A 105734-nucleotide genomic window follows, 5' to 3' on the forward strand; every position below is an offset into this window, starting at 1 on the left:
CGCTTCAAGCAAAGCGGCCCCGGGGTTTGATTTCGGCGGCCGGTACCGGATTCTTGACCGCGGGTGTAGGCAGGAACGTCTCTTCAACCGGAAAACGGCCCGGTTGAAGCTTGGGATCCGGTCGGCCGAGCGCATAGCCCTGTCCGAATTGAATGCCTTCCTGTCTGAGAAACTCGGCTTCCGCACGGGTCTCAATGCCTTCGGCAATAATCGAAGTACCCGAGCCCTGCGCGAACTCCTGCAGCAGCTTCACCATCCGCTGACGGTCCGGGTGCCGATGCAGATCGCGGATAAGCGACTTGTCGAGTTTGATAAATTCGGGCTTCAGACTGACAATCGTCTGCAGACTGCTGTAGCCGGAACCCGCGTCGTCCACAGCGATCCGAAAGCCCTGCGAGCGATAATGCGACAGCACCCGTTCGAATTCGGCGTGGTCGCCGACGGACTGCTTCTCCGTCAGTTCGAACACGATCCGCTCCGGCGGAAGTCCGAGCCGTTCGAGCAGACGGGCCGTTTCTCCGCTGCGATAAGCCGCGTCCGTCAAAATCATGGGATGCACATTGATAAATACGACTTCTCCCGGCTGTTCATCCGGTGTCGACAAGCTTCGGTGCGCCGCCTCGAACCGTTCAAGCGACGTTTCCCGGCAGTAGCGTTCGAATTCGAACACGCGGCTGCTTCGGCCGATATAATCGTAGAACGTTTCGGTGTCGGGAAACGATTTCGAGAGCGGCGGACGGTTGAGCACCTCGTAGCCGAGACAGCTGCCATCCTGCAGATTCAGGATCGGTTGAAAAAAGGTAGACAGCTTGCGCCCCTGAACGATCCGATGCAGTTCTCTGGATTGACCGTAGATCCGCGCCGAAAACCGGGCCGTGTCCAACAAATCGTGCCAGGCCGAGACCGGACCGGATGCAAAAAGCGGGAATTTCATGTTCACTCACCTTAATATGCGTAGAATCGAGATTAAAACGGGCTTCGGACATCTCTATGCGTCTATCGTAACACCCGGATACCAAGCAAGCGTCAACGGAATGTAAAACCTGTGTCAACGAAACGGTTTTCCGGGTCCAGCGACCCTGCAGGCATAATCGATTCCCGGGACCTCTTCGCATATTCGCCCACATCGGCCTTCTCCCGACCCATACAAAAGACCCGTACCTTTTCTCCGGCCGAAACGAAGAACGGGTACGGGCCCTGCGGACTGCGCGGTATTAAGCCGAAGCGCGGACAGACGAAGCTCAGCTGCCTACCGGATTCGTATTCAGTTCGTTCAGGCGAATCGCGATTTGCTTGAGCAGATCGCCGCGGCTGATTACGCCGACGACCTGCTTCTTGTCATTGACGACGGGCAGCTTCTTGAAATGATGTCTGGCGAGAACGCCCAAAGCTTCTTCCAGGTCCTGATCCGGCAAAACGAACTGCGCGTTTTTTTTCATGATTTTGCGTGCCGGCGTACCTGCCTTGTAGGACAGCGCTTCGGCCAGCTCTTCCGGCTGATTCACGAAAACATAGCTGAACATGTCGTAGACGGTCTGCCGGCTAGGGTTGATGTAGCGCAAAATGTCGCCGTCGCTGACCATTCCGGTCAACCGGCCTTCCGCATCGACAACCGGAGCTCCATTGATCCGTTTCGAGACGAACAGCTGCAAAATGTCGGAGACCGGCAAATCCTGATCGACGGTGTGCACATCCTTGATCATAAAATCCCGTACTTTCATTGGATTCTCCCTCTTTCCGTATGGGGATGAACAGACAGCCCTTGGCGGGGTATACCTTGATTTTACTCCTCCGCGCCGATATAGTAAACGCTTTCTTTTTCTGAAAAAGAAGAAGCCGCGCGGGTTCGCGGCTTCTTCCGGACAATTTTGGGTGATGCGCAGCTCCTGCCGGGATAGGGTCAGATTTGCGGATTATCCGTCAGCGACAGCGTCACCTGCTCCTCCCGTCCTCCGCGGTAGAAGGCCACTTCCATCCGGTCCCCGACTTTCTTCTGCGTAAAGAGATGCTGCCGGAGATCGCCGGAACTCCGGATCTCCTGTCCGTCGACCTTCGTGATGACATCCAACTCGCGAAGCCCCGCCTGCGCGGCCGCCGAGTTGGGCAGCACGCGCTGCACCACGGCCCCGGCCGTCACGTCCGCCGGCAGGCCCAGGTCCGATTGATAATAGGCAGACGGGATCGAAGCCAGATCGACCGTGGTCACGCCCATAGTCGGCCGCTGCACTTCGCCGTTTGCTTCAAGCTGCTCGATGATCGGGACGGCAATATCGATCGGAATGGCCAGGCCAATCCCTTCGACTGTCTCCGTGCTGATCTTGGCCGAGTTGATTCCGATCAGTTTGCCGGAAGCATCAAGCAGTGCGCCTCCGCTGTTGCCCGGATTGATCGCGGCATCCGTCTGGATCGCTTCGGATTGGAAATCCGGCTGTCCGTCTTCGTTCACATCGACAGGCACTACGCGCTCAAGCCCGGATACGACTCCCGTCGTCACCGAACCGGCAAATTCCAGCCCCAACGGGTTGCCGATCGCGATGACCGGCTGCCCCGCTCTCAGCGCCGAGGAATCCCCGAATTCGACAAGGGTATCCGCCGCCGAGGCATCCATGGTCACCACGGCCAGATCGGTCCAGACGTCGGTGCCGACAAGCTTCCCTTCGACATCCGTTCCGTCCGCCAGCGTGACTTCAAGCTGGTTGGAACCGGCAACCACGTGATTATTCGTGACGATATACGCCAGATCGCCTTCTTTCTTGTAAATGACGCCCGAGCCGGTGCCGACCGGTACCCCGGCTGCGTCTTCCTGCATCCCGAACATCCCGCCGCCGCCGCGGCTCTGGATATTGGTGATCCCTACAATAGCGCCTCCGATTCGCTCCACGACGCCCGGCACATCCGTGCCTTCGGCCAGAGTCAGAGAAGCCGGCTGCGCTTCCTGCTCTTCCGGCGTATCCACCGGGCTGGACATCGGCTGCGCCGACGTTTGCTGCTCTGCGCCCGGCTGTGCTTCCGTGTTCGCGGACGATTCGCCGTCTATCAGCCCGGTACGGGGCAGAATCAGCGCCACGAGCAGCGCTCCGACAATCAATCCGATCAGGCTTGACAGGAAATAACCCCATCGGCTTCCTTTTGAGCGGCGCGGAGGGCTTCCTTCGGGCCCACTGCTGCGATATTCCATTAGCCTCCGTCCTTTCGAATAAGATTTGGGGTATTGACGACTGGGATAATCTTTCCTAATGTCTCATACCCGGAGAAGCCTGAGCGTAAACGTCCATGAACCGGGCTTTTCTGGAATCGCAGCCAGTTTTCGCTTATACTGGCAGGGTATAATAAATCCAATCGGAGTTATGCAAGGAGGCCGAACATGAGCTTTGCGGAAACAGGAACGATCCGGATCGTCGAATACGGACCCAAGCACGCGGCGTCGCTGGCGGAGATGTGGAATCGCAGCAGCGAGAGCTGGGGCGGAGACGGCTACGTCCATACGGAAGAAGAAACGCGGGAGAAGCAGGAACGCAGCACCGACCTGCACACCTTCCTCGCGCTCGACGGCGAGACCGTCGTCGGCTTCTGCAGTTTCTCCTATTACCAGGAAGACGAAGGAGCCTTGTATATTCCGCTCCTGAACGTGCGTCCCGATTACCACGGACAAAAAGTCGGCAAGGCGCTGGTGCTCAATGCCGTCCGCCGCACGATCGAAATGGGCTGGCCCCGGCTCGATCTCTATACGTGGGCAGGCAATACCAAAGCCGTTCCCGCGTACAAGAAATGCGGATTTTTCTGGGAAAAACGCGACGATACCACGCATTTGATGAACTTTATCCCGAGCGTGCTGAATACGGAAGCGGTCGCGCCGTTCTTCGAGACGGCGGACTGGTACGCCGACGGCAGACGCGACCTGTCGGTCTATCCCGACGGCGAACGCGAGAACGGATTCGACTTTTTCACGTATACCTGGGAAAAAGACGGGCGTAATCTGACCATGCAGTTCGAACGCACGGGGCGCGGGCTGCGCAGAATCGAAACGGACGACTACGCCGTCGAATCCGTCATCGGGCGGCACCGTCTGCCGTTCGGACGCAGCTACCCGGTCACGTACCGGATTGTCAACAAAAGCGGCGCTCCGCTGGAAGTGAAGATCGCGGGCAGGAACGGCAAAGGCGTAGCGTTCGATCTGAACGCATCGGCTACTCTGCAGGAAGCGGGCAGTGTACGCGAAATCGAAGGATTGTTCGAACTCAAGGAAATGCCGGAAGAGCCGAGCGCGCAGCGAACACATCCCGGCGTGGAAGCGGAACTGACCATCAACGGACGCACCGCTTCGTTCAAGACGGGGATCGCGCCGGTATTCCCGATCAAGCTGACGGCGGTCACGGCTTCCGCGCTTGCTTATCCGGGCGGCGAGAGCGAAGTCCAGCTCGGATTCGAGAGCCGCTTCGCGGAAGACGCCGAGATCGAAGTCACGCTGCCGGAATCGGAAGCCGTTTCGTTCCGTCCTTCGACGCTTGCGATGTACCTGCCTGCGGGCGGGCGGACTTCCGCCTCGCTTGCCGCGCTTGTGCGCCGGCCCGGAATCGCCGCTTCGGATGTAAGGATCGCCGTGACATCGGGCGGCGAGACCTTCGAGGTCCGCGGCGAATTGGAAGCGGTCTTCCCTGCCCGAACCGGATTTTTCCAAGGAGAAACGCCGCGCGAATGGATGCTCGGAAACGGTCCGGTAACGGTTCGTTTGCACAAATCCAGCCATCGGCTCAGTCTGCGAACCGCCGGGCAGCAGGGGGCGCCCTTCGAGTTCGGCCTGCCGAAGCTCGGACCTCCGTTCAGCGACCGCTTTATCGAACGGAAGCCGTCGGACGTCCGTTTCAAACAGCATGACGAATTCCTCGTGCTCGAAGCGGATTACGAGTGGGAAGAGCCGGCCGGCGTCCGGGTAACCCTCGTTGCGGAATTGGCTTCCGGCGGGATACTGAAGCTGTCGCACCGGATTCTTCGCCTCGACGGAGATCCTCTTCCCGAAGACCTGAAGCTCAAGTTAGCGTTGCCGGTCTCGTTCCGGGAAGCCGTCCTGCCTTATGACGGCGCTTTCCACGATCTGGGTACCGGAGCCGACTCGATCAACCGAGATTATTGGAAACCGGAGCGGCTGACCGAGAACTGGATATTTTTCCGTTGGCCGTCTGCGGCCTGCGGCATCGTCTGGCCCCAGCCGCTCCGCCCTGTCCGCAGCGGCTGGGGATACGCGTTGGAACAGCCGATCGGACCGCTGAATCCGGGCGATTCGGCAGAAACCGCTCCGCTGAGCTTGTCCGTCGGTACATTCGGCGATTGGCGGGAGCTGCGCGCCCACGCCCTGCAGAGCGGAGGGTTGGCTCCGCACCTGAGCTGGCCGTCATCCCAGGAAGAACGTTCGTCCCATGCCCCGTCGTTAAGAAACGAGCATATGGAAGCTTCGCTGAACGCCGGCAATCCCTTTCTTCCGGATACGTTCGAAGCGGCGCTGCTGGAACGCAAAGACGTCAATTTGAAGGGTACGCTGCGCCTTGCGTCGAAACTTGGAGCCATCGCGGATACGGAGCTGTACGCCGATCCGTCGCTTGAACTGCGTCAGGCCTCCCGCAAGATAGAATTGGCCGGGCGGCCGGAAGCCGATATCGTGACGTTCGATTTCGATATGGACGCCTTCTCGCTGAGCCGCCGCCAGTTGGTATTCCCCGCTGCCGCAGGCGGCGAGCAGCCAATCCGTACACGGAAACTGACGGATCGGGGATTGGACGCGTTCGAAGCCGACAACGGCCTTTTGACCCTTCGGGTCTCTCCCGCCTTTGGACCGGCTCTCTATTCTCTTCGCTATCAGGGCCGCGAATGGCTGGATACTTCGTTCCCGCAGGCCGGACCGAAATCGTTCTGGAATCCGTGGTTCGGCGGCGTTTCCGGCGTGCCCGTCGGCATGACGGACCGTTCGGTCATGGAAGAGCAGATCGAAGCGGACTTTGCCGCATTGACCGACAATCTCGGCAATGTATGGTCGGGGCTTAAGCTTACGGTACGCATCGGGCAAAACGAATCGTTCAAAGGCCTTACGTACCATCAGTACTTCCTGCTGCGCTCCGGTTCTCCGGTCATGGCTTACACGACGGAAGTCGAGCAGAATACCGGCCTCCCAATCGCCAATGCTTTGCTCAACAAAAGCTCGTTCTTTTCCAGCTCGGCCGACCTCAAGGACGGACGGTTCGAAGTGCGGGACTTCCGCGGCGAAAAGGTCGTCTACAAAACCGGCAAATACGATATCGACGTGGAGTTCGAAGGCGTGCTGCGCCTGTTCTCCGCCGAGCGCGAAGAACGGCTGCTCGTCGTTCCCGGACTTGAAGGTCCCCTGCGCCAGTACGGCGTGCTGCTGAACGAACTGGCCGGCATCGCTTGCGACGACCGCTTCGACGGCCGAGACGGCGCGTACAGCTTCGCCGGACCGTACTTTTACCTACTGACCGATCTCGATCCGCAGGATGACGAACTGCTTGCCCTGCGCCGCATTTCTTTTAAACGGGAGGAGACTTCATCATGAAAATCATCGACGCCCATATCCATTACTCCGAAATCGAAAGTTTCCATCAGACGGCCGCCGACGTGTCGCGCCTGAGTTATACGCCGGAAGGACTGGCGGACGAATTCCGCCGGGCCGGCGTCGTAGCCGCGGTCGGCATGGGCGTGACCGAGACGACTCCGGGCGGCTTCCCCGACCATGCGTCGGCCAATCCGATGGGACTGGACCTTGGAGGCGGTACGCTCGATACGCTGCCGGCCAACGTATTCGAATGCGCCGGCATCAATCCGCATACCCTGCACGAACCCGGGCAGCTCGAAGCGCTGGAGCGTTCGCTGCAGCATCCGAAAACGGTCGGCATCAAGCTGTATGCGGGCTATTACCATTTTGCCGTCAACGACCCGATCTACGATCCGGTCTATGCGCTGGCTTCCCGCTACAAGCTTCCGATCGTCATTCACGGAGGCCTCACCTACTCCGACCGCGGACTGCTGAAATATTCGCATCCGCTGTCGATGGAAGAAGCGCTGCTGGCGCACCGGGACATCACCTTCATGATCTGCCATCTCGGCGATCCGTGGGTGATGGACACGGCCGCCATGCTGGAGAAAAACCCGAATCTGTACGCGGACCTGTCCGGCTGGTTTGTCGGCGACGACGACAAGATCACCCGCATGCTGACCGAGCAGACCTACGTCGACCACTTCAAGCGGGCGATCGTGTTCGCGGAGCGGTACGACCGGCTCGTCTTCGGTACGGATTGGCCGCTGATTCCGATCGATTCGTATATCCGGTTCGTGAAGCATCTGATTCCGGAGAAATATTGGCATCACGTATTCTACCAAAACGCGCTGGACGTGTTCCCGAAGCTCAAAGAGCAGCTTCCGCGGGATTGACTTCAGTCTATAACAAAAACCTCGATCTCCGCTTGATGGCGGGAATCGAGGTTTTTCTATGATATCCGGGTCAGAGGCCGCGCCATGCGAGGCTGGGACCGCGTACCCGACTGTATCTGCTTATTCGAGCCGCTTACTGCGTTTCCGACCACAAGCCGGTAAACACATCCACTTTCACGAGAATCTGCCGGCCGTTCCATTCGACGCGGCACAGCACGTTTCCGTCGCCGTCGAATCCATCTATCCAATCATCCCCGATGGGCGTCCACCCCGCGTTCTCTGCCAAGAAGCGGAGTCGTTTGTCCAGCGCCGCAAGGTAAACGGTGCCGTCGGAAGACATCAGTCCTTCCGTATCGATCCCGCTTTCTTCCCCGGATATTCGGGCAAGCGTCAGGATCGGCGAGCCCGACGTTCCGTCGAATACGGTACCTGTCGAAGCATTCACTCCATAGGAGCTTCCCTGACCGGAGGATTCGCTGCTGGCGGGAACACCGATACGGTATACGCCATTGTCCCCACTTACATTCCAACCTTCCGCTGCTTGGGGATCTTCGATGCCTATTCGCTGCGCAATCGCCGCGGGAAGTTCGGTATCCGTATAACCCAGCCCCCCGTTTGCAATGACTTTCGTTTCGGCAATCGACAGGTCTTTGTCATAGGTCACGATGACCGTTAGCGGAAATTCGACGACCCCTGCCCGTCCTTCGAGCCTTGCCGTCAGCGCATCTCCGGCGAGTGCATAATAGTCGATCGCACCGAAGCCGACTTGATCGAAAATATGTTTGCCGCTGCCGATATCTTTGTAGCGCTTGGTTACATGAGTCCCGTTCAACTCCGCATTCAGAATCGCAGCTCCGTTCTGCTGCACGATAGAAGATTTCATCGCTTGCTGCAAATGCGCGACCGGATCTTCGACCGGAATCTCGTCCAGCGTCTCGCCATCGAGCACATGCGCTTCCTGCAGACTTAACTCCGTTCCGCTTCCGGTTGGCACGATCAGCAGAATCTCTTCTTTTCCATCCCCGTTCAGATCTGTCCGTGAAATCAGCACCGACTTGGTGCCTCCTTCCGGCTCGTAGTTCCAGACATAGGATACGGCAGTACCCTTTTCCTTCCGGATCGTAAACCGGCTCCGTATAGGATGATCCGGATCGGTTCCTTTAGACACATGGACAGAAAGGTCGTCATAAGCCGATAGTTTATAGCCTTCTTCACCGACAGCGGGCACCTCCACCCGTTGGCTTAGCCGTTTGTTGGAAGGAGGTTCCGCCGACGCTCCGTTGGAAGCTTCGTTTATTGATTGGCTGGCAGGCATTTCAGTCGAAGCGGCAGTCGAAGCCGGCTCGGGATCGGACGCTTTGTTTTGCGTGGCGGGGCCGGTCATCGCACAGCCGCCGAGCAGCAGCACAGCCAGGGTTCCACCTACTAGACTTTGCCGCGTAGGTTTACGATATTTGGCAATCATAGTCATTCTCCTGTGCATTTCTTTGCGGCTGCTCCACAGGCTCGAAGCCCCTGACAGCTTGACCGGGGCAGCGCCACGTTCAAGCAGTGCGATCAGCGTCAAACCGTATTCCCGACGTTCTTCCACCGGGAGCCGGCCAAGCGCCATTTCGTCGCAGGCTGTCTCCTGGTCTTCCCTCAATTTGCGAAAAGCGAATGCCAGCAGCGGATTAAACCAATGCAGGGCACTCAGCAGCGCCGCCAGTATATTCACAGCGATATCGCGCCGCTTAATATGCGACAGTTCATGCAGCAGCACATGACGCAGATGTTGTGGGTCCAGGGAAGAAATCAGTCCCGGTGGAAGCAGCAAAAGCGGACGGAAGACGCCGAATACGGTTGGAACCGATACGGCCTCCGTGAAGATAAGCCGCGGCGATCGGCGAAGAGCAAGCCGTTCGCGGCAGAATTCAATCAGTTCCAGGACATGATTCCTATCCGGGAGCATGAGGTTGGAATCCCGACGAAGACGACGCTTGAACCCCGTTCCGGCTGTACATCCCGTAATGATCCAGGCGAGCGCACCCGTCAGCCAGATTAGCGCGGCCGCCGACCACCCATCAAGATGAACAGAGCCGGAGATATGCTGTGCTTCAGAGTAAACGTTACCCGGGTTCGCAAAAGTTTTCGGCTGCTCCGATCCGTCTAAGTTTTGTACGATTGCGGGAAAAGGAACCGTTTGGACTGCGTTCGAAGCTTTCGGTTCGGTTTCTTTCGGCGCATTCGCCAAAGGCTGCCCGGGATCAGCCTGTGTCGTCTGCCCGGTGTTGAGAACGTTCGACCAGGATTGAGGCAGCCACCCGTACAGGCTCATTGGACTTTCCGGAGACCACGGAATAAGCAGCCTGAGAAACAGCGGCAGCCACAGCAGGTACATCCAGCCCGGTCTTATGAGAGGCTGCAGCAGCCGGCGAAGAATGAGAACCACCAAGGCAAGCAGGCTCGCCATCGCGGAGAGCAGCAGAACTTCTTGGAATCCCGCTTTCAATCCTTCCAGCAAAACATTTATCGTATGGTTCATGTTTCTTCATCCTTTCGCCTATTCACCTACAGCGGCAACTTGTTCCCACATTCCCGCGAATAGATCCGCTTTGATCGTCGGCTTGCCTTCGCCGCGCCCTACGCTCGCGGCCGCCGACAGCATCAGCATCCGCCCAAACCATCCTTCCAATGCGCTCAGCACCGCATTCAGTCCTTTCGCTCGTCCAGAATTTTGCGCAGCTCGTCGATGTCTTCCTTCGTCAGCTTCTCGTCGCGCAGGAAATGCGCCAGCATGGGACGCATTGTTCCTCCGTAAACGCGCTGAAGAAACGAACTCGTCTCGGACCGTACGCACTCTTCTTCCTGCACCTTCGGATAGTAGGCATAGATACGCCCTTCCTGCTTGTAGCCGACCGCTTTTTTCTCGGTCAGACGCTTGATCAAAGTACGGACCGTCTTGGGATTCCACTTCCGGCTTCCTTCCAGCTCCCGAATAATATCGTTTGCCGTTCGGGGCGAGCCGGCCCACAGCACTTTCATCACTTCCCATTCCGCATCCGAAATACGGGGAATCGATCGATCCATCATGCGCCTCCGTTCTTTTTCAAACATTTGACTACGATCGTAATCCTTGAAATTAATACTACACTTGTAATCCAATGAGGTCAAGAGGTCGATTGCGGACGCCCGCCTTTGGATATACTGACGAAGCGATCCACTTCGGATTCCGCACAAAAATCCGGTCCGCTTTCGAAGGACCGGATTTTTATATTCGATGAACATCCACTCATTTCACCGGCTTCACGTACAGTACATCGCCGATCTGCTTCAATACCCGGTCCGCCTCGGGGATCGGCAGAAGAGGAAAGTCATGCATCATCCCGTCATATTCAAACAGCTGTACCTGTCCCCCCTCGACTTCTATCCGTTTTTGTAACCGCCGTATATCGGGCAGCAGAATCTCCGAAGTTCCGGCTACCAGAACCATATCGGCCAATCCCTGCACCGGTCCATATAAGGGACTGACTCCCGGATGGGTCAAATCCTGTCCGCCTGCCCAGGCTTTGCCGAATTCCCGGATAGCAGATACCACTTGGAGAGGATCTTTCGGTTCCAACGGAGGAATATCCGGATTTATCATGCTCGAATCCAATACGGGAGAAATCAACAGCAGGCGTCCCGGCTGCGGCATTCCCTTACCAAGCAGGCTTTGGGCCAATGCCAAAGCAGATGCACCACCCGAAGAATCCCCGGCAATGACGATATTGGCCGGCTCCGTTTCGGCAAGGAGTTCGGCATACAGCCGAATAAGTTTCTCCGATGTTTCCGCAAAATGGGCATTCGGCGCTTTCGGATAAAGAGGCATCCGAACTTCGGCTTCATATCTGCGGCCCAGTTCCAGAAAAAATTTACGATGAAAAAAAGTCGGCTGCATGACATAGCCGCTGCCGTGCAGATACAGGATATGCCGATCATTTCTGCGATCGGGACGGCGCAGACGAAGCACTTCCATCCCGCCCTGCCTAATGACATGCACATGTCCCGATCTTCGCAGTATTCCTCGAATTTTATAAGGCTTTTCGTTTCTCCTGCGTCTATACTTCAGGTATAGACGCACTATCTGCCGGCCGTCATAGATTTTTCGGTAGACGGACAGCCTGGCAAGCATGGCAAATATCCATGCCGTGTTTTGAAGTTTCATCTTTTCTCTCCCCACTGTTTCGTCTGACCAACTTTTATTCCATGAAAAAGCCTGCGCGGATCGATACCGCGCAGGCTTTTCGGTCTCTTCCCTCTATAATAAGCGATCCGACATTGGCGTGCATCCCGATCGGCCGGAAGCTAACCGCGCCGATCCATTCATTCGTCCGGCAGCACCCTGCGCGCAAAGTCCACAAACTGGAACTTGTCCAGCCGGTGCCGGGATTCGGTGTATTGGAATAACGTCGTGTCTTCCAAATGCACATAGTTGCGCACGACCACGATATGCGTATCGCGCGCCAGGTCCAGCAGCCGTTTATCCTCTTCCGAGACCTGTTCGACCGAAATCTCTTTTTTGGCATACGCGATCTTCAGCGATAACTCGCCTTCCAGATACGCATAAATCGATTGGCTCGCGATTTCTTCGGTCAACTCGGGGATAAGCGAAGCCAGGAAATAATCCTTGTCCAGAATCACTTTCTCCCCTTCGATCTCGCGGGCGCGGACGACTTTCCAGATCGGTTCGGTTTCCCTCACCTGCAGTTGGCGTGCCGCGCTCCGCGGACAAGGGATCCGGACGGTCTCATGTACCAGCGTGCGCACCGTGCGGCCCAGGCGTTCCGATACCTCTTTGAAGCTGACCAGGCCGGAGATCGGAAATTCCATTCGATTCATATCGAGTACAAAAGACCCTTTGCCTCTGATCTTGTGAATGTAGCCGTTTTGCGACAGCAGATGCAGCGCTTTGCGGACCGTTTCTCTCGAGGTACCGTATTCCGCCGCAATTTCGTTCTCGGAAGGCAGCTTGATTCCCGACTTGAGCAGACCGGTCTCGATCCGCTGCGTATAATCGCTATAAATTTGCGAGAAAATGTTTTTATTCATCGTTGATCACCGTGACCCATTTTACGGGGGATTTTGTGAAAAAGCAAAGATGTTCGTCACGTCCGCAGCCGCCGCCTCTTTCCCCAAAAACGGTCCGCCTCCCGGTTCGAAACCGGGCGGCGGACCGTCGATCTTGCTCTTATCCAATCTTTCGCCGCGAAAAGGAAATTAATCTTCGGCACCTGTCAGGTGTACGCGCAGAACCGGCGTTTTGCCCGCTTCCGCTTCACCCGTCAGTTCTTCGATGCTTGCGACGATATCCTGCCCGACCGGAACGATAACCGGCGAGATGGTCGAATATCCGCCTGCGGTAATCACTTCCCGATCGAATTCGAGCAGCAGCTGACCGGCTTTGACCACATCTCCTGTGGCGACATGGGCTTTGAAGCCGCTGCCTTTGAGACCGACCGTGTCGATCCCGACATGGATCAGAACCTGAACGCCGGTGGCGTGTTCCAGAATGACCGCATGCTTGCTCTTGTCGATGACATGCGCAACCGTTCCGTCGAACGGAGCCACTACCCGGCCTTCCGACGGTTCGATCGCAATACCGTCACCCATTTGTTTCTCGGCAAAAGCCGGATCCGGCACTTTGTCGAGCGAAACGGCTCTGCCCTGGATCGGAGCGAGCAGATCGAGCACGTTGACCGCGTCTTTGTCTGCCAAAGCCGCACCGGCCGTACCTGCAGCCGTTGTAGAAGCGTGCGAGACTACCGTATTTCCGCTGTTTGGAATCGGGCTGGTCGCATTCTCTACTTTTTTCACATCGCGCTCCGCCAGATCTTCTTCAAGCTCTTCGCCGGAAGCGGACTGCTTGCGGGTCACAATCTTGCCGTAGACGATAGTCCCGACAAAGGGAAGCACCAAACAGATCGCCATACCGATAAAGAAGATGCTCCAGTCGCCGACGTTAACCGCCAGGAAGCCCGGCAGACCGCCGACGCCGACGGCAAAGGCACGTACATTGTTCATGGTCAGCAGGATCCCGCCGAGTGCCGAACCGAGCATACCCATGAACAGCGGATATTTGAAGCGTACGTTAACCCCGAATACCGCAGGTTCCGTAACGCCCAGGAACGCCGTAATGGAAGTTGTCGCAGACAAGCTTTTCATTTTCTGCGAACGGATCACGAACATCATGGCAAGTGCCGCAGAACCCTGCGCGATATTGGACAGCGCCAGCATCGGCCAGAGGAACGTACCGCCGGTCGAGTTAATCAGCTGCAGATCGACCGCGAGGAACGTATGGTGCATCCCCGTGATAACGAGCGGCGCGTACAGACCGCCGTACAGCAGACCGCCAAGCCAAGGTACCGTGTCAAACAGCCATACGACACCGTCTGTCAGCCAGTTGCCCAGTGTGAACGTAACCGGTCCGATGATGACAAAAGCCAGGAAACCGGTTACGAGCAGCGCCACCGGAGCCACAACGAGCAGCTTGAGCGAATCGGGTACTTTACGGTTCAGCCATTTTTCGATCACGACCAGCACATAGGCCGCGACGAGCATCGGCAGTACCTGCCCCTGATAACCGACCGCATTGATATGCAGCCCGAACAAGTTCCAGGTTGGTACGGTGCCTGCATTCACGGCTTCCGCATAACTATAAGCGCTCAGCAGACCCGGATTGACGAGAATCAAGCCGAGGACCACGCCGAGCAGCGGACTGCCGCCGAACCTTGTCGCCGCCGACCAGCCGACGAGCGCAGGAAGGAATGTGAACGCGGTGCTGGCGATCGTATTGACGATAGCCGCAAAGTCGGCCCACTGCGGGTAGACTTCGATCAGTGCTTTGCTGGCGAAGAAAATGTCTTTACCCGTGAGCAGGTTGTTGATCCCGAGCAGCAGACCGGCTGTTACGAGTGCCGGCAGCAGCGGGATGAAGATATCGGACAGCGTCTTGATAAACTGCTGGACAGGACTCTTATGCTTGATCGCCGCCGATTTGACATCGTCTTTGGTGGCGCGTTGGCCTCCGGTAATCGCTATCAATTCTTCATAGGCTTTGTCGACGATACCGGGACCGATAATGACCTGGAACTGGCCCTGCGTAGAAAAGTAACCTTTTGCCAGCTCATTATCGTCCAACGCTTGTTTGTCGACCTTGCTTTCGTCCACGAGCGAGAAACGAAGCCGCGTGACGCAGTGCGTCGCGACTTCGATATTGTCTTTGCCGCCTATGGCCTGGACAATCTTCTCGACATCCTCTCTTTTTACCGACATTCTCTCATCCCCATTCTCTCTTATAAAATACCGGGGGGATTACCCCCGGACGATCCACATAAACGAAGCGTACGCCGCAAGCTTCATGGCTCCGCTCCAGTCCGGTACTTCCTCCATGTTGCCGGACAGAAGTTCGGCAGGCGAGTCCGCAAGCGCACGGTGAGATTCCGGCAGTACAAATTCCGTTTCTTCGCCGGTGAAGTTCGACACCACGACCAGGGTATCCCGATCATTGCTGCGGGCGTATGCGAATACCTGCGGATGATTGTCGTCCAGCCGAATGTAACGTCCGTCGGTCAGGACATCCTCCGTCTTGCGCAGATGAATCAGCGTCTTGTAATGGCTGAATACCGAATTCGGATCTTCGCGCTGCATTTTGACATTGATCTGCGGATAACGCTCGTCCACTTTGATCCACGGCGTGCCGTCGGTAAAACCGGCCTGCGGGCCGTAGTTCCACTGCATCGGCGTACGGGCATTGTCCCGGGAACGTTTGGCGATGATCTCGAACGCTTCCTCCGGCGATTTGCCCATCTCGATCATCAGGCGGTACATGTTCTTCGATTCAATATCCCGGAACTCCGAGATATCGTGCCAGTTCGGATTCGGCATGCCGATCTCTTCGCCCTGGAATACATAAGGCGTTCCCTGCAGGCCGTGCAGCGTTGTCGCCAGCATCTTCGCGCTTGCGACGCGGCAGCGGCCGTCGTCCGCGAAACGGGACAGGGCGCGCGGCTGATCGTGATTGTTCCAGAACAGCGCGTTCCAGCCTCCGCCTTCCTGCATGCCGACCTGCCACGAAGACAGAAGAGTCTTGAGCGCCTCGAAATCGTAAGGCATCAATTCCCACTTTTTACCCTGCGGATAATCGACCTTCAGATGGTGGAAGTTGAACGTCATCGAGAACTCCCGTTCCGCCGGATTCGAATACCGGATGCAGTGCTGGAGCGTCGTGGACGACATTTCGCCGACGGTAATCAGATCGTAAGGACCGTAGACCCGTTCATACAGCTCTTTGATGTATTCGTGCACTCTCGGTCCGTCGGTATAATACCTTCTGCCGTCGCCCGTCATGATCGATCCGTCGTCGTCGGGGAAATCCTGGTCTTTAGAGATCAGATTGATGACGTCCATGCGGAATCCGTCGACGCCTTTGTCCGCCCAGAATCTCATCAGATCCGCCGCTTCCTGCCGGACTTTCGGATTTTCCCAGTTCAGATCGGCCTGCGTCTTGTCGAAAAGAGCCAGAAAATACTGCCCGGTCGCTTGGTCGTACTGCCATGCCGATCCGCCGAACTTGGACTGCCAGTTGTTCGGCACGCCTCCGCCCGGAGCGGGGTCCCGCCAGATGTAATAGTCGCGATACGGATTGTCGATCGACTTTCTCGACTCCCGGAACCACTGATGCTCCGTCGAAGAATGATTGACCACGATATCGAGCATCAGGTGCATATCGCGGGCTTTCAAGCCGGCGGCAAGTTCGTCGAAGTCTTCCATGGTTCCGTACATCGGATCGATGGACCGATAATCCGCGACATCGTAACCGTTATCGTTCTGGGGCGAGACGTAAACCGGCTGCAGCCAGACAATGTCCACGCCAAGGTCCTTGAGATAGTCCAGCTTCTCCGTCAATCCGCGGATATCGCCGACTCCGCTGCCCGTCGTATCGTTGAAACTGCGCGGATACACCTGATAAACGACCGATCTGCGCCACCATTCCGATTTGCTGTTTGTTTGCTCTGCTGTCATGCCGCGTGCCTCCTTCGGGTATATCCAGAAGCCGTAGACTCTTCGGAATCGCATTCGCAGTTATCAAATAGCCGCAGCCTATACCCATCATGTATATACAAGTATGTTTCCGAAACGATTGTAACCTTGTATATACATGAAGTCAACCTGTCTATATATAACCATCCGAACACAGCGAGCAAACAGGTTTTTCGGATTTTTCCGAATTGTTTACGGCTGCCAAGGTCCTGTGCCCGCTTTATATCTTCATTACCCAAAATCAGGAATCTGTCCACGCTAAAAAAAAGACGAAAAGCGGAAAGCCGGTGGGCTTTGCTTTTCGTCTTGTTCGGTTAAGCGTTCCGGGCGTGGAACTGTCGTCCGTCATGTACCGCTTCCACGTAGCCGGCGCGAACGGTGAAGTCGCCGAAATGCTCGCCGTCCAGCCGTTCTTTCGCGTAGCGCCCGATGATCGGTTTCAATGAAGCGAGAATCTCTTCTTCGCCGATGTTTTCCTTGTACATCTTGTTGAGTCTTGCCCCGTCGTGCGCACCGCCGAGATACATATTGTATTTCCCCGGTCCCTTGCCGATAAAAGCCAGCTCCGCCAGCATCGGGCGGGCGCAGCCGTTCGGGCATCCGGTCATCCGGATCACGATTTCTTTGTCGCGCAGCCCTTCTTGTTCCAGCATCGCTTCCAGCTTGTCGATCAGGCCCGGCAGATAACGTTCGGATTCCGCCATCGCCAGTCCGCAGGTCGGCAGCGACACGCAGGCCATCGAGCTGCGGCGCAGCGCGGAATAATGCGCGCCGTCCGTCAGGTTGTATTGGGCAATCAGCCGTTCGATCTTGCGCTTTTTCTGCGAGCTGACGCTGCCGATAATCAGGTTCTGATTCGCCGTCAACCGGAAATCGCCGTCGTGTTCTTTGGCGATCTCCCGCAGGCCGGTCATCAGCGGGTACCCTTCGAAATCGGCGATCCGTCCGTTTTGCACGAACAGCGTGAAATGCCATTTGCCGTTGCTGCCTTTGATCCAGCCGTAACGGTCTCCGTTATGGTCGAAGCCGAATTCGCGCGCCGGCTCCAGTTCCCAGCCGAGGCGGCTGTGCAGTTCGTTCACGAACCAGTCCAGTCCGCGGTCGTCGATCGTGTACTTGAAGCGGGCGTGCTTGCGTACCGCACGGTCGCCGTAATCGCGCTGAATCGTCACGACTTTTTCCGCCAGGTCGATCGACTGCTCCGGCGTAATGAAGCCGATCAGCTTGCCGAGCTGCGGATACGTCTTCACGTCGCCGTGCGACATCCCCATGCCGCCGCCGACCGTCACGTTGAATCCGGCAAGCTTGCCGTGTTCGATAATGGCGATCAGGCCCAAATCCTGCGAGAACACGTCGACATCGTTGGATGGCGGCACCGCAATGCCGATCTTGAATTTGCGCGGCAGATAGACCGGACCATAGATCGGTTCCTGTTCGGTCCCGGTATCGCGGCTGTCCACGACCTTCTCTTCGTCAAGCCAAATCTCGTGATAAGCGCGGGTATGCGGATCGAGATGCCGGCTGACTTTGTCGGCCCACTCGTACACTTCCGAATGGATTTCGGACTGGTACGGATTCGGATTGCACATCACGTTCCGGTTGACGTCGCCGCAGGCGGCAAGCGTGCTGAGCAGCGCCTCGTTGACTTCGCGGATCGTATTCTTGAGATTCCACTTGAGTACGCCGTGCAGCTGGAACGACTGGCGCGTCGTCAGGCGGATCGTTTCGTTGCCGTATTTGTGCGAGATGCGGTCCATCATCAGCCATTGTTCGGGCGTGACCACACCGCCGGAAGCGCGCACCCGAAGCATGAACTGGTAAGCCGGCTCAAGCTTCGACTTGCTGCGTTCGCCCCGCAGATCGCGGTCGTCCTGCATATAGCTGCCGTGATGCTTCATCAGCCGGTTGTCGTCTTCCGGGATGGAGCCGGTCAGCGGGTCTTTGAGCGTCTCCACGAGGCTGCCCCGCAGATAAGCGCTATTTCGTTTGATATCCTCCACGTCGCTGTGCGGTCTGTCGTGCGGCGGGAACTTTTTCCATTCTGGTGCCTGTGTTGGTTGCTGCGTCATGATCAAGCCTCTCCTTCCCCGTTCAAACGGACCGTTTCCTTGTCGCGAAACCGCGATTTACCGGATCAATACACATCGCGCTGGTAGCGTTTCTCCTGCTGCATCCGCAGCAGATATTCGGACGCCTGCTCGGGACTGAGTCCTCCGCCCTGCGCGATAATCGTCTCCAGCGCCGAATGCACATCGTGTGCCATGTGCTTCTCGTCGCCGCATACGTAGACTGCCGCGCCGCCGTCGATCCATTCGTAAAGCTCTTTGCTTTTCTCGAGCATCCGGTGCTGCACATAGACCTTCTGATCCGTATCGCGGGAAAAAGCCACATCCATCCGGGTCAGTACGCCGTCTTTGATCCAGCGCTGCCATTCCACCTGATACAGGAAGTCGGTCGAGAAATGCTGGTCGCCGTAAAATAGCCAGCTTTTGCCGCGTGAACCGGTCTCTTCGCGTTCGGCCAGGAAAGACCGGAAAGGAGCGACGCCCGTGCCCGGTCCGATCAGGATAATCGGCGTGTCGGGATTCTGCGGCAGCTTGAAGTTCGGATTGTGCTGGATAAATACCGGCAGGCGGTCACCCGGCTCCAAGCGTTCGGCCATCTGCACGGAGCAGACGCCGTAGCGGTCGCGGCCTCCGCAGGCGTAACGCACGGTCCGCACGGTCAGATGCACCTCGTCCGGCGTCGCCTGGGGGCTGCTGGCGATCGAGTACAGCCTGGCCGGCATTTTACGCAGGATTCCGGTCAGTTCGGCGGCCGATTTGCCGTGCAGGTTGAAGTCGCGAATCAGGTCGAGCAGATCGTGATTCCCAAGATACGCACGCAGCTCTTCGGCGGCTTCCGGCGAAGTCAGACGGGCAAGCGTATCGTTTCCGGTCAGCTTCGCAGCCTGCTCCAGCAGCGGCTTGGTCAGCACGGTAATCTCATAATGGCGATGCAGCGCTTCACGCAGCGCAGCCGACCCGTTCTTGCCGGTTGCCACATTTTCCTGCGGGTCCCAGCCCATCTCTTTGATGATCTCGTCCACAAGGCGCGGATGGTTCTCCGGGTAGACGCCGAGACTGTCTCCCGGTTCGTAAGTCAGGCCCGACCCTTCCAGCGACAGCTCCAGATGGCGCGTCTCGCGGGCGGAGCCGCGGCCGTTCAGGTTCAGGTTCTCCAGCACTTCCGCCTGGAACGGACGGCTGCGCGAGTATTCGGATTCCGAGTCGGAGCTGAGCGGAGCCGCCGCATCGGCTGCGGAAGCCGCGGCCGCCGGAGTGGCGCCGAGCGCTTCCGTCACCGCTTTCATCCATTCGCCGGCCGTCTCGTCGAAGTCCACGTCGCAATCGGCCCGATCGGCCAGGCGCGAAGCGCCAAGTTCCGCCAGGCGCGTATCGAAATCTTTGCCGGTCTGACAAAAGAATTCATAGGAGGTATCGCCGAGCGCCAGCACGGAATAATTCAGGCTGTCCAGTTTTGGCGCGCGTTTGCTGTACAGAAATTCGTGGAAAGAAATCGCGTTGTCCGGCGGTTCGCCTTCGCCGTGCGTACTGACGATAATCAGCAGGTTCGCGATTTTCTTCAGATTGTTCGGCTTGAAGTCGGCCATCGACAGCACTTCCGTCTTGACCTGCTGTTCTTCGAGGCACTTCGCCAGCTTCTTGGCCAGACCGCTGCCGTTGCCGGTCTGGGAACCGTACAATACTGTAACTTCGCGCGGCGCTGACGGAGTCTGCGGCGCGCTTTCCGCCTGCGGCGCCGCAGGTACGGCTATGCCCGGCGTCTGCACGCCGGCGGCTGCCTGGGCCGACAAGTATCCGGTCAGCCAGACCTGCTGGTGTCCGTTCAAAGTAGGAAGCAGACGGTTCAGCAGCTCCGTCTGCTGTTCATTAAAAGGGCTGTTCGTTACATTCAATACCAAATCGTCCACCTCACACGGCATCATTCCCGCTTGAATCCGAAATCCAAATCGGGTAGTCATTCCTTGTTAATTCCCAGTTAATCGATCAGAATTTATTTTGCTCTCTTGACCCTATCACACGGACAAAATAGGGTCAATTCGATTCGGTTTATGAGAATCATCAGATTTTCTGATAATGGGTTAACAAAACACAATCCACAAAAGCCATTTCCCTTTGTAGGTATGAAGTTGAACGTATTCTTTCATCTAACAAAAGGAGTTGGACTGGCATGAGTACGCGTTGGGTTCCCTATCTGGTTATGGACGGAAATGCGGGAGAAGCGGCGGACTTTTATGCCAAAACGCTTGGAGGCGAAGTCGTCGGCAGGATGACATTCGGAGATATGCCGGAAGGTCCGCAGGACCCCGTTCCGGAAGAGACCAAGTCCCGGATCACCCATGTACGCGTCGGATCGGGCCCGCAGGGACTTATGCTCTCGGACACGTTCCCGGGCATGCCCTATCGGATCGGCAATCCTATCACGATCCCGATCGGTCTCGACGATGCGGCTCGCGCGCGACATTTACGAAGCGCTGGCCGAAGGCGGAACGATCGACATGCCGCTGCAGGAGACGTTCTTCAGCCCCGCTTTACGGGCAGGTGACGGACAAATTCGGCGTACCTTTCCACATCAATACGACTCCGGCTAACTATCGGTATTTGTCGAAAAAGCGTATTATTTGCGTTTAAATCTTCAATTTTGTCGATTTCGATCGATATAGAGAATATAGTTTTCTATATTGGCTGCGGAGGTTTACAACACATGATTAAAATCAGAACATTCCTGGCGCTGATCTTCGCCGCTTTTGTCATTCTGCTGAGCGCGACATTCGGATTTCTGCTAAGCGGACGCTCCACCCAGGCGCTAGAAAAAGAAATCGGGGGCTCGCTGGCCGGAACGGCCTACCAGCTGTCGGACAAACTCGATAACTTCATGTGGTCCCGCTCCGGCGAAGTGCGGCTGCTGACCGAACTGGACCCGCTTAAACAGCCCTCAGATCCGGAGAAAGCCCAACGTCTGCTCAATCAGCTGCAGTCGAACTTCCCTTCGTTTTCGTGGATCGGCTTCATGGATGCGAAAGGCAAAGTGCTGGCGGGGACAAACGGAATCCTGGTAGGCAAAAACATTGCCGAACGGCCGGTATTCGCGGAAGGGATCAAAGGTTCTTTTATCGGCGATGTGCACGAAGCGGTGCTTCTCGCCAAGCTGCTGCCGAATCCGAGCGGCGAGCCGCTGCAGTTTGTCGACATCAGCTACCTGGTGCGCAGCGATGCTGGCAAAACGGTGGGCGTTCTCGCGGCGCACCTCAGTTGGGAATGGGCCAAAGAAGTCGAACGGACCCTGCTGCAGCCCCTCTCCGATTCAGGCAAAGACTTTGAAGTCTTTATTGTCAGCCAGAAAGACGATACCGTACTGCTCGGACCGGAAGGATGGGCAGGCCGGGAACTCAAACTTGCCAGCGTAACCAATTCGCGCAGCGGGCAAAATTCCTGGGTACAGGAAACATGGCCGGACGGCCAAAAACATCTGACGGGTTACGCCTACGGAGACGGTTACCTCGACTATCCCGGACTGGGCTGGACCGTATTGGTCCGGCAGCCCGAATCGGTCGCTTTCGCACCGGTCGACAAAATCAGGCAGGATGTTATCGTGGCCGGTCTTATTGCGGCTGCTTTGTTTGCAGGGATCGGACTGCTGACCGCGGAATTCATCTCCCGGCCGATTCGCAGACTGACCCTGGCCGCCGATCAGGTTCGGCGGGGCGAAGCTGCGGAGATCCCGCAGACCAAAAGCTTCAAAGATATCGACAGTCTCTCGTATTCGCTGCACAGTCTGCTGGGCTCGCTGCTGCGTACGGAACATGCTCTCGGACATATGGAGAATGCCGCGCTGCGCGACCAGCTGACCGAGATGCCGAATCGGCTGGCGTTGGAACGGTATCTGGAAGACACCATTGAAGGACTGGAACGTACCTCGGAGACTTTGGCCTTTATGTATCTGGATCTGGACGGGTTCAAAAAAGTCAACGATACGTTTGGCCATCAGGTCGGCGATATTCTGCTAAAAAAAGTCGCCAAACGTCTGCAAACGACAATGCAGCCCGGCGATATCGCGATTCGGCTCGGCGGAGACGAGTTTCTGTTGATTGTGCGCCGGCCGATCGAAAGCGTCCAGGCGGAAGCCGAGAAACTGGCCGGCGAAGTGCTGAAGCTGATCAACAATCCGTTTATCGTCGGGATGCACCAGCTGTCGATCGGCTGCAGTATCGGTGCGGCCTTCTATACTCCGGATATCGAAAGTGTAACGGAAGTCATCCAGACCGCCGACGATTGCCTGTACCAATCCAAGAAATCGGGCAAAAACCAGGTCACTTTCCACGGAGCCGATCCGGCGGCAGATTGAACGTTCTCCTGGCGCTTCATCCGTATACTTCAAATATACGCTTCAAAAACCGCACGGCCCCGACGAGAAGTCGGCTGCCGTGCGGTTTTTTTGGACATGCAGGCTTCGGATGCCGGACGGCTTCTGCCGGATACCCGGTTTTTTTACCGGTTCCCGGCTTGGTGGAGATTCTGCATGTCGTTCCCCTTGCGTTCCGCTCCGCCGCGGAAATGTTCTCTCACCGTATCGTAGGCGAGCTGGGGACGGCGGTAGCCGTCGGCCAACCCTTCGCTGTTGCGGGTGCAGCCGCGGCTGAGCAGCCAACCGGTCGCTTCCGTTACGCGGCAGCCGCCGAACTGCCGGATGAAGACGCCCGCAAGCGGCGAGTCTTCATCCAGATAGGCGCGCAGATTGTCGTCCGGAATATCGCACTGCCGTTCCTCCGAGCCTTTGACACGCTCCCGGCTGCGAAATCCGTAGTAGCCGTCGGCGCCGAATTCGCTTAGAATCAGCGCTTTTCCTTCTCCGCCGAGCCGGCCTGCCCACGCCGCGGCCTGCTGCATCAATTGGCCGGGATCTTCGTCCGTGTACCAACCGGGGTACAGATTGACCGGGACGATATCCGCCAGATCCAGACAAAAAAGTTACAGGGCTCGGGAATCCTCCTCCACCCTAAACTCGAATCGTCCTCCGCCGCCTTCTCCGTGATCGGAACAGCCGTCCAGTCTGTATACCTTTCCTGTCCACCCTGGTTTTGCGGTTCTGCGGGGCTCGGAAAGGATCCGCTCGCAGGTCTCGAACACCTTGTCCGGCGACCCATAGCCATCTTCCGAATTGTCGAACAGATAATGAACGGACCGGCCGTCATATTCCAAATTGTGAAAAATCGGATCGCCTTCGTCCGTGTACAAAGCAAGCTGTACGGACGCCGGATGGGCCTGCTCGACCTGCTCCATAAACCTGTGCCAAACTTGGACATTGATCGTTCCGCCCGGCCCCTGAATCACATCGCCGTTCTTCTCCGCCCGGTCCGTCCGGTAGCGAATAGAAGCGATACGCTGCCGCAGATCTTCGGATACCCCGGAGTCGATCTCATACGCCGTATTCGTATTCGACTTCTCCATCAGCATGCCGGGTCCCCCGGACGAACCGAGCCACAGCCGAAACTGTTTCGGTTCGCCGCCCGCTTCGTATCGAATCTCGTAGTCGGCCGGCCCCACGTCCGGTATACCTCTGAGCCGATCGGCCTGCCGGAAGGCTTCACCAAAAGCTTCCGCGTCTTCGGCCTTGTCCAGCCTGCCGAGCGGCCGGGGTTCGTCAAGCGGGATGACGCGGTTGACGATGACCGGTCCCTGGACCGGTTCGGCGGAACCTCCTGTCGAACAGCCGGTAAATACCGCGGCAAGCGCCAACAAAACGAGTATTTCCTTTTTTGTTTTCCGTCTCTTTGTGGATGGCATCGAATCTCCCCCTTTGTCCCATAAACGCCGCGGCAGCGAAAAGAGTTGCAAAAAAACCGCTGCGAGCCGAAGCTCCAGCGGGTGATCTATAAGCTATGCTTCGTATCCGATAAAGCTGCGGCAAAAATCAATTATCTGAAAAACTTGCCGGCTTTCCAGTACAACAGCTCCTGCCAGCGCGGACTGGTCTGGATCATTTCGTGCATCTGCTCCAGATCGACGGTGCGTCCCGCCGCATTGCTGACAATCAACGAACGGCCGCGGTATTCGGTCCGATAGCCGAACCAGGCCGCGATCAGGGGCACAATCTCGTCGCGATAGGGGCGTACCGTCAGCAGCTGCAGAAAAGTATGATAACTGAGGGAATATCCGGCATCGGGCGCTCTGCGCACGTATTTGGGTTTGATCGCCGCTTCGCATTCGGGACATCTCTGCTGCATCCCCAATCTGTAATTCGGGGTTTCGAACCGGCATGCGCAATCGGGACAGCCTACCAGCGCCAGGTCGCGCCGGGCATTATCGGGAACATGAACATTCATGGGAATCTCTTCTCTCCTTTTCTCTGGGGCTTCTTCCGGGGTGCTCGCCTGAGGCGTTTCTTGGTTCCCTATTGTACTCTTTTTGATCCAACAAAAAAAGTCCCGGTTCAAGACCGGGACTCCGATTATCGAGAAAGTCATTTCACTTCGGATCAGCCCCAGACTTCGTCCGCCACTTCCTTGACGAAGCGGAGCTTGGCCCACTGCTGCTCTTCGGTCAGGACATTGCCTTCTTCCGTCGAAGCGAAGCCGCACTGCGGGCTGACGCACAGCTGATTGATATCGACGTACTGCGCCGCTTCTTCGATCCGTTTGAGGATCTGCGCTTTGTCTTCCAGCTCGCCGAACTTGGAGCTGAACAGACCCAGCACCACCTGCTGGTCTTTCACGTATTGGAGCGGCTCGAAGCCGCCGGCGCGTTCGCTGTCGTATTCCAGATAGAAGCCCGACACGTTGGAACCGCCGAACAGAATCTCCGCGATCGGATCGTAGCCGCCGCCTTCGCCGGCGTAGGTCGACTTGAAGTTGCCGCGGCAGACATGCGTGGTGACGACCAGATCGGCCGGGAGGTTCTCGATCGCCAGATTGTTGACGAACAGGAAGCCTTTGGCCATTTCGTTGATATCCACGCCCGCTTCTTCCTGCATCGCGCGGAACTGACGGTCGCTCAGTGCGCCCCAGGTGCAGTCGTCCAGTTGGATATTGCGGCAGCCCGCTTCGTAGAAAGCGAGGATCGCATCGCGGTAAGCCGTGCCTACATCCGTGTACAGATCCTGACGGTTCGGATAGAATTCGTCCACCGTCTTGATGTTGTCGCCGCGGAAGAGTTCGAACAACAGCTGTGCCGGTGCCGGAATCGTCTGACGGGCCACGACGTCGTCGCCGGCCGCGCTTTTCAGGAATTTGAAATCTTCGACCATCGGGTGCTTCGCGCCTTCGCCGACTTTGCCGGTCAGGAGCGCCGTTTCCGCGCGGGATTCCACGCCATGGAACAGGTAGCCCGTATCGGACGCTTTTTTGCCGACGCCTCCCAGTCCCCAGAAGAAGTCCAGATGCCACCACGAACGGCGGAATTCGCCGTCGGTTACGCCTTTGAGGCCCACTTCTTTTTGCTTGGCGACGAGCTTCACGATCTCTTCGTCTTCAACTCTGCGCAGGTCCGCCGCGCCGATCTCGCCCGCCGCAAACCGGGCGCGCGCTTCTTTGATCGCCTGCGGACGCAGGAAACTGCCTACGATATCGTGACGGAAAGGAACCGTGTCTCTTTGGGTAGCCTGCTCGAAAATGGTGCTCATGGATAACATCCTCCTCGGGAATATCGAATACGATTTTAATGTTCAGGCAAGTATCTGTTTGTTTGAACCGTTCATCGTCGAGCGGAAGGCGGCCTGCCGACTTCGACGGGAGATTAGGAAATACTATATCATCTCCCGCTTGGAGCGGCGTAACGCCTAAAAACTATACCCCGCTATATCAAAATCTTATAGCGGGGTATATTGGTCGGAATTAGAAGCGTGCCGTGCCTGCTTACGGGCGGCAGTTTGCCATGCGTTTATCTTGGACCGGCTGGGTTTTTATCCGATGGCAGGCAAACTCAACGTCTTCAGTCGGCCCAGACTTCGGCAGCCGTCTCGGCCACGAGCCGGATCTTGTCCCACTGCTCGTCTTCGGTCAGCAGATTGCCTTCTTCCGTCGAAGCGAAGCCGCACTGCGTACTCAGACACAGTCGGTCGATGGGAACAAAAGCGGAAGCTTCCGCGATTCGGGATTGGAGTACTTCCCGGCTCTCCAATCCGCCGTGCTTGGTCGTCACGAGGCCCAGGACCACAAACTGTTCCTTGATAAAGCGCAGCGGTTCAAAACCTCCGGCGCGTTCGTTATCGTACTCGAGGAAGAAAGCATCGACGCGGCAGCCGCCAAACAAAGCTTCCGCGACCGGCTCGTACCCGCCCGAAGCGAACCAGGTCGAATGGAAGTTTCCGCGGCAGACATGCAGGGCGATCGTCATATCGGAAGGACGCTCCGCAATCGATTCGTTGATTAGCCGAACGTAATCCGCGGCCAGCTTATCCGGATCGTTGCCCTGGCTGCGCAGCTGCGTCCGGTGCAGCAAGCTGCAGAGTGTTCCCCAGGTCGTATCGTCGAACTGCAGATACCGGCAGCCCGCCGCATAGAAAGCGCGGATCGCGTCCCGGTAGACCGTCACGATATCCGCGAACAGCTCTTCGTCGCTGTCGTAAGCCGCTCCTCCGTGATAACGCTGCACGAAATGGAACAGCGCCGGAGAAGGAAGGGTCATTTTGGCGGCTGCGTCTCCCGCCAGCGCTTGCAGCGACTCGAAATGCCGGAGCATGGGATGGCTGCCGAAAGCGATCTTGCCCGAAATACGGAACGATTCCGCCCGCTGTTTGGCATCCGTACGGCCGGCCGCGGCGTTCAGGTCGATTTTCTCCGTGCCTTCGATCCCGAAAAAGAAATCGAGGTGCCACCACGAGCGGCGGAACTCGCCGTCGGTGACGACGGCAAGGCCAAGTTCTTTTTGCCGCTCGACAAGCTTGGCGATTTCCGCCGTTTCAAGCTCATACAGCTGTTCGTCCGTCAGCTTGCGTTCCCGATGCAGACGCCGGGCTTCGAGAAGCTCCGGCGGACGCAAAAAACTGCCTACGAGATCGCAGCGAAAAGGCGGCGAAGTTCTGATTGTGCCGATCACTGGACTTTGCATACGTTCCTCCCGATTCAAAAATGGAAATGTAAAACGCTTCTCCGTCAAAACAGAAACTGGTTCGCCGCGAAATACCGCCGGGCCACCAGATCGTTCAGCAGATCGATATAGGCGGCCGCGATCGGGCTTGGCCTGCGGTCTTTGTGCGCAATCCAGCCGACCGTGAACAATTCGCCCGTTTCCACCGGTACCGACTTCAATACCGATCCGTCGAGTTCGGCGGCCAGAATCCCCGTTCCCACCGTATAACTGTCCGTTCCCGCCAACAAACTGGACAGCGTGGCCCGGTCGTTGACCTTGACGCTTCGCCCCGTTTCCGGCAGATGCAGCAGTTCCTCCGAGAAGTGCAGCGAACTGCTCTCTCCCTGATCGAACGTAATGTACGGGTAGGGCGGCAGATCGTCGATCTTGACGATTTCCCGATGGGCAAGCGGATGGGACAGCCCGACAAAGATATGCGGCTGCGTATTGAACAGCGGCGTGAATTTGAGGCTGCCGTCGCTGAACATCTTGTTCATGACCCTCGCATTGCGGTCGCACAGATACAAGATGCCCAGATCGCTGCGCAGTGTGCGCACGTCTTCGATGATGTCGGACGTCTGCGTTTCACGCAGCGAGAAAGCATATTCGGCTTCTTCTCGCCCTACCATCAGAGCGGAGAACGCTTCGGAAGCAAAAGCGTAATGCTGCGTCGAGACGGAGAAATGAACCGTGCTGCGCCGCTTGTTCTTGTAACGCCCTTCCAGCAGTTCCGCCTGTTCGACGATCTGCCGGGCATGGGCCATAAATTCCACGCCGTCCGCGGACAAGGTGATTCCCCGGTTGGTCCGATCAAAAATGGTCACGCCGAGTTCCTGCTCCAGATCCTTGATCGCGTTGGACAGACTCGGCTGCGAAATAAACAGGCGTTTGGCCGCCTCGTTGATCGAGCCGCATCCGGCTACCTCAATCGCATACCTGAGCTGCTGCAAAGTCAATTCCGTTCCCCCGCTTTCAACTTACGCCGTACTTTTTGTCCCAAGATCCCTGCTGCTTGCGAATAAACACGATTTGCCCGATATGGTAGGCGTTATGGATGGTAAGATGGGTAAGATCCCCCGTCCATTTATCGACAGCGGACTCATCGGCCTGTTCGATCGATTCGATCCAGCTGCCCATGACGGAATGGTAAGCGTCCATGGCCTGCTGCCACGAGCCTTCGCCGCGCTCCCGCGGATCGAAGGTATCGTCGTTGCCGCCTTCGAAAGCCTCGACCGTTTCGCCGAGGAACCGCTTGAGATACCTTTCGTTATAAAAGTTCAAATGCCGCACGATTTCGTGTACGCTGTTCATTTCTTCGTTGCTTTTCCAGTCGGCCTGCTTTTGGGTCAACCCTTTGACGGCAGAGGCCATCGAAGTAAACCAACCATTTTCGCTGCGGCAGGCCCGAAGCTGATCCAACAAAATCTCCCGATTCTTCATGTGCTTCCTCCCGGTCTTCGAATGGAATGACGGCGGACCACGTACAATTAACGGCGTTCGGCCAGCTCCAGATGATAATCGCCGACCGCTCCTTGATCATACAAATTGTCCAGCGATGTCGAATAATTATGAATATCCGCGACCTGTTCGAATCCGATCTGCGGAACACGCACGCGAAAAGTTCCCCGGTAGAGCAGCGTCGTCACGTCGTGATAATCGTCATGGGTGACTTTGAAATCGAAGGCGACCGCTCGGCGCTCTTGTCCGGGGGCTCCGACCGTAAATTCACGCAGATTCATCACTTCAAATCGTCGATCATCGATCCATACCGGATTCGTATTCATGGCATCGCCTCCTGTATGCTTGATGTGGATAAGGATCGAAAGCAGTTTTACTATAATGGATTTGCAGGCGGGATTCCACCCCTTTGGGAAGCCGACGCTTTGAAATGGAAAATTTGCGCCAAAAAGGAGACCCGCATGAGCCTGAGCAGCCAACCGATTACGAAAAATTCGCCTTCCGCCGCCGCGATTCAAACGCTGTACGAAGAAGCTTTCCCTGCAAACGAAAGAGCCCCGCTGTCTATCCTGTACAGGAGAGCGCGCAGGCCTTTCGTCGATTTTACCGCTTATTACGAACAAGATACCTTTATCGGCTTCACGTATCTCGCCCGCCGCGAGAATCTGGTCTTTCTGATGTATCTGGCTATCGATCCCACGCAGCGTTCCCGCGGATACGGCAGCCGGGTACTGGAACAGATTCGCGCAGCGTATCCGGGCAGCCGGATCGTCCTGAATATCGAAGCGCCCGATCCGGCCGCGGCGAATGCCGAGGAACGCCTCCGCCGGCGCGAATTCTATCTGCGCAGCGGATATGAAGCTTCCGGGTATCTCGTCAAGGAGTTCGGCGTCCAATATGAAGCACTCGTTCAGGGAGGAACTTTTGGCCGGGAAGAATATCTGCGCCTCTACAAGCGCTTTATGGGATTTCCGCTGTCCGTGCTGGCCCGTCCGAAGATTGTTTCAGCGCCGGACGCGCCGCCGCCGATTGGCGGATCAAGAACATGAACATGCCGACCAGCACCAGTACGCCGCCGCCGATCTGAATCCAGGTCATATGCTCGCCCAGCAGCCAGACCGCAAGCAGCGACGCGCCGACGGGCTCGCCCAGAATACTCATGGAAATCGTCGTGGCGTTGACATAGTTCAGCAGCCAGTTGTTGATGACATGGGCAAGCGTCGGCACGATCGCGAGCAGCACGAATACCCCCCATTCCCGGGCCGGATAATCGAAAAATTCCTGTACCGTCGCCAAATTGTAAAGGGTCAGAAACACGGCGGCGGCCAGGAAAACGCAGAAGCTGTAGATCCAGTGCGAGACTTTTTTGACCGCGTTTTGCCCGATAAACAAATAGCCGACCACCGCGATCACGCACAGAAACGACAGCAGGTCCCCCCGGATAGCCTGGGCGCTCAGTCCGAAATCGCCCCAACCGATGATCATGACGCCGACCGTGGCGACAATCAGCGCAAAGATAGACGCCCGCGTCGTCCGCTCCCGGAACAGGATAAATCCGGCGGCAAGCGAGACCAGCGGCTGCAGCGCGAGGATGATCGTCGAACTGGCTACCGTGGTCAACTTCAGCGATTCGAACCACAGCGCAAAATGCATGGCCAGAAACAATCCGGAAAAGATCAGCAGACGGGCTTCTTTGCCGCCGATCCGTTTGAATTCGCTGCGCTTGATCCAGACAATCGGCAGCATCAGGAAGCAGGCAAACCACATCCGGTACATACTCAGAATTGAAGAAGGCGCGTCCGACCATTTGACGAAAATCGCCGAGAACGAAACGGCAATGATCGAAATGGTCAGCGGAATAGCAATCGATTTTTTCATGGTTCTCTCTGTCTCTCCAGTCTGTCGGATCTGTAGGATGCGTCTTGGCATCAACGGATACCATGATAACAATATTCTCTCCAAAAAGGTACTCCTTGCGCTTCGATTCTCCCGAAATGCACGATCGCGAAAGTTTCTTCGCGGATTGGGTCATTTTTCCAGAACCGCATGGCGATCTTCTCCCCGCGCAGCCGCCCCGCTGAAGCACCTGCTTTTGAGTCAGTTTCCACGCCCCCGTTTAACACTTTGTAGGTTGGTTAAATGGAGCAAGACGGAAAGCACTTACCTACTTGAGGAGTGAAACCAATGTTTGAAAAAAATAAAGCGGCCTCACATATCGAAAAATTGATTCAGGACATGTGTACGTCGAGTTTCAATCATCCGCCCGGTAGGATCGGCGTCTATCCGGACGAGCGTTCTCTAATTATCCATCTCGAAGATTTTATGGGAGACGAAGTTCTCCGCCTTATCAATCTGCATGACCAGGATGCCCTGCGATCCGTCCAGGAATTGATGGTTGAACATATGCTTCCCAATCTGACACGTACACTCAAAGAAACGACGGGAACGGAGATCGACGCTTTTTATTACGACTGGTTCGATAAGGACCTGTCCGGAATGCTGATCGGTATGCCCAAAGAGCCGCTTCATTCGGCGCGGTCCGAGCTGTACCCCGGCAAAGACGCCGTTCACGAGAAGATTGGCCAAGTCACTTGCGAAATCCAGAAAATTCCAGACGAGACTTATTCCTATTGGGCAGCCGACCATATTCTCGTGATTATCCGTGAAGGAATCCTGATCAAGCTCGAGAAGGCTTTCCTGGAACAGGGAGCCGGCGAAATTCTGAGAAAAGTCAAACGCAATCTCGAAAAAAACGTTATTCAACAAGAAGCCAATACGCCTATCGAGAAACACCTGAACCGGAAAATCAAAAGTTATTATCTCGATTGGTCTTTCGATCAAAACAAAAGCTTTTTGATTTATGTATTCGAAAAATAGCCGCAAACCAAAACAAAATCCGGTCCCGCTGTCGAAAGACAAGCCGGTCCCGGATTTTGTGGGTTATAGAGGCGATTCCCCGCCCTTTTACTTGGAAGCGTTCCGCTGCTCCTGTTCGCGCAGCTCGATCCGGCGGATCTTGCCCGATGCCGTCTTCGGCAGATCCGTCACGAATTCGATCTTGCGCGGATATTTGTAGGGAGCGGTCCATTCCTTGACGCTCGCCTGCAGCTCTTTGACCAGCTCCGGCGTTCCTTCCGCGCCGTCGCGCAGAACGACAAACGCTTTGACGATGCTGCCGCGGATCTCGTCCGGACTTGCAACGGCCGCACATTCCTTGACGGACGGATGTCTCATCAGCGCTTCTTCGACTTCGAACGGTCCGATCGTATAGCCCGAACTGATAATAATATCGTCTCCGCGGCCTTCGAACCAGAAATACCCTTCGTCGTCGAGACTCGCGCGGTCGCCCGTAATGAAGTATTCCCCGCGCATCGACTGTCCTTTGCGTTCGGGATCTTTGAAGTATTCGCGGAAAAGGGCCGGCAGTTCGCCGTGGACGGCAATATTGCCGACTTCGCCCGGAGCAACCGGTACCCCTTCGTCGTCGACGACAAGCGCAAGGCCGTCCGCCATCGATTTGCCCATGGCGCCCAGACGAACCGGCGAACCGACCAGATTGCCGATCAGCAGCGTACTCTCGGTCTGGCCGTATCCGTCCCGGATCGTCAGACGGTGATGCTTCTGGAATTCGTCGATGACGCCCTGATTCAGCGGTTCTCCCGCCGAGACGGCGCTGCGCAGATTCGTCAGGTCGTATTCGTCCAGCCCGTGGGATTTGACCATAAGCCGGTATTCGGTCGGCGTGCAGCACAGGACGCCGATCTTGTAATCCTGAAGCAGATGCAGATAGCGCTTCGGATCGAAGGCGCCGCTGTATACGAAGCCGGTCGCCCCGCTGCCCAGCACGGACAGGAACGGACTCCAGATCCATTTCTGCCAGCCGGGAGCCGCCGTTGCCCAGACCGTGTCTTCTGCGCGGATATCCAGCCAGGAAGAAGTGATGCGCAGATGCGCGTAGGCCCAGCCGTGCGTATGCACCACGCCTTTGGGATGACCGGTCGTTCCCGACGTATAGGCGAGAATCGCCATATCGTCCCGGAAAGTTTCCGCCGCTTCGAAGGTATCGGGCTGTCCCTGCGTCAGCTCGTTCAGATCGATCCAACCTTCGGCCGCCGCGGTATCCGCCGTCTCGGTCACCCGAATCCGGTGGTTCAGTGCCGGAAGTTCTTCTTCGATCCGGTCCACTTCGCCCGTAACCGACGGCCAGGAGATGACCGCGCGCGCTTCGGAATGAATCAGGCGGTAAGACAGGTCTTTGGCCCGCAGCATTTCCGAGGACGGAATGATGACCAATCCAAGCTTCAGGCACGCCATATAAATGACATAAGCCACGATGCGCCGGGGAACGGTTACGAGCACTTTGTCTCCTTTTTGCAGACCCAGTCCCGACAATCCTCCCGCAAGTTGATTGGCGCGCTTCAACAGTTCGCCGTATGTGATCTCCGCCCGCTCGCCGGCTTCGCCGAGCCATTTGAGCGCGATTTTCTCGGGAGCGTAATGCTCCATTTCGGAGGTCAGGTTATATCTTTCCGGTGCAATCCATTCGCTGTACTTCATCCGACATGTCTCCTTTTTCTCACCCAGTATTAAGATCAGATGGCTATTAGTATAGCACGTATTAGGACCAGGTGTTAAGCGAGAAGCCTCTTTATGTGTCCGCGACATGAAATCCCGTCCAAATAAAACGTTTGCAACTTCTTTGATTATTTGTGATTTGTTTCACAACATTATATTTCAAATCTGTTTTAATAAAAGGGTAACCTATTCTGTGGAGGCGAACAACATGAGTTTTGACGGTGCAGTAATCGAACGGCAGGGCAAAAAGTTTGCGGCGGTGGCAGTCAAGCTGCATGTACTGGGTTATTCCGGTACCTGCGAAGAAATGGCGGCGAAATACGCTTCTTATTTTCCGGATATGCCGATCGTCCTGGTCTCGCAGGACGCGGACGGCACTTTGAAATACTGCGGCGATTCCGATTGCGTCGCTTGTCTCTCCGAACTTGGCGCCGCATCGATTCCTTGGCAGACGTATCCTTCCGTTCCGAAAAAGGAACTTGCACTCCGGTGATTGCCGGAGTGTTTTTTCTTCTTCTCACCTTTATGTCCGGACACCCCGTATCCACTGCCCCGACCGGCAAAAGCGCAAGAAAGGCTCCTGCCGGAGATTCGCCCTTCTTGCGCCTTGTCGATCTATTTTTTATACACTGCGGAATGCTACCGTTCCCGTATTTACGCTGCGATTGACACGAAAAGCCTTCTCCGCCGTGTCGAATTCTTCTCCCCATTGGAGCGTATAGCGAAACTCGTAGAATCCGCCCAGCGTTGCTTTGAAATTCGTTTCCCAGTAATTGGTCATTACCCAAGCGTACAGCGAGAGACGGTCCTGTTCGGACTGCTGTCCATGTACCTTGCGCTCGCCGAAAGCAAGCGGTCCGGTCTGGATCAGCGGCGTATCCGGCGTAGACAGCGCAAGCCCGCCTCTCGGGTCCACAAGCGCCATTCCTTCCTGAATGCAGTAGAAGTCGGTCAGCGTTCCCGGAATCTGATCGATTCCCGGACGAACTTCCGCCCCGGCTTTTTCGAGCCAGAGCTGCCCGCTGTCTTCACCTGCAAAAGGCAGCGAGACATAGACGTTTTCGGGTTCCCATACGCTTGTTTTATGCATGCGAACCGATACGTCTACACGCGGGAGACCGGCGTATACTTTGAGAAACAGGGAGTAGTGGGTCATCCCTTCCACCGCGTAGGTCAACTCCACGGTAGCATACAGAAGCCCTTTGGCGATTTCTTTGACGCCGATCAGACGGCCTGCGAAGCGCTGCACATTCATCCCTTTGCGGTTGCGACCCATGATTCTTCTGACCGTCATCTGATCGCCGCGCTCGCCTTGGGTCACTTCATAAACAGGGGTGAAAGCACCGTGCTCCTGCCCGAAATCGATCATTTCCCGACTTGTCCGCTTGTCGATCCAGGAAACGATACCTTCCCCCTGCTCCCACGCAATGTGTACATGGGCAGATTCGATTCCGTTTTCCGTGACGACGATTTGCTGCCTGTTTCCGCCTTCGGTCGGCGTAATCAGATCCCGAATATCATGCACGCGGTCGGCGCCGATCAACCGCGTGCTGCTTGCCGTACTGCCCGTTTTCTGCGACGAAGCGCCGCGGATCGAATAGCGCTTTTCTTCGCCCGCTTGAAGCTCGGCCATGATCGCAATCTGGTATCCCCGGCTCACTCTCTCCTGCTGGTGAGGTACCACGTCTCCGGTTGCTTCCTCGACGACTTCCAGTCCGTTTCTGAAATAATCTGCTTCCCACTGTTCTTCCAGATACATAAGCGCCAAATCTTCGACCGGGTAATCGAACGAATTGATCACCTTGTACGTAAAAGCGCGATTCGCCCGAAGCAGGACGTCGCCGCGTTTTCTCGTCACTTGATCCAGACAGCGGTGCGCCAGGCGGCTCGCTCCGGCGGCATAAGCTTCTTTTCTGGCCGCCAATTCCTGCACCAGGGGATGCCAAGGCTCGGAGATCGAAGAATGATAGCCCCATGTGTGTTCGGCGTACATCAGCATCTGCTGCTCCGCTTCTTTTACCTTGTCCGCGCTGATCGTTTCTCTCTGCGGATCGAGCCTTTTGACGAGAGAAAGCGTACGCTGCGCATTGCGGAAAATCTGGGTATGCATCGCGGTGGAAGCTACGCCGTCCGACCACCAGTCGGGCCAGTCCCCTTTATATACGGGGATGTCTACCTTCTGCTGCTTGACGAGATCGAAGTAACGGTTCAGCGTGGTCATCTCAATCTCGGCCACATCGCCGTGTTTGGCATTCCATTCCCGGATAAAGCCCATGACGCGTCCGTTCGGAGCCGCGTTGTCCCGAAGAAGTCCCATCACGTTGACCAGCACGAAATCGTACGGATATCCTTCTTTGTCGAGCTGCTCCAGGTAACGACCGATCCTTGTCTCGGCAGTCTTCCAATGATCTTCGGCGATGCCCCAGACTGGCGTCTCGTCCTGAATGGAGTAGGACAGCATCCCGTCGGGATTGAGACCCAGGTCGTTGCCCATCATGTAATGTTCGCCGCTCCAGACCAGGATTCGGCTGCCGCCAGGCGTCTCCCAATAAAAAGGAAACTGCTTGCGACCGATCGCGAACATCCCGTGATGGGTATGGATGCTGCTCAGCAGGTGCTCGACTCCGGCATCGGCCAAAGCCTGCGCGTATCCCCAGCTGTAGCCGTTAATATCCGCCGTCATGGCCGAACGCACCCGCAGGCCCAAAGGCTCGGCGAACAGACCGGCCCTGGCGACCATCCCCGACAAAAGCTCGTAATCGATCAGTTCTGTCATGTTCAAATAAGTACCCGAAAGCTCGATATCGCCTCTGCGCAGCGCGTCGACGAACCGCTCCTTTTCATCGTCCGCCGCTTCTTCCAGAAACTTCTCGACGGCCCAGAACGTTTCGCACGTCCATTTGAACCCTTCCCATTCGGGATGTTCTTCGGTCCGGGAAGCTTCGCAAATCGCAATGGCCTGCCGGATAAAGTCCACCTGGTACTGTTCGATTTTCTCCTGTCTTTCCGTATAGCCGATATCGGTATGGGAATGGTGAATCACATAAATCTTCCGCTTTTTCGCTGCCGCCTGCATCACTTTCGCCTCCATTCGTATACGGTTCGCCGCACCCGCGGCTTTCTTGTCATTCGTGCCTGCTTATCACGAAGTCGTGAATACCCAGCAGTGTGCTAAACAGTGTACTGCGGCTTACGCGAATATCGATTTCCGGGCAATTGGATAGTAGGCCTGTTTGAAAAGCAGGGACAAACAAATGGGCGCTTTTGGAAATTTGCCCGCCAAGCACGATCGTATCCGGCCGAAAGCTCAGCAGCGAAGGAAGCAGAATCTGGGCCATGCGCTGTCCGAACTGTTCAAATACGCTCCTTGCACCCATATCCTCCTCATCCGCAAGCATGGCCAGATCGCGAACGTCAAGTTCCGCCGCAGCAAGTCCCTGCCGGCCGGCCAGTTCCAGCACGCCCCTTCGGGAAATGCAATCGTCCGCGATGCCCGCTCCGTAAGGGAGACGATACAGCCATCCCTCGTCCGGCACATCTTCTCGCCGTTTCACCGGCTTCCCTTCTTCCAGAAAGCAGGAACCCAGCCCCGTTCCGATCGTCAGACAAAGCGCCCGCCGCGCCTCGGCCGCAGCTCCGCCGGAAGCCGACTCACCAAGCCCGAACAGCAGCGCGTCATTCTCGAACGCAATGCGAAAATGCGGTGCCAACCTGCGGCTTATCGCCGGTTCACGGCGCAGGGCTTGTTCGAGCAGCCGGCCGAAAGGAAGACCATACAGGGAATCGAACTTGCCGAGCCCCCGGATTCGACTGACACCTTCCGTGTAATCGAACGGTCCGGGGAAAGCAAGACCGAATCCGTCTACCGCGGAATCCGATTCCGTCTGGGCGAGAACCTGCCCAAACACGTCCGCAAAATACGCGATCAGCGGCTCGGCGTCCAGATCGGCTGTCGATGCGTAGTAACCCACCGTCGCTTCCGAAACTTCTCCGTCGATGACGGCGGCCGCTTTGATCTGCGTTCCCCCGACATCGAAAGCGACAATCAGAGAAGACATATCCGGCACCTCCTAAGTCCGTACATAGGCTTTGATCGTGCCTACCGTCCGGCCTTCGCTGGGTCCGCTGGGCCGAATCGTATAGCCGCCGACCGCCGCCGGTACGATAAAGGTCTCGGCATAGCGGATCACGAACGGTTCGAACGATCCGTCCATGCTCTCGACGGCCGCTTCTTCGCCCGATACCAGGTTCAGCATGTGAACGCTTCCATTTTGTTCGTGCGATACGGCCTCGGAAAACCAATGCCGGCGCGTTTCGATAAACTGCAGGTTATGCAGCCCTGTCCGCTCTTCGGTCCAACCTGTTCCCTGTGCAATCTGTTCGATGCAATTGACGCATTCCGCTTCTGTCCATGCGGTCGTCCGGTCCCAGCGAATCACTTGTTCTCCGTGCTTCAAATGCACCGGACGGGGCCTGCCGTCCAATCCCATCCGATTCCAGTCCCACAGTTTGAACGTGAAAATGTAAGGCGTGGCGCTAATCTCCAGAACCATACAGCCCGATGCGGAACAATGTACGGTTCCGGCGGGAATAAGGAAGTGGTCATGTGCGGACGCGGGAAACTTTTGAATATATCGCTCGGCCGGGAAAGGCTCTTTGCCATCCTGCGCCGTATGCAAATCGGCGATCATGTCTTCGGAAGAAATATTCTCGCGCAGACCGAGATACACTTGGGCCCCGGGCTCGGCATCCAAAATGTAATAACTCTCATCCTGCGTATACATCATGCCGAAGTGCTCGTGAATGTATTCCGTGCTCGGATGAACCTGAAGGCTCAAATTCTGTCCGCCGATCGTATCGAGAAAATCGAACCGAATCGGAAATTCGGCTCCGAAACGGGCATACACGTTCTCGCCGAGCAGTTCGATCGCCCGAAAAAACACCAAATTGATCGCCGGCAGTTCCAGGCGTACCTTCCCATAGAGAAAATAAAGACTGTTCTCTTCCGGCACGCCGTCGAATCCCCAGGCATAAGGGTTGTCCCCCTTGGGCAGACCGATATGTTTTTCCAACCATTGTCCTCCCCACACGCCGGGATCGAAATAAGGAACCAAACGAAACGGACGAACGGCGGTCTGGGACAAACCTTCAAACAGTGCCCGGCCCGTCACCATGACAGGCGAATCCCGGGCATTCGTATCCAGATAATAATCGACATCGGCCAGCAGCCCTTTTTTCAAACGGTCGGCCATGCGCCATTCGAAGAAAAAGCCGCGTTTATACCGTTTCAATATGTCGTCTTCCGGCCGCATCTCGCGCCAGCCGCCGATCTCCTGCCCGCGATAACGCCGCTGAATCTCCCAACGCGCCAAGTCGGCGTAGAGCAGCAGATCGCCGCGGGCGGCCAGGGAGGCGCCGAAGCCGATCACCAAGACAATTTCCGCAGACGAATCTTCAATCGATCCGCGCAGCTCGTGAAGCTTTCCCGCATCGTAAAACTCTTCGATTCGAAACGAAGACAGATAACCGAACACGCGATCCTCGGTCATATAACGCCCGATCTTGCGATCGACTTCGGACGGAGGCAGCGCCGCTTCTTCGGCCTGCCGCACTTCCAACGAGAATGAAGCAAACGCCTGCTTGCATCCTTCGACAATTTCCTCCTGCCGAACGCCGGGATAACATTCCAGTACAATCACTGTTTTCGGTTTGCCCAGCCGTTCAACTGCAGACACAAGCTCGCGGCCAATCGCCGGATAGCCCGCCCAAGCTGCGTCATCCTGCCCGTGGATCGAGATAAAAGGCTCTTGATCATAGCCTGGCGACATGGATATGAAATCACTCCTTTACTTTTTATGCTCAAAATATATCACAAATTAACATAAACGAACAAAAAATATTTTTGGTCTTTTGTTCATACGACATGAAGCTCGATTCCCGCTTGTTCGATCTGAAGCCGGTCTTCTTCGCTCAATCCCTGATCGGTGACCCAGACATCAATATCGTTCAACGCGGCAACCCGGGTAAGGAAGCGTTGGCCGACCTTGGAAGAATCGAGCAGCATGATTACTTTTTTGGCGGAACGGATCATGGCTTTCTTTACCTGGGTATCAAGCAGATTAGGGTCCGTGAAGCCCGATTCATGCGTAAAGCCGAGAGCGGACAAAAACAACACGTCTGCGTGATAATGCGCAAAAAAACGTTCCGCTTCGGGACCGACAAAGGTACCCGACTTGTCCCGAAACAGTCCTCCGCAGCTGATCACGGTCCGCTTCTCGGAAGCGTAAGGACGAAACAGATTAAGCGTATCAATGCCGTTGGTCAGCAGCGTCAATTCGTCCAGACGTTCCAAGTGCACGGTCATACGCGATACCGTTGTTCCGTTTTCCAGGGCAATGGTACAGCCGCTGTGTACAAAGTTTTCGGCGGCATAAGCGGCCAACCTGTTTTTTGTGTCGCGATTGCTGGATTCTTTGGTCGTAATTGCCGGTTCTTCCCGGATCTCTTCCGCCGCCGGCGCCCGATAAACGGCTCCTCCATGGGAGCGGTTGATCAGATGCTCCTGTTCCAAAGCGTTCAAATCGCGGCGAATCGTCATTTCCGACACGCCGAAGTGTAGGCTCAATTCTTTTAATGTAGCCGCACCCTTGTCGGCGAGATAAGCGAATAAGGCTTGTTTTCGTTGTAATGGCAGCATCGTTCACACCTCTTTTTCTCAATCTGACAAGCTAACTTTCCTATTTTAACATAAACGAACATAAAAAAGCGGCCCCAGGGACCGCTTCTTCTTTCGCGAACTTCTACTCTTCTGAAAATCGCTATCCTTCACATCTCCAACAAATACTGCACATCGCTGCCGTCCGTCGGATAAGCGAACAGCGTGTCGCTCAGCTGCGGTGCCGTCAGTCCGTGCCGTATCGCAATCGTGAAATAGTTGATCAGATGCTCCGCTTCGCCGTTCAGGATATGGGCACCCAGGATCCTGCCGTCCGCTTTATCGAGAATGACCTTCGCCCTGCTCGGTTGTTCGCCGATCCGTTTGTACGTATACCAAGCCGACATATCCACGTGGTTGACCTTGATATCTTTGCCGCTGTCTTTGGCCTGCGCTTCGCTCATGCCGACCGACGCGAGCATGGGATAAGTGAAAGCAATCGACGGAATCGCCGTGTAATTGGGCTTCGAGCTGTCGGCTTGAAGCAGATTGGCCGCTACGGACCGGGCTTCGAGTCCGGCGGCCGGAGTCAGCGAAGGACCGGGCGATCCGGATACGTCGCCTGCCGCATATACGTCCGGATTGCTGGTGCTGCGCAGATATTCGTTGACGGTTACGCCTTTTTTATCGAAGTCGACTTCGCCCTGTTCCAGATCCAGTTCGTCGATATTCGGAACCCGGCCGGCGCCGTGCACGACCGCTCCGCATTCGAGGCGCAGCGGCGTACCGTTTTGCGTGCCTTCGAGCAGGAAGCCTCTGCCGGAGCGTGACAGCTTGGTCGTCTTCGTGTTCAGATGGAACGCAATTCCGATCTTTTTCATACTGTCGACCAGCGCCTCTACCAGATCGGGATCGAAATTTTTGAGCGGCTTGTCGTCGTTATGAATCACATGTACCTTTGCTCCGGCTTCGGCCGCGATATGCGCGAATTCGAACGAAATATACCCGCCGCCGATAAATGCGATCGTGTCGGGAAGACTCTCCAGGTCGAGAAAATCGTCGCTGTGAAGAAGCAGCTCTTCGCCGTCGATACCGAGCGTCGCAGGGCGGGCGCCGGTCGCAATCAGGATCTTGCCGCCGGTCAGCGTATGCTCGCCGACCGTAATCGTACGCTTATCCGCAAAAGAAGCGGTACCGTGGAAATAGCGGATCCCCGCCTGCTCGAACTTTTCTTCGGTCGATTTCGGAATGCCTTCGGTAAATGTATTTTTGAACGCCATCAGTTCGGACCAATCGATCGCGTTCTCGCTTTGGATGCCTTTGCCGGTCAGATTTCGGCTGCGCGCGATCAGTTCGGCGGCTCCGGCCAGCACCCGCTTGGGATCGCAGCCTCGCTGGGAGCAGGTACCTCCGAATGGACGCGGATCGATGATCGCTACGCTCCAGCCCTTCTCCCGGCAGGAAGTTGCGACATTCTGTCCGGCACTGCCGGTTCCGAGTACGATCAGATCAAAATTGAAATCGGATAGGGGCTTCATAGAAAATTCCTCACTCTCTGGGTATGGACTGCATTTATCTTTCGCTTACCATTACCCGAATTGCCCGCTTGCGCCTTGTTTCGTCCGCCGCGCCAAAAGGCCCGGACGGGCGGCGATCTTCTCGCCGCCCGTCCGGGCCTTTTGGCTGAACTGCGTTCTTATTTGGCCTTTTCGGCGATGATCGTCGAAACGGCATGTTTGTAAATGAGACTCTGCTTGCCGGCAGAAGTTCGTACGACGATCACGAAACGGTCGAACGCTTCGATCTTCCCTTGAATACGGGCACCATTGACCGTAATGACCGTGCAGTCGCGCCCGCTCTCGCTAAGCTGCCGCAGCTGATCGTCCTGCTGAAAGCCTGTTCGTTGTTCTCCGGATGGTTCATTGGACATTGTGATCCCTCTCTCTATGTTAATGGGATAAGATTCGTCTCGACGTTCTTCCGCGTCAATCCGATTCCTGGTCATTATACCATCCCGAACCGCCCGAGTCTCAAAAAAGCCTGGAGCAAATTTGCGCGGCGGCCGCCTTTGGAAATCGGCCTATGCTCTCATGGTGCACGAAAATCAAGAAATCTCCTGATCGGGGCTGTTCGGCCCGTTCTTCTGGTACTGCTTCGGCGTTATTCCGTACTTTTCCTTGAAAATACGGATAAAATGATTCGTCGACTGGTAGCCGAGTTTCTCGGCGATCGCACTTACGGTCATCTGACCGCCCTGCAGCAGCCCTGCCGCCGCTTCCATTCGGCGAGCCGTGACGTACTCGATAAAGGTGCTGCCGGTGTTCAATTTGAACTGGCGGCTGACATAGTTCGGAGTGACTCCCAGATGTTCGGCCGCCCGGTCCAGACTGATCTCGTTGTACAGATGGTCTGCGACAAACTGCCGCACGCCTTCGACCAGATCCCGGTTGGTCCGCTGTTTGCGTTCTTCCAGATGTCCGAATGCGGTGTCCAGACGTTCCCTCATCCATTCAAGAAACAGTTCCGCATCGGAAATCCCGCCCGCTTCCGCGCGAATATCCGTATCGAACAGCAGCTGCGGATCCACACCCATGCCTTTTAGCGTCTTGTGGAACGTATAGACCAATTCGCCCAACTGCTGCCGGCCGTAATCCGCCGTGAAACCGCCGCTTCGCATCTCTTCGACCGCGCCTTCGACCGCCTGGCGTGCGCGGTTCCGTTCGCCGGCTTTCAACCCATTCTCCAGATCCGCGAAGAAGCGCACGGACCCTCCCGTCGATCTTCGCTCTTCCTCGTTCAGCTCCCCGTAATCCAGCCGAAGCCGATCGGGATAGAAGAATCCGTAGCGGCCGGCTTCTATCGCTTCCCGGTGCGAATAGGCGGCGGCATCGCTTCCCTGCTGCCGGGTTGAGCCGATGCAGAGGGTATACGCCTCTCCCGCTGCCGGAACAATCCGCTTTGCAATCAAGCTACCGGCTTGCGCGGAAGACAGCCGCAGATCGACAATTCCGTACAAACTGCGGTCCGGCGCCACAATCACCCAAATCCGTGCGTCTTCGGCGGACTGTGCTTCCAGGCGCTCGGCCAACTGGTAGGCTTCCGCCAGCTGCGGAGCACCCGGTCCGGCGCTTCTTGGCTGCAGGATAAAGCAGCAGATACGGTCTCCGAGCAGTTCAAGCCCAAGAAAACGGCGCATCTCCTGCGCATTTCCGGTATCGGATGCGCCGGCGGCTTCTTCGCCGGGCTCCGGCGGTATCCGGTGCCCGCCGCTCAGCAGTTCCATGATGTAATGGTACTTGATGACCGGTTTGTTGACGGCCAGCTGCTCGTTCAGATCGTGCAGCTGCAGCGAGTAGCGCTGCAGGGTAGACCCGATCGGTCCGTATTGTTTTTTGGTCAATACATACAGCAGGGCGAGACCCACGAGCAGCAGTCCCGCCCAGAGCGCGTACATGAGGTTTTTGAGATCGGCCGCTTTTTTGTAAAAAAGGCTCTTGTCCACAAGCGTCACGTAATCCCAGTTATTGACCCGCGAATGCGCATAAGCGACCACGGCTTCCCGTCCGTCCAGCTCCGCTTCGAAACTTCCCTGCTGCGGGTCTCCTCCGCCGGTCCGCTGCGCCCAGAGCGCGGCCGCCTGCATATAAGCCGCTCCGCTGTCGGGATCGGCGTTTCCCGTCACAAGCTCTCCCCGTTCGTCCACGATAAAAGCCAGTCCGCTGGCCGGATCAAAAGAATCGGCCAGCGACTGGCGCACCGCGCTTTCCTTCAGATGGATAGCGAAGACCGCCTTCCGGCGATCGAGCGGCGCGAAGTACGGATAGCTGCGCACATAGCTGATCAAGCGCTCTTCGCCTCCGCCGGCGTCGGGCGCGGAAGCGGCATACCAGCCGACCTGGGCATCCGTTGTCAGGAATTTGTCCAGCCAGGGTTTGCGAAAGCCGGGATCGCGCCCGGATTCCTGAGGGAAGTAGAAAAACCGCGTGCCGTAGAAGAAGACCGGATCCCGGAAATAATACATATCGACATAACGGATAAACGGCTGCTCCGACTGAAGGGCCGATAACGCTTCCTGCACGTTCACGATCGCGGAATAATCATGCCGGATCTGATGGGTCATCGGGTAAAACAAAGCGGTATTGTCATCCGACAGCTCGGTCAGATTCCGCTTGGCGATCTGTACCGTCGGCATCAGCAGCTGCTCGTCGACCGTATTGCGGATCTGCTTGACGGACTGCGTGTTGAACCGGTACAGCTCGGTGTTGTAAGCCTGCATCATATATTGGAAAATGCCGATCTGCGGCAGAACGCCAAGAAGCAGAATCAGCGCCAGATTGAAAAAAAGCAGCCGCGAGAAAAAAGCGGACTCGTTCAATTTTCGGTTCGGCATGCCTTCTCCCCCTTTCGCCGGGCTTCCGGGCTTCCGGGCTTCCGGGCTTCCGGGCTTGATGTAGTTCCTCACTCTACCCGGCAGCATAGACTCCATTCGCCAACAAACCGATCCTTCAGGCCTTCGGCCATCAATACCGTTCGATAAACCTTCTGTACTTCACCCAGCTGGGTTATACTCGCAATCTCTTCCACGGCCGCTTCAAACTTGGAAGAGTCGTATACCAACTCCGCTTTTGCCCGCTCGCCGCGCCAGATGACGGAGCCCGGACCCATTTCGGGACGATTCAGGCTGATGAGGTGCTCCGTTACCCGGTTTCCGGGCCTCTGTGCTTCCATCCCGGCCTGTTCCGGTTGTTCGCCATCGGAAATAAATTCAAATACGTCGCGCACTTCCAGCTTGGCGGACGCCTCCCCTTCTCTGCAGGTCCATAGGAAGTGCCGGGTAAACAGTTCCAATTCCGTTTCGGGACCGTAGGCTCCCGTCAAATCGAGATCGAAATGGAGATGATCTCCGTCCCTGACGCTGCGCAAAACGTTCGCGGCATATTCTTCCCCCGCCTGCTGCCCGCAGCCGTTGATGACGGGCACGGAATGTCCTCGCGACGACGTATGAAGATAGCTATAGCGCCCGGCACCGAAGTAATCTTTAGTATACATGCCCGGTCCCAGGTCAGTCAGCAGCGTCTCTCCGCCGATATGGACAATAAAATGTCCCAGATCGTTGTGATTGTGCGGCTCGCCGTTGTGTCCTCCCTTGGCCGAAAAAGCGAACAGACCCGACGGTGTGTCGCGTTTGTCGATAATCCAACCGGCATCCGGGAAGTCGATCGTTCCCATCCGAAGCTCGCCCTCCGCGGAATCTTCGTCGGTCCACAACAGATTGCGAACCAGATGCGGCCAGCGGTAGCAGCGGTCGTCGTGAAAAAGCGGCGGGCGCGGCAGGGCCGGAACGGAAGCGCCGATACGGCTGCGCAGCCGGGTCAACATCCCGGGATGCAAAAGAAGAGACGGAGAGCAGTCCGAGTAATTGATACAGGTCATCGACGATAGCGCCGTGCTGCCCGCATAGTCGGCGATGCGCCGTATTTTGTCATCCTCGAGAAGATCGACTTCCCTGTCGGTATAGTCATACAACATTTCTGCCCAATATACGTAATAACCGAAGCCATAGGTCCAGTAACCGGCTCCTTCCAGGCAGCAGCCGTCTTCCCCATAGCCGGACAAAAAGCTCTCCATCGCGTCAGCGATGCGGGCCTGCATCCCGGCCAGGCGTTCACGGTCTTCCACCAGCAGCAGCGCCGCCATGCCGACCGCGCCGGCGCAGACGGCGGACCAGTTATGCTCCGCGGAGAACCAGAAGAACGGCTGCCCGCTGCCGAACGTCGGCTCAAAGACGCGCCGTTCGACTTCGAGCCGGACCCGCTGCGAGACCCACGGATGCAGCCGGTCGCCGACCAGCAGCAGCATTTCCGCCAGCGCGTGTCCGGTCTCCGCCGCGAACAAGTCGACGATGCGATCCGAAGGCAGCGAATCCCGCGCTCCCCTGTGCGAGTACGGCAGATGCGCGGGCACCGCCCAGCTGTATTCGCCGCAGATCTCCCAAATCGTCTGTTCGAGCGGTTCGAGATATTTGTCGTCTTCGTCGATCAACAGCGCCATCGCCAATGCCAACAGCCGCCCGCGGCGGTGGAAATAGGGACGTTCGTATTCGAATCGCGTGCCTGTCTCCCGAAACGTCTTGAAATCGGCGAAGTTCAGCGCCGGCAGCGGCTGACTTGCGCCGATCTCCGCTTCGGCACGGATTTCTTCAAGCAGTCGCTCCAAATATAAGGAAGAACGAAGCCCGGCCAATTTTTCCGGCGTAATGACGGCACCGGCCAGATGGTTTGGCCGCCGCTCCACTTTCAAAATCGCTTTCCTCAATTCATGGTATGCAACCATGATCCGCCTCCTCTTATGATGCCTGCCCCTTGATATATGGAGCCGCAAAGTGCCCCGTCCCGGAAAAACCCCGGCACTTGGGTCAAAATTCGCCTTCTCGTGCGGAACAACAGGCATGAAAGACGCACGTAAGGGAGACGGGCATCCCCGCTTGACTGCCCGTCTCCCCGCTGCTTTCGTCTTACTCGCTGACCATCTGCCGATAGGCTTCGTTGACGTCTTGTTCCACCTGTGAACCTCCGTTATCCATAAAGTTCCGCACGAACGTATCGAAACTATCGACCGGCTGTTCGCCGATGATGATCTTGGTATATGTTTCTTCCTGAAGTTTGAGAAGGTTTCCGGAGTACTGCGACAGACTGTCGACGGCTGGCGCGATAACCGGAGGGTAGCCTTTCGTTTTGACGGATTCTCCGAACTCATACAACTTGGAAAGCTCTTTTTTGCCGTATGCCGGGTTCTCCATAATGTTGAACACCTGGGCTCCGCGTTTGAAGCTGGCGTTCGCATCGCTCTCGTCCTTGATCTTCGTGATTGATCCATCCCCGTTTTTTTTCCAATCGAGGCCTTCTTCGCCCCGGAACACGGTCAAATAATAATCATAATCCGTAAAGCTCGTCTCGAGCATGCTCAAGAATAATTCCACCTTGCGCGGATCTTCGGCCGCTTTCGGCGAGATTCCGATCGGAACGCTGTTCACGCCCCACTGCGGTGCGCCCGATTGGCCGTCCGGTCCGACCGGCGGCACTCCGAAAGCGATCTCGCCGTCCGGCTGCGCTTTTTTGAAGTTTTGATATTGTTCGCCGCCCGCGTCTTCGCTGTCGAACAGCTCGTTGCGCCAATGGTAAAACATACCGTTGCCGGTCAAACCTATCCGGTTGTTATAGAAGGCATGGGAATCCGCCCAGTAACCGCCCGTATTTTCGCCCGTGATAAATTCGGGATCGATCAGTTCTTTCTCGTACCAGTCATGCAGTACGGCAAGCGCCTTTTTCATTTCCGGCTGCACGGCCGCAAATTCGATTTTGCCGTCTTTCATGACGTAGTTGGTGCCGTTAGCCGGCATTCCGAACGCGCCGAGCACGTAGGGAATCGCGTAATCGGACATGCCGTACGTATCTTTTTTCCCATTGCCGTCGGGATCTTCATTGCGGAACTTCGTCAGGGCGGTCTCGAATTCATCCAGCGTTTCGGGAATTTTATCGATGCCGACCTTGTCCAGCCAGTCCTTGCGCCAGATCGTCGACTGGGCGTAGTCCCCGTTAAGATTGATAGCGGGAAGCCCATAGATTTTGCCTTCGTACTTGACCGTGTTCCAGAGCGAAGCATCGTACTCGTCGATGACTTTCGCGTACGTCGGCGCATATTTTTGGATGTCCTCCTCGGGAATTTCCGCCAAAATGCCGTTGGCCACATACTTCGGAATTTGTTCCCGGATCTGAAGCACGTCGGGAATTTCGCCTGCCGCAAACTTCACGTTGACCTGGTCGTTCCACTGCTGCGCGTCCACGTACCAGACGTTGAATTTCGCGTTGAACTTGTCTTCCACCATTTTGAAAATGTTCGAATTCGGATCGGGCTGCGCGTATGAGTTGTAAGCGAGCCAATCCAGCTGTACCGGTTCCGACGAGTCGGCTCCTTCCGCCGGCTTCGAGGAATCCGGTTCTCCGCAAGCCGACAGCATTCCCGCCAGCAGCGCAATCGCCGCCAATCCCGAACCTGCTTTGCCCAAACGATTTCTTTTCATGACAATCCCTCCAACTGGCCGCATGCAGACGCCGGTAGTCCGATCGATCCCGGAGTAAGCGCATACATATCCGACCTAGATTATATCGGACATTGTCCGACCTGTGAACCCGGGCGTAGCAGGCTTCGCTTCGGGCCTATCAGCCTTTGGAAGCCGCCGCGGCTCCGGGGAATTACCCTTTGACGGAACCCAGCATGGTACCTTTGACGAAATATTTTTGCAGAAACGGATAGATGCAGATGATCGGCAGAATGGATACGACCAGCGTCGCCATCTTCATCGATTCGGTATTGACCGGCTTATCCATGCTGTCGGTTACGCCGGAGGAAGGGTCCAGCGTGCCGTCGATGACGATCCGCCGCAGGATCAGCTGAAGCACCTGCTTGTGTTCGTCCTGGATGTACAGCATGGAGTCGAACCAGGCGTTCCAGTGGCCGACGGCGCTGTACAGCGAGACGGTGGCGAGAATGGGCATCGACAGCGGCATGATGATCTTCCAGAGGATGTACAGTTCGCCGGCTCCGTCGATCTTGGCGGATTCTTCCAGGCTTTCCGGCAGCGCGGCGATAAAGTTGCGGACGATCAGGAGCAGGAACACACTGACCACTCCCGGCAGCACCAGCGCCCAGACCGAATTCATCAGCCCCAGGTTCTTGATCAGCATGTAGCTTGGAATCAGTCCGCCGGAGAAAAACATGGTGAATACGATCAGCGCGGTCCAAAACGGACGGTGCGGCAGGCTTTTTTTGGACAGAGGATACGCGCCCATAAAAGTCAGAATGACGGTCAGCGCCGTGCCGAGCACGGTCCGAATAATCGTATTGCCGTAAGCCGTCCAGATGATCGACTTGCGGAATACTTCCTGATAGCCGCTGAAGTCGAATTTCGTCGGGAACAGGTGGAATCCGTAGCTGTTGATGACCTCCACGGGGCTGACCGAGACGGTCAGCACCTGCATCATGGGCACGATAATCGAGACGCACAGCAGAACCAGGACCGTATAGGCAAAAGTGACATAAATACGGTCGGACCAGCTTCGATGCTTGATTTTCATAAGATTCATGCTCCTTTCTCAGAAGATGGCCTGGTCGCTGAAACGGCGCGCAATCGTGTTGGCGGTCAGCACCATAATCAGCGCGATCACGTTCTTGAACAATCCGACCGCGGCGGCGTAGCTGTAGTTCATCTTGGCGATTCCCTCGGTGTACGTATAGGTCGAGATCACGTCGCCGACGCTGAGCACATTCGTGTTAAGCAGATTGAAAATCTGATCAAAATCGTCGTTGATGATACTGCCCGAATTCAGAATAACCATGATTACGATCACAGGAGCGATCGACGGCAGCGTGATATACCAGACCTTCTTGAGCCGGCTGATCCCGTCCACCTCCGCCGCTTCGTACAGTTCGGGACTGATCCCCGCGATCGCGGCCAGATAGATAATCGCCGAGAAGCCGACCCCTTTCCAGATGTCCGTACTGACGAGAATCGTGCGGAACCAATCCGTGCTGGCGAGAAAATACACCGGCTGGAAGCCCAGCTCCATCAGCAGCACGTTCAGCGCGCCGCGGCTTGGAGACAAAATCTCGATCACGATGCCCGACAGCACGATCCAGGAAAGAAAATGCGGCAGGTAGCTGATCGTCTGCACGAATTTCTTGAATCTCGGCCGCATGACTTCATTGATCAGCAGAGCCAGAAGGATCGGAGCCGGGAAGCCGAACAGAATCTTGTAGGCGTTGATAATCAGCGTGTTCTTCAGCACCTGCATGAAATAGATTCCGTCGAACAATTCGCGAAAATGCTTCAATCCCACGAACTCGCTGCCCGAGATGCCTTTGAAGATCCGGAAATCCTGAAACGCCATCAGCACTCCGTAAATAGGCACGTAATGGAAGATCACGAAGTACGCCAGGACCGGCAGCAGCATGAAAAAATAATACCGGTGCTTGATGTAGCTTCGGAGCGTCCCGGAGCTTTTGCGCTCCAGGGTGCCGGGTAACGCGATTGATTTGCGCTGCATGGTTCACCTCCAGATTCGAATAGAATACGCAGCCGCCTGGGTCTTTCGTTCGGGTCGAACACCGATTTGAAAGCGTATTCAATTTCTGAGGCCAACTCTACCTTTCCGGTCGCGGCAGGGCAATGACTCATATTCGCCTTTATGGCGATTTTTTGACGAAAACGGTGCCCGGAAAAAATGGCGTTTTTTGCGGAAACGGCGATTTTTTAAGCTGAACGTCCTCATAAAAGAGCGCAGCCGCGCGCTTTAATCCACTACATTTCGCCGAGGCCATCGATAGAAGAACGCCAAAAAAAGACCGGCCTCCAAAGTGCGGAAACCGGTCTTTCGAAGCGGTACAGATGCCGAATTTCAACTTCTGCGGCGCCCGATATACAGGATATGCGGCGACAAGCCCAGAATATGACGGTCGTCCGAGACCCCGATCAGATGCGAGACGACTGCCGCAAACTCATCGTCGCCCTGTTCGCGCCAGTACGCCCACTGCTCGGGTGTCATCGTGCCGGCTACGCTGCTCGAAGCGACCATCTTGAGACTTTCAAAACCGCGGGCTTCCATAAACGGCTCGATCGTATCGACCTCGAAATAATAGGCGCCGGTGAATCGGCCTTCGTCGGCATGATCGAACGCTCCCGAAGCCATAAACCGGTTCAGTCCTTCCGCCGTATGGTTCGGTTTCCAGGCATCGGGTTGGGCCAGCGACTTGCGCAGAAACGAGGTGCGCGGCATAAAAGCGACGAAGACCAGGCCGCCGGGGCGCGTGACGCGATGCAGCTCACGCACGGCAAGGTCGCGGTCTTCTTCCTGCTGCAGATGATACAGCGGTCCGAGCATCAGCGAAGCATCGAAACTTCCTTCTTCGAGTCCGTTCAGATCCCGGGCATCCCGCGCATGGAACCCGTCGAACCGGTCGCTCACGCCTTCCTCGCGCGCTTTGAGTTCGGCCGTCTCTACCAATCTCGGCGTAAGATCGGTGAGCGTTAAGCGGAAGCCTTTCTTCGCGAGCGCCACGGCGTATTTCCCCGGTCCCGCTCCATTATCCAGCACGCGGGCCTGCTGCGGCAGATGCGCCAGAATATGATGCATATTCACTATGAATTCGATCGGTTCCCGGTCCAAGCGGCCCCATTCGTCAAAAGCGCTGTAATAGTCGATTAAGTTTTTCATGGAATCTCTCCGTTCAAAGATCATGGGGGTTGATTTGGATTGATGCTGGCTGTGCCTATTCACCTCCTAGACGTTGTCCACTCGCGATCTTTTTTTGATCTTCCCCCATAGGAATCCGATCGCGAATACCAGAAACATGATGCCATAAGCATAAATCGCGACAGGAGTACTTCGGATGACGCCTTTCTCGAATGCCATGTACACCCAAGCGCCCGACATCACGAACGATAACGCATAATATTGGCTCCATGCGGCAAGCGCCATATTCCGGTTCGCATCGTCGAGCAGCACGAACTGCCACAGGTAGAGCAGGAACGAGATCAGCCACAGGCTGTTCCCCCATACGAAATTCTTTACCGAACTGCCTTCCAAACGAGCGAAGCGCATGCCGATCCACAGCCAGAAAGCTCCGAATACGATCTGTCCGATACGCAGCGGGAAGATCCATAACAGAACGAACGACAACGCTCCGTAGAGCAGCGGGATCGATATCCATATCCATGCTTTCTTTTTTTCGCTCACCCTTATCTCCCTCCGATCTTGGTCTGATTGCACAACTTCTCTCTTTATAGACGCGCCAGCGGACAAATCGTTGGCTCCGGCAGCCAAAGCACGCAAAAAAACTCCTCCGATTTTCAACCGAAGGAGCTTCTGCGTCAGGCGTATTCAATACACAAACCGCCGCTGCGCCCAGAAGCTGAAGACGAAGATCGACACCTCGGTCAGAATCTTCGCGGCCAGAAGCGGGAGAATCAGCTGTTCCTTATAGAAATACAGCAGTCCGTAATTGAGCAGCAGCACAAGCGCCACAAGCGAGAAATATTTGGGCATCGACCTGCCGATCTTCGCCGTATGGGGGCCGCCGAAGACATATCTGCGGTTCATCGTATAGTTGAAGACCGAGCTGCACAGCCGGGCGGCGACGACCGAGAAGAACAGGTTATGCGACAGATACTGGAAGACGAACAGCAGCAGGAAGTCGATCAGCGCCGAGGCCGCCGACGAAGCGCCAAACGCCAGAATCGGCAGATAGATGCGCAGGGAGTCAATCAGCGGACGAAAGTGGGACGATTTGTTTGCTTCCAGATAGACCGTCTCGATAAAGACTTCCCGGATCATGCGGCCTTCCCGGCGTGCCCCCAGCAGCATATTCATCTCGTATTCGAAGCGGTCGCCGGGAATCTCGCACAGCCAATCCAGCAGCTCGTACGAAAAAGCGCGCAGCCCCGTCTGGGTGTCCTGGACTTTGCCGCCGGCTGCGATCGCAAACACGCCGCGGGTGACGCTGTTGCCAAAACGGCTGCGCAGCGGGACCTTTCCCGTAAATCTGCGGCTGCCGAGCACCAGACATGCCGACGACTCGCGCTTGATCGCTTCGGCGACTCGCTTGATATCTTGGGGCAGATGCTGCCCGTCGCTGTCGGCGCAGATCACGGCTTCCTGCAGGCCCCCTTCGCGGATATGCCGGAATCCCGTCTTGAGCGCGCAGCCTTTGCCCAGATTATGCGTATGCGTGAGCACCGTGCAGCCGTAGGCTTGAGCACTCTCGAAAATGCCCCGGTAAGCCGGGCCGCTGCCGTCGTCGACGATCACGATCGGACCGAGGCCGTATTCCTGCAGCTTGACGGTCAGGTTCAGCAGACGGACATCGGGTTCATAGGAAGGAATCAGGATCGTCATGATCTATTCCCCCTCGCCCACGTACAGAATGTCGCTGACGCCGCGTTCTTTGTTCTCGCCCTGCGGATTGTTGACGACCCGTCCCCTAAAATACATCGTCGAAGAACCGCCGCCATCGAGATTGTACGCTTCGGTCGCGCCGAGATTCTGCATAACGGCCGCAAGTTCGTCAAGCGTCATACCCCGGCTCTCGTCCGAACGCCCGTCAACCACCACGAATACATAATGATTGGCCGAGATCATCCCGATCGCCGTACGCGGATTGGCATCCTGGATCGAACGGTTGCCGAAGTTCTTGTCGATACTGACGCTGCCGAAGTCCCCGACGATTTCGCCGTTTTGGATCAGAATCGGACCAAACGACAGTGTATGGAGCACGCCGGATTCCAGCAGCTCGGATGACGAGACCGCGGTCTCGTCGTAAGTCTGCATCGTGCCGTCGCTCATCAGGGCTGCCGCATCGCGTACCGGCTCGTCGCGGTACAGCGTGCCGTTCCGGATAATGACGCCGTCATCCCGGAATCCGTAGTAGTCGCCGTTGATCGCCAGAATCGCGCCGGCATCCGCAGCGATATTCGAGGTCTTGTCGGTGATATTGGTTCCGAAGCTGTTGTTGGCCAAAGCCGACTTGAGGTCGGCGGCATTCTGAAGCACCACGTCCGCCACATAATACGTGATCTGATCCGAACCGGAGCCGGTAACGACCTGCTCGATCTGAATATCGATATCCTCGCTGCTGTAGCTCCAGTCGTCGGATACCGCGTTTGCTTCGACAGCCAATTGGGCTGTATCTTCGCTGCTTGAACTTGCGGCAGCCGTACTCAAGGAACGGTCGACAACGGCTACTTCGACGTGCGGAATCAGGTATCGGTTGGCCAGGCTGTATAAGACGGTTCCGAGCACAAGCACGATCACCATTACAATAATCGGCCACCTGCGCTTCTTGCGGGTAGATGGGGAAACGGGTTCGTCTGCTCTCATCATGGGAAGCTCACCTCTTCGTATTCTGTGATGAGTTCAGAATAAGAGAGCCGGCTTAAATGAATCTGAAATAGAAAAAAGGGAGTTCATTCAAAAAGCAGAGTTGATATATAATTCACAAGTCTTTATATTCTATAATTCCTTTTTTCTATTAAGAGCAATCAGTATGTCTATCTATTTACAAAAATAAAGACAATTCTGCAATTTCACTTCTCAAAAGATTGTTAATATTTTTTCTATTGTCTTCCAATTTCATAAATCGTTCTCTCTTACTGGAATCGGAAAAATAATATTCAAAATCAACCTTGCAATTTTTCTCTTCAAAATATTCTACGTTTACTGGATCTGTAATCGAAATTGCGTGCCCATCGTTATCTAAAATCACAGCCTTTACATTATATAGCTTAAACAAGTTTTTAAGTCCTTCATCATTCGATAAAAAAAACGGTAAAAAGTAGCGACCTTCTCCAATACGTGCCATAAAATATTCCATCACTCGTGGTGCTGTAAGATCCCAAGCAATATTTTCGATGATTGCTTGTAGATTTTCCATTTCCATATTTTTCTGTAGCTTTCTAAAGATATCCATTCCTTTTTCCTTGTCAAAAAACTTATGGGCAATGATCATTTCACGATCCAAATAGACGCCGACTACTTCATGCATATAAGCAAAGAGTTCAGTAGTCTTTTTTGCTGCGTTTCTTCCACTTCTAAAGTTAATTTTCAACATACCGATTAAAAATAACGTCATTTGTTTCTGTACAAATCGGAACTCATTATAAAACTCTCGCCCAATTTCACTACAAAAAATGCTTTTTACAAATTCGTCTGTTGTTTCTACCGCTTCATGTACAGTGATTCCATATTGTAGTTCCCCGGTGGTTTTAAAAATTTTGGAGTCGATACTTTTAAATAATTCCATGCTAATCATATTCTTATAGATATCAGAATGCTTGGCCTTAAATTCGTCTAAGTTAAAATGATCTGTAGAGAAACCTTTTGTATTTTCGATTAAATAAAAAAAATAATCATAATTTAAATTATGTTCTAATAATAGGCCCAGCTTCTTGAATGGAGGATAATCGAATGATCTCTCCTTTCGGTTCACAAATTGATGGATGTAGCTGGCATAATTCGTATCTAGCATAATGGAATAATCTAACGCAAATACAGCTTGTCCCGTAGAAGATTTGAACATATCGCTTGTTGTTTCAACATCCAGAAAATATAGCTGCTCCGACTGAAAATAAGGGATGATATCCAACTCACCACTATTCATCAACCTCGCTAAATCAGGGGGATACACTTTTTTGTTGTAATCTTCTAAACAAACAATTGCCTTAATATCTTTACTGTAAGGAGCTAAAAGCCAGGCTTTATACATTTCCGATACATTTTGAGCTTTAGCTAAGCCGTAGATCATGTCTCGCATCTCTAAGTCATGCAATTCCAATATATTCACTCTCCTAAAATCTAAGTAATCTTATACTCGATTTACCGATATAATTGCATTATTTTCTTTTCTCCTAAGTTACATAATTAGTTTCAGATGAAAAATTATTGTAAAATGATCCATCACCTTCTTACTTCATATACCTATATATCAAGCAAATTTTCAGAGCACTTTACTTTCTACGATGATTGATAATCGATACGTGTTCTGCCTCATCGCCCCATCTCTTTTTCGTAATAAACAAGTGTCATCCGCTCGTTCACCACTTTGTGCTCGCCAAAGCGTCGATAACCGAGCGATTCGTACAAGCGGCAGTTACCTTCTTCCTGCAAAACGGTGTCCAGCTCCCAACGCGGCGCGTCCGCATACATGGCTTCGATCCATTTAAAGGTTTCTCTGGCAATGCCGCGTCCCTGATATTCCGGCAGAACGAACACGGGACTAACCCGACAACGACTCTCGCTGCGTACAATGCGAATCGCTCCTACGGTCTTGGCATCTTTTTGAATCACATAGTAATCGGTGAAAGGTTGTTCGATTCGCCGGCGGACGTCTTTAACCGATTCCGACGCCGGGCTGGTGTTCGTATCGCGGTATTTTTCCAGCAGCGGCGCGAAGGCCCGTATTTGCATATCATGAATCGTATGCGCATCTTCAGGCCCGGCCAAACTTAATGTAATAGACATAGGGTCCCTCCTTTTTTATTGAGTCATGCCTGTATTCATTCGCGATCGGATTACCCTTCGACCAATTGGTACAAACGAATATCGCCTTCCGGCGTTTCCGCGATCAGAACGTCTCTCCGATCCTTCACCCTATATATAGGAGTTCCCGCTTTCAGGCGGTTGGCATCTCCGTTTTGGAACGAATCGCCGTCGCTGTTTTGTCGAAGCACCTCCGTAAGACGTTCGCTCCGCTTCAGCTCCAATTCGTCCACCCAAGACACGCCGGCTGTATAAATGACATCTTCGTATTGGAACACGCTGGCCTGCTCTTCAAGCTTCAGCCATTCGGCCGCGGTGGGGTTTTGGGTGACGGAGATCTGCTCGGTGCGAGACTGAGGCTCCGAAGCACAGGCGACTGGCAGGAACAAAGCAAGCGAAGCGGCGGCCGCCCGCGTGATCTGTCGAAATCCGAGTTTTTGGGTCATCTTCGTATCCACTCCTTTTGGCTTACCTTCTCGTTTATTGAACAAGGATCGATCGAAAAGCTTCGGTGTAGGACGACTTCTCGGTTTCTACGCGTGCAAGATGATCGTAAAAACTATACGAAAATTTGAAAACATGACCGAAATCCCAACCGCTTGCGCGGTAATCCTTGTTCCAAAATTCGCTGTCGATCGGCAGCCGTTCGCTGCGTTTCGCTTGCTCCAGCGGCAGTCGGTCGACAGGAGACACCAGCTTGATCGTGTCCATGGAAGACATACAGCGGCTGGCGCGCAGCGCTTTGGCCAACTTGAACAGCGGAACCGTTCCCCGATAGAAAAATTCCGGATGGCCGAGATCGTACAGAATATTCAATGCGTGCGAAAAAGTCAGTAAATGGCCAATCAGGTCATGATGGGCTTCCGCACGGTAAATGACAGGAAAAGCAGCCAACTCTTCCAGCACGAACCCCGATAAATCTTCGGGAGTACGAATAATCGGAAAGTGGTCCTGCGGATCGATCGTCAAACGTTTCACCTCGGACGCGGTACAGCCGATCCATGAACGTCCGGGGATCGTCTTTTCGAACGAATCGACCAGGTCGGCGATGCCCGCAATCTGCTCCCTGCTTCCCCAACCGTCCAGTTCGCGGATTGCCGATAGGCTCGCCGCACTGTAGATCACATTGTGGCCAACCCAGTGCAGACCGTCGATCGTCCGCTCCAATGCCGTTAACAGGATCGATTCGGCTTCAAGCGGATTCAGGATCGGGACGTCTGGATCCAGGCCGAACCCTCGATCTTTCTTCGATACGGAATAGGCCATTTCTTGCGCTTGAACCAAAACGCGCTGCCGTACATCCGGATCCAAGCGATTATTTTTGACGAAAAAATAACTGCCGATCGCCGCCGCGCCGAAATGAGCCTGCCAGATATCCTCCGTTTCTTTTTTGCAGCTTGAAAGGATGGACAGGCCGTTACTTAACAAAAACAATTCAGGTTTGATCTTCTCCGCCATGATCGGCCTCCTTGTCGTTAAGCAGATTGATTTTTCGAAGCCCTGCAAAAAGCAGAATAACTTTTTGATCGACCGCTGCATGTTTTTTTGAACTGCGGTACCGAATCAACCCGTACGTACCGCCCTGCATCAGTAAAATCTCTCATCCCAAACCCAACAAACGCTTTGCCTGATTCCTCACTTATTTCCACTCTTTTCTTAGCCGCCTTATTCCCCCCATTATATCCCCTCTTCTGTGGACGCACAAAAAACCGGCCTGAATGTTCGACTGAACATTCAGGCCGGACGGACTTGGGTCGCGTTACTCTTCGACGTACATACTCTGGTCCTGCAGCCGGATCAGCACTTTGCCGAATCGGCCTCCTTCATAAATTTGCACGCTGTCCGGCGGATAATTCGCCTGGATATGCGCTTCGACGATGCTTCGGCTTCGCTCATCCGCAGGCAGGTTGTGATGGCGCAGCCAAGTGAGGGTATGTTTGAGCGCTTCCTCCGGCGTATGCCGCGTCGTCTTGAGTTCACGGGTCACCAACGTCTCATACGCGTATCCGTTCAGACCGAGCAGATGCAGCAGATAACTCATCTCCGTTATTTTGGGCTGGAATGGTTCGCCGGTGATCAGCGGCACGACTTCGCTGACCAGGCTGCTCTCCGACGAGCTGTACGGCATGCTGATATAAGCGAACTTGCGGGCGCAGCTCAAGATCCGCTTCACGCTTTCCCAATCGTGTACGACCGGACACATCGAGACGAAGACCAGATCGAACGCTTCATTCCAGCCTTTTTCCCCGATATCGATCTGTTCGAATTCCCCCGAGACGATCTGCACCGGACTTTCCGTAAAACGGGCCGTGTTCCGCTTCAGCAGTTCGACCTGCGGCGGCGACGATTCGAATGCGGTCACGCGGGCGCCGCGCTCGGCAAAAGGTACCGTGAATACCCCCGATGCCGCGCCGATATCCAGTACCGATGCCCCTTCGAACGCTATGCCGCGGCTTGCCAGCCAGTTCACGATTCGTGCGCTGCGTCTGCGGCCTTCTTCGTTGAACGACTGCTCGTTGAACGTTTGCGCTTTGCTGTTGAATGCCGTAGCCGGATCGACTCCCGAACGTTTCATCCGGGCCGCCGCGCCGTCTCCGTATTCTTTCCATTCCTGTTCCCAGACTGCCGGATTAAAAAAAGGCTTCATTGTCGCTTCACCCTGACCTTTCGGATATCGGATAATATCTATTAGAGATATAATATGTCTATGATAACCGATTAAGAGGGTTCTGGCAAGCCTGCACACAGCTGGATAGGCAAAAAAACGAAGGCCCGACCGCCGTATGACGATCTGGCCTTCGCGTTCGTGATTCAACCCAGCAGATTTCGGGCTTGTTCGGCTGTTTGACGCACGATCTCCGCCGCGGAATCTCCATCTGTCAGCAGCCGTGTCCCTTGACCCGCCCACAAAGCCATATGCTCGGCGTCGCCTCGCCGGGCGGCAGCATTGCGGATTTCCCGGGTCAGCGTATTTTGGGACGGAAAAGGCAGAGGGACCGTGCCGCCTACGTTCCATTCGCGGATAAACGTATTCTCGATGCCTCTGGCCGGTCTTCCGGAAAAAGCGTCGGTCAGTATCGTGCTTTCTTCCGTGCTGGCAAGCAGTGCCCGCTTGTAAGCCGGATGCGCCCCCGACTCGCGGGAGGTCAGGAAACGTGTACCCATCTGCACGCCGGACGCTCCCAGGATCAGCGCGGCCGCAAGCCCCCGACCGTCCATGATGCCGCCCGCCGCGATCACCGGAATGCCCACACGGTCGACGATCTGCGGAACGAGCGCCATCGTACCGATGTTTGCGCCCATGCGCCGGGAAGACGTACCGAACGTGCCCCGGTGTCCGCCCGCTTCGCTGCCCTGCGCCGTAACGGCGTGGCAGCCCGCTTTTTCCGCACGGATCGCTTCCTCCACGGTCGTTGCAGTCGCGATGACTTTCATTCCCGCTTGCTCCGCCCGGTTCATATGAATTTCCGACAGCAGCCCGAACGTGATACTGACAATCGGCACCTCTTCTTCCACCAATACGGCGAACTGCTCTTCAAAATGGTCGGGCGTGCGCACCTCGCTCCGAACGGGATGCGGCAGATCCAGCGAATCGCGCAGCGGATTCAGCTTCCCGTTGACTTCGTCGAAGCGGCCGAGATCATCCGGACCGACACGGGCGAACAGGTTAACGGCAAAAGGCGCATCGGTCATTTCCCGGATAGCACGGATATGGCTTCGGATCTCTTCCGGTTTCAGATAGGCGGCTCCAAGCGTGCCCAGTCCGCCCGCTTCGGAGACGGCGGATACGAGCGGAGCCATATTGGCGAGGCCTGCCATACCCGCCAGCACGAGCGGATGACGGATGCCGAGCAGCTCGCAAAGCGGGGTAGAGTGGGAGAAACTCATCGCAATATCCTCCTTGATGGTATTGATTGTTTTCAGCCGGGTACAGTCGGCAGATTCGATATCTTTTTTTCAAGACAGAATCAGCAGCACAACGGAAGTCTCGTCCGCTTCGCGCAGATTGAACTGCAGCACCCGGATCGCTTCCAGCATTTCCGAACCCGCCTCGGCCTCCTGCGCATCGTTAAACCCGTTATAGTAGGCGCCCAGTTCGTTCTCGTCGTAATTCGCAAGGTTCTGCTTGTCGAGATGGGCTTGTTTATGCTCCTTCGTCAGCACCGTGCAGAGCGCGTAATGATCTTCGGTCCGGTCCCTGCGGTTAAAGACATTCGGCTCACTTCTTCCTGATGTTGGATTGGGTTAAATCATGGCTTCCTGTAGGCTGCAGGGTATGTATCCGATTCAGAAATTCGGCAGCTTCTTTTCGTGACCGAAGAATAACGACTTCTTTTGTATCCGTATATCGCTTAAGCGCCTCCAGGACTTTTGGGCGGGTGTTTTTCTTGTAATTCCATACCCAGACAGCAAATCCGGCATTCAGCTTTTCTTCGCATCCTTCATTGAGGTCCGGGCGTGTTTTGCCATGGTACATAATTCGTCTTTTGAACACCCGGTACAAACAGAGCATTCTTGGCATATCCAGAAAAACGATCGTATCCGCCGCCCGCAGCCGAATATCCAGCGTTCTCGTATAGTTGCCGTCGATGATCCATTTCTCCCGCTCCGACGCTTCCTTGAGAAATTCGTCCCATTCTTTGTTCGGAGTCGGCGTCCAGCCTGTCTGCCAGTAATGACTGTCCAGATGGACCACCGGTAGTCCCAGACATTCGCCGATCCTTCTCGATAGCACCGATTTCCCGGAGCCAGGCGAGCCGATCACCGTCACTTTTTGCATTTGGTCTCCTCCGTCTCGGTTCAAAAGTCTTCTGGAATTTCCATATGTTCCGAAACTCTATTTTTCAGCAGCCCGATTAATTCCTCGTCCATGCAGCCGTAGTCGTCGGGAATATCGATGCGGCTGCAAATGAATAATAATTGGATAGAAGATTCCTCCCTAGTACCCTTTCAACTCTTAATCACAGGTTACGTTTTCCTGAAACGCACACGCTTTAGGTGCGATTCAGGGGAACGTAACCGTACCTTTAGTGTTGACAAGGTACTAGGCTTACGCTGCCTCGCTGTCATCTTCTGATCTCTTACCCCATTATCCATGTAATCAGCCCGTAGACGATTCCGAATTCAACGGCGACGACCGCCAGACACACGAAAATATAAAAAGACAGTTTGGCCGACGCGATCCGGTCTTCGATATATCTCCCTTTGAACAAAGAAAAGAGATCGGGCGTAAACGAGTAGCGGACCGATTTGTTGAAATCTTCTTCATCCGAGAACCCATGCCGGAAAATGAACCCGTAGACCGGGATATTGGCGATCAGCAGGATGATTGCGATGAGGACTCCCATGGTTCTCCCTCCTTATCTTATCGTTTACCCGCACCGCAGGATCACCCAAGCTTTTTTCGAAGTCACTCCGCCTCCCGCCCGTCTCCGCTTCCCGGGAACTCCTAGTCTTCCTATACGGGTGCGTTGACTGAATCTGCCTGATTGCTCCCGGTATATGCAAGATTGTTCCTACGATCTAAACGTTTCTTCCTAAGTCTTGGAGGTAGGAGGTAGCGGTTTCTGTCCTTTACGTCCCGCCTTCTCCCAGCCATTTTTCCATATATTCCAGCAGCCGCCGCTCCGCTTCTGGGTCGCCGTTCTCCCGGCATGTGTCCAGGAACGATCCGGCAAACAGGGCGGCGTACACGTCGACGGCCCGCTGCTGCGCCTCGTCCAGACCCATACACCGGCACAGTTCATCCGTATAAAAAAGCGCCTGCTCCCCGATATCGCATACGATCGCGGTCCGGGTCAGCGCGATAAAATAAAGCGGATCGCCGTAGCAGACCGTGTCGAAATCGACGATCCCCCGCAGTTCGCCTCTCTCTACGATCACGTTCTTGATCGTCAGATCGTCGAGAAAACAGATTGGTTCGACCGCCGCCAAATACGGATTCAGCCGCTGCAGCCGATCGTCGAGCAGCGCCAGCAGCTTCTCGCCGACAATCTTCCCGCTGCGCGCAAAATGATCCTGCCGATCGCGGGCAATCAGTTCGTTCCACGAGCGGAACGGACCCGGTTCGCCGATCGGTACCCAGCCGAACGCTTCACCGCGCGGGATCCTGCCTGCCACGCGCTGAAACGAAACGACTTGCTCCGCTGCTGCCGTCATCTGCGCTTCGGTCATATCCGGCAGCTCGTCGCGCAGATCGCGGCCGGGAATCTCTTCCAGAACCATATAGGCAAACGGATAGCGGCCGCTGTGCAGATCGGAAGCCAGAATGCGCGGAACCGGAATCCCCAGCTCGCGCAGATCGGCCATATTGTCTGCGGTCCCGCGCATGACGGCAGGATCCGTATTCGTACGCACGATGATCGAACGGTCGGCGCCACTGGCACGGTAGACCACATTGCGATGTCCGAATGTCATTCGTTCAACAGACTCCGGTTCGCTGCCCAGCGTCTCGGCGGCAAGCCGGCGAATCAGGGATTCCGGGTTGGAATCAGTCATTGGTTTTCCTCTTTTCCGTCTGGCTTGAATCGCCAACTCGTCTGCTATTGGAGGCTGCGCTTCTTCATGACGGCTACATACAACTGCGCCTGCTCGCCCGGAATCCGGTACATGCCGATCGCGTTCAGATGCCGCACCGACATTGCCGTCAACTCGATCGCCTGCGCTTCTTCGCATCCGAATGTTTCCGTGCGGAAAACGGGACTGTTCGTCCGGACAGACAGCTCCTGCAGGACGGCCGACTGCCGCCGAATCTCTGCCGGGAAGCTTTCGTGCGCCCAGGCCCACATCCAGCTGCGCTGGGTCTCCGACCAGGTTCCGATACAGATGACCTCGTACGAGATTCTTCCGGCCTCTCCTTCGATAAAATCGAGCGTGCCGTTTGCTATATCGATCCAATATTCTTCATAGCCGCTTACATTCGATTCCGTTACGAATTTCTCCTGCTTGTCGGCCAGCTCCTGCCGGGCCGCAAGCAAAAATTCCCCGAATTCTTCGCGTGTCATAGAGGCTCCTTTATGCTTTTTTCGTAGTGTTCCTTATTCCTGCCGAACGTTCGTTCGCCGAAAAAGCCCGGGAATCTTCTCCCGGGCTTTTCGTTGTCCGATTTCCGCTGCTGCAGAAGGCTCAACCGAAGAACAAATCCAGCAGATTGGACCCGGCGGAAGACTGGTTGTTGTAGAATTCCGAATATCCGCAGTTCGTGCAGCTGACAACCGTAAAATGATTATGTTCGATGTCGAACATTTTGGACAAACCGGTTCCCGCCATCGATACTTCTTTGGTTTCGGCATTTGGACTTCCGCATTTGACGCAGCCTTTTTCAGCCATATCCGATTCCTCCCCGTTCCTTTTTATCGTCCTCTCCTTCTTTACCCGCTGGAGGGAAAAATATGCAGAAAAATCAGCGCAGCCGCTTCGTCAAATACAGAACCAGATCGTCGTCGATCATTTCCGCGTCACCGTACCGGGAATATTTCCCCTCTTTGCATAGGCCGCGCCCAGCATGTCCATCAGATTCGCAAACCCGATGCAGTGCGCGCCGAAACCGCTCACGTAGTCTTCCAGCAGCTCCTCCGCATGCAGCGGCCAGCCCGTTTCTTCGATCAACTGCCGGTAGACGGCATCTTTCCAGACATATCCGTTCCGGTCCGGCAGCGTCCCGTCCAGGTCGAACAGGATACCGCGGATCACGACCGTACGCTTTCTTTTGCCGGATGAGTGTTCGCTTCGGTCCACGCCGTACGCACATAGCCAAGTCTCATGCCCGCGTGCTCCATATTGCGGTGGCTTTGCGACAGGAAGGCGCATTGGCCAACGACAAGTTCGTTGTTTCTTAAAAAAGCTTCGCCGATCCGCCGCTCGATCAATCTGCGATGCAGCCCGCGGCCGCGGAATTCCGGCAGCGTGGCGGCAAACGTCAGCGAAGCACGGCGATCGCGCTCGAACAAGACCGCGGTCGCGGCAGGCGTTCCGTCCGACTCCGCGACCAGAAAGGTCCAGCCTTCGCGGCCGTGCAGCACTTCGTTATTTTGTTGAACAGGCAGAATGCCGTGATCCGGCAGACCCGTTCCCCGGCAGTGCAGCATGGCGTAGGTCTCCATTTCGCCCGCGTGAAGCTCGCGAATAACGATCCGGTCAAGATTCGCATCGGAACCGGACCATCGGTCCGGAATTTCGCGCGGCTGTGCAATCAAGGAAGCGTGGATACCGGAAGCGTACAGTCCCAGTTCCGCCATACGGCCCAGAAAGTCCGGTCCTACCCGGGAAGGCACGATTTCCAGCTGAACCTTCCGTCCTCTCGCGCGAAAAAACTCCAGAATCGGCTCCAGCTGCCCGATATCCGTATCCGTAAGTCCTTTGACGGTGTTAAACGCGGGCCAGGGCATCGTTCCACTGGTAAAAGCGGTCGCACCGCCGAACGTTTGAAGCTCAATCCCTTCCGGATTGCCCGGCCGGGACTGGATCGCCCGCATCCGGTCGGTCATATAATCAATCTCCGATTGTTCGACAGATTCGATCAGGGCGGGAGACGGCAGCAGCGATCGGGAAGTTGACATGAGTTACCCCTTTTCTTTTTCAAGCTGAATGACGGGCTTTGCCGCTCAATTCGGCTCTCTTCCCAGTACGTTCTCGATAAACCCGCTTTTCGCCCGCGTGTAGGCTTCCCGGTCGTCCGTGTAGCGCCCGGCCAGATCCCGCTTCAGCTCGGCGTACTGCCGCACCGATTCCGGCTGCTGCCGCATAAGGTCCCGGAAGCGAAGCTGAATATCCCAGCGTTCCTCATGCTCTTGCATCAGATGCAGATGGCATTTGCGCCGATCGCTCTCCACTTTGACAAAAAACCGCCGCCATTCGTGCCCGTCCAGCTCCAGAGGCACGTAATGCCAGTCCTCTTGTTGTAAACGCGCGATCACGGCTTCCAGTTGGTCATAAGAAGGAATCTTCGCCATCAAATCCAGAATGGGCTTGGCCGGCAGGCCGGGGATCGACGTACTTCCGATATGTTCGACCTCGCGCACGCCGTGCGGAGACAGCAGCTTGTGCAGATGCTCCGCCTCCCATTTCCCTGCGGCTGCCCACGCGGGATTACTCGGCTTGATCTCCACCGCTTCCGTCGCCCAGATCGGCCAATCGTTTGACTGTTCGGTCATGGTATCGCTCCTTTTGACCTTTCTATTTTAAAAAAACAAAACTTTATTTGCTTCGGATCTGTTCATTCTAAGCAAGACCAAAACGGTAAGCAAAGGAGCTTTATTCATGATTACTCTCCGCAAAATCACGCTGGAAAACCGGCGCGCCATTTTTAACCTGGAAGTCGAAGACACTCAAAAAGGCTACGTGGCTTCGAATCTGTCCAGCGTCGCTTCCTGCTACGTGCTGCTCACCAATGGAAGCCGCCCGTTTCCGTTTGCGATCTACGCGGACGAAGAACCGGTCGGATTCGTTATGATCATTCACGGCGACACCGGCTACGAGCTTCCGTCCATTGTGGATGACAGCTACTGCATTATGCGTCTGATGATCGACAAACGGTTCCAAAACCGCGGCTACGGCCAGGAAGCGATGGCGAAAATCCTGAAGTTCATCCGTACGTTTCCCGCCGGACCGGCTTCCTACTGCTGGATTCCGTATGAAGCCGATAATGTGAACGCCAAGCGTCTGTACGAAAGTTTCGGCTTCCGAGACAACGGCGAGTTTACCGACGGAGAGCCGATTACGGTGCTGAAGCTGTAAACGGGCGAATCCGATAGCTGTCGTCGATCAGGCGGAGCGGCTTTGCATGTTGGGCAATCGCCTTCAATACGGCGCAGACCCCGGCCCTTCCCTTTTTCCAGTTCCGGGGTCTACTGTCTCTGCTTGTTTCCAACGTACTTTTTCTAATCCTGATACAGGGTTTGCCCGATCCGCTTTTCGATATCGAATTCTTCGATCTTCGTCAACTCCCGCTTGCCCTGGTTTCCCTTCTGCTCATGCCTTCTGCCCTTATCATCCGTTTTCTTGATCGAATAATCGCCCGTTACCAGGTTATAATCGGCTTCGTCAGCTGTTTGTTCCGTCTGTGTTCCTGTGAAAAAAGACCCGGTCGTTATCCCGATCAGTTTCCAGTCTTTCTCCTGATAGCGGAACCGGTCGGTACGATACCAACGATCATTGCTGCCTCCGTAATGGCGGATCACCACAGTACCTCTTTCAATGGTCAGCCCGTGAAAAGGATCTCCCCAGACGCCGCCTTCATCCTGGCTCAGTACCGTATGTTCCGCGATCACAGACAAACTGAATGTCTCTCCGCCGCGGCCGAAAGCAAGCAGCAGGGAGCGGGGCGGAGATTCTCCTTCTTCGGCATCCCGCTCGATCACAATGGCAAGATCCGGAACACCGTCCCGGTTCATGTCACCTTGTACGCGGGCTTCCGCTCCATTCGGCTGCTTCAATTTATGCCAACCGTAAGGGATCAGCGCAGATTCTTTGACTCCCCGGGCACCGGCAGCCTGGTAAACGCCGCTTGCTTTTGTCGAAACAGCTGCCGGCTTGACGGACGAATCCTTATCCTCGTCTGCCGCAGCTTCGCGATGTATGGACGATGTACGCCTAAGCCCTTGTTCTTGAGCAGCATGGGTTTCGGGAGCAGCCGATTCCTCCCTGCAGGCCGTCAATAGACCTCCGAACAAACCGGCAAGCAAAGATACGGCCAGAACGCGCTGCAAGAATCGGTGCTTCCTTTTGGGTTTTGCGTCCGATACAGCTCTGAATCGACCGTTTTCTTCATCCGTCTGCATCAAGCGGCTCTCCTGCGGACCCTCGACTTCTTTCTTGATTCCCATAAATCTTTCTCCTATTCCATTCAACGATTTCGTGCCTAGTCAATCCGTATGTATCCGTTCACCTGTGCCGAGGCACAAGGTCCGGACCATATTTGTGTTCGTTGCCGACCAGCGGCTTCAAAGCCAAACGTTCCGCGATGTCGGCTGCTTTTTCTCTGAAAATCACAATTCTTCCCCTCCCGTCACCGCTTCGCTGCACGATTTGGCCAAGATCCAGCCGCTTAGTCCGTAAGAGGCGGAGATGACGTAAACGTTATATCCTTCCGCCTTCAGTTGGTTCTGCAGATTCTCCAAGGTGTCATAATTCATCGGCCAGCCGTAATTTTTCCTTTTTTCCAACAGCTCTACCGTATCCGGCCAGGAGAACAGATCTTTCACATCGAGTGTCGAGATCTCGAGAATCAGGCTGCCCGGCAGCTCGTCTTCGAAATAATGGGCCTGTACGTCCGAGAATACGAGTTCATTCCAGAAACGCACAACTCCGTTATCGTATTCCGTATTCATCCGGATTTCGCCTTCTTTAAGGTTAATCAAATAAGAAATGATTTCGTTGTCGTGTACCCGCATTCTTCCGCACTCTCCCGTACGCCTATTTTTGCTTTTTGACGCTTCGACCAGCCGGCCCTACCTGATCCAGCAGCCGCCTGGCCGCTTTTTGATCCGTGATTCGCAGCACTTTAGTGCCGCACCGAGCCAACTTTTGTTCAAAATCCGGACGCGCGCGCTCAAACTCGTTTTTCCAGCGAAACATCATCTTCAGCATGGCCAAATTTTGCCGCTGGCCACAATACCGACGATCCATATTTTTTGCATATCAGCTCGCCAGGTCTTTCCAGAATGCAATAGGCTTGATCCGTTCAGCGTTCATCTCCGCATACTCTTTTTCCCTAAATTCGATACCGAAATATTCGTCCAGATCCGCTCCGTAATAAATGATGTCGGTCTGATGGACCGAAAAAACCGGATTCCCCGCTTCATGCGGCGACTCGGGCATATAGCGGTGGGAATATATGGGAATCAGCCGGGGAACGCGGGCATATTCACGAACCGCCCTAGCCGCGGCCGCTTCCGTTTCACGGGGACGCTCTCCCCAACCCTCGTACCAGAATGCGTTCTGCCGGATATCGAACAGTATGCCTTCGAGCGGAGCGCGCAGGCGCGAGTGAATCCGAACCTGATTATTCACGGAAAAATTGCGCCACTCCGGAAATCCTTCGCCTGCAGGAAGGGCATGCGTCAGCAGCTCGCGCAGATCCGGCGGAAAACGCAGTCCGTAAAGCGTTTCGATCTGCCGGAACTCTTCTGTCGTCAGTCCCCGGTCGCAGCGAACGCCGTGACGACGAAACCGTTCAACGATAGCCGCTGCGTTCATCCGCTGCACCTCCCCTTGTCGATGGTCGAAGGTTCATGAAGACTTTTTCTCCGCCGGGCCGTTCGGCAGATCGTCGCCGGGATACTGCTCCAGATAACCGTCGCTGAGCGCATACCGGGTGAAGAAAGAAAGATCTTCGCCGATGATCGTCAGATCGAAGATCTTCTGCCCCGTACTTTCCAGACGCAGGTCGTAAGTGCGGATTTCTTCCTCCACATCGTCAAGCAGAGTCAAGACAACCTGTCTGACCAATTCCCCATGCTCGTGCAGCAGCCATTCCAGCCGCGCCGGCATCCGATTCTCGATCATTCTGCCGTAGCAGTAATATTCAATCTCATGGGAGGGCGCGTATTCGATACAGGCGTAACGCTCTGCGCGGCTGCCCGATATGATATAGTCTTTTTGTGCGTGGTCCATATTCCATTCCCCTTTTGTATGTAAACACCCGGATAGGCGCAGCGCCTGCACAGGCGAGGCATTTCCTTGCCGTTCTTCGTCGGTTGGGCTACAATAATGGGTGCGCCCGGACGGGCCGAACGACCCAATCCAAGAATTGCGAAGGTGAATCCATGATCGAAATCAAACATTCCAAACTCAGCGGCGGCGAATTTACCCGCGGCGTATTCGCTACCCGGGATATCGCCAAAGGCGAACTGATCCATGAAGCGCCCGTTGTCGCTTACGACAATGACGACCATGAACATATCGAGAAAACGATCCTGGCCGATTATGTATTTGAGTACGGAGCCAACCATACCGCGATTCTGCTAGGTTACGGCAGCCTGCTCAACCATTCCTATACGCCAAATGCGACGTACGAGATCAGCTTTGAGAAGCATACCTTCGATTTCTATGCTTACACCGATATCCAAGCAGGCGACGAAATTCTGATCAATTACAACGGCGAAGAAGATTGCGACGATCCGCTGTGGTTTATGGAAGAAAAGAAGCAGTAAGGCCGCCTGCTTTGGCACTTTGGCTGCTGTTCCTCTCATTTGGCTCAAAGGCCGCCCTGCGGGCGGCCAGGCTGTCGAGAAAGTCCTATTCGTTGTAGAATCTCGTCGGCTGCGGGAGAAATTCGTTAGCGGATGCTTCCGATGTGCCTTTCTCCGAAAGGCTTTAGGTCGCGTGTTGAAATCGGGGAAAAGGATTGAAATTTAGCGGAATTTCCCCGATTTCAAAGGCGAACACTATCGTTCCTCCACTGAATTTCTCCCTCCGCCTCCTCGTTTCACTCGGAAGCAGACTTTTCTCGACAAATTTGCCGCCCTCCGGGCGGCCTTTTTCCTGTTCTTTCCTCCATCGTAACAAAAGCCCTTGCCCGAAGGCAAGGACCGAAAACAAACGATTCCGCAGGCGGAAGGCGCGGACACGGCGGAAAACGAATCACGCCGGTTTACGAATCCGTACGTTTCGCTTCCACGGCAAAACGCAGTACCGTTTTGCGTTTCTCGGGCACGGTTTTTCTCGGATCCGACAAATAAATCTCCCGGTGCAGCTTGCTTTTGCGTGTCCATCCGTTTTCTTCGCAGAACGCTTCCATCCGGGCAAAGCTGGCGGGCTCGTCTTCGAATCTGCCGAGATGCATCATCTGGCAGCTCGGTCCGTCTTCCAAGGTTTCAAAACGCAGGTCGTCCAGTCTCGGATTGGGCTTTTTTTTCTTCGTTTGTTCGAAGAAACGCACGTATTGTTCCGGGGTCAGAAAATCCGGCTGACGGATCATGATCTTGAACTTCAGATTGCTTTTGTCCGTCGAAGGTTTCGTATGGTCGACCAGATCCCAGATCCCTTCCAGCGGGAACACGGTGTATTCGTAGTAACCGGCCGGCACGTTGTCGCTTTTGTAGGACATTTTTACCGCATAAGTCACGCTGTACAGAGCTCCGGTCGTTTCGGCGAAAGGAGCTGCGTTCGGATCGCCGGTTCCTTCGATCGAGATAAAAGGCATGGAGGGCACATCAATGATTTCGGGCACGGTTTTGGGACCATAAAAAGCCTTGTAGTCTTTTTTGTAATCGATTTTTCCGCTCATCCCATTTCCTCTCTTCCGCTTATTCCGAATTTGTTGAAAAAGGATTTGGCCTGCCGCCCGGATACGCCGGATTCGCAGCCAGCCAGTTCACCATAAAGTCGAACAGCTCAAGCGAATACCGATGATCGTTCCGGCTCCCCGGCAGACTTTGTTCAATCTGCGCGACGTTGCTCTCGATATCGACCGATTCGATAAACTGCACAAGGCCCGGACAGAACCCGTTCAACGCGCGGAAATACCGCTGCTGCGGTTCGATAAAGGTCAGGTTCAGTTCGAATCCTCTTCGCTGGCGGGCCCGATCTCCGGCCTTCCGCTCTCTTAATCGGGATTCGGGTGCCGACAGCAGAAAATAGGTGTCGGGAAACCCGATTTTTTGCCTAGCGAACAGCGGCCGGTAGAACGCTTCGACAAATGCCAGGCTCTGTCCGTCGAACAAGGTGAAATCGAAGGCCCAGTTATACCAGAACGGCTGAAACAAATCGATATCGATCACGACCTGCCGCTTCGGTTCTTTCTGCAGTGCCATCTTCCAGCGGTCCGCCTGACGTTCGAAAAACCATTCGGGGTATTCCGGGTCCGGCTTTTCCCACAGCATCGCGATTTCGGGAATATGTAAAGCTCCGCTGCGGGCCGCGAAAGCTGCCGAAGTCGTCGTTTTGCCGGCTGCGCTCGCTCCTTCAATACTGATCATCGTCATCTTGGTTCTCCTTGCCATTCCTCGTTTACGTGCCAAACTGCTTCAAATGATGGTCCAGATGTTTGTACAAGCCTTTGCCCCATTCCTCGGCCGACAGCCGGCCGAAGAACGGATGCATCTGCTTTTCGCAGGACTGCGGTCCTTTTTCTCCGAGGCGCTCGATCTGCCGCAGCAGCCGTTCTTTCTCGGGATTGAACTCCCGCTCTCCGTCCATTAGAATCGCCGGAATAGTGGACATATTCAGAGGAAGAGGCTTGTCGTTGTAGAACACCGGTTTGGCAAATCTGCCGATCACCCGCCCCAGCCCGCTTCGCGAAGCCGTCAGTTCGCCTGTCGCAATGTCTTGAAAAGCGGAGCAGTGCGCCAGCATCTGTGCCGGATTCATCTTGCCCCAGAGCGGCCGAGCATCCGGGCTCAGCCGCCCAATCCGCAGCCGGATTTCCTGCATGGCCGAAGATTCGAATAGATTGTTCATCCCACAGCTCCTTTCTAAAAACACCCAACAAGTGTTCCCATTATCATAATTCGCCGGATTCCAGAAATATCCTTCCGGCTCGGAGCCAAATTAAAAAAATGACCTGCAGCTTTGCACAGGTCATTCGCTCTGCCTTTAGCAGCTTTCAGTCCCACCGATAACCGACCGCTTGCAGCCATTCTCTGGCGATAATCATATGTCCGGTCTGCGAAGGGTGAACCCGGTCCGCGGCCAGTTCCAGGGAATAATGATGCTCCAGGTAACGGTCGAACGCGGATTGAATATCGACGAACCTGGTGCCCTGCCGCTCGCCGATCCGCTTCACGGCGGCCCCGTATGCCAGACTCATCTGCCGAAGAACATCATCCGGGCTGCTCTCGATGAAGAAAGGGGTCATAAGCAGAATCTCACGTACGCCCGAAACTTTGGCTTCCTCAACCAGCTTCTCAAGCGTCTCTTCGTACTCGCCCAGCGAAACATGGCTTTCCGTCAGCATAGGGCGGTTATAGTGCCTCAACATATCGTTGATGCCGATCATGATCGACACCCAGTCCGGCCGCAGGCCGATCACGTCGGACTGCCAGCGTTCCCGAAGTTCGCGTACGGTATTGGCGCTGACGCCCATATTGACCATACGCAGGTTCAACTTGGGATAGGTCGAATCGAGCAGAGCCTGGATCTGGGAGACGTAACCGCTGCCCAGCGCGTCTCCTTTGCCTTCCCCTACCGGACGCATGCGCCCACAGTCGGTAATCGAATCGCCGATCATCACCAGCTTGGTTCCCGGAGGGATCATGGATGGGCCGGTTCGGCGACCGACACCCAGGCTCCTTCCTGCGAAGCGGAAGCCGCTTCCGCCCGGATCACCGCCAATGTGGCGGCTGTACTCTCGGGCGTGCAGACCGTAATCGGCCGATCGCTCAGCACGGCGTTCAGGAAATAGACCAGTTCGCCGTAGTAGCCGCTGTCCGCCGAAAGCTCGGGGACGAAGCCCGGTCCGTCATTGGGATTCACGGTCACATCCGCACCGTCGAACTGAATATTGGCACGCTCAAAGTTTACCCGATATCCCATATAGAAGCCGAAATCCCCTTCAAGTGTCCAGTCCGCTTGAGCATTGATGACTTTGCCGTCGGGATAATAATAATGACTGGAGACGATGTCGCTGCCGGCTCCTTGAATCACGTTCCGTCCCAGCGTCGATACGCGCTTCGGGCTTCCGAACAGGTATTGAATCATGTCGGTATCGTGAATATGCATATCCAGCAGACACCCGCCGCTCAGCTTCTCGTCCAGAAACCATCCCTGTGGAGCCCCCGATCCCCGATAGAAATACCCCTGGGTGACAGCTCCGTAACGGCGGTCTTCGACGCACTGCTTCAGATACGCATAGCCTGGCCAAAACCGCAGACACTGACCGATCATCAGCTTTTTTCCGGTTCTGGCGGCGGTCTCGACCATTCGTCCGGCCTCTTCCGCATTCAGCGCCATCGGCTTCTCGCACATCACATGATACCCTTTTTCCATCAGGATACAGCTCATCTCGGCATGCAGGTAAGTGGGCACGGCCAGATCGATCATGTCCAGCTCCTCGTCTGCAATCATCCGCTCGAAATGATCGTACAGCCGGTACGGAGTCAAGTCGTAGACTTCCTGCAAAGTAGACATATTCCCGCCGGCTTTGGCATTTTTCAACTCGTCGATCCGAATATCGCAGATCGCGTTCAACGAAACAGGAAGACCTTCCGCAATCAGACGGGTGTAGTTATCGAAGTGCATACGACCCATGAATCCGAATCCGATTAATCCAATTTTCAACATAAGCCGGAGTCCTCCTAATTGAGCTTGATCAAAAAATTACAGGGAGCCGCGCCCCAAGATCGCATTCATCGAAGCCGACGTATTGGAAATGATCTGCTCGGCATGGTGCACGTAGTTCGGGATCATCTCGGCCGTCGCGTATCCGTCGTAGCCGATATCGCGGAGTGCCGCCATGACGGCCGGATAATCCACATTGCCCGCAAGCAGATCGACAAATCCGTGCAGCCCGCCCGCTTGACGCCGATAGTCTTTGAAATGGACTTTCTTGATCCGGCTGCCCAGTATGCGTACCCACTGCTCGGGATAGCCGGAATGGACAACATTGCCGACATCGAAATAGGAACCGACAAACTCCGACCCGATCGAATCGATAAATTGGCGCATCTCCAGCGGCGAGAGCAGGAACTTGTTCCAGACGTTTTCGATTCCGATCGCGACGCCTGTCTGACGGGCCAAGGGAGCCAGACTGCCCACCGCTTCCTGGGCACGCTCATAGGCTTTGTCGTAATCGACAACTTCGGAGCCCGGAATAAAGTCTACGCCGACCGCTCCGGGAATGACCAGAATCGTATCCGCTCCCAGAGCTGCGGCCGTCTCCAGCTGCTTCCTGCCGATCTCGACGGCTCTCGTCCGGGTCGTCTCCGATTCGCTGGTCATCGAATAGGACCAGTACAATCCCGTCGCCAAGCCGCTGATCTCAAGTCCCAGCTCTTCGATCTGTCTGCGCAGCGTCAGTACCTCGCGCTCGCTGCTCTCAAGCCCCAATTCCCCGGATTCGTTCAGCGACAGCTCGATCCCGTCGAATCCGGCTTTTTGGGCCAATACCGCACACTCCAGAATCGGTTTGCCTTCCGGAAACGACCAGATATTGATGCCTTTTTTCATGTCCATTCCTCCAACCGTCCGATTTTAATCCCAATCGATTGCGCAGAAGCGGCCGTTTTCCGCGGATTCATTGGCTTTGAGGCACAGCAGCGCGCTCAGCAGTCCGTCATCCAGGGTAGTCGTCGAAGACGCTTCCCCGCGCAGCACTTTCAGATAATTGTCGACCAGCCGCTGATCGCCTCCGCCGTGACCGTCGTAAGCTTCCAAATCGAGCTTGTGCGTTTCTACCCGTGGTTCGTGATGCATGAATACGTTTAGCTCGCCTGTGTACCAGTCGAATTCCAGTGTCCCTTTGTACCCGAGCAGACGCGCCCCTCTCTTGGCGGCTCCCCGGCGCGCGAAGAAATTCTGCGAATAATTCACATGCATGCCCGATTCGTAGCGGATCAGGGCGCTTCCGGAATCTTCATTGCCGGTATCTTCGGCAAAGCAGCAGTATTCGCCGTATTCATGATAAAGCGCGCTGTCCGGGCAGGTTCGGTTCTCCTCGCAGTCCCGACACATTAGCTTCGCAGGTTTGTTTCCCGTGAAGATCCGTTTGGACTTCATGGCGCAGACCGCCGTCGGCTTCAGGCCAAGCAGATAGTTGATATAATCGAAGTCATGCGTCGCTTTTTGCAGAAACAGCCCTCCGGAAATCCGTTCGTCGCGGTACCAATTCTGATAGTAAACCGCTCCGTAAGGAACGTTGTTGACCGCCTGCACATGTTCGACGGTCCCGATTTTCCCCGAATCGACGATCTCTTTGGCCAGCTTGACGAGCGGCGTATTCCGAAGCGGAAAAGAAACGACCACCTTGGACCGCGAAGCTTCATAGCCTGCTTTCAATCTGGCCAGATCGGCATAGGTCGTTGCGACCGGCTTTTCCAAAAACAGCGTCAAATCGCGTTCCAATACTTTCAGAGCCATTTCGGTGTGCAGATCGCAGCGGGTTCCGATCACGACCCCGTCCAGTTCGGCTTCATTCAGCATATCGTCCGCCCGCTCATAAAACGCGATCGATCCGGCCTGCTCCCCAAGCTGCTCTTGAAGCGCTTCCCGCCGCGGGTCCGCAATCGCGACCACGCGGCTGCCGGGATCAAGCTCGGGGATATGGCTCATCAGACTGCTGATCCGAACCCCGTAGCCGATTACGCCGATTCTCATCGAGCGGCCTCCTCCCGAACCGGCAGATCGACCCATTGATAAGGCGTCTGCGCGGCTTGGCTGCCATACTCGATCAACGTCATGATCAGAATCGTTTCTTCCGCCCGAACCGAAGGGGTACCGGTATCAAAGAAACGCAGCAGGTCTGCGATAAAAGCGGCAAAGAAGTCGGCTTCCGCCGTAAATCTGGCGGATTCTCCGTTTTTGTACTGCAGCGTCAGCAGAAACGGACTGTTCTGAATATGAAGAAGCGCCGCCTGTCTTCCATCTTCGTAATCGACCAGCAGGGAAGGAGCAAGTTTGGTCCCTACGGACATCACCCGTCTGGCTCCGATGCCCATCAGGGATACGATCGGCTCAATCTGGTGAACGGCATAATTGGAATATTGACCCGGCCCCTGGCTGAATACCGTATCGATCTCCCTGCCCCGGGCTTCCGCATATTCGGGAGCAAACCGCAGAGCCGAAGAAGAATACAGCGGCGTTTGATGGTTCGCCGCCCGCTCGAACATCCGAAGCGCGGTGCCCCGGTCGGGAGCGAATGTCTTGTCGACATAGGTCGGCTTCCCGGATTCCAGCGCAAGCCGGGACAGTTCTTCGTGAAATTCCGGATGATCGGGCGACAGAACGATCAGGTAATCGCTGCTGTCGATCACCTCCTGAATCGTAGACAGCAGCTCGATGCCGCTGCCTTGGCACCAGTCGGCATTGGTCTTCCCGGTGGGCGAATCGATTTTGCCGTAGGCGCACGTTACTTTAAAGGTGCCGCCGGACGCCTGCTCGATCCAGCCCGGGTAGTGATTGGCATGCCACTCGTCGAGAAAATAGTCGATGAATCCGATTCTTTTCATTGCTTCGCCTCCGGGACCTGGTCGAATACCACTTCTTTGTTTTGTTCGGATGAATCGTAGATGCCCTGAATAATTTGCGACGACAGAATCACCGTATCGATATGGGAAGCCAGCTTCCTGCCTGAGCGGATACAATCCAGGAAAGAATCGATCTCGGTCTGGAACATTTCTTCGGATTTAAAAGTAGGCGTAGTCTCCAGCAGGACGCCGTCTTTGGCTCCGTATACGACAAAGCCTTTGCCATACTGCAGGCGGATTCCCGCGCGGTCTCCGAGAATATCGATATACATCTCTTCCGCCCCGATATTCTGCGCCCAGGCTCCATTTAGTGAAATCGTCGGACCTTCCGTCCGGATCAGAGCCGTTACGAAATCGTCCACATCGTAAGTGCCCGCATAGTCCGGCGGGCCGGCCCACATGTTGAGATAGGCGTAATTCGGCATATCCAGACCCAATTTGCTGTAGGTTTGCCCGGAAACCGCTTTGGGCCGCGGATCGCCCAACGCGTACATGACGATATCGAGGAAGTGGACGCCCCAGTCGATCAGGGCGCCTCCTCCCGCAATCGACTTGGTCGTGAAAGCCCCGCCGAGTCCCGGAATGGAACGCTGCGACCTGAAGCTGACATAGACATGGTAAACTTCGCCGAGTTCGCCGTCCCCGATCATCTGTTTGATTCGGTTGACCCCCGTATTGAAACGGTTTACGACCCCGATATTCAGAACCCGTCCGGTCTCATGCTGGGCCTGCTGCATCTCCAGCGCCTCGGCATAAGTCCGGGCTGCCGGCTTCTCGCAGAGCACGTTCTTGCCGGCTCTCAGGCTGTCGATCGAGATCGAAGCGTGCACGTCGTTCGATGTACAGACGGATACCGCTTCGATCTCCGGATCGTCCAGCGCCATGCGATAATCTTCGATCGCTTCTCCGCAGCCGTAATCCTGCACCGCTTTCTCCGCTTTTTCGCCGACAATATCGCAAAAATATTTGATTTCGGCGTCCGGATTGGCCAGATAAGCCGGAATATGTGTACCGTTGGCAATACTGCCGCACCCGATAATGGCGACTTTCATCTTGGACAATGGAGGTTCCTCCCTGGAATCGCGAAATCCGCTTTTATTCGTTTACCTGCACGGTTAGAGCCGGGCCGGAAGTCACACCAGCCGCGTTCACCAATTCGCAGGTGTATACATAAGTGCCCGCCGCTTTGCCCGAGATCTGTGTCGAGATTTCCTGCGCACTCGGTGTCGTCGCAGTCAGAGCCTGCGAATCAATCCGTACCCCGTTTTCATACAGCCGGTATTCGGCCGCATTTGTTCCCCACCACATGTTCATGGTTACCTCGTAATTCCCGTCGCCGTCCCAGTTGTTATGGGACAGTGCCGGACCGCCCGGAGAAGCATCCGTGACGACTACGGTCAGAGGTTCCGATTCGGTCGTGCCGTAACCGTTGGACAGTTTGACCGTGTACGTATAGGTACCGTTGGTTCTGCCCGACACGGGCGTGGTTACGGTTTGCGCATTTGGCGAAGCGTCGCTCAGCGTCTGCGAGTCGATCAACTCTCCGTTTTCGTACAGTTTGAATGTCGAAGCGTTAGGGCCCCACCACATGTTCATCGTTACGGAGTAGTTCCCATCTTTTAATCCCGTGGCATGGCCGCTGTTTGTCGAGAGTACGGGCCTGCCCGGTACTCCTGTCGCAAGGGCGGGAGCACCGACCGTCACTTCGGCTTGTGCACGGATCGGGGTTCCCGAAACCGTACCTTCGACGGTGAAGACCTGTTCAGCGGCATACTGAGCCGGGGTGATCTTTTCCCAGACGACGCGAAGTTCCGCCGTCTGCTGATTGCTGTAGACGGCCGTCACTACCGTAGGCAGAACAGGCGCCAGACCCGCGGTCGTTTTCACCTTCACCGGATTGATACTGGCGATTGGAGATACTTTGCCGTACAAGGCCAATTCTTCAAGGGTCGTCCATGTGCCGTACGGCCCGCTGTTTCCGTTTCCGATAAATTTTACATATCTGGCAGATACCGGATCAAACCGGTGCTGTTCCATATTCGGAGACGTTCCGCTGCTCGAACCGCTGTAGACGATCGTATAGGTCGCATCGTCCGTCGATACGGCAATATCGAATGCGTTTTTCCGGGATGTCGCGTTGCCGAACAAGAGATCGACCCGGTCCACGTTCTGCACACGGCCCAGATCGTACTTGGCCCACACGCCTATTCCCTCTGCCGCCCAGCCTTCTGTCAAATCGCCGTCTATCGTTTTTTCTGCCGAACCGATACTGGCGGTTACCGCCACAATTTTGAGCATCGGGGTTAACACCATGTCTTTTGTAAGGTCGGCATTCGACAAGAGGACCGATTCGGAATATTTATCCGTCTTCTCGTATGCAACGTTCAGTACATAATTTCCGTTTGGAAGATCATTCGCCGTATATCGGCCTTCTTCATCCGCCAACACCGATTTGACGAGAAATCCTTTGGGCGTTCTCACTTCCACTTTCGCTTTGGATGCCGCTTCCCCGCCATCTTTGGTTACAGTACCGCTGATTTTGAACAAGTTCTGCAGCTTTACCGTAACCGACGGTCCGGTATCGGAGAGCGTCCCCGAAGCGGTCACCGCTTCGATCCGGTAGACATGACGCCCAGACGGAGCATCGGTCAATACGAGATTGTTCTGCTCGGCGCCTGTTACTTCTTGGACGAGCTTGGTTCCGTCAAATAGACGGTAGCCGACAATCGCACTGTCTGCTTGTATGCCGGACCAGGTCAGCTTCACCGTATCTTCTGCGATATCCGATGCGGTCAGCGTTCCGTTGTTCCAGATGGGACGCTCCAGCAGGTCGCCCCGTGTCTCCGAGTGCTCGAGCACATAGGTGCCGGGAGCGCCGTTGAAGCTCAGTACGCCTCCGTCTTCCGTAACTTCGATCTGCTCGGCAGAGGCCGCTCCCTCTCGCTTGACGCTCCAATAACCCGCTTTCAGATCCGTGACGACATACTGCAGATAGTCTTCGGATCCGGGGATTTTCAGGGTCACCGTGCCGCTCAGACGGTCGCCGCTCTTGCTAAACAAAGCAACCCGGTCGGCGATTTTGGCGCCTACCATGCTGTCGAGATCGATCATTTCGACGGCCAGCGGATCGGGTCCGTCCTCATTGTCCATCACCTGCATGACATTCAGGAAATGGTCTTCCTTCTTTTGCTCTTTAGGAGAGATCTCTACCCGCCAGGAGCCCGGCTCGAGATTGCCCTTACCGGCGGCCGAACTTTCATAATTTTCGCCAAATACGGAATACTCGTTCTCTTTTCCGCCTACCGGATTAATGTTCAAATTCTCCTCCGACGGCAGCAGGGTCGTATTGACCAGCTTGCCGTTATAACCGTAGGCGCTTCGCGTAACCGTGGTGACATTGCCCTCCACCAGAGGTTTCTCTTCGCTGTGCAGCAGCCAGTATTTCTTGAACTGTTCATTCGTCGAATCGACTCTGTCATAGACGATCATGGCGGCCGGATGATCATCGTCTTTCAGATTCAAGAAGACGAACGAACGGTTGTATTTGGACACTTTGCTTGCATAGACTTTGGTCAAATCGCCTTTCAGGTAGGTGTAATCGGGCTTTATCAGATCGGGACCGAACTGCTGCCCGGCGACCGAAGCTATTTTGTATACGCTCTCTTTTCCTTGTTCCGGCGGTTGAAGCTCTGTGTTATAGAGAGGTTCTACCCCTTGCGCAGGCCACTGCACGCCTCCATCATTCGAACGCTTTTCTCCCCATAGCTTGAATTCTTCTTTTCCATCGTAGATCAGCATGGAGTTATGGGCGATGGTCCGCTTATAGTAATTCACATCATGTTTATCGCCGTAACTGGCATAGACCCCGGAGTCGACCGCAAGAGAACCTTTGTAATACATTTGAAAAGCGCCCGGATCGAGATGATCATGGTTATTCGTGTGATATTCGCCCACTTTCATCTCGGCTACGACGGCTTTGGAGTCTTTGCCCGTATCCCAGCCGGTTCTTGCCACCATCGAGCCGTTCGGAGAACCGAAGTAGCGGGTCAGGGCCAGATCGTCAACCGGTTTGCCCGGCAGATCCGGATTGTGCAGCAGCAGAACCAGGATCGGGTCTACATTCCAATCGGACTGTGCATATTCGTTCTGGAACGCCTGCTTGAAATAAGGGTTCTTATAGTAATCCGCGGTGTACAAGAACGTACTCGGCTGTGCCGCATAATTCTCTCGATCCGTCACAAGCCACGAATCGCCGTCTCTGAGCAAATCGCCGTCGGGCGTTCGGGTATACAGGACGCGGTAAGGAACATCGCCCATATTTTTGTTAAATACGTCCGGATATCCCATACGGGCGTAGATCAAGTTGGCGATGACATCAAACGTATACCGATTTTGACCGTACGAATCGCCCTGATAATGCATACCGGCTTTATACAGGAAAGCGCGCGAGGGAACGAATTCCTTCAGCAGAATCTCGGTAGCCGAACTGTACATGTAAGGTTCTTCGTCGAAGATGGCTGTGCCTACGCTGAGCAGATCCCGGGAGACATGATTTTCCGAGCGGTTTCCCGTGATGTAGTAGCCCATACTTGCATCCATGGGATATCCGCCCAGGGTTTCGCTCTCGGCCATTTCTTCGAATAGGGCGACAAATTCCGCTTTTTGCGTTTCGGTCAGGTACTTATAGCACCAGTCATAAACCAGCGCCCCGGCAAACAGCGTGTCTCCGGCATGGCCGGAAGACTTATCCAGATTATTCGATTCGAACGATTCCATGAAATTTTTCATCATTCCGATAGCGGCTTCGCCCAATTCCTCACCGGCTGCCTGATCCTGTTCCAGTAGGGACAGCAGCGCTTTGGACTTGATCGACAGCAGCAGCGCTTCGTCAAAATTATCGTTTTGACCGGCCGGAATTGCGCCTAACAGCCCATCCTTGTTAGTGACGGCTGCTGCTTCGTTCACCTTCTCCAAGTAGTCCTTCATTTCGGTCTTCGCAAGTTTCTCTCGGAGTGCAGGAAGACCCTGCGCACGGACCAACAACCGGGGATGCCCCGCAGGCGGCTTCAGCTGAGTGACGATTTCACCGACAACGACGGCTGTGGAAGGCCCCCCTGTAGAACGGTTCCCCTCGTTATCCATCGCTTCCACTTTATAGATATGCCGCCCGTCAACGATATCGGTTACCTTAAAGGTGTTCACGTTACCGGCCGTCGATCCGATTTTTACATTTCCTTCATAGATTCCGTATTCTTTGATCGGCCCGCGATCGTCGACCGCGTTCGGCCAGGTTAGCGTCACACTTTTTTCGATCGGTTTGGTTTTCGTCAACGCACCGCCCGACCAAACAGGCGCGTTATTGTTTAAAGTCAGATAATCGACATAATACACGCCTTTATTTTTCTGCGGCAGATAAGTCAGGCGGGTCAAATCTCCGGTTCCCGGCTTAAGAGGCAGATTTGATACGGTATAGGTTCCCGTCTCTTTGTTCAATCTGTTATCTTTTCTTCCGAACTTATACGCATCGCTGATCACCGTCATATTGTACTTGCCCGCCGGCTTATCGATTTCGAGCCGCAGGGTTACCCACTTGCCGATCAGGCTGCCGGAAGGCATATTGATGACTTCGGCATTTGTAATATCCCGCCACACCCCACCGCTGTAAGTCAGCTTGACTGCGATATTGCTCTGGTTATCCGTGACCGCAAAGTTGAAATGCGGATCCGCCCCTTCGTATTTCTCGATCCGCACCCGGGTCTCGACCGTAAACTTGCCGGTCTGCGGACTAATTGTACGGTAGATGCTGGCAGCAGGTCTGAATTCTTCATTCGCCGCATAATGATTGTCCGTGAGCTTCATACTTTTGTGCTCCGCCGAAGGATCTTCCACGATTTCCAGAGTTCCGATGCCCGGGTCGGATCCCAGCGTCCAGCCGGCTCCCGCCGTTTTGGGACCGATCGGTTCATTGTCGAAACTTTCCGTAAACGTCGGGAGTTCCGCACCGGCAGCCGAAGGCGTCAAGATTCCGGAATACCCGGAAAAAGCGACAAGGAATCCCATAAACCCGGTGAAAAGCTTTTTATTCTTCATCGACTCACGCTCGCTTCTTTGATAGATTTGGAAGTCTCGCTTACCCTTTTACCGATCCGATCAACGCGCCCTGCTCGAAATGCTTTTGAATGAAAGGATAGACCAGAATAATAGGCAGACTGCCGAGCAGAATAAGCGCGTATTTCAGAGATTCCAGCACGACCGTCTTTCCCGAAGCCGAGGCCGTTTCCAAGACGTCTCCGCTTTGACCGACCACAACCAGGTTACGGATCATCAGCTGAAGCGGGAACAAATTCGGATCTCTGAGCAGCAGAAGTGCCGCCGAGAAACTGTTCCATATTTCTACGGCGTAGAAGAGACCGACCGTCATCAGTACAGGTTTGGACAGAGGAATCACAATAGAGCGAAGCAGTCCGAAATCCGACAGTCCGTCGATACGTCCCGCTTCTTCGATCTCGATCGGCAGACCCTGGAAAAAGGTTCGCATCACGATCAGATTGTAGGTATTGATCGCGCTTGGCAGCACCATCGCCCAGATCGTGTCCATCAGGCCGTACGATTTCATGACCAGATAAAAAGGAATCATCCCGCCGTTGAACATAATGGTGAATACGATTATCAGCATGACCGGCTTGCCAAACAGCAGCGACTTTCTCGACAGCGCGTAAGCACCCATGATCGTCAGCGTCATCGAAATGCAGCTTCCCAGCACCAGATACAGCAGCGTATTGCGGTAGCCGATCCACAGTCTTTCGTCGCCAAGCGCGGCCGATACGGCATCCCATTGAAACCCTTTGGGCCACAATCCGACTTCGTTGCGCACCACGTAATCCGGCGAACTGAGCGCAACGGAAGCCATATGGATAAAAGGAAACAATGAAGCAAACGCAATACCCGCCAGCAGCAGGAAATTCACCACGTCAAAGATTCGGATCTGTCCGCGTTTTACCATAGGCTCGTCTCCCCCACTTTGCGGCTGACGCGATTCGCCGAATAAATCAACAGCAGGGAAATCAGCGCCATCGACAGATCAATGGCGGAAGCGTAACTGTAGCTGCCTCCGATGATCCCTGTTCGGTACACATAAGTCGAGACAATATCCGAAGTTTCGATCGTAGCCACATTGCCGAGCAGGAACGCTTTGTCGAAGCTCAGCTCCAGGATGCCGCCCAACTGAAGAATGAATACGATGACCATCGCCGGCACGATCCCGGGCAGGGTGACATGGAGCGTCTGCTTCCATCTGCCGGCCCCGTCCATCCTCGCCGCTTCATACAGCTGCGGATCGACCGCGGCCAAAGCCGCCAGATAGATGATCGTGCTGAAGCCTACCTGCTGCCAGACATCCGAAGCGATATAGATCGTACGGAACCATTCCGCTTTTTGCAGAAAATAGACAGGCTCAAAGCCTACCCACTGAATCATTTGATTGATCCACCCCGTACTCGGAGACAGCAGCATGATCAGAATACTGGAGATCACGACCTGGGACATGAAGAACGGCATATAGCTGACCGTCTGGACAAACCTTCTGTACTTTTTCCAGCGCATCAAGTAGAACAAGACGGCCAGGATAATCGGTGCCGGATACAGAAACAGGAACCGATAGAGCCCAAGCAGCAGCGTATTGCGGATAATATTCCACGCATCCGGATTCCGCAGGAACCATTCGTAATACTTCAATCCCACCCATTCGCTCTCCCATACGCCTTTGAACAAATTGTAATCCTTAAAAGAAATCACAATTCCGAACATCGGAACATACTTGAACAGAATGTAGTACAGCAGGACAGGAGCCAGCAGCAGCAGATAGTTGCGATCTTTCTTGAATCGCTTGAGGATCGTTGATTTCAAATGGAGGTCTCCTCTCCCGATCTACCAATAGGGCAGCCCGTCTTCGATCAGACTTGTGCCCTGTGAGGCTGGATTATTTCGCGTTTGCGATCTGACGGTCCAAAGCCGTTTGGTACGCGGCTTTGATCTTTTCCACTTCATATTTGTCCAGCCCTTTGACGAAGTCTTCCCATTCCGTCATCGGGCGATCGCCGAAGATGAACTTGGTCGTCTCGGTTGTCCAATACTTCCAGATCTGATCGTTGGCCGGACCGATAGTCGCGCCTTCTTCGGCCGTCAGCATCGGAAGATCGCCCGCAACCGGCATCCGGTATTTCGGCGCTTCGATGTACGGCGGCTGTTCGCTTTCTTTGACCAGCGCCATCCAGGCGTCGAAGTCGAACCAACCGTAGGTGCCCGCCGTTTGAATCCCGGAGATGACCCGCAGATCGCTGGCTTCTTTGTAGTTTTCGTTGAATTTGCGTTTGCCGTCCACCAGGGTGTACGTCTCGCCTTCTTTGCCCCAGCTCTGAACGTCCCGGCCTTTCTCGGAGAAGATATAATCCAGATAGCGCAGCGAAGCATCCAGATTTTCCGTTGTCGAAGCTACGGCCAGACCGTAGATTTCCGCGCCGCCTTTGGGCAGATACCCTTTGGTTCCGGCTCCGAGCGGCGGAGGCATAAACTTGAGATTGCCTTCCGTAAGCTGATTGTTCATGATCTCGATTTGGCCGATGAACTGGACCGTGATAAACGATTTGTTGGTTGTCATGAACTGCGTCCAGGCTTTGTAATCCATAGTCAGCCAATCCGGAGGCATCAGCCCTTCATCCACAAACTTGTTCAGCATACCGACCATCTCTTTGGCGGCCGGGTCCTGCATCCCGAATTTCATTTGGGTCGGGTCTTCCGGATTCCGATGCAGCTCGGGATAGATTCCGAAGGAAGGACCGATGTAATTCAGCGTATTCAATCCGTGCCGAACGGCAAACGGATAACTGTCGGGATAAATTTCTTTGAGTTTCTTGGCCGTTTCGTACAGCTCGTCCCACGTCTTGGGTTCCTGCAGATTGTGTTTCTTGAAAATATCTTCCCGATAGAACCAGACAGCCTGATTGCCTTCGCCTGCCCCGTCATTAATGATACTGAGGATCTCGCCTGTCGGAGTCGTGACCCGCTCTTTCACATCCGGCTTGCTGTCGAGATACTTTTTGACATTCGGCATTTTGTCCATATGCTGCGACAAGTCGAGGAATGCTCCCTGCGGACCGAATTTCTGTACTTCTTCCGGGAAGACGGACATGATATCGGGCATGCTGCCGGACGATACGGCCAGCGCCAGCGATTCGGGGCCTGTAGCCAATACCTGCTCGACGGTAATGTTCGTTTCTTCTTTGACCCATTTCCAGACTCCCCAGTCTTCCTTGGCCGGCCATCCGGTGTTATTTTCCGTATAAATCTTGATCGTGGCCGCTTCCGGAAGATCGGAAGGGGCACTCGCCGTCGCGGCGGGTTCAGCGGAGCCTGCAGGTTTTGGTGTCGTTTCGGCGGCTTCTTTCGAGCAGGATACCGTCACCAGCGTCAGCAGCGTAACCGCAGCCCATGAAAATTTGGATCTCTTCATACCCATCCCACCTTTTTTCGTTTGTGGTCCTTTTGACAGCCTAATCATACGAATTCGAACGGGGGCCGTACATAAGCTGTTCTCGCCAAAACCTGTACTTTCTTCGAAAGATGAAATAAGTACCAGGTTTCTGTAAAACCGACAAGTTCGACGAACCCAAAAAAAACGATGGCGGACGGGAGTTTCCCGATTCTGCCATCGTTTCGGTTCATCCCGCATTGCCCGGAGGGGACATACGGCTTTTCCGATAATCGTTGGGCGTAAGCCCCGTGTGTTTCTTGAACATCCGGTTGAACGAAGTGATATTCCGATACCCTACCGCCTCCGCAATCTGCTGAATTTTCAGCGGACTTTCCACAAGCAGAACCGTCGCCTCGCGAATCCGCACTTCGTTGATATACTCGACCAGATTGGTCCCCGTCTTGTCTTTGAAGTAAGTCGACAGATAGCCGCTGCTGATATTGAGCTTGTCCGCCAGCGTATCGAGATAGATTTCGTCGGCCAAATGGGCATTCACATACTCCATGACAAAAGAAGTGATGCCGTCTTTGCGCTCCTTCTTCTCCCGAATCCGTTCGGACCCTTCTTTGATCCAGTGAAGCAGCAGCGCCTGGAGTTCGTTGACGGTCGTACACTCGCGGATCTGTTCGCTGCATCGCTCCGGCGTACCGCCGGCTCCTCCTTCGGCGGGCGCGGCCTGACGGATCCGTTCCGCCGCCCCCTCGGCAAAACGGACCCAGGCCGCCTCCGAAACCGTCTGCGTTTCCCATTTTGCAAAAAAACGCCCCAGCAAAAGAGCCAACTCTTCGAAGTTTCCTTCTTTCATATTTGCCTGGAACGCTTTTTCCTGCTCTTTGGTAAACGCACACACGACCGGATCGGCCGAAGAATCGTCCACAATCTCCGTTTCGTCGATCAGCCTGCGGTTTCCGATCCGTTCGTGCACCTGTTTGTAGGCTTCGGGCACCTGCTTGAAATGATCGAATCTCGAAGTCATGGCGATCGTGATGATACCGCTGTCGGAATCGTGATCGAAGACGGATTTCATGCCGGCCAGCATTTCTTTGAGCGCCTGCGTATCTTCGGTGAAGACGAGACTCAAGATCTGGTCATGCTCGATCTGGATGGTCAGCGCTTCTTCGAACGTCCGATTCAGCTTCACTTCGATAAAAGCTTTGATGTAATACAGCCACCCTTGAAAAGAACCGTGCATCGGGGACGCCTGCTTCTTCTCCCGGACATGAAATAGAAGAAAAACGAACGGCTGATCCGGAAATTCCAGCTTGGCCAGGTCGCTTTCCCGGCTGCGGATATCTTTGAGATAGTTGAAAAAGGCCCACTGCTTCAGCATATTGTCCTTGTTGTTGAACTGGCCGCTGATCATTTCGAATTCATGGATCTTGGAACGGAACGGTTTGCCTGCCTGGGCATTTCCCATCGAATGGATCAGCTGTTTGAGCGGATTATTGATACGGGCCGCCAGGAAGATCGAGATCAGTACACTCACGAGGATCACGATCACGATAACGGCGACCATGGTCACGTTCAGCCGCGACTGCGAGGTCATCTGCTCGACGGGCAGACGGTGGATATAGGTCATCTCGCTGCCCGCGCCCGTCGTATAGAAATGATATTTGTGATCCCGCACAAATCCGCTGTCGCCGTGCCGCTTCAACTGCTCCAACGGAAGAAAAGGATCGGCTGCCGAGCGTTCGAACATCGTTTCCCCCGCGGCGTTGTACATCATAAAGTCTTCATTAAGAGTCTGATCGAACGCTTTGTACATCTTGTCGGCATCCAAAAAGACCGCCATATAGAAATTCCGGTCGTTTTGGATCTTGAAGATGATCGGGATCGATTCGCCGCGGCTGCCTTTTCGGTCGCGAAAAGAAACGTTGGAAAAAGTCGCCGCCGGGAAAACCCGGTTCGTATACGATTCGTCAAACTGCTTGTTCCAGAACTCGAGAGGATAAGCTTCGCTTTTCATAAAAACGTTGAACAGGGTATCGGGCTGCGTGCTTGTGCCTTTTTCCAATATAAAACTTGGGGATTTGGAGTAAAAAACGATGTTGTCGATGTATAAATAAGGGTTCGTCACCCAGGATTGAATGTCTTTGATGACTTCGGCATAGTTGCTGTAGTCTGGTTCCCGCTGCAGACGCTGAACCGATTCGCTGAAATAAAAAAGAACCATTTGTTTTTTGATCATTTCCAAATGGTCCTCGTAATTTTCCATCGTGTTGTGCAGCATAAGCGTATTGTACTTGCCGATTTCTTGTCGAATATGGGTAATGGACGCCGATACGGCGTAATAGGTTAACGAAGCCAACAGCACGATAATACATAAAAACCCCGTAATCAGCTGCAGGAACAACGAATTCAATTTCAAGCGGATGAAGCGCTTCGGCTTAATCTTCCGCATCGTGCCCCACCCTCCCCGCTCTTCAATCTAGTCAGCTCCCTACTCATAGTAAGGAGCAGACGGCAGCCTGTCAAACCTTAATTTAAGCGTTTACATGAAGCTTGAACAGATCCACTTCCCCATGCAGCGGTTTCCCCGCGATAAACTGTTCCACTTCGCGCACCGTATAGCGGCCGATCCGAAGCAGCCCGTTGTTGGCCGCTCCGGCAATATGCGGAATCAGCGTCACATTCGGCAGAACGCGAAACGGATGGTCGATCTCGGGCGGCTCGGGATCCGTCACATCCAGACAGGCCCACAATCGGCCCTGCCTCAGCTCCGCGATCAGAGCCGCCTCGTCAATCAGCGACCCTCTGGCCGTATTGATCAGGATCGCATCGTCTTTCATCCGCTTCAGCGCCGATTCGCCCAGCATATGATACGTCTGGGGAAGGGAAGGCGCATGAATGGAGACAACGTCCGACTCGGCCAGCAGGCGCTCCAGCTCGACTTTCACGGCTCCCATTTCGTTGATTCGGGCTTCGGATACAAAAGGATCGTAGACCTGCACCTGCACATCGAACGCCTGCAGCAGCCGGATCAGATGTCCTCCGGACATACCCGACCCGATAATTCCGATCGTCATTCCGTACAGTTCTCTGACGAGCCCCCGATCTTTCTCCCATTCGCCGGCACGGGTGTTTCGGGCCAGCTGCCAGATATTTTTAAGCGATACGATAATGAGTCCAAGCGTCGTTTCCGCCACTCCCTGCGCAATCGCGTCGTTCGCACTGCAGACGCGGATTCCCCGCTCGGCCACGGCAAGGCTCAAGATCGGTTTGACGCTGCCCGCCGCATGGGCGATCAGCTGCAGGGAAGGGCAGCGATCCAGCATTTCCGCATCCAACGGAGGACAGGCCCAGGAAGTAATCACAATGTCGGCCCCTTCGATCAGTTCCGCCACCGCTTCGCGGCTCGGAACTCCCGGAACGGGGTTGATCCGCAGCCGGCCCAATTCGCGCAGCCGTTCCAACCGCTCCTGATCGAACATCCGCTCGGTGTAATCGAGCCCTTGAATCATGGCAATATTCGGCGTCTTCATGTTATCGTCTCCCGACTCTGATAAGTTCTTACTCGTTCGCCAGCCACCGATCGAGGAAAGCGTAAGCCAACCTCCGGATGTCTTCCGGGAAATCATGTGCTCCCGTTCCGATGTAAGATTGGAAGCTTTCTTCTTCGCCCAGCCAGCCGTAAAGCTTTTTCAACTCCAGGTAACCGCCGCCGATCGCCTCCCAATGAGGAAAAATCTTGTCGTTTTGACCCGAGTAGCCAAAAAAAGGAGTCGGTGCGCTGAGCGCGATAATCTCATGAAAATCGAACGGGACTTCTCCCCGCTTCAGATCGGCGGAGAGGTTGGGAATATGGGTATAAGGATAGCTGCGGTAAGACCAATGTTCGGGATTCCGGTCTCCGGTGAACGGACTGAATCCGCAGCTGGCTATGACCGCCCGGACCCGATTATCCATCCCGGCCAGGAAATACGCGTTATAAGCGCCGAAGGAATGCCCGATCGCTCCGATCGCTTCCGGGTTCACATCCTTCAGGGAACTTAATACATCGATTGCTTGTCTATGGTCCGCGATATTCTTAGCCACGGTGGACCAGTGCAGATACCGCTCGTCGAACGGTCCGCTGTCGAACGCCGCTTTGCCCGGATAAATCCGTTCGCCGGCGGTCAGGGCATCGGGGGCAAGCACCACATAACCGCGCTGCGCCAGTTCGACGGCATACCTGCGATTGGGCCTTCCCGATGCCAGCGCGATATCGTCTTTGCCCTGCCCGATCGTCGGATGCAGAGCCAGTACGGCGGGATACCCTCCTCCGGGCAGGTGCTTGAACTTGGGTTCATGCGGAACCAGGAGATAGGCGGTCACTTCGTCCGCATACACCGTATCATACCGGATCCCGTAGCGGGTATAGCCGGTATGCTCGCTTCGGGAATAACTGTCGGTGCGCACGGGCACACCTGCGGGAAGTCCGCCGATATACGTCAGCCAGGTTGTCCGAATCCCGGCCAGCTTGTCCTTCCACTGTTCCAGGCTTTCGATGCCTGCCAGCAGAGGCGGAATACCCGATCGGTTCAGCTGCTCCAAACGGTAAGCCATTGCCGCCGCCTCCTTCTATTCCCGCAGCCACTGCGCCAGATTCGCCCCGACAAACCCGTCGTCGTTAAGCTGCGGGTAATCCCGGTATACCCGGTCGATTTCTTCGGCCTGCCCCGGCGACAACTGCTCATGCGGATTCAAGCACCAGGTGCCCGCCATCAGCCCCTGTCTGCGCAGCACTTCGTGAATACCCGGAATACAGCCTGCGAAATGGTGCGCCGGATCGAAGAATGCGGCATTCGCATCCGTCACTTCGATATTTCGCGTCAGCGCTTCTTCGGCGAATCCTTCTTCGCCCCGCCGGCTTTTGATTTCTTCCAGCAGCTCGACAGCCCGCTTCGTCCATACCGCCCAGTGGCCAAGCAGCCCGCCGACGATCCTTTTTTCCACACGGGTTCCATCGGTCATGAATCGGTAGGTTGTCAGCAGATCCGCTACGATATTGTCGTCGTTGCCCGTATACAAAGCGATCTGGTCTCTTCGCGCCGAAGCGCAGACCGCCCGCACCACTTCAAGAGTCTGATAACGGTTAAACGGAGCGATCTTGATCGCGACCACATTCGGAATATCGGCGAACGCTTTCCAGAAATCGTAAGTCAGGATTCTTCCGCCTACCGACGGCTGCATGTAGAATCCGATCACCGGAATCACTTCCGCCACGAGCCGCGTGCGCTTCAGCAGTTCGTCTTCGCTCCACTCCGCCAAACCGCCCATACTCAGCAGTCCGGCCTCGTAGCCGAGCGCGGTGGCCGTCTGCGCTTCGTCTAGAGCCTGGTCGGTCGGCCCGCATATTCCGGCTGCTTTGAGAAACGGCCGGCTCAGTTCCGCACGTGCCACTTCTTCCGCTGCCAAGCGCAGGACCGGTTCGTACAAACCGATAGACGGGTCCCGGATTTCGAACTGCGTGGAGTGTACGCCTACCGCAATTCCTCCCGCACCGGAAGCGATATAATAGCGGGTCAGCGCACGCTGATGGCGTTCATCCAGCCTACGCCGTTCGTCCAGAGCCAGCGGATGCGCCGGAATGACAAGACCGTCATGCAGCGCTCTGCCCATTTCGGGCGACAGGGGCTTGTAACCCATCTAATAGTTCCCCTTTCTCTCCTGAAAATGCGTCGGTTTGTTCCAGGTTTTTCCCCCGTTCAACGCCCAATCGGCCGTCCAATCGATCATCTGCAGGAGGGACACCTGCGGGTAGCCGAACAGCTGATGCGACTTGGAAGCGTTGCTGAGCAGCGCGGTATCCGACTCCGTGCCTTCGAAGACCGGTTGTCGATCCAGCCGCCTGCCGATCTCTTCGGCGGCCCAGCGGATCGACATCGTCTCCGGACCGGTGATGTTGACGATATTCGGCGGGCAGCTGCAGACACTCAAACATCTCAAAGCCATCTCGTTGGCGTCTCCCTGCCAGATCACATTCGCATGTCCGGTCGTGAGGGAAATAGGCTGTCCGCTTTGTACGGATCGGGCCAATTCCAGCAGCACCCCATAGCGCATATCGATCGCATAATTCAGCCGATAGATCACCATTGGAATCCCGTATTCATGGGAAAAGTGTTCGAAAATGCGTTCGCGTCCCAGACAGGATTGGGCATATTCCCCTGTCGGCGCGGGAACGATCAATTCCGTCACGCCGCCGAGTCCAACCGAAGTAAACGGATACACGTTGCCGGACGAGAATACGACGATCCGCGAGTTTTTGAACTTCTCCGCGACTCGTCCGGGTAGATACGCGTTCATAGCCCAGGTAAAATGTTCGTTGCCGGTCGTTCCGAATTTGTTGCCGGCCATATAAAGGACGTTTCCCACTTCGGGCAGACTTTGCAGCTCCTTGTCGTTCAGCAGATCGCAGACCAGAGTCTCGACTCCGGCCTCTTCCAGTTCGCGCCTTGCGGCTTCGTTGGAGAAGCGGGAGACGCCGATGACCCGTTTTCGGATGCCCGCCGCGCGGATCGCCTGAACAGCCAGCCTGGCCAGACTTGGCCCCATCTTGCCGCCCACGCCCAGCAGCATCAGATCGCCATCCAGTGCCGCCAGCTCGGCAATCAGCTTGTCCGAAGGCTGCGCCAATTTCATTTCCAATTCCGCAATCGTATCCATATCTGTCTCTCCTTTGCCGGGCCGAGTGCCGGATGATTAGATCCAGTATAGCCGCTGCTTTTCATTAAAGACAGGACTTTAAATAGTCTTTAAATTGCAGCAAAAAAGGGAGGTCCCCTTCTTAACGGGCCTCCCCTGTATCCAATCAATTGACCGATCTTCCCGCCAACAGAACCAGCCGATAAATCTGCCGGGGTCTTCCTTTGGGTACTTTCTCCATGCCGGCAATTTCCACCAGGCCGCTCTCCATCCACTGCAGCAGCAGCCTGTGCATACTCCGGACAGTGATATCGAGGATATCCGCCAATTCATGCACGGTGTAGTCGGTAACGCCGGTTCGGGCGAAACGGTTCATCAATCGACTCAGATACGCGGATGTCATGCCGGCTTCTTCGGCTGTCCGGATCAGTTCCGGATCGGTCAGCGCCGCAGCCTGCTCCACGGGAGCCGCCATTTCGAGCGGTCCGATAATGGAGTGGTCTTCCCGCAGAATAAAGCAGGCATTGCCTCCGGCTTCTTTGGATCTGCGCAGAGCGCTTCGGGCCAGCGTGCCCGCTTCGTTGGCCGAACGTCCGAAGCCGACTCCCATACTCAAAGTCAGACCCAGACGTTTATTGGCGCTGCGGGCCAGCGGAATCGACTTGTAGCCGCCGGTTTCCCGTTCGAAGATCCCCCGTGTCGTAAAAAACAAATATTCGTCGCTGCCTATAGGCGTCAGGCAGCCGTCCAGCGATTCCACGTAATCGAGCAGGGTCCGGTGGATCTCCAGCTTCAACTTCTGGATTTCGTGTTCGGATGAACGCTGCTGGACGGATTTTCCGAAATTATCGACATTCACCATGCCCACCACGATCTGCGCTTCTTTGCTTTTTCTCGTCTCGGTCGACAGCAGCGCCCGTTCCAGCGCTACCGTAATATTGGAATCGGTCGGAACCACCCATTCGTTGGGAATTCCGAGTTCCGTCAAAGCCCGCGAGACGCACTCTTCCGCCGTCAGCGCCGCCTGGCTGCCGCCTTCTTCATACTGCTGCCGATGAAACCGGATCAGCTCTTCGCTTGGCGTATAAGAAGGTCCGTCGAAATACACGGCCGTCACCAGAGTCTCTTCGATTTCTTTGAACGCATTCTCGACCATGGACCTGCTCAGCGTATCGATCGTCAATCGAAAAGAAGACTCCAGTCCCTGTTTGTTTTTCAATCGGTACAACGCCCGAAACAGCCCGGTATCCGTAAGCGGCACGTAATGCACGGGGATGCTCAGCCGTGTCTCCTGTCTGACTCTGCCATAAGGCATCGGTCCCGACAGAAGCAGCACTTCCGCTTCGGCTGCCGTCTCTTCCGCCAGACGCGGCACTTCTTCTTCGGTGCAGCCCCGCGCGATCGGGTCGAAAGAAGGGAAGTTGCGAATCACTTTGACCATTTTTTGAACCAGTGCCTCCGGGCCGATCAGTCCGATCGGAATCCCTTTGGCCGGCGTACTGCTGGAGTTGGACATCACGAGACTCCTTTCGGGCTGGATAGGTCGCCGGCATGCAGCCTGCGGCGGTTCAGGCGAAACGGCTGCCGGGAACTTCAGCCTTCGACGATATCCGCGTGCAAATCGGTGGCAACCGCAATCATCCGGTTAACGGCTCCTTCGTCCGGCGGCGCCACATACAAATCCCCCGCATACAGCCGGAAAGGAATAAGCTTGTCGCCCTGCTGCCACATAAAAAAGTCGCCTTCGATCGACATGCGGCTCTCGGGTCCGTTCACCGTCAGCGTATCGGAATACGCAAAGTCGGATTGGGAAGCAAAATAATCCCGGCACTCTTCGAGAGAAAGCGCAGGATGCGGCTGGTCGGACTGCATGGATCTTGTGATACGAAAACGCTGATTCATAACGATGATCCTCCATTGTTTGAAATGGTCACACTTAGTTCTTTTTGATTTTACCATACAGCAAACCGTCTATTGCGAGCACCAGAACCGCTGCGGCTGCAATTTGAAGAAAAAGGACGGGTTTGGGCGAATCCGGCGATCCATCTTCCTCTTCACAGCCCGAACCTGTCTTGAATCATCCGGGCGGTTTGCTCGGCGTCTAACCCCATATTGTATCACCGGATACCCACCCTTCACCTTGAGGCACTAAAAACAACTGATCGATTGCTGCCGGATGCGAACTTACGATTCCGCTGCGTTCATCTGAACTAGAATCCATCTTGAGCTTAATCCTTCCGACGGTTTTTGTAATCTTCTTTGATTTCGTCTTCAGGATCCCAAATTGACCAAGCCCCTTCCAACAGATTCCCTTCCGGATCTCGAAAATAAAAAGACTTGGCTTCACCTTTACCAAACGTATGCAGCTCTTCTACCGCAACTCCTTGGTCTTTCAAATTCTTATGGGTAAACTCGATGTTCGGACAATGGATAGCCATGATCGGAAAAGGCTTTCCGTTTCTTGTGATCTCAAGCGGCTGCTTGTCTTCGGTTTCAATCAGTAGCAGTGCAATGGAGTGCTTATGCGGGTGGTGCAGCACAGCCATAAAGGAACCCCGATCCTGGAATTTATTAATCAGTTTGAAGTCCAGATTTCTCGTATACCAATCGATGGACTGCTCAATCTCCGTTGTCGGTACATAAACATATCCAATTCGAGTAAACGCAAATTCAGGATTCATGAGTGTCACTTCCCTTTCTGTTTTTTAGAATTTCTTTTATTTCATGCGTCGTTTCCGTAATGAATATCTCCACCTGGGCTGCTGTAAAATAGCGGTTGGAGATATGCGGCTCATTATTCGGATTATCCAACCACTGCAGCTTGAGATCCCGGTACTGCCTAACTTCCTCTGCCGTCACAAAAGGCCGGATCGCATACCCCTCCGCTTGTGCCAGCCTCCTTTTTATTTCCGATGCCTGGTTTAATGATCTTTGAAGTTCAAACTCAAGTTGACTAGCTTCCCCGTGATAAACGTCTCGGATCCGGTCACCGGTATAAGCTTTTTCAAAATCGGAATATAACGTTTCGGTCCAGCGCAGATCCGTATAGATATGAGTAAAATAACCCACCACAAAGTCGCTCCACTCGGGTTCCGGCTCCAGCAGGAGATACTCTTCAAACTTTTCAAATATGCGTTCTTTCTCGGGCAATCTGCCTTCGCGTACAAGATGGGTAGAACCTTTCTCTTCCCGGGTCACGTTCCCTCTACTGTGAACGGCATCCGGTGCGATACTTCCCAATAATAAATGAGGGGTGGGATTTCCCGAATACAACTGCTGCGATACTGCAAAGTGAACCATGGGCCACGGCATGTTTAGTCCTCCTGTTAGGGCTGCCAATTCTAATTGATCGACTTACAGGTCTTTTTCAACTTCGCTTGATACTTTTAGCATCTGTGCTTTGGTTTGGCTCAGGCGTTTCTCGGCACCGTGCGGATTCAAAGGTTCCCGAGAATGCTTTTGCAGCTGTTAACAGATCTTCGCATGTTTTCGCCAGGATCCATTCTTTCAGTCCATCATCTGTGCTTTACTTAAGTTCTCTAAAAAAATTAACTTTCCGTGGGCTGCGGCTCTCCCAGGAAATCTTCAAACGCAGATACGATCTTCTCGACATCCAGGGGTTTTTTCGAGATCACATCGATATCGTTGGGTTGGATTGACGTACAGCCCTTGTTCTCCTTTTTCACTGCCAATCGTATTAATCCCATACCCGGTCTAATTGATCTGAATAAAAAACTAATGCTTTCCTATAACTTTGTATGCCTTCATCCTTACTTGTTTCGGCTAATTGCTTTAATAATATCGACATTGCATCACTGAATGCTTTCTGATTGTAGAGAACCATAGCATAAAAAATTTGATATTCTCTGCAGTCCGGAAATTCTCTAATCGCTTCTTCAAATATTGATTTGGCTTCATCGTACATTCCTAACGTTCTATATGTACTTCCGAGACCCAACAAAGCCCCTTTTTTTTCCTTTTCTTTCAACCCAAGTTCCAAAGACTTCTTATAATAAGGAACTGCCTCCCTTTCAAGGCCTAGAACATCATGAGTCCAAGCGCATTGATACCATACAGAAGGGTTGGATGGCTGCAAGTCTATTAATTCCAGCAACAATGTTCTTGCTTCTTCAGATTCCCCTGATTCTCTTAATTGAATTGCAGCTTCTAATGGATTCACGTTTATCATTCCTTTTATGCCAATTTATCATCAATCTCCGCTTTCACACCTAATAGCTGCAGTTTCATGGCTCCGATCTCACCGATGTTTCGATATATCCTTGAATCTATATCCAACTGAAGACATTCAGCGGTTCATGTAACACTTGTTCCTCGTATTCCATATCTCCCGGCACATATCGGGGATCCGAGTAAGCTTTGTATTTATCCAGGAATTCTTGATCATCGATATGTCTGGTAAATCGTGATGTTCGCCTCGATAGAAATGAGATTCGTCTTTGGCGATTACCGCATCCGGAACCCATAATCACAATCCCCTCTATTCCTGACTTAGCGTGGACCCGGTCAACATCGCACGCTCGTTATGTTTTCAATGAACAAACTGTAACTGATTGGAGTTTTTCTTTTTTGCCGCCAACCGGATTTCCTGGTCTTTCTTTTCATTTTCGACAGCGGATAGAGCCATAATCGCAATCTCAGTATCTTGGAATAGAGGTTTCCAATCCGGCTGTTGAGCTCTTACCGCCTCTCCTTCGAAACGCATCGCGATACGCACCAACTTATCCGGACTGCCATAAGTATTGTCAGAAAACACTACAAACCCAGGATACTTGTTTATCAGTTCAGAGGCCGCTTCTTCTATAATCAGACGGCCTGCTTGAGTTTCCGGAAAAGGTTTGGTTTGGCTGCATGCGGTAGTGAACAGGAATAAGAGCAGCGTAAGCGGCACCATGCTTTTTGGCTTCATTACTTATGGCCTTCTCCAACTTTTCAATGAATTTAGCTTGTAGCAGACCAATGACAATCACTCCTACATATTCGAATTGGGCTTGTCGGGATTTGGGTAGAACTTGGCAGCCATTGTCTGTAGAACATTTTCAAAATAGCGATAGATTTCCTCTGCCTTTTCCAGAAACTCTACTATACGCACATCGCTATCCAAGTAACACGTGTACAGATAGTCAACCAAATCGGGATCAATCCCAGAGTGGTTGATTATAGCGTTCTTCATCTTCCTAATGTCATCTTCCCAGATCCCCGTATCTTCCAAAATCAAAGAGTATAAGGCACGAAGCAATCTTTTGGAATACCCTTTTATATATCTGGTTTGCAGGGCCGGGTCATCCGCTTCGCCAAGTAAACGATGCAGACGATCCACTTCTTCCGGAGTCTCCGTATTCAAGTCTAAAATGAACGCGGGAGAAATAAGGATCGGGGGTGCTTTTTCACCCATGTCCTCACCTTCTACACAAACGCAGACGATCTTAATCCAAAAGCCCCACTCATTCGGTTTGCTGAATACATCGTCAATCGAGCAAATGATCGTATCAATCTTGGTGAGGAATGGATATTCTTCCAACAGCCTTTCTTTGATAGAAGATAATTTGGCGTAATCGATATCCTCCGGATTTGCACATAAAAGAGTGAAGTCCGCATCCGACTGAAACGGTTTAGCCGTTCCTTTTGGGATGGAGCCGCACATATACATGCTATGAACCTTGTCTTTGAATTCGTTGCGGACTTGGTCGATATATTTCGCAACAAACTCTTTATATTCGCTTTGAATATTCATGTGAGTTATGACTTTTTCCAATATCATAGGAATCTCTCCTATTCCTCGAATTCGCTCTCAAAATCCGATCTTAGTATTGAATACATTCTTTGATCTAAATATTCCCCTTTTATCTTTAATTGCTTTCTAAGCACGCCTTCCATGACCAACCCCAGCTTCTCCATCACTCGATAAGACCCCAGGTTGTTCACGTTACACTGGGCTTCGATACGGTTTAGCCCGAGTTCTGAAAAACCATATTTCACAATTTGGCTGGTTGCCTCTGTTATAATCCCTTGATTCCAGTAGTCTTTTGAAAGAACGTAGCCAAGCTCCGCCTTGTTATGGATCGGATCGATCCTGTCCTCCCAATCAGTTGGCCACTTGATTTATAGACGATCCCCCAGTGAAATCCTTCGTGTCTTTTATATTTATCCAGTACTTTTTGAATATACTTGATCGAGTCTTCTTTGGAAGCATGCCTTTCCCATGTCGTTTGCGAAGTTACGATTGGATCGGAGGCAATCCGGTAATAATCCTCGGCATCCATCATCGAAAACTTTCTCAGTAATAATCGATTCGTTTCGAACGTCGGAGATTCGCCAAATAATTGTTCGATTCCCATGAGTCCTCACCCTTATCCCTGATTACCATGCTTTCGTCTAATGTTCCTGTATTCACGGCGTGTCCCGATCAATAAACCCCAGAAATTGATGTCTAATGTCTTCCGTACAAAAACCGCAGCAGGTTAGCAGCAAACGGCTCATGGAGATCCCCATCCTTCCTTAAGAGTTTTGTAACCGGTATGGTTTAAACGTTTCCCCATTTTCTTGCAAGCCATTTGTCCATCTGCTTTTTAACTTCTTTTCCCACGGATCGACGCCTGCCAGACTAAGAAAAAATGTACGCTGCATGGGTATTAGATTGTCTAATGTAACACGTCTTCTTGAATTAGCTGATAAACGTTTGCATGGTTTTTCCGTTTTCTATCCGCTCTTCAAATTGACCTTTCGTGTATTCATTGATCACTCTTTTCCAAAATATCCGTGTTCCTGGATTACTCTCAATTTGATGCACTTCCCACGGCCCTTGATGTCGGTCGTTTCCTTTTTTAAAATAATCATCCAAAGGGTAAGGACTGTACTTCCTATTCTCTTCTACATCAAAGTTGAGGAATTCCGAAAAATCATAAATATAAGATAGTAAAATTCATTTCGTAATCCTCCGCTTTAATTCTTACCGCATGTTATTTCCGATAACTTTCCTGTATTCACTATTTGGCAAATGCCGGATCAAGGGCGTATGCCCGCAGCGTGAATATGATGTTATCAGATGGGGCAGCCCTTTTTGAGTTGCGAAATCAATCAGTTTCTTATCTTTTCATATTTTTGTAACCAGTCCTTCCCGCTTGTCCATTGAATATTCGGCTTTTTCCCTTTTAAAATGTCTTCCCCTGCTTTAGCCATTATCCATTCCTTCAGTCCATCATTAGGACTTTGCTTAAGCTCTTTAAATAAAATTCAAATCCTTTATCTCCAGTATTTATTATCTCTTCGTAAAGCTTTCTATTTGCATTTATATAGTCACTGGGATTACTTGAAAATGAAGTGTCTTTGTTCGATGTAATAATATCTAAATTTTCATTGATGCTCTGTTCAACTTCTGTTATTTCCGTTTTATTATCACTTTTATCTGGTATTTTTTTTGATTGACATGCTGTAGCAGATAGCATACAAGCAGCTGTAATAAAACAAATCAATATCATTCTTTTCATGAATTCGCCTCATTCTATTTTGTGTTTTAATTATCTTGTATTCACGACCCGACGCATGTCGGGTTTCCGGCGAATGCCGGACCCAGGACGAATGTCCACAGCGTGAATATAGGGTTATCTGAAGGATCCTTTTCGAGTTGTCATACAATCTCTTATTTATTCAACTCTGATTTCAGCCTTAAAAAAATTCTCTCTTGGTATCGGTTCTCCAGCCATCCTTCTTAACATTGATAATTGTCCGACATGCGTCATAACGTCTGATAAAGGCCCTTGTATAAGTTGTTCAATAATTCTTTCTCTTTGAGGTATCCCTATTGTTTCAATTAATTCATCCAGTTTGGAAAGTTCCTTAAAGAATGTATTAACTTCGTCATCCCAGGTACTTATTTGTACGACCATTTGTATTCGATCATCAAATACGGTTTGAGCATATCTAATGACATCCGACATGTGTTTCAAAATCTCTATAGGTGTTCTGACTCCACTTCCTATATCAAAATTGTAATAATTTATTGGTGTATTCAAAATCGCTTTTGAACTCCGATATTTAAGCGTCGATATATAGTGTCTTAAAAAATAAACTTCATTCATTTTTTTCATCCTTTGCTCTGTTACTTCTAAAGGTTTACCGATCTTTCAGGTAACGTTCCTGTATTCACGACCCAGCGCATGCTGGGTGTCCGGCGAATGCCGGACCAAAGGCGTATGCCCGCAGCCTGAATATTATGTTTTAAGATGTCAGCTCCTTCTTCGAGACACATATACATTTCACGTCTCGTGCAACTAAACATACTTCTGGAGTTTGATATTACATTCTGACGTAGTCGCAGTAACGTATTCGATATAGTTTACAGACCCGTTAAAGTTCAAATAGGCTTCATAACGCATACGGATTGCAGGCAAAGTAATCATATCTAGCACATTTTCTTTTGGAACCCACCTGCAATCGCTTGTTTCTTCAGACGTAGATAACTCACCACCTAAAGATTTGCATGCGAAGTCAAACATTACTTTTGTTGGGACATCAGTCACACCGTCGTACCATTTATGTATCGCTGTGTTTGACACAACACTAATTAAATGGCTAACAGTAGCATCTATTCCACTTTCCTCTTTGATTTCACGAATTACGCCATCAATCAAGTTCTCGCCAACTTCAATTATCCCGCCAGGATAAACCCAACCATCGTCATGAGCTTTGACTAACAGGATGTTTCCCTTCTCGTCTTCAACAATTCCGCCGGCCGATACAATGTGTGTTGGAAATGCCATTTACACAACCTCCTATTTAGATAAAATGGGTTTCCTATGGTACTTATCCTTTTTTGTTGCTTGAAAGTAGATGCTTGTAGGTTTTGAGTTTTTGCGCTGATTTCTTATGACGTTTCTCGCATTCACGAACTCCCATAGGGAGTTGTCGCAGCATCCACTTCTTCGAACCCACGTCTGCGACCGAAGGGGCAGCCCGACGCGTGAATGCGGTGTTATATGAAGGGGAAGCCTTCTCCGAACTACTCTAGCCCGTTTTTGGAATTTCAATCGTTTGAGTTATTACTTTATGTAGTCCTTCTAGTCCATTAATCTCAATACACTCTTGATCTTCCGTATATTTCAGATTGTGTTCTCGATAATATTTTCTCCAAAAATACACAGCCGGTTTGTTCGCTTCAAGCTGACTAATACTAATTTTTCCTTTAAACTGGCCTAATACTTTAGCTACACCTTTAGATGCAATGTTCAGGCCTCTATACTTTCTTAGTAAAAACAACTCTTGTATAGTATAATCAACTCCTCCAGCAACAAACGGAGGAGAACAGACTAATATAAATCCAACTGTCTTTTCCTCATACTTGATGAAAAATGGATACAATTCATCCCTCTCAAGATATAGATAAGTATTTGTTGGATCAAATTGTCCATTTTCTTGAGGATCTTCACCTGTATATTGCGATAAATCATACAAATAAAGATTATATAGATTTAAAAATTTATCCTTTTGATCTTTACTAATTCTTCCTATCTCCACGTCCATTGGATATCTCCTTATTTATCTTTTTGCTTCCCTTTCATTTAATGCTCCTGCATTTACGAGCCGACGCATGTCGGGTGTCCGGCGATTGCCGGACCAAGGGCGCATGCCCGCAGCGTGAATATGATGTTATGTGATGTACCGGGCTCCTTAAATCGACTTACAAATCGCTTCTGTATGTACTTATCTGCTTTTCTAATGTCTTTCTTACGTCTTCATAGGTTCTAATCACTTCATCCAAGTCGTTCTTTAATTCTTTATGTTCTTCCCAATAGGCTTGATCAATCTGGAGTACGGAACAAAATAAATCTCCGATATATAAATCTCCTGATGTAAATGGATTCTGTATTAGTCGCTCTAGGGCTAATGGCAAAAGCCAATCTAGATTCATTTGTTGCCCGATCAAAATCCTTAAATCTTCATTGTTCCATTCACAAAGAGGTTTCTTCCTTAATTGATGGACTTGGATCACTAATGAGGAAGCAAAATTCGGTTCATCCCAACATTCACCTTCAAGCTCTTCAAGGGTTTGGGTTAGATCGACTTGCTGCATGGTTTCACCCTCTTAAATAAATGGTTTCCGGTATGTCACATAACGTTCCTGTATTGACGACTCGACGTATGTCGAGTATCCGGCGAATGCCGGATCAAGGACGAATGTCCGCAGCGTGAATATTATGTTAAGTGAAGTTCCATTCTTCTTTGAACCGCTTACTCAATTTCTTGAAATCTCTTTCTTATGAACGAAGCAGTTTAAGTTCTTTAAGGTCTACATTGAATTCCCCTTCGATCAGTACATCTAGTCCCAAAAGTCCATGAATATTGTGATATTTGAATGAAGTGAAATCTATGTATATATCTTTTAAAATGAAATCTCCTACTTGAATACCGTCGATACGCTTACTGAAGGCATGCTCTTTGCCTCCAATTCCATAACTAGTGATGATCTCATCTTCGATTCCAACTTGAATTCCAATCTCATCTACTTCATCTTGTGAAATCAAACTATGACTGGCTCCGGTATCAATCACAATGTTCGATATGATTTTCTTCTGCTTATTAAAATGGACCGTTATTTCTGTAAATAACAGTCCATCTCTATATTCAATGTTCATTTAAAGATTTCTCCTTAACCCTATGTTTTTTCGTACCTTCACAACAACTTGATCTTTAGAAGTATGATAAACCAAGGTCTTATCACGACTATTCAATAACTCTCGGGTTGCTTCTTCATCACTGACAGGACCGATCACAGCCACATCATCAATGATTTCCTGATTGTCTGTTTCTTCCGAATGAAGCACTTCGAACTTCACAAATTGATTGGGGAAAATCTGTTGAACTTCTTGCCATTTCATTATTATCCCTCCTGTCTTTGGATGGTTATATTATACCATTCTGCAAGTCTACAACTCTCACTGGAATTTCACTTAACGTTCCTGTATTCACGACTCGACGCATATCGGGTGTCCGGCGTATGCCGGGCCAAGGACGTATGCCCGCAGCGTGAATATGATGTTATGTGATATCGACGGCTTCTTTGAGTAGCTAGATGCCTAGAACTGAAATATATTCGTAGGTTTCCAATTGTTCTTTAATCCATATTTGAAATTCTTTAGCTATTTCCCTTACTTTCAAAATATTATTATTAAAATCTTGTTGAAATTCTTGTTCAGTATCGGCAAAGATGAAATATACATTCATTTTTAGTTGATCAATTGTTACATCTTCATCAATAAAATTGATTAACATATCTAATCTATCAAGGATTTTAAACCAAGTTTCTCGACCGATTTTATTAAACGCATAATGATCATATTCAGGAAATTCATTATCAATTGATTTTTCTATAAAACCAAATACTTCTTCAGTAAAGAAAATCGATTTTTCACTCCAACATTCTCCAAAATATTTTCCGGGTAAGACTTCGATGTAACAGCTTCCTTCTAGCTCTTCCTTTGATCTTATAATCTTCATTGACTTCCCTTTCACCATTCTAGTCGATTTCATATAACGTTCCTGTATTCACGAACCCTCACCACCCTAAGGGAACGAAGCGACCGACCGCGACGCGGTTGGGTGGTGCAGGGTTGTCGCCTGAGTCCGCTTCCATGCTACTGAATTAGCACCGTAGTGAATAATCTTCAAATGCTTCTGGCGACCAAGGGACAGCTAGCTGGACCGCCGCGTGCATGCTTTGTTATCTGATGGAATTCCTCCGCTTCTTCGAATTGAGACAGGACGTCGGCCCGCAAAATATTTTTTATAATAATTGAACTAACGTCTCCGCTAATTCAATCTACGTTAACCTTTAAATCACTTTTATTTTATAACAACCGTTTTTTTAATCTCTCTAAATTTTCTTCTAGAAATATAGCATTTTTTTCAATGCCCCGACGATTACACCATCCAATACTAATAAAGGCATCAGTAAAACTGTAGAAAGGCAAAACATTTTCTAAATCAATTAATGGTCTGATACTGTTATAACCTTCTTGAAATGCATTATACAAGCTAACATCAACACTTAGAAAATCACGATACACTTTAGTGAAGTCGATTTCTGTTGAACCAAACTTTACACTTTCAAAATCTATTATTCCTGAAACTTCTTCATTATCAACAATTATATTTGCAGGACGAAAATCCATATGTACGAAGCTTGGTCCATCTGGGGGCGGTAGCTGTTTCTTCATCTTTTCATATTTTTCAATGGCTTTTATATATAACCGTTCATCTAATATGTCCTTTACATCTTCAGCAACACTATAAAACTGACGTTCAATAAAATTAGACCAATTCGGAAATTCATTTTGTATACCTGTTAATACTTGATTATCTGGAGGACGAGTAGAATGCATTTCAGCATGAAGAACTCCAACTTGGTATGCAACTGTTGGTGTAGCCTTAGATGTTAATGGTTTTCCTTTTAATTCAGACAATAAAAAAGCACCAGGACACTCCTCATCACCTGACCAATAATCCAACATTACAGGGATGGAAACATTTCCTTTTAAAATTTCATAGGATTCTAACTCTCGCTGATACTTCAATTTTGAAAAAGGAATTTTCAAAAAAACATTTGCACTATTGGATAAAGTACATTTATAAACTGTTGAACTATGGGAGTCTTCAACCTCATTAATTGATACCACCTGTAATCCTAACTGTTGAATGACACGATTTAACATCAAACTTTCCCCCTTTTAATAAAATTCAAACTCTCATTTATTCCATCAAGCAACAGGACGTTGCGATTGAAATACTTACAAGTCTTTGGAGGAATTCTTTCTAATAACGTTCCTGTGTTCACGACCCGGCAATGCCGGGTATCCGACGCATGTCGGATCAAGGACGAATGTCCGCAGCGTGAATATTATGTTATAGGATGTCAGCAGCTTCTTCGAATTACTTACATGAAGTTGTTTACAAATTGAAATTGACTTTGATTTGCTTTGCAACTTCTTCGGCACTCAAATACGTGTTATTAATCCTTAAATAGTTTTCTTTTTGAATTTCTTCTGA

General features: G+C 53.6%; 99 protein-coding genes and 1 pseudogene. 9 read left to right on the top strand and 91 right to left on the bottom strand.

What is annotated here, in order from left to right:
- Positions 1-4 precede the first annotated feature (4 nt).
- The 3 genes from HOP44_RS05620 to HOP44_RS05630 form a co-directional block, all read right to left on the bottom strand.
- Complete coding sequence (locus HOP44_RS05620; protein WP_172251255.1) at positions 5-934, bottom strand: EAL domain-containing protein; 930 nt, start codon at positions 932-934, stop codon at positions 5-7.
- Positions 935-1241: 307 nt separating this feature from the next.
- Positions 1242-1721 carry a CBS domain-containing protein gene (locus HOP44_RS05625; protein ID WP_172251257.1) on the bottom strand — a complete coding sequence of 160 codons (480 nt, stop codon included), beginning with the start codon at positions 1719-1721 and terminating at the stop codon, positions 1242-1244.
- A 179-nt stretch (positions 1722-1900) separates the two neighbouring features.
- Complete coding sequence (locus tag HOP44_RS05630; protein ID WP_172251259.1) at positions 1901-3178, bottom strand: S1C family serine protease; 1278 nt, start codon at positions 3176-3178, stop codon at positions 1901-1903.
- Positions 3179-3364: 186 nt separating this feature from the next.
- On the opposite strand from HOP44_RS05630, the gene HOP44_RS05635 reads away from it, so the two are divergent.
- Both HOP44_RS05635 and HOP44_RS05640 read left to right on the top strand, forming a co-directional pair.
- On the top strand, positions 3365-6562 hold the full coding sequence (locus HOP44_RS05635; RefSeq protein WP_172251261.1) for a GNAT family N-acetyltransferase: 3198 nt from the start codon (positions 3365-3367) through the stop codon (positions 6560-6562).
- Positions 6559-7437, top strand: coding sequence for an amidohydrolase family protein (locus HOP44_RS05640; RefSeq protein ID WP_172251263.1), 879 nt, complete (start codon positions 6559-6561; stop codon positions 7435-7437). Before HOP44_RS05635 ends, HOP44_RS05640 begins: the two co-directional genes overlap by 4 nt.
- A gap of 133 nt (positions 7438-7570) precedes the next feature.
- Here HOP44_RS05640 and HOP44_RS05645 read toward each other — a convergent pair whose 3' ends face one another.
- From HOP44_RS05645 to HOP44_RS05685, 9 genes are all read right to left on the bottom strand, one after another.
- Entirely contained in the window at positions 7571-9961 is a 2391-nt protein-coding gene (locus HOP44_RS05645; protein WP_172251265.1) for a M56 family metallopeptidase, read from the bottom strand.
- Between the two features lie 18 nt (positions 9962-9979).
- Positions 9980-10123 (bottom strand): hypothetical protein, encoded by a 144-nt coding sequence (locus tag HOP44_RS05650; RefSeq protein WP_172251267.1) that lies wholly within the window; start codon positions 10121-10123, stop codon positions 9980-9982.
- A 5-nt stretch (positions 10124-10128) separates the two neighbouring features.
- Positions 10129-10506, bottom strand: coding sequence for a BlaI/MecI/CopY family transcriptional regulator (locus HOP44_RS05655; RefSeq protein WP_172251269.1), 378 nt, complete (start codon positions 10504-10506; stop codon positions 10129-10131).
- Between the two features lie 202 nt (positions 10507-10708).
- On the bottom strand, positions 10709-11623 hold the full coding sequence (locus tag HOP44_RS05660) for an alpha/beta hydrolase fold domain-containing protein (protein ID WP_172251271.1): 915 nt from the start codon (positions 11621-11623) through the stop codon (positions 10709-10711).
- A gap of 158 nt (positions 11624-11781) precedes the next feature.
- Entirely contained in the window at positions 11782-12507 is a 726-nt protein-coding gene (treR, locus tag HOP44_RS05665; RefSeq protein ID WP_172251273.1) for a trehalose operon repressor, read from the bottom strand.
- A gap of 168 nt (positions 12508-12675) precedes the next feature.
- Positions 12676-14730, bottom strand: coding sequence for a PTS system trehalose-specific EIIBC component (gene treP, locus HOP44_RS05670; protein ID WP_172251275.1), 2055 nt, complete (start codon positions 14728-14730; stop codon positions 12676-12678).
- A 39-nt stretch (positions 14731-14769) separates the two neighbouring features.
- The gene (treC, locus tag HOP44_RS05675) at positions 14770-16479 is read right to left on the bottom strand and encodes an alpha,alpha-phosphotrehalase (RefSeq protein ID WP_172251277.1); all 1710 of its coding nucleotides are present in this window, start codon (positions 16477-16479) and stop codon (positions 14770-14772) included.
- A gap of 332 nt (positions 16480-16811) precedes the next feature.
- Positions 16812-18566 carry an assimilatory sulfite reductase (NADPH) hemoprotein subunit gene (cysI, locus tag HOP44_RS05680; protein ID WP_172251279.1) on the bottom strand — a complete coding sequence of 585 codons (1755 nt, stop codon included), beginning with the start codon at positions 18564-18566 and terminating at the stop codon, positions 16812-16814.
- 65 nt (positions 18567-18631) lie between these two features.
- Positions 18632-20461 carry an assimilatory sulfite reductase (NADPH) flavoprotein subunit gene (locus tag HOP44_RS05685; protein ID WP_172251610.1) on the bottom strand — a complete coding sequence of 610 codons (1830 nt, stop codon included), beginning with the start codon at positions 20459-20461 and terminating at the stop codon, positions 18632-18634.
- Between the two features lie 269 nt (positions 20462-20730).
- On the opposite strand from HOP44_RS05685, the gene HOP44_RS05690 reads away from it, so the two are divergent.
- Both HOP44_RS05690 and HOP44_RS05695 read left to right on the top strand, forming a co-directional pair.
- Positions 20731-21105, top strand: a complete 375-nt coding sequence (locus tag HOP44_RS05690) for a VOC family protein (RefSeq protein WP_343059771.1) — start codon at positions 20731-20733, stop codon at positions 21103-21105.
- Between the two features lie 159 nt (positions 21106-21264).
- Positions 21265-22905: a diguanylate cyclase domain-containing protein gene (locus tag HOP44_RS05695; protein WP_172251281.1), complete on the top strand. Its 1641-nt coding sequence runs from the start codon at positions 21265-21267 to the stop codon at positions 22903-22905.
- Positions 22906-23048: 143 nt separating this feature from the next.
- Here HOP44_RS05695 and HOP44_RS05700 read toward each other — a convergent pair whose 3' ends face one another.
- From HOP44_RS05700 to HOP44_RS05735, 8 genes are all read right to left on the bottom strand, one after another.
- Positions 23049-23450 carry a hypothetical protein gene (locus HOP44_RS05700; RefSeq protein ID WP_181286069.1) on the bottom strand — a complete coding sequence of 134 codons (402 nt, stop codon included), beginning with the start codon at positions 23448-23450 and terminating at the stop codon, positions 23049-23051.
- A gap of 78 nt (positions 23451-23528) precedes the next feature.
- Complete coding sequence (locus HOP44_RS05705) at positions 23529-24299, bottom strand: DUF4362 domain-containing protein (protein WP_172251283.1); 771 nt, start codon at positions 24297-24299, stop codon at positions 23529-23531.
- A 176-nt stretch (positions 24300-24475) separates the two neighbouring features.
- Positions 24476-24883: a hypothetical protein gene (locus HOP44_RS05710; RefSeq protein ID WP_172251285.1), complete on the bottom strand. Its 408-nt coding sequence runs from the start codon at positions 24881-24883 to the stop codon at positions 24476-24478.
- Between the two features lie 152 nt (positions 24884-25035).
- Positions 25036-26178, bottom strand: coding sequence for a 5-methyltetrahydropteroyltriglutamate--homocysteine S-methyltransferase (locus HOP44_RS05715; RefSeq protein WP_172251287.1), 1143 nt, complete (start codon positions 26176-26178; stop codon positions 25036-25038).
- Between the two features lie 308 nt (positions 26179-26486).
- On the bottom strand, positions 26487-27605 hold the full coding sequence (locus HOP44_RS05720) for a 5-methyltetrahydropteroyltriglutamate--homocysteine S-methyltransferase (protein ID WP_172251289.1): 1119 nt from the start codon (positions 27603-27605) through the stop codon (positions 26487-26489).
- A 44-nt stretch (positions 27606-27649) separates the two neighbouring features.
- Positions 27650-28582: a LysR family transcriptional regulator gene (locus tag HOP44_RS05725; RefSeq protein WP_172251291.1), complete on the bottom strand. Its 933-nt coding sequence runs from the start codon at positions 28580-28582 to the stop codon at positions 27650-27652.
- Between the two features lie 16 nt (positions 28583-28598).
- On the bottom strand, positions 28599-29066 hold the full coding sequence (locus HOP44_RS05730) for a DinB family protein (protein ID WP_172251293.1): 468 nt from the start codon (positions 29064-29066) through the stop codon (positions 28599-28601).
- Positions 29067-29113: 47 nt separating this feature from the next.
- Positions 29114-29410: a DUF3219 family protein gene (locus HOP44_RS05735; RefSeq protein WP_172251295.1), complete on the bottom strand. Its 297-nt coding sequence runs from the start codon at positions 29408-29410 to the stop codon at positions 29114-29116.
- Between the two features lie 99 nt (positions 29411-29509).
- Here HOP44_RS05735 and HOP44_RS05740 point away from each other — a divergent pair, with 99 nt between their 5' ends.
- On the top strand, positions 29510-30133 hold the full coding sequence (locus tag HOP44_RS05740) for a GNAT family N-acetyltransferase (protein WP_172251297.1): 624 nt from the start codon (positions 29510-29512) through the stop codon (positions 30131-30133).
- Here HOP44_RS05740 and HOP44_RS05745 read toward each other — a convergent pair.
- Positions 30045-30962 carry a DMT family transporter gene (locus HOP44_RS05745; protein WP_172251299.1) on the bottom strand — a complete coding sequence of 306 codons (918 nt, stop codon included), beginning with the start codon at positions 30960-30962 and terminating at the stop codon, positions 30045-30047. The two genes, HOP44_RS05740 and HOP44_RS05745, sit on opposite strands and share 89 nt — an antisense overlap.
- 306 nt (positions 30963-31268) lie before the next feature.
- Between HOP44_RS05745 and HOP44_RS05750 the strand changes: the two genes are divergently transcribed.
- On the top strand, positions 31269-31961 hold the full coding sequence (locus tag HOP44_RS05750) for a Na-translocating system protein MpsC family protein (protein ID WP_172251301.1): 693 nt from the start codon (positions 31269-31271) through the stop codon (positions 31959-31961).
- An 87-nt stretch (positions 31962-32048) separates the two neighbouring features.
- Here the strand turns inward: HOP44_RS05750 and HOP44_RS05755 are convergent, their stop codons facing one another.
- Entirely contained in the window at positions 32049-33641 is a 1593-nt protein-coding gene (locus tag HOP44_RS05755; protein ID WP_172251303.1) for an acetate--CoA ligase, read from the bottom strand.
- A 226-nt stretch (positions 33642-33867) separates the two neighbouring features.
- On the opposite strand from HOP44_RS05755, the gene HOP44_RS05760 reads away from it, so the two are divergent.
- The gene (locus tag HOP44_RS05760; protein WP_172251305.1) at positions 33868-34152 is read left to right on the top strand and encodes a hypothetical protein; all 285 of its coding nucleotides are present in this window, start codon (positions 33868-33870) and stop codon (positions 34150-34152) included.
- A gap of 129 nt (positions 34153-34281) precedes the next feature.
- Here the strand turns inward: HOP44_RS05760 and HOP44_RS05765 are convergent, their stop codons facing one another.
- The 30 genes from HOP44_RS05765 to HOP44_RS05910 all read right to left on the bottom strand — a co-directional run bounded on the left by HOP44_RS05765 (position 34282) and on the right by HOP44_RS05910 (position 65554).
- Positions 34282-36750, bottom strand: a complete 2469-nt coding sequence (locus tag HOP44_RS05765; protein ID WP_172251307.1) for a glycoside hydrolase family 38 N-terminal domain-containing protein — start codon at positions 36748-36750, stop codon at positions 34282-34284.
- A 34-nt stretch (positions 36751-36784) separates the two neighbouring features.
- On the bottom strand, positions 36785-37717 hold the full coding sequence (locus tag HOP44_RS05770; protein ID WP_172251309.1) for an ROK family protein: 933 nt from the start codon (positions 37715-37717) through the stop codon (positions 36785-36787).
- A gap of 12 nt (positions 37718-37729) precedes the next feature.
- A complete protein-coding gene (locus HOP44_RS05775) occupies positions 37730-39487 on the bottom strand; it encodes a class I mannose-6-phosphate isomerase (protein WP_172251311.1) in 1758 nt (585 codons plus the stop codon).
- An 86-nt stretch (positions 39488-39573) separates the two neighbouring features.
- A complete protein-coding gene (locus HOP44_RS05780) occupies positions 39574-40356 on the bottom strand; it encodes a DeoR/GlpR family DNA-binding transcription regulator (protein ID WP_172251313.1) in 783 nt (260 codons plus the stop codon).
- Positions 40357-40484: 128 nt separating this feature from the next.
- A complete protein-coding gene (locus HOP44_RS05785; RefSeq protein WP_172251315.1) occupies positions 40485-41852 on the bottom strand; it encodes a dihydrolipoyl dehydrogenase family protein in 1368 nt (455 codons plus the stop codon).
- A 158-nt stretch (positions 41853-42010) separates the two neighbouring features.
- Positions 42011-42244 (bottom strand): RNA chaperone Hfq, encoded by a 234-nt coding sequence (hfq, locus tag HOP44_RS05790; protein ID WP_172198613.1) that lies wholly within the window; start codon positions 42242-42244, stop codon positions 42011-42013.
- A 174-nt stretch (positions 42245-42418) separates the two neighbouring features.
- Entirely contained in the window at positions 42419-44704 is a 2286-nt protein-coding gene (locus tag HOP44_RS05795) for an AraC family transcriptional regulator (protein WP_172251317.1), read from the bottom strand.
- Between the two features lie 68 nt (positions 44705-44772).
- The gene (locus HOP44_RS05800; protein WP_172251319.1) at positions 44773-46647 is read right to left on the bottom strand and encodes a heparinase II/III domain-containing protein; all 1875 of its coding nucleotides are present in this window, start codon (positions 46645-46647) and stop codon (positions 44773-44775) included.
- Positions 46648-46828: 181 nt separating this feature from the next.
- Entirely contained in the window at positions 46829-48394 is a 1566-nt protein-coding gene (locus tag HOP44_RS05805) for a type 2 periplasmic-binding domain-containing protein (protein ID WP_246369584.1), read from the bottom strand.
- Between the two features lie 172 nt (positions 48395-48566).
- Positions 48567-49448: a carbohydrate ABC transporter permease gene (locus tag HOP44_RS05810; RefSeq protein ID WP_172251323.1), complete on the bottom strand. Its 882-nt coding sequence runs from the start codon at positions 49446-49448 to the stop codon at positions 48567-48569.
- A gap of 18 nt (positions 49449-49466) precedes the next feature.
- On the bottom strand, positions 49467-50417 hold the full coding sequence (locus tag HOP44_RS05815; RefSeq protein ID WP_172251325.1) for an ABC transporter permease: 951 nt from the start codon (positions 50415-50417) through the stop codon (positions 49467-49469).
- Positions 50418-50768: 351 nt separating this feature from the next.
- On the bottom strand, positions 50769-51584 hold the full coding sequence (locus HOP44_RS05820) for a class I SAM-dependent methyltransferase (protein ID WP_172251327.1): 816 nt from the start codon (positions 51582-51584) through the stop codon (positions 50769-50771).
- Positions 51585-51650: 66 nt separating this feature from the next.
- Positions 51651-52106: a hypothetical protein gene (locus HOP44_RS05825; protein WP_172251329.1), complete on the bottom strand. Its 456-nt coding sequence runs from the start codon at positions 52104-52106 to the stop codon at positions 51651-51653.
- A gap of 144 nt (positions 52107-52250) precedes the next feature.
- Positions 52251-53264, bottom strand: coding sequence for a bifunctional glycosyltransferase family 2/GtrA family protein (locus tag HOP44_RS05830; protein WP_172251331.1), 1014 nt, complete (start codon positions 53262-53264; stop codon positions 52251-52253).
- A gap of 3 nt (positions 53265-53267) precedes the next feature.
- Positions 53268-54248 carry a phosphodiester glycosidase family protein gene (locus tag HOP44_RS05835; RefSeq protein WP_246369586.1) on the bottom strand — a complete coding sequence of 327 codons (981 nt, stop codon included), beginning with the start codon at positions 54246-54248 and terminating at the stop codon, positions 53268-53270.
- Between the two features lie 175 nt (positions 54249-54423).
- Complete coding sequence (locus HOP44_RS05840; protein WP_172251333.1) at positions 54424-55698, bottom strand: hypothetical protein; 1275 nt, start codon at positions 55696-55698, stop codon at positions 54424-54426.
- Positions 55699-55910: 212 nt separating this feature from the next.
- A complete protein-coding gene (locus HOP44_RS05845) occupies positions 55911-56384 on the bottom strand; it encodes a GNAT family N-acetyltransferase (protein WP_172251335.1) in 474 nt (157 codons plus the stop codon).
- 50 nt (positions 56385-56434) lie between these two features.
- Complete coding sequence (locus tag HOP44_RS05850) at positions 56435-56848, bottom strand: hypothetical protein (protein WP_172251336.1); 414 nt, start codon at positions 56846-56848, stop codon at positions 56435-56437.
- 34 nt (positions 56849-56882) lie between these two features.
- Positions 56883-57860 (bottom strand): hypothetical protein, encoded by a 978-nt coding sequence (locus HOP44_RS05855; protein ID WP_172251338.1) that lies wholly within the window; start codon positions 57858-57860, stop codon positions 56883-56885.
- A 301-nt stretch (positions 57861-58161) separates the two neighbouring features.
- Entirely contained in the window at positions 58162-59049 is an 888-nt protein-coding gene (locus HOP44_RS05860) for a class I SAM-dependent methyltransferase (protein WP_172251340.1), read from the bottom strand.
- Positions 59050-59213: 164 nt separating this feature from the next.
- On the bottom strand, positions 59214-60290 hold the full coding sequence (locus HOP44_RS05865; protein ID WP_172251342.1) for an NAD(P)H-dependent flavin oxidoreductase: 1077 nt from the start codon (positions 60288-60290) through the stop codon (positions 59214-59216).
- A 69-nt stretch (positions 60291-60359) separates the two neighbouring features.
- On the bottom strand, positions 60360-60566 hold the full coding sequence (locus HOP44_RS05870; RefSeq protein ID WP_172251344.1) for a hypothetical protein: 207 nt from the start codon (positions 60564-60566) through the stop codon (positions 60360-60362).
- 55 nt (positions 60567-60621) lie between these two features.
- Positions 60622-61182, bottom strand: coding sequence for a DNA topology modulation protein (locus HOP44_RS05875; RefSeq protein WP_172251346.1), 561 nt, complete (start codon positions 61180-61182; stop codon positions 60622-60624).
- Positions 61183-61483: 301 nt separating this feature from the next.
- Entirely contained in the window at positions 61484-61750 is a 267-nt protein-coding gene (locus tag HOP44_RS05880) for a hypothetical protein (protein ID WP_172251348.1), read from the bottom strand.
- Between the two features lie 226 nt (positions 61751-61976).
- Positions 61977-62900: an aminoglycoside phosphotransferase family protein gene (locus tag HOP44_RS05885; RefSeq protein WP_172251350.1), complete on the bottom strand. Its 924-nt coding sequence runs from the start codon at positions 62898-62900 to the stop codon at positions 61977-61979.
- Between the two features lie 44 nt (positions 62901-62944).
- Positions 62945-63406, bottom strand: coding sequence for a DUF6882 domain-containing protein (locus HOP44_RS05890; RefSeq protein ID WP_172251352.1), 462 nt, complete (start codon positions 63404-63406; stop codon positions 62945-62947).
- 121 nt (positions 63407-63527) lie between these two features.
- The gene (locus HOP44_RS05895; protein WP_172251354.1) at positions 63528-63731 is read right to left on the bottom strand and encodes a zinc ribbon domain-containing protein; all 204 of its coding nucleotides are present in this window, start codon (positions 63729-63731) and stop codon (positions 63528-63530) included.
- Positions 63732-63848: 117 nt separating this feature from the next.
- Positions 63849-64094 carry an HAD family hydrolase gene (locus HOP44_RS05900; RefSeq protein ID WP_172251356.1) on the bottom strand — a complete coding sequence of 82 codons (246 nt, stop codon included), beginning with the start codon at positions 64092-64094 and terminating at the stop codon, positions 63849-63851.
- The gene (locus HOP44_RS05905; protein ID WP_172251358.1) at positions 64091-64960 is read right to left on the bottom strand and encodes a GNAT family N-acetyltransferase; all 870 of its coding nucleotides are present in this window, start codon (positions 64958-64960) and stop codon (positions 64091-64093) included. Before HOP44_RS05905 ends, HOP44_RS05900 begins: the two co-directional genes overlap by 4 nt.
- A 45-nt stretch (positions 64961-65005) precedes the next feature.
- On the bottom strand, positions 65006-65554 hold the full coding sequence (locus HOP44_RS05910) for a GrpB family protein (protein ID WP_172251360.1): 549 nt from the start codon (positions 65552-65554) through the stop codon (positions 65006-65008).
- Positions 65555-65660: 106 nt separating this feature from the next.
- Here HOP44_RS05910 and HOP44_RS05915 point away from each other — a divergent pair, with 106 nt between their 5' ends.
- Positions 65661-66137 (top strand): GNAT family N-acetyltransferase, encoded by a 477-nt coding sequence (locus tag HOP44_RS05915; RefSeq protein WP_172251362.1) that lies wholly within the window; start codon positions 65661-65663, stop codon positions 66135-66137.
- A 143-nt stretch (positions 66138-66280) separates the two neighbouring features.
- On the opposite strand, the gene HOP44_RS05920 is transcribed toward HOP44_RS05915, so the two are convergent.
- The 4 genes from HOP44_RS05920 to HOP44_RS05935 form a co-directional block, all read right to left on the bottom strand.
- Positions 66281-67225, bottom strand: coding sequence for a hypothetical protein (locus HOP44_RS05920; protein ID WP_172251364.1), 945 nt, complete (start codon positions 67223-67225; stop codon positions 66281-66283).
- A gap of 162 nt (positions 67226-67387) precedes the next feature.
- Positions 67388-67792, bottom strand: coding sequence for a hypothetical protein (locus HOP44_RS05925; RefSeq protein ID WP_172251366.1), 405 nt, complete (start codon positions 67790-67792; stop codon positions 67388-67390).
- Positions 67793-68039: 247 nt separating this feature from the next.
- Positions 68040-68597 (bottom strand): SMI1/KNR4 family protein, encoded by a 558-nt coding sequence (locus HOP44_RS05930; protein ID WP_172251368.1) that lies wholly within the window; start codon positions 68595-68597, stop codon positions 68040-68042.
- A 33-nt stretch (positions 68598-68630) separates the two neighbouring features.
- Positions 68631-69014 (bottom strand): hypothetical protein, encoded by a 384-nt coding sequence (locus tag HOP44_RS05935; RefSeq protein WP_172251370.1) that lies wholly within the window; start codon positions 69012-69014, stop codon positions 68631-68633.
- A gap of 152 nt (positions 69015-69166) precedes the next feature.
- Here HOP44_RS05935 and HOP44_RS05940 point away from each other — a divergent pair, with 152 nt between their 5' ends.
- Entirely contained in the window at positions 69167-69553 is a 387-nt protein-coding gene (locus HOP44_RS05940) for an SET domain-containing protein (protein WP_172251372.1), read from the top strand.
- Between the two features lie 440 nt (positions 69554-69993).
- On the opposite strand, the gene HOP44_RS05945 is transcribed toward HOP44_RS05940, so the two are convergent.
- The 35 genes and pseudogenes from HOP44_RS05945 to HOP44_RS06115 form a co-directional block, all read right to left on the bottom strand.
- Entirely contained in the window at positions 69994-70629 is a 636-nt protein-coding gene (locus tag HOP44_RS05945) for a GyrI-like domain-containing protein (RefSeq protein ID WP_172251374.1), read from the bottom strand.
- A gap of 19 nt (positions 70630-70648) precedes the next feature.
- Positions 70649-71326, bottom strand: a complete 678-nt coding sequence (locus HOP44_RS05950) for an ATP-binding protein (RefSeq protein WP_172251376.1) — start codon at positions 71324-71326, stop codon at positions 70649-70651.
- 25 nt (positions 71327-71351) lie between these two features.
- A complete protein-coding gene (locus tag HOP44_RS05955) occupies positions 71352-71801 on the bottom strand; it encodes a DUF1569 domain-containing protein (protein WP_172251378.1) in 450 nt (149 codons plus the stop codon).
- A gap of 145 nt (positions 71802-71946) precedes the next feature.
- Positions 71947-72597 (bottom strand): SGNH/GDSL hydrolase family protein, encoded by a 651-nt coding sequence (locus HOP44_RS05960; protein ID WP_172251380.1) that lies wholly within the window; start codon positions 72595-72597, stop codon positions 71947-71949.
- Positions 72594-73622 carry a Gfo/Idh/MocA family protein gene (locus HOP44_RS05965; RefSeq protein ID WP_172251382.1) on the bottom strand — a complete coding sequence of 343 codons (1029 nt, stop codon included), beginning with the start codon at positions 73620-73622 and terminating at the stop codon, positions 72594-72596. Before HOP44_RS05965 ends, HOP44_RS05960 begins: the two co-directional genes overlap by 4 nt.
- 36 nt (positions 73623-73658) lie before the next feature.
- Complete coding sequence (locus tag HOP44_RS05970; protein WP_172251384.1) at positions 73659-74507, bottom strand: sugar phosphate isomerase/epimerase family protein; 849 nt, start codon at positions 74505-74507, stop codon at positions 73659-73661.
- Positions 74508-74531: 24 nt separating this feature from the next.
- Positions 74532-75653, bottom strand: coding sequence for a Gfo/Idh/MocA family protein (locus tag HOP44_RS05975; protein ID WP_172251386.1), 1122 nt, complete (start codon positions 75651-75653; stop codon positions 74532-74534).
- A complete protein-coding gene (locus HOP44_RS05980) occupies positions 75650-76504 on the bottom strand; it encodes a Gfo/Idh/MocA family protein (RefSeq protein WP_172251388.1) in 855 nt (284 codons plus the stop codon). Before HOP44_RS05980 ends, HOP44_RS05975 begins: the two co-directional genes overlap by 4 nt.
- Positions 76501-77583: a Gfo/Idh/MocA family protein gene (locus tag HOP44_RS05985; RefSeq protein WP_172251390.1), complete on the bottom strand. Its 1083-nt coding sequence runs from the start codon at positions 77581-77583 to the stop codon at positions 76501-76503. The genes HOP44_RS05980 and HOP44_RS05985 overlap by 4 nt, the downstream gene beginning before the upstream one ends.
- 34 nt (positions 77584-77617) lie before the next feature.
- On the bottom strand, positions 77618-82612 hold the full coding sequence (gene hepB, locus HOP44_RS05990; protein ID WP_172251392.1) for a heparin/heparin-sulfate lyase HepB: 4995 nt from the start codon (positions 82610-82612) through the stop codon (positions 77618-77620).
- A gap of 40 nt (positions 82613-82652) precedes the next feature.
- A complete protein-coding gene (locus HOP44_RS05995) occupies positions 82653-83525 on the bottom strand; it encodes a carbohydrate ABC transporter permease (protein ID WP_172251394.1) in 873 nt (290 codons plus the stop codon).
- On the bottom strand, positions 83519-84427 hold the full coding sequence (locus HOP44_RS06000; RefSeq protein ID WP_216667460.1) for an ABC transporter permease: 909 nt from the start codon (positions 84425-84427) through the stop codon (positions 83519-83521). Before HOP44_RS06000 ends, HOP44_RS05995 begins: the two co-directional genes overlap by 7 nt.
- Positions 84428-84500: 73 nt before the next feature.
- Positions 84501-86030, bottom strand: coding sequence for an extracellular solute-binding protein (locus tag HOP44_RS06005; protein ID WP_172251396.1), 1530 nt, complete (start codon positions 86028-86030; stop codon positions 84501-84503).
- 208 nt (positions 86031-86238) lie between these two features.
- Positions 86239-88452 carry a helix-turn-helix domain-containing protein gene (locus HOP44_RS06010; protein ID WP_172251398.1) on the bottom strand — a complete coding sequence of 738 codons (2214 nt, stop codon included), beginning with the start codon at positions 88450-88452 and terminating at the stop codon, positions 86239-86241.
- Between the two features lie 82 nt (positions 88453-88534).
- Positions 88535-89533 carry a hydroxyacid dehydrogenase gene (locus HOP44_RS06015; RefSeq protein WP_172251400.1) on the bottom strand — a complete coding sequence of 333 codons (999 nt, stop codon included), beginning with the start codon at positions 89531-89533 and terminating at the stop codon, positions 88535-88537.
- Between the two features lie 28 nt (positions 89534-89561).
- On the bottom strand, positions 89562-90596 hold the full coding sequence (locus tag HOP44_RS06020) for an alpha/beta fold hydrolase (RefSeq protein WP_172251402.1): 1035 nt from the start codon (positions 90594-90596) through the stop codon (positions 89562-89564).
- A 15-nt stretch (positions 90597-90611) separates the two neighbouring features.
- The gene (locus HOP44_RS06025) at positions 90612-91679 is read right to left on the bottom strand and encodes a dihydrodipicolinate synthase family protein (protein WP_172251404.1); all 1068 of its coding nucleotides are present in this window, start codon (positions 91677-91679) and stop codon (positions 90612-90614) included.
- Positions 91680-92696, bottom strand: coding sequence for an NAD-dependent epimerase/dehydratase family protein (locus HOP44_RS06030; protein ID WP_172251406.1), 1017 nt, complete (start codon positions 92694-92696; stop codon positions 91680-91682).
- A 145-nt stretch (positions 92697-92841) separates the two neighbouring features.
- Entirely contained in the window at positions 92842-94191 is a 1350-nt protein-coding gene (locus HOP44_RS06035) for a GGDEF domain-containing protein (RefSeq protein ID WP_172251408.1), read from the bottom strand.
- A 77-nt stretch (positions 94192-94268) separates the two neighbouring features.
- A complete protein-coding gene (locus HOP44_RS06040) occupies positions 94269-94577 on the bottom strand; it encodes a hypothetical protein (RefSeq protein WP_172251410.1) in 309 nt (102 codons plus the stop codon).
- 326 nt (positions 94578-94903) lie between these two features.
- The gene (locus HOP44_RS06045; RefSeq protein ID WP_172251412.1) at positions 94904-95356 is read right to left on the bottom strand and encodes a VOC family protein; all 453 of its coding nucleotides are present in this window, start codon (positions 95354-95356) and stop codon (positions 94904-94906) included.
- Entirely contained in the window at positions 95346-95987 is a 642-nt protein-coding gene (locus HOP44_RS06050) for a hypothetical protein (protein ID WP_172251414.1), read from the bottom strand. Before HOP44_RS06050 ends, HOP44_RS06045 begins: the two co-directional genes overlap by 11 nt.
- Before the next feature lie 385 nt (positions 95988-96372).
- The gene (locus tag HOP44_RS06055) at positions 96373-96855 is read right to left on the bottom strand and encodes a tetratricopeptide repeat protein (RefSeq protein WP_172251416.1); all 483 of its coding nucleotides are present in this window, start codon (positions 96853-96855) and stop codon (positions 96373-96375) included.
- 369 nt (positions 96856-97224) lie between these two features.
- Positions 97225-97602 carry a hypothetical protein gene (locus HOP44_RS06060; RefSeq protein ID WP_172251418.1) on the bottom strand — a complete coding sequence of 126 codons (378 nt, stop codon included), beginning with the start codon at positions 97600-97602 and terminating at the stop codon, positions 97225-97227.
- Between the two features lie 63 nt (positions 97603-97665).
- The gene (locus HOP44_RS06065) at positions 97666-98454 is read right to left on the bottom strand and encodes a nucleotidyltransferase (protein WP_172251420.1); all 789 of its coding nucleotides are present in this window, start codon (positions 98452-98454) and stop codon (positions 97666-97668) included.
- 11 nt (positions 98455-98465) lie between these two features.
- Positions 98466-99031: pseudogene (locus HOP44_RS23245) on the bottom strand (GNAT family N-acetyltransferase).
- Positions 99032-99883: 852 nt separating this feature from the next.
- Complete coding sequence (locus HOP44_RS06075) at positions 99884-100180, bottom strand: hypothetical protein (RefSeq protein WP_172251422.1); 297 nt, start codon at positions 100178-100180, stop codon at positions 99884-99886.
- Between the two features lie 156 nt (positions 100181-100336).
- Positions 100337-100771 (bottom strand): hypothetical protein, encoded by a 435-nt coding sequence (locus HOP44_RS06080; protein ID WP_172251424.1) that lies wholly within the window; start codon positions 100769-100771, stop codon positions 100337-100339.
- Positions 100772-100963: 192 nt separating this feature from the next.
- On the bottom strand, positions 100964-101452 hold the full coding sequence (locus tag HOP44_RS06085; RefSeq protein WP_172251426.1) for an NUDIX hydrolase: 489 nt from the start codon (positions 101450-101452) through the stop codon (positions 100964-100966).
- A 244-nt stretch (positions 101453-101696) separates the two neighbouring features.
- Positions 101697-102212: a GNAT family N-acetyltransferase gene (locus HOP44_RS06090; protein ID WP_172251427.1), complete on the bottom strand. Its 516-nt coding sequence runs from the start codon at positions 102210-102212 to the stop codon at positions 101697-101699.
- A gap of 157 nt (positions 102213-102369) precedes the next feature.
- Positions 102370-102762 carry a contact-dependent growth inhibition system immunity protein gene (locus tag HOP44_RS06095; RefSeq protein WP_172251428.1) on the bottom strand — a complete coding sequence of 131 codons (393 nt, stop codon included), beginning with the start codon at positions 102760-102762 and terminating at the stop codon, positions 102370-102372.
- Between the two features lie 184 nt (positions 102763-102946).
- On the bottom strand, positions 102947-103324 hold the full coding sequence (locus HOP44_RS06100; protein ID WP_172251429.1) for a retropepsin-like aspartic protease: 378 nt from the start codon (positions 103322-103324) through the stop codon (positions 102947-102949).
- Positions 103325-103567 (bottom strand): hypothetical protein, encoded by a 243-nt coding sequence (locus HOP44_RS06105; protein ID WP_172251430.1) that lies wholly within the window; start codon positions 103565-103567, stop codon positions 103325-103327.
- 190 nt (positions 103568-103757) lie between these two features.
- Positions 103758-104219, bottom strand: coding sequence for a hypothetical protein (locus HOP44_RS06110; protein ID WP_172251431.1), 462 nt, complete (start codon positions 104217-104219; stop codon positions 103758-103760).
- Between the two features lie 317 nt (positions 104220-104536).
- Complete coding sequence (locus HOP44_RS06115) at positions 104537-105400, bottom strand: aminoglycoside phosphotransferase family protein (RefSeq protein WP_172251432.1); 864 nt, start codon at positions 105398-105400, stop codon at positions 104537-104539.
- Between the last annotated feature and the right edge of the window lie 334 nt (positions 105401-105734).

It is taken from the genome of Saccharibacillus deserti (assembly GCF_013618475.1).
Taxonomy (GTDB): domain Bacteria; phylum Bacillota; class Bacilli; order Paenibacillales; family Paenibacillaceae; genus Saccharibacillus; species Saccharibacillus deserti.

What these genes read in the sequence shown, in the direction of transcription:
- HOP44_RS06090 (WP_172251427.1), bottom strand. Translation starts at nt 102,212, where the DNA reads ATGGACGTGGAGATAGGAAGAATTAGTAAAGATCAAAAGGATAAATTT.
- HOP44_RS05945 (WP_172251374.1), bottom strand. Translation starts at nt 70,629, where the DNA reads ATGAGCGGAAAAATCGATTACAAAAAAGACTACAAGGCTTTTTATGGT.
- HOP44_RS05855 (WP_172251338.1), bottom strand. Translation starts at nt 57,860, where the DNA reads ATGGCGGAGAAGATCAAACCTGAATTGTTTTTGTTAAGTAACGGCCTG.
- HOP44_RS06010 (WP_172251398.1), bottom strand. Translation starts at nt 88,452, where the DNA reads ATGCGGAAGATTAAGCCGAAGCGCTTCATCCGCTTGAAATTGAATTCG.
- HOP44_RS05940 (WP_172251372.1), top strand. Translation starts at nt 69,167, where the DNA reads ATGATCGAAATCAAACATTCCAAACTCAGCGGCGGCGAATTTACCCGC.
- HOP44_RS05810 (WP_172251323.1), bottom strand. Translation starts at nt 49,448, where the DNA reads ATGAAAATCAAGCATCGAAGCTGGTCCGACCGTATTTATGTCACTTTT.
- HOP44_RS05760 (WP_172251305.1), top strand. Translation starts at nt 33,868, where the DNA reads ATGAGTTTTGACGGTGCAGTAATCGAACGGCAGGGCAAAAAGTTTGCG.
- HOP44_RS05885 (WP_172251350.1), bottom strand. Translation starts at nt 62,900, where the DNA reads ATGACTGATTCCAACCCGGAATCCCTGATTCGCCGGCTTGCCGCCGAG.
- HOP44_RS06095 (WP_172251428.1), bottom strand. Translation starts at nt 102,762, where the DNA reads ATGCAGCAAGTCGATCTAACCCAAACCCTTGAAGAGCTTGAAGGTGAA.
- HOP44_RS05845 (WP_172251335.1), bottom strand. Translation starts at nt 56,384, where the DNA reads ATGTCTATTACATTAAGTTTGGCCGGGCCTGAAGATGCGCATACGATT.
- HOP44_RS05830 (WP_172251331.1), bottom strand. Translation starts at nt 53,264, where the DNA reads ATGACGATCCTGATTCCTTCCTATGAACCCGATGTCCGTCTGCTGAAC.
- HOP44_RS06030 (WP_172251406.1), bottom strand. Translation starts at nt 92,696, where the DNA reads ATGGATACGATTGCGGAATTGGAAATGAAATTGGCGCAGCCTTCGGAC.
- HOP44_RS05785 (WP_172251315.1), bottom strand. Translation starts at nt 41,852, where the DNA reads ATGAAGCCCCTATCCGATTTCAATTTTGATCTGATCGTACTCGGAACC.
- HOP44_RS06020 (WP_172251402.1), bottom strand. Translation starts at nt 90,596, where the DNA reads ATGGCTTACCGTTTGGAGCAGCTGAACCGATCGGGTATTCCGCCTCTG.
- HOP44_RS05735 (WP_172251295.1), bottom strand. Translation starts at nt 29,410, where the DNA reads ATGAATACGAATCCGGTATGGATCGATGATCGACGATTTGAAGTGATG.
- HOP44_RS05970 (WP_172251384.1), bottom strand. Translation starts at nt 74,507, where the DNA reads ATGAAAAAAGGCATCAATATCTGGTCGTTTCCGGAAGGCAAACCGATT.
- cysI (WP_172251279.1), bottom strand. Translation starts at nt 18,566, where the DNA reads ATGACGCAGCAACCAACACAGGCACCAGAATGGAAAAAGTTCCCGCCG.
- HOP44_RS05890 (WP_172251352.1), bottom strand. Translation starts at nt 63,406, where the DNA reads ATGACACGCGAAGAATTCGGGGAATTTTTGCTTGCGGCCCGGCAGGAG.
- HOP44_RS05710 (WP_172251285.1), bottom strand. Translation starts at nt 24,883, where the DNA reads ATGAATGTTCATGTTCCCGATAATGCCCGGCGCGACCTGGCGCTGGTA.
- HOP44_RS05715 (WP_172251287.1), bottom strand. Translation starts at nt 26,178, where the DNA reads ATGAGCACCATTTTCGAGCAGGCTACCCAAAGAGACACGGTTCCTTTC.
- HOP44_RS05660 (WP_172251271.1), bottom strand. Translation starts at nt 11,623, where the DNA reads ATGAAACTTCAAAACACGGCATGGATATTTGCCATGCTTGCCAGGCTG.
- HOP44_RS05745 (WP_172251299.1), bottom strand. Translation starts at nt 30,962, where the DNA reads ATGAAAAAATCGATTGCTATTCCGCTGACCATTTCGATCATTGCCGTT.
- HOP44_RS05880 (WP_172251348.1), bottom strand. Translation starts at nt 61,750, where the DNA reads ATGGGAGTCCTCATCGCAATCATCCTGCTGATCGCCAATATCCCGGTC.
- HOP44_RS05975 (WP_172251386.1), bottom strand. Translation starts at nt 75,653, where the DNA reads ATGAGAATCGGCGTAATCGGCTACGGGGTTCGGATCAGCAGTCTGATG.
- HOP44_RS05930 (WP_172251368.1), bottom strand. Translation starts at nt 68,597, where the DNA reads ATGAACGCAGCGGCTATCGTTGAACGGTTTCGTCGTCACGGCGTTCGC.
- HOP44_RS05835 (WP_246369586.1), bottom strand. Translation starts at nt 54,248, where the DNA reads ATGATGAGAGCAGACGAACCCGTTTCCCCATCTACCCGCAAGAAGCGC.
- hfq (WP_172198613.1), bottom strand. Translation starts at nt 42,244, where the DNA reads ATGTCCAATGAACCATCCGGAGAACAACGAACAGGCTTTCAGCAGGAC.
- HOP44_RS05850 (WP_172251336.1), bottom strand. Translation starts at nt 56,848, where the DNA reads ATGACCCAAAAACTCGGATTTCGACAGATCACGCGGGCGGCCGCCGCT.
- HOP44_RS06115 (WP_172251432.1), bottom strand. Translation starts at nt 105,400, where the DNA reads ATGTTAAATCGTGTCATTCAACAGTTAGGATTACAGGTGGTATCAATT.
- HOP44_RS06100 (WP_172251429.1), bottom strand. Translation starts at nt 103,324, where the DNA reads ATGAACATTGAATATAGAGATGGACTGTTATTTACAGAAATAACGGTC.
- HOP44_RS06015 (WP_172251400.1), bottom strand. Translation starts at nt 89,533, where the DNA reads ATGAAGACGCCGAATATTGCCATGATTCAAGGGCTCGATTACACCGAG.
- HOP44_RS05950 (WP_172251376.1), bottom strand. Translation starts at nt 71,326, where the DNA reads ATGACGATGATCAGTATTGAAGGAGCGAGCGCAGCCGGCAAAACGACG.
- hepB (WP_172251392.1), bottom strand. Translation starts at nt 82,612, where the DNA reads ATGAAGAATAAAAAGCTTTTCACCGGGTTTATGGGATTCCTTGTCGCT.
- HOP44_RS05920 (WP_172251364.1), bottom strand. Translation starts at nt 67,225, where the DNA reads ATGGGAATCAAGAAAGAAGTCGAGGGTCCGCAGGAGAGCCGCTTGATG.
- HOP44_RS05620 (WP_172251255.1), bottom strand. Translation starts at nt 934, where the DNA reads ATGAAATTCCCGCTTTTTGCATCCGGTCCGGTCTCGGCCTGGCACGAT.
- HOP44_RS05980 (WP_172251388.1), bottom strand. Translation starts at nt 76,504, where the DNA reads ATGAAAAGAATCGGATTCATCGACTATTTTCTCGACGAGTGGCATGCC.
- HOP44_RS05645 (WP_172251265.1), bottom strand. Translation starts at nt 9,961, where the DNA reads ATGAACCATACGATAAATGTTTTGCTGGAAGGATTGAAAGCGGGATTC.
- HOP44_RS06105 (WP_172251430.1), bottom strand. Translation starts at nt 103,567, where the DNA reads ATGAAATGGCAAGAAGTTCAACAGATTTTCCCCAATCAATTTGTGAAG.
- HOP44_RS05820 (WP_172251327.1), bottom strand. Translation starts at nt 51,584, where the DNA reads ATGAAAAACTTAATCGACTATTACAGCGCTTTTGACGAATGGGGCCGC.
- HOP44_RS05780 (WP_172251313.1), bottom strand. Translation starts at nt 40,356, where the DNA reads ATGCTGCCATTACAACGAAAACAAGCCTTATTCGCTTATCTCGCCGAC.
- HOP44_RS05965 (WP_172251382.1), bottom strand. Translation starts at nt 73,622, where the DNA reads ATGTTGAAAATTGGATTAATCGGATTCGGATTCATGGGTCGTATGCAC.
- HOP44_RS05895 (WP_172251354.1), bottom strand. Translation starts at nt 63,731, where the DNA reads ATGGCTGAAAAAGGCTGCGTCAAATGCGGAAGTCCAAATGCCGAAACC.
- HOP44_RS06035 (WP_172251408.1), bottom strand. Translation starts at nt 94,191, where the DNA reads ATGTCCAACTCCAGCAGTACGCCGGCCAAAGGGATTCCGATCGGACTG.
- treC (WP_172251277.1), bottom strand. Translation starts at nt 16,479, where the DNA reads ATGACAGCAGAGCAAACAAACAGCAAATCGGAATGGTGGCGCAGATCG.
- HOP44_RS06005 (WP_172251396.1), bottom strand. Translation starts at nt 86,030, where the DNA reads ATGAAGAGATCCAAATTTTCATGGGCTGCGGTTACGCTGCTGACGCTG.
- HOP44_RS05720 (WP_172251289.1), bottom strand. Translation starts at nt 27,605, where the DNA reads ATGCAAAGTCCAGTGATCGGCACAATCAGAACTTCGCCGCCTTTTCGC.
- HOP44_RS06040 (WP_172251410.1), bottom strand. Translation starts at nt 94,577, where the DNA reads ATGAATCAGCGTTTTCGTATCACAAGATCCATGCAGTCCGACCAGCCG.
- HOP44_RS05635 (WP_172251261.1), top strand. Translation starts at nt 3,365, where the DNA reads ATGAGCTTTGCGGAAACAGGAACGATCCGGATCGTCGAATACGGACCC.
- HOP44_RS05630 (WP_172251259.1), bottom strand. Translation starts at nt 3,178, where the DNA reads ATGGAATATCGCAGCAGTGGGCCCGAAGGAAGCCCTCCGCGCCGCTCA.
- HOP44_RS05730 (WP_172251293.1), bottom strand. Translation starts at nt 29,066, where the DNA reads ATGAAGAATCGGGAGATTTTGTTGGATCAGCTTCGGGCCTGCCGCAGC.
- HOP44_RS06065 (WP_172251420.1), bottom strand. Translation starts at nt 98,454, where the DNA reads ATGATATTGGAAAAAGTCATAACTCACATGAATATTCAAAGCGAATAT.
- HOP44_RS05915 (WP_172251362.1), top strand. Translation starts at nt 65,661, where the DNA reads ATGATTACTCTCCGCAAAATCACGCTGGAAAACCGGCGCGCCATTTTT.
- HOP44_RS05910 (WP_172251360.1), bottom strand. Translation starts at nt 65,554, where the DNA reads ATGACCGAACAGTCAAACGATTGGCCGATCTGGGCGACGGAAGCGGTG.
- treR (WP_172251273.1), bottom strand. Translation starts at nt 12,507, where the DNA reads ATGAATAAAAACATTTTCTCGCAAATTTATAGCGATTATACGCAGCGG.
- HOP44_RS05955 (WP_172251378.1), bottom strand. Translation starts at nt 71,801, where the DNA reads ATGAACAATCTATTCGAATCTTCGGCCATGCAGGAAATCCGGCTGCGG.
- HOP44_RS05815 (WP_172251325.1), bottom strand. Translation starts at nt 50,417, where the DNA reads ATGCAGCGCAAATCAATCGCGTTACCCGGCACCCTGGAGCGCAAAAGC.
- HOP44_RS05695 (WP_172251281.1), top strand. Translation starts at nt 21,265, where the DNA reads ATGATTAAAATCAGAACATTCCTGGCGCTGATCTTCGCCGCTTTTGTC.
- HOP44_RS06075 (WP_172251422.1), bottom strand. Translation starts at nt 100,180, where the DNA reads ATGAAAAGAATGATATTGATTTGTTTTATTACAGCTGCTTGTATGCTA.
- HOP44_RS05935 (WP_172251370.1), bottom strand. Translation starts at nt 69,014, where the DNA reads ATGGACCACGCACAAAAAGACTATATCATATCGGGCAGCCGCGCAGAG.
- HOP44_RS05765 (WP_172251307.1), bottom strand. Translation starts at nt 36,750, where the DNA reads ATGGAGGCGAAAGTGATGCAGGCGGCAGCGAAAAAGCGGAAGATTTAT.
- HOP44_RS06110 (WP_172251431.1), bottom strand. Translation starts at nt 104,219, where the DNA reads ATGAAATCGACTAGAATGGTGAAAGGGAAGTCAATGAAGATTATAAGA.
- HOP44_RS05800 (WP_172251319.1), bottom strand. Translation starts at nt 46,647, where the DNA reads ATGGTTGCATACCATGAATTGAGGAAAGCGATTTTGAAAGTGGAGCGG.
- HOP44_RS06025 (WP_172251404.1), bottom strand. Translation starts at nt 91,679, where the DNA reads ATGGGTTACAAGCCCCTGTCGCCCGAAATGGGCAGAGCGCTGCATGAC.
- HOP44_RS05925 (WP_172251366.1), bottom strand. Translation starts at nt 67,792, where the DNA reads ATGCGGGTACACGACAACGAAATCATTTCTTATTTGATTAACCTTAAA.
- HOP44_RS05655 (WP_172251269.1), bottom strand. Translation starts at nt 10,506, where the DNA reads ATGGATCGATCGATTCCCCGTATTTCGGATGCGGAATGGGAAGTGATG.
- HOP44_RS06045 (WP_172251412.1), bottom strand. Translation starts at nt 95,356, where the DNA reads ATGAATCCTGAATTTGCGTTTACTCGAATTGGATATGTTTATGTACCG.
- HOP44_RS05770 (WP_172251309.1), bottom strand. Translation starts at nt 37,717, where the DNA reads ATGTCTTCTCTGATTGTCGCTTTCGATGTCGGGGGAACGCAGATCAAA.
- HOP44_RS05865 (WP_172251342.1), bottom strand. Translation starts at nt 60,290, where the DNA reads ATGAGTTTCTCCCACTCTACCCCGCTTTGCGAGCTGCTCGGCATCCGT.
- HOP44_RS05905 (WP_172251358.1), bottom strand. Translation starts at nt 64,960, where the DNA reads ATGTCAACTTCCCGATCGCTGCTGCCGTCTCCCGCCCTGATCGAATCT.
- HOP44_RS05860 (WP_172251340.1), bottom strand. Translation starts at nt 59,049, where the DNA reads ATGAAGCCTTTTTTTAATCCGGCAGTCTGGGAACAGGAATGGAAAGAA.
- HOP44_RS06085 (WP_172251426.1), bottom strand. Translation starts at nt 101,452, where the DNA reads ATGGCATTTCCAACACACATTGTATCGGCCGGCGGAATTGTTGAAGAC.
- HOP44_RS05755 (WP_172251303.1), bottom strand. Translation starts at nt 33,641, where the DNA reads ATGAAGTACAGCGAATGGATTGCACCGGAAAGATATAACCTGACCTCC.
- HOP44_RS06050 (WP_172251414.1), bottom strand. Translation starts at nt 95,987, where the DNA reads ATGCCGTGGCCCATGGTTCACTTTGCAGTATCGCAGCAGTTGTATTCG.
- HOP44_RS05640 (WP_172251263.1), top strand. Translation starts at nt 6,559, where the DNA reads ATGAAAATCATCGACGCCCATATCCATTACTCCGAAATCGAAAGTTTC.
- HOP44_RS05960 (WP_172251380.1), bottom strand. Translation starts at nt 72,597, where the DNA reads ATGATCCCTCCGGGAACCAAGCTGGTGATGATCGGCGATTCGATTACC.
- HOP44_RS06080 (WP_172251424.1), bottom strand. Translation starts at nt 100,771, where the DNA reads ATGAATGAAGTTTATTTTTTAAGACACTATATATCGACGCTTAAATAT.
- treP (WP_172251275.1), bottom strand. Translation starts at nt 14,730, where the DNA reads ATGTCGGTAAAAAGAGAGGATGTCGAGAAGATTGTCCAGGCCATAGGC.
- HOP44_RS05795 (WP_172251317.1), bottom strand. Translation starts at nt 44,704, where the DNA reads ATGCCGAACCGAAAATTGAACGAGTCCGCTTTTTTCTCGCGGCTGCTT.
- HOP44_RS06060 (WP_172251418.1), bottom strand. Translation starts at nt 97,602, where the DNA reads ATGAAGCCAAAAAGCATGGTGCCGCTTACGCTGCTCTTATTCCTGTTC.
- HOP44_RS05875 (WP_172251346.1), bottom strand. Translation starts at nt 61,182, where the DNA reads ATGCAAAAAGTGACGGTGATCGGCTCGCCTGGCTCCGGGAAATCGGTG.
- HOP44_RS05805 (WP_246369584.1), bottom strand. Translation starts at nt 48,394, where the DNA reads ATGAAAAGAAATCGTTTGGGCAAAGCAGGTTCGGGATTGGCGGCGATT.
- HOP44_RS05750 (WP_172251301.1), top strand. Translation starts at nt 31,269, where the DNA reads ATGTTTGAAAAAAATAAAGCGGCCTCACATATCGAAAAATTGATTCAG.
- HOP44_RS05995 (WP_172251394.1), bottom strand. Translation starts at nt 83,525, where the DNA reads ATGGTAAAACGCGGACAGATCCGAATCTTTGACGTGGTGAATTTCCTG.
- HOP44_RS05775 (WP_172251311.1), bottom strand. Translation starts at nt 39,487, where the DNA reads ATGTCGCCAGGCTATGATCAAGAGCCTTTTATCTCGATCCACGGGCAG.
- HOP44_RS05690 (WP_343059771.1), top strand. Translation starts at nt 20,731, where the DNA reads ATGAGTACGCGTTGGGTTCCCTATCTGGTTATGGACGGAAATGCGGGA.
- HOP44_RS05625 (WP_172251257.1), bottom strand. Translation starts at nt 1,721, where the DNA reads ATGAAAGTACGGGATTTTATGATCAAGGATGTGCACACCGTCGATCAG.